This window comes from Pseudomonas sp. CCI4.2 (assembly GCF_034350045.1).
In the GTDB taxonomy this organism is placed as follows: domain Bacteria; phylum Pseudomonadota; class Gammaproteobacteria; order Pseudomonadales; family Pseudomonadaceae; genus Aquipseudomonas.
The window spans coordinates 115344-230686 of sequence record NZ_CP133781.1; the positions used below are offsets into that span (position 1 = coordinate 115344).

Annotated in this window: 91 protein-coding genes and 2 pseudogenes (1 of these 93 only partly in view); 59 read left to right on the forward strand and 34 right to left on the reverse strand. The window is 55.6% G+C overall.

Translation table 11 applies throughout. The features are described from left to right. A protein-coding gene (gene edd / locus RHM65_RS00540; RefSeq protein ID WP_322167885.1) for a phosphogluconate dehydratase crosses the window boundary here: on the reverse strand, positions 1–597 show its 5' portion. 1230 nt of this gene lie to the left of the window's left edge; the window shows 597 of its 1827 coding nt (coding positions 1–597); the start codon lies at positions 595–597; its stop codon lies beyond the left edge, outside the window. Between the two features lie 221 nt (positions 598–818). Here edd and gap point away from each other — a divergent pair, with 221 nt between their 5' ends. From gap to RHM65_RS00590, 10 genes and pseudogenes are all read left to right on the forward strand, one after another. Further along, on the forward strand, positions 819–1820 hold the full coding sequence (gap, locus tag RHM65_RS00545; protein ID WP_322167884.1) for a type I glyceraldehyde-3-phosphate dehydrogenase: 1002 nt from the start codon (positions 819–821) through the stop codon (positions 1818–1820). Positions 1821–2107: 287 nt separating this feature from the next. After that, the gene (locus RHM65_RS00550) at positions 2108–2515 is read left to right on the forward strand and encodes a YbaN family protein (RefSeq protein ID WP_322167883.1); all 408 of its coding nucleotides are present in this window, start codon (positions 2108–2110) and stop codon (positions 2513–2515) included. 316 nt (positions 2516–2831) lie between these two features. Beyond that, a complete protein-coding gene (arcD, locus tag RHM65_RS00555; RefSeq protein WP_322167882.1) occupies positions 2832–4259 on the forward strand; it encodes an arginine-ornithine antiporter in 1428 nt (475 codons plus the stop codon). Between the two features lie 33 nt (positions 4260–4292). Next, complete coding sequence (gene arcA, locus RHM65_RS00560; RefSeq protein WP_322167881.1) at positions 4293–5549, forward strand: arginine deiminase; 1257 nt, start codon at positions 4293–4295, stop codon at positions 5547–5549. Between the two features lie 29 nt (positions 5550–5578). Continuing rightward, positions 5579–6586, forward strand: coding sequence for an ornithine carbamoyltransferase (locus tag RHM65_RS00565; protein WP_322167880.1), 1008 nt, complete (start codon positions 5579–5581; stop codon positions 6584–6586). 173 nt (positions 6587–6759) lie between these two features. Beyond that, positions 6760–7689, forward strand: coding sequence for a carbamate kinase (gene arcC / locus RHM65_RS00570; protein WP_322167879.1), 930 nt, complete (start codon positions 6760–6762; stop codon positions 7687–7689). A gap of 60 nt (positions 7690–7749) precedes the next feature. Then, positions 7750–8106, forward strand: coding sequence for a DUF5064 family protein (locus RHM65_RS00575; RefSeq protein WP_322167878.1), 357 nt, complete (start codon positions 7750–7752; stop codon positions 8104–8106). A gap of 127 nt (positions 8107–8233) precedes the next feature. Next, positions 8234–9742 (forward strand): sigma-54-dependent transcriptional regulator, encoded by a 1509-nt coding sequence (locus RHM65_RS00580; protein ID WP_322167877.1) that lies wholly within the window; start codon positions 8234–8236, stop codon positions 9740–9742. 33 nt (positions 9743–9775) lie between these two features. Next, positions 9776–9949 (forward strand): annotated as a pseudogene (locus RHM65_RS00585) (MFS transporter); the annotation flags it as partial. Between the two features lie 117 nt (positions 9950–10066). Then, positions 10067–10243: pseudogene (locus RHM65_RS00590) on the forward strand (outer membrane porin, OprD family); the annotation flags it as partial. A 41-nt stretch (positions 10244–10284) separates the two neighbouring features. Here RHM65_RS00590 and RHM65_RS00595 read toward each other — a convergent pair. After that, complete coding sequence (locus RHM65_RS00595; RefSeq protein ID WP_322167876.1) at positions 10285–11253, reverse strand: LysR family transcriptional regulator; 969 nt, start codon at positions 11251–11253, stop codon at positions 10285–10287. Positions 11254–11518: 265 nt separating this feature from the next. On the opposite strand from RHM65_RS00595, the gene RHM65_RS00600 reads away from it, so the two are divergent. The 14 genes from RHM65_RS00600 to RHM65_RS00665 all read left to right on the forward strand — a co-directional run bounded on the left by RHM65_RS00600 (position 11519) and on the right by RHM65_RS00665 (position 28746). Next, entirely contained in the window at positions 11519–12817 is a 1299-nt protein-coding gene (locus RHM65_RS00600) for a SidA/IucD/PvdA family monooxygenase (protein ID WP_322167875.1), read from the forward strand. After that, positions 12814–13986 carry an MFS transporter gene (locus tag RHM65_RS00605; protein WP_322167874.1) on the forward strand — a complete coding sequence of 391 codons (1173 nt, stop codon included), beginning with the start codon at positions 12814–12816 and terminating at the stop codon, positions 13984–13986. Before RHM65_RS00600 ends, RHM65_RS00605 begins: the two co-directional genes overlap by 4 nt. Before the next feature lie 105 nt (positions 13987–14091). Then, entirely contained in the window at positions 14092–15321 is a 1230-nt protein-coding gene (locus tag RHM65_RS00610; protein ID WP_322167873.1) for an ATP-grasp domain-containing protein, read from the forward strand. A gap of 4 nt (positions 15322–15325) precedes the next feature. Beyond that, entirely contained in the window at positions 15326–15700 is a 375-nt protein-coding gene (locus tag RHM65_RS00615) for a cupin domain-containing protein (RefSeq protein ID WP_322167872.1), read from the forward strand. Positions 15701–15714: 14 nt separating this feature from the next. Then, a complete protein-coding gene (gene lysA, locus RHM65_RS00620) occupies positions 15715–16950 on the forward strand; it encodes a diaminopimelate decarboxylase (protein ID WP_322167871.1) in 1236 nt (411 codons plus the stop codon). Between the two features lie 93 nt (positions 16951–17043). Further along, positions 17044–18921 carry a class I tRNA ligase family protein gene (locus tag RHM65_RS00625; protein WP_322167870.1) on the forward strand — a complete coding sequence of 626 codons (1878 nt, stop codon included), beginning with the start codon at positions 17044–17046 and terminating at the stop codon, positions 18919–18921. Continuing rightward, positions 18918–19961, forward strand: coding sequence for an FAD-dependent oxidoreductase (locus RHM65_RS00630; protein WP_322184159.1), 1044 nt, complete (start codon positions 18918–18920; stop codon positions 19959–19961). Before RHM65_RS00625 ends, RHM65_RS00630 begins: the two co-directional genes overlap by 4 nt. A gap of 2 nt (positions 19962–19963) precedes the next feature. Further along, a complete protein-coding gene (locus tag RHM65_RS00635; protein WP_322167868.1) occupies positions 19964–21103 on the forward strand; it encodes a methyltransferase in 1140 nt (379 codons plus the stop codon). Between the two features lie 509 nt (positions 21104–21612). After that, entirely contained in the window at positions 21613–21996 is a 384-nt protein-coding gene (gcvH, locus tag RHM65_RS00640; protein ID WP_322167867.1) for a glycine cleavage system protein GcvH, read from the forward strand. Positions 21997–22005: 9 nt separating this feature from the next. After that, positions 22006–24870: an aminomethyl-transferring glycine dehydrogenase gene (gene gcvP, locus RHM65_RS00645; RefSeq protein WP_322167866.1), complete on the forward strand. Its 2865-nt coding sequence runs from the start codon at positions 22006–22008 to the stop codon at positions 24868–24870. Positions 24871–24982: 112 nt separating this feature from the next. Continuing rightward, positions 24983–26359, forward strand: a complete 1377-nt coding sequence (locus RHM65_RS00650; RefSeq protein WP_322167865.1) for an L-serine ammonia-lyase — start codon at positions 24983–24985, stop codon at positions 26357–26359. A 71-nt stretch (positions 26360–26430) separates the two neighbouring features. Continuing rightward, positions 26431–27555 (forward strand): glycine cleavage system aminomethyltransferase GcvT, encoded by a 1125-nt coding sequence (gcvT, locus tag RHM65_RS00655; RefSeq protein ID WP_322167864.1) that lies wholly within the window; start codon positions 26431–26433, stop codon positions 27553–27555. 391 nt (positions 27556–27946) lie between these two features. After that, on the forward strand, positions 27947–28159 hold the full coding sequence (locus tag RHM65_RS00660) for a cold-shock protein (protein ID WP_005790849.1): 213 nt from the start codon (positions 27947–27949) through the stop codon (positions 28157–28159). 98 nt (positions 28160–28257) lie between these two features. After that, complete coding sequence (locus RHM65_RS00665) at positions 28258–28746, forward strand: RDD family protein (protein ID WP_322167863.1); 489 nt, start codon at positions 28258–28260, stop codon at positions 28744–28746. A 238-nt stretch (positions 28747–28984) separates the two neighbouring features. Here the strand turns inward: RHM65_RS00665 and lptG are convergent, their stop codons facing one another. Together lptG and lptF are read right to left on the reverse strand one after the other, a co-directional pair. Next, the gene (lptG, locus tag RHM65_RS00670; RefSeq protein WP_322167862.1) at positions 28985–30046 is read right to left on the reverse strand and encodes an LPS export ABC transporter permease LptG; all 1062 of its coding nucleotides are present in this window, start codon (positions 30044–30046) and stop codon (positions 28985–28987) included. Further along, on the reverse strand, positions 30039–31160 hold the full coding sequence (lptF, locus tag RHM65_RS00675; protein WP_322167861.1) for an LPS export ABC transporter permease LptF: 1122 nt from the start codon (positions 31158–31160) through the stop codon (positions 30039–30041). Before lptF ends, lptG begins: the two co-directional genes overlap by 8 nt. A 336-nt stretch (positions 31161–31496) precedes the next feature. Here lptF and RHM65_RS00680 point away from each other — a divergent pair, with 336 nt between their 5' ends. The 5 genes from RHM65_RS00680 (at position 31497) to rlmF (ending at position 38095) form a co-directional block, all read left to right on the forward strand. Further along, positions 31497–32984: a leucyl aminopeptidase gene (locus RHM65_RS00680; protein WP_322167860.1), complete on the forward strand. Its 1488-nt coding sequence runs from the start codon at positions 31497–31499 to the stop codon at positions 32982–32984. Between the two features lie 56 nt (positions 32985–33040). Then, positions 33041–33469: a DNA polymerase III subunit chi gene (locus tag RHM65_RS00685; protein ID WP_322167859.1), complete on the forward strand. Its 429-nt coding sequence runs from the start codon at positions 33041–33043 to the stop codon at positions 33467–33469. A 7-nt stretch (positions 33470–33476) separates the two neighbouring features. After that, positions 33477–33938 carry a DNA polymerase III subunit chi gene (locus tag RHM65_RS00690; RefSeq protein ID WP_322167858.1) on the forward strand — a complete coding sequence of 154 codons (462 nt, stop codon included), beginning with the start codon at positions 33477–33479 and terminating at the stop codon, positions 33936–33938. A 162-nt stretch (positions 33939–34100) separates the two neighbouring features. Beyond that, on the forward strand, positions 34101–36947 hold the full coding sequence (locus RHM65_RS00695; protein ID WP_322167857.1) for a valine--tRNA ligase: 2847 nt from the start codon (positions 34101–34103) through the stop codon (positions 36945–36947). Between the two features lie 179 nt (positions 36948–37126). Continuing rightward, positions 37127–38095: a 23S rRNA (adenine(1618)-N(6))-methyltransferase RlmF gene (gene rlmF, locus RHM65_RS00700; protein WP_322167856.1), complete on the forward strand. Its 969-nt coding sequence runs from the start codon at positions 37127–37129 to the stop codon at positions 38093–38095. A 99-nt stretch (positions 38096–38194) separates the two neighbouring features. Here rlmF and RHM65_RS00705 read toward each other — a convergent pair whose 3' ends face one another. Beyond that, positions 38195–38476, reverse strand: a complete 282-nt coding sequence (locus RHM65_RS00705) for an HU family DNA-binding protein (RefSeq protein WP_299829188.1) — start codon at positions 38474–38476, stop codon at positions 38195–38197. Positions 38477–38890: 414 nt separating this feature from the next. Between RHM65_RS00705 and yejK the strand changes: the two genes are divergently transcribed. Together yejK and RHM65_RS00715 are read left to right on the forward strand one after the other, a co-directional pair. Continuing rightward, a complete protein-coding gene (gene yejK / locus RHM65_RS00710; RefSeq protein ID WP_322167855.1) occupies positions 38891–39892 on the forward strand; it encodes a nucleoid-associated protein YejK in 1002 nt (333 codons plus the stop codon). Between the two features lie 92 nt (positions 39893–39984). Next, positions 39985–40335 carry a glutaredoxin family protein gene (locus RHM65_RS00715; protein WP_322167854.1) on the forward strand — a complete coding sequence of 117 codons (351 nt, stop codon included), beginning with the start codon at positions 39985–39987 and terminating at the stop codon, positions 40333–40335. A gap of 6 nt (positions 40336–40341) precedes the next feature. Here the strand turns inward: RHM65_RS00715 and RHM65_RS00720 are convergent, their stop codons facing one another. From RHM65_RS00720 to RHM65_RS00740, 5 genes are all read right to left on the reverse strand, one after another. Continuing rightward, complete coding sequence (locus RHM65_RS00720) at positions 40342–41274, reverse strand: glutathione S-transferase family protein (RefSeq protein WP_322167853.1); 933 nt, start codon at positions 41272–41274, stop codon at positions 40342–40344. A gap of 84 nt (positions 41275–41358) precedes the next feature. After that, positions 41359–41679 (reverse strand): GIY-YIG nuclease family protein, encoded by a 321-nt coding sequence (locus RHM65_RS00725; protein WP_322167852.1) that lies wholly within the window; start codon positions 41677–41679, stop codon positions 41359–41361. 76 nt (positions 41680–41755) lie between these two features. Next, the gene (locus tag RHM65_RS00730; RefSeq protein WP_322167851.1) at positions 41756–47287 is read right to left on the reverse strand and encodes an NEL-type E3 ubiquitin ligase domain-containing protein; all 5532 of its coding nucleotides are present in this window, start codon (positions 47285–47287) and stop codon (positions 41756–41758) included. Positions 47288–47377: 90 nt separating this feature from the next. After that, complete coding sequence (locus tag RHM65_RS00735) at positions 47378–47848, reverse strand: nuclear transport factor 2 family protein (protein WP_322167850.1); 471 nt, start codon at positions 47846–47848, stop codon at positions 47378–47380. Positions 47849–47940: 92 nt separating this feature from the next. After that, positions 47941–49194: a CynX/NimT family MFS transporter gene (locus tag RHM65_RS00740; RefSeq protein ID WP_322167849.1), complete on the reverse strand. Its 1254-nt coding sequence runs from the start codon at positions 49192–49194 to the stop codon at positions 47941–47943. A gap of 491 nt (positions 49195–49685) precedes the next feature. Between RHM65_RS00740 and tssD the strand changes: the two genes are divergently transcribed. From tssD to RHM65_RS00760, 4 genes are all read left to right on the forward strand, one after another. Next, complete coding sequence (gene tssD / locus RHM65_RS00745; RefSeq protein WP_322167848.1) at positions 49686–50183, forward strand: type VI secretion system tube protein TssD; 498 nt, start codon at positions 49686–49688, stop codon at positions 50181–50183. 240 nt (positions 50184–50423) lie between these two features. After that, positions 50424–50918: an Hcp family type VI secretion system effector gene (locus tag RHM65_RS00750; RefSeq protein ID WP_322167847.1), complete on the forward strand. Its 495-nt coding sequence runs from the start codon at positions 50424–50426 to the stop codon at positions 50916–50918. 285 nt (positions 50919–51203) lie between these two features. Then, the gene (locus RHM65_RS25255; RefSeq protein WP_323562504.1) at positions 51204–51371 is read left to right on the forward strand and encodes a hypothetical protein; all 168 of its coding nucleotides are present in this window, start codon (positions 51204–51206) and stop codon (positions 51369–51371) included. Next, the gene (locus RHM65_RS00760; protein ID WP_322167845.1) at positions 51364–52179 is read left to right on the forward strand and encodes a hypothetical protein; all 816 of its coding nucleotides are present in this window, start codon (positions 51364–51366) and stop codon (positions 52177–52179) included. The genes RHM65_RS25255 and RHM65_RS00760 overlap by 8 nt, the downstream gene beginning before the upstream one ends. Positions 52180–52771: 592 nt before the next feature. On the opposite strand, the gene RHM65_RS00765 is transcribed toward RHM65_RS00760, so the two are convergent. From RHM65_RS00765 to RHM65_RS00785, 5 genes are all read right to left on the reverse strand, one after another. Beyond that, the gene (locus RHM65_RS00765; RefSeq protein WP_322167844.1) at positions 52772–52906 is read right to left on the reverse strand and encodes a hypothetical protein; all 135 of its coding nucleotides are present in this window, start codon (positions 52904–52906) and stop codon (positions 52772–52774) included. An 860-nt stretch (positions 52907–53766) separates the two neighbouring features. Next, positions 53767–54531: an amino acid ABC transporter ATP-binding protein gene (locus RHM65_RS00770; RefSeq protein ID WP_322167843.1), complete on the reverse strand. Its 765-nt coding sequence runs from the start codon at positions 54529–54531 to the stop codon at positions 53767–53769. 10 nt (positions 54532–54541) lie between these two features. Further along, positions 54542–55639, reverse strand: a complete 1098-nt coding sequence (locus tag RHM65_RS00775) for an amino acid ABC transporter permease (RefSeq protein ID WP_322167842.1) — start codon at positions 55637–55639, stop codon at positions 54542–54544. Between the two features lie 10 nt (positions 55640–55649). Further along, a complete protein-coding gene (locus tag RHM65_RS00780) occupies positions 55650–56831 on the reverse strand; it encodes an amino acid ABC transporter permease (RefSeq protein ID WP_322167841.1) in 1182 nt (393 codons plus the stop codon). 70 nt (positions 56832–56901) lie between these two features. Then, positions 56902–57933, reverse strand: coding sequence for an amino acid ABC transporter substrate-binding protein (locus RHM65_RS00785; RefSeq protein ID WP_322167840.1), 1032 nt, complete (start codon positions 57931–57933; stop codon positions 56902–56904). 473 nt (positions 57934–58406) lie between these two features. Here RHM65_RS00785 and RHM65_RS00790 point away from each other — a divergent pair, with 473 nt between their 5' ends. Together RHM65_RS00790 and rhlB are read left to right on the forward strand one after the other, a co-directional pair. Beyond that, positions 58407–59063 carry an alpha/beta hydrolase gene (locus tag RHM65_RS00790; protein ID WP_322167839.1) on the forward strand — a complete coding sequence of 219 codons (657 nt, stop codon included), beginning with the start codon at positions 58407–58409 and terminating at the stop codon, positions 59061–59063. Positions 59064–59210: 147 nt separating this feature from the next. Further along, a complete protein-coding gene (rhlB, locus tag RHM65_RS00795; RefSeq protein WP_322167838.1) occupies positions 59211–60689 on the forward strand; it encodes an ATP-dependent RNA helicase RhlB in 1479 nt (492 codons plus the stop codon). Positions 60690–60867: 178 nt separating this feature from the next. On the opposite strand, the gene moaE is transcribed toward rhlB, so the two are convergent. The 5 genes from moaE to RHM65_RS00820 all read right to left on the reverse strand — a co-directional run bounded on the left by moaE (position 60868) and on the right by RHM65_RS00820 (position 65098). Beyond that, positions 60868–61323, reverse strand: a complete 456-nt coding sequence (gene moaE, locus RHM65_RS00800) for a molybdopterin synthase catalytic subunit MoaE (RefSeq protein ID WP_322167837.1) — start codon at positions 61321–61323, stop codon at positions 60868–60870. A 2-nt stretch (positions 61324–61325) separates the two neighbouring features. Further along, entirely contained in the window at positions 61326–61571 is a 246-nt protein-coding gene (gene moaD, locus RHM65_RS00805) for a molybdopterin converting factor subunit 1 (protein ID WP_322167836.1), read from the reverse strand. After that, a complete protein-coding gene (moaC, locus tag RHM65_RS00810) occupies positions 61568–62050 on the reverse strand; it encodes a cyclic pyranopterin monophosphate synthase MoaC (protein ID WP_322167835.1) in 483 nt (160 codons plus the stop codon). Before moaC ends, moaD begins: the two co-directional genes overlap by 4 nt. Before the next feature lie 179 nt (positions 62051–62229). Beyond that, positions 62230–63624, reverse strand: a complete 1395-nt coding sequence (locus RHM65_RS00815) for a PhoH family protein (protein ID WP_322167834.1) — start codon at positions 63622–63624, stop codon at positions 62230–62232. A 349-nt stretch (positions 63625–63973) separates the two neighbouring features. Further along, a complete protein-coding gene (locus RHM65_RS00820; RefSeq protein ID WP_322167833.1) occupies positions 63974–65098 on the reverse strand; it encodes a polysaccharide deacetylase family protein in 1125 nt (374 codons plus the stop codon). A 247-nt stretch (positions 65099–65345) separates the two neighbouring features. Between RHM65_RS00820 and yaaA the strand changes: the two genes are divergently transcribed. The 13 genes from yaaA (at position 65346) to RHM65_RS00885 (ending at position 83326) form a co-directional block, all read left to right on the forward strand. Then, positions 65346–66125: a peroxide stress protein YaaA gene (gene yaaA / locus RHM65_RS00825; RefSeq protein ID WP_322167832.1), complete on the forward strand. Its 780-nt coding sequence runs from the start codon at positions 65346–65348 to the stop codon at positions 66123–66125. Between the two features lie 714 nt (positions 66126–66839). Beyond that, positions 66840–68156 (forward strand): UDP-glucose/GDP-mannose dehydrogenase family protein, encoded by a 1317-nt coding sequence (locus RHM65_RS00830; RefSeq protein WP_322167831.1) that lies wholly within the window; start codon positions 66840–66842, stop codon positions 68154–68156. A 108-nt stretch (positions 68157–68264) separates the two neighbouring features. Beyond that, the gene (alg8, locus tag RHM65_RS00835; RefSeq protein ID WP_322170756.1) at positions 68265–69749 is read left to right on the forward strand and encodes a mannuronan synthase; all 1485 of its coding nucleotides are present in this window, start codon (positions 68265–68267) and stop codon (positions 69747–69749) included. Positions 69750–69789: 40 nt separating this feature from the next. Continuing rightward, positions 69790–70962: a PilZ domain-containing protein gene (locus RHM65_RS00840; protein WP_322167830.1), complete on the forward strand. Its 1173-nt coding sequence runs from the start codon at positions 69790–69792 to the stop codon at positions 70960–70962. Positions 70963–70964: 2 nt separating this feature from the next. Beyond that, positions 70965–72380, forward strand: a complete 1416-nt coding sequence (gene algK, locus RHM65_RS00845) for an alginate biosynthesis TPR repeat lipoprotein AlgK (protein WP_322167829.1) — start codon at positions 70965–70967, stop codon at positions 72378–72380. Beyond that, positions 72377–73849 (forward strand): alginate export family protein, encoded by a 1473-nt coding sequence (locus RHM65_RS00850; RefSeq protein ID WP_322167828.1) that lies wholly within the window; start codon positions 72377–72379, stop codon positions 73847–73849. The genes algK and RHM65_RS00850 overlap by 4 nt, the downstream gene beginning before the upstream one ends. A gap of 25 nt (positions 73850–73874) precedes the next feature. After that, positions 73875–75452 carry a mannuronan 5-epimerase AlgG gene (algG, locus tag RHM65_RS00855; RefSeq protein ID WP_322167827.1) on the forward strand — a complete coding sequence of 526 codons (1578 nt, stop codon included), beginning with the start codon at positions 73875–73877 and terminating at the stop codon, positions 75450–75452. Between the two features lie 10 nt (positions 75453–75462). Then, a complete protein-coding gene (locus RHM65_RS00860; protein WP_322167826.1) occupies positions 75463–76920 on the forward strand; it encodes an alginate O-acetyltransferase in 1458 nt (485 codons plus the stop codon). 7 nt (positions 76921–76927) lie between these two features. Continuing rightward, complete coding sequence (locus RHM65_RS00865) at positions 76928–78061, forward strand: mannuronate-specific alginate lyase (protein ID WP_322167825.1); 1134 nt, start codon at positions 76928–76930, stop codon at positions 78059–78061. Positions 78062–78337: 276 nt separating this feature from the next. Then, the gene (locus RHM65_RS00870) at positions 78338–79870 is read left to right on the forward strand and encodes an MBOAT family protein (protein WP_322167824.1); all 1533 of its coding nucleotides are present in this window, start codon (positions 78338–78340) and stop codon (positions 79868–79870) included. Between the two features lie 10 nt (positions 79871–79880). Further along, positions 79881–81056: an alginate O-acetyltransferase gene (locus RHM65_RS00875; RefSeq protein WP_322167823.1), complete on the forward strand. Its 1176-nt coding sequence runs from the start codon at positions 79881–79883 to the stop codon at positions 81054–81056. A 12-nt stretch (positions 81057–81068) separates the two neighbouring features. Beyond that, on the forward strand, positions 81069–81752 hold the full coding sequence (locus tag RHM65_RS00880) for an alginate O-acetyltransferase AlgF (protein WP_322167822.1): 684 nt from the start codon (positions 81069–81071) through the stop codon (positions 81750–81752). 122 nt (positions 81753–81874) lie between these two features. Beyond that, on the forward strand, positions 81875–83326 hold the full coding sequence (locus RHM65_RS00885; protein WP_322167821.1) for a mannose-1-phosphate guanylyltransferase/mannose-6-phosphate isomerase: 1452 nt from the start codon (positions 81875–81877) through the stop codon (positions 83324–83326). Between the two features lie 188 nt (positions 83327–83514). Here the strand turns inward: RHM65_RS00885 and RHM65_RS00890 are convergent, their stop codons facing one another. Then, positions 83515–86355 carry an RHS repeat domain-containing protein gene (locus RHM65_RS00890; RefSeq protein ID WP_416194757.1) on the reverse strand — a complete coding sequence of 947 codons (2841 nt, stop codon included), beginning with the start codon at positions 86353–86355 and terminating at the stop codon, positions 83515–83517. Positions 86356–86528: 173 nt separating this feature from the next. After that, a complete protein-coding gene (locus tag RHM65_RS00895; RefSeq protein WP_322167819.1) occupies positions 86529–89351 on the reverse strand; it encodes an RHS repeat-associated core domain-containing protein in 2823 nt (940 codons plus the stop codon). 158 nt (positions 89352–89509) lie between these two features. On the opposite strand from RHM65_RS00895, the gene RHM65_RS00900 reads away from it, so the two are divergent. Together RHM65_RS00900 and RHM65_RS00905 are read left to right on the forward strand one after the other, a co-directional pair. Continuing rightward, positions 89510–89968, forward strand: a complete 459-nt coding sequence (locus RHM65_RS00900; RefSeq protein WP_322167818.1) for a multidrug transporter — start codon at positions 89510–89512, stop codon at positions 89966–89968. A 19-nt stretch (positions 89969–89987) separates the two neighbouring features. Next, a complete protein-coding gene (locus RHM65_RS00905) occupies positions 89988–90809 on the forward strand; it encodes an SDR family oxidoreductase (protein ID WP_322167817.1) in 822 nt (273 codons plus the stop codon). A gap of 542 nt (positions 90810–91351) precedes the next feature. Here RHM65_RS00905 and RHM65_RS00910 read toward each other — a convergent pair. The 4 genes from RHM65_RS00910 to RHM65_RS00925 are packed head-to-tail and all read right to left on the reverse strand — an operon-like array spanning position 91352 to position 96202. Continuing rightward, positions 91352–92212 carry an HlyD family secretion protein gene (locus RHM65_RS00910; protein ID WP_322167816.1) on the reverse strand — a complete coding sequence of 287 codons (861 nt, stop codon included), beginning with the start codon at positions 92210–92212 and terminating at the stop codon, positions 91352–91354. Positions 92213–92267: 55 nt separating this feature from the next. After that, positions 92268–92468 carry a DUF1656 domain-containing protein gene (locus RHM65_RS00915; RefSeq protein WP_322167815.1) on the reverse strand — a complete coding sequence of 67 codons (201 nt, stop codon included), beginning with the start codon at positions 92466–92468 and terminating at the stop codon, positions 92268–92270. Next, positions 92458–94635 carry an FUSC family protein gene (locus RHM65_RS00920; protein WP_322167814.1) on the reverse strand — a complete coding sequence of 726 codons (2178 nt, stop codon included), beginning with the start codon at positions 94633–94635 and terminating at the stop codon, positions 92458–92460. Before RHM65_RS00920 ends, RHM65_RS00915 begins: the two co-directional genes overlap by 11 nt. A 55-nt stretch (positions 94636–94690) precedes the next feature. Continuing rightward, the gene (locus RHM65_RS00925) at positions 94691–96202 is read right to left on the reverse strand and encodes an efflux transporter outer membrane subunit (protein WP_322167813.1); all 1512 of its coding nucleotides are present in this window, start codon (positions 96200–96202) and stop codon (positions 94691–94693) included. Positions 96203–96387: 185 nt separating this feature from the next. Between RHM65_RS00925 and RHM65_RS00930 the strand changes: the two genes are divergently transcribed. Then, positions 96388–97335 carry a LysR family transcriptional regulator gene (locus tag RHM65_RS00930; RefSeq protein ID WP_322167812.1) on the forward strand — a complete coding sequence of 316 codons (948 nt, stop codon included), beginning with the start codon at positions 96388–96390 and terminating at the stop codon, positions 97333–97335. Between the two features lie 33 nt (positions 97336–97368). After that, positions 97369–98343, forward strand: a complete 975-nt coding sequence (locus RHM65_RS00935) for a D-glycerate dehydrogenase (RefSeq protein ID WP_322167811.1) — start codon at positions 97369–97371, stop codon at positions 98341–98343. Positions 98344–98532: 189 nt separating this feature from the next. Here the strand turns inward: RHM65_RS00935 and RHM65_RS00940 are convergent, their stop codons facing one another. Then, positions 98533–99432: a DMT family transporter gene (locus RHM65_RS00940; protein WP_322167810.1), complete on the reverse strand. Its 900-nt coding sequence runs from the start codon at positions 99430–99432 to the stop codon at positions 98533–98535. A 134-nt stretch (positions 99433–99566) separates the two neighbouring features. Here RHM65_RS00940 and RHM65_RS00945 point away from each other — a divergent pair, with 134 nt between their 5' ends. Beyond that, entirely contained in the window at positions 99567–100439 is an 873-nt protein-coding gene (locus RHM65_RS00945; RefSeq protein ID WP_322167809.1) for an AraC family transcriptional regulator, read from the forward strand. Positions 100440–100445: 6 nt separating this feature from the next. On the opposite strand, the gene RHM65_RS00950 is transcribed toward RHM65_RS00945, so the two are convergent. Then, the gene (locus tag RHM65_RS00950) at positions 100446–101030 is read right to left on the reverse strand and encodes a hypothetical protein (protein ID WP_322167808.1); all 585 of its coding nucleotides are present in this window, start codon (positions 101028–101030) and stop codon (positions 100446–100448) included. A 316-nt stretch (positions 101031–101346) separates the two neighbouring features. Here RHM65_RS00950 and RHM65_RS00955 point away from each other — a divergent pair, with 316 nt between their 5' ends. Continuing rightward, the gene (locus RHM65_RS00955) at positions 101347–101763 is read left to right on the forward strand and encodes an HPF/RaiA family ribosome-associated protein (RefSeq protein ID WP_322184161.1); all 417 of its coding nucleotides are present in this window, start codon (positions 101347–101349) and stop codon (positions 101761–101763) included. A 184-nt stretch (positions 101764–101947) separates the two neighbouring features. After that, positions 101948–102274 (forward strand): DUF3509 domain-containing protein, encoded by a 327-nt coding sequence (locus RHM65_RS00960; protein ID WP_322167806.1) that lies wholly within the window; start codon positions 101948–101950, stop codon positions 102272–102274. 6 nt (positions 102275–102280) lie between these two features. On the opposite strand, the gene RHM65_RS00965 is transcribed toward RHM65_RS00960, so the two are convergent. Further along, a complete protein-coding gene (locus RHM65_RS00965) occupies positions 102281–102769 on the reverse strand; it encodes a phosphate-starvation-inducible protein PsiE (protein ID WP_322167805.1) in 489 nt (162 codons plus the stop codon). 279 nt (positions 102770–103048) lie between these two features. Here RHM65_RS00965 and RHM65_RS00970 point away from each other — a divergent pair, with 279 nt between their 5' ends. After that, positions 103049–103312 (forward strand): YebG family protein, encoded by a 264-nt coding sequence (locus RHM65_RS00970; protein ID WP_322167804.1) that lies wholly within the window; start codon positions 103049–103051, stop codon positions 103310–103312. Between the two features lie 134 nt (positions 103313–103446). Here the strand turns inward: RHM65_RS00970 and RHM65_RS00975 are convergent, their stop codons facing one another. Continuing rightward, positions 103447–104472, reverse strand: coding sequence for a Glu/Leu/Phe/Val dehydrogenase family protein (locus RHM65_RS00975; protein WP_322167803.1), 1026 nt, complete (start codon positions 104470–104472; stop codon positions 103447–103449). A gap of 226 nt (positions 104473–104698) precedes the next feature. Here RHM65_RS00975 and RHM65_RS00980 point away from each other — a divergent pair, with 226 nt between their 5' ends. After that, entirely contained in the window at positions 104699–105502 is an 804-nt protein-coding gene (locus tag RHM65_RS00980; protein WP_322167802.1) for a SirB1 family protein, read from the forward strand. 7 nt (positions 105503–105509) lie between these two features. Here the strand turns inward: RHM65_RS00980 and RHM65_RS00985 are convergent, their stop codons facing one another. From RHM65_RS00985 to RHM65_RS01000, 4 genes are all read right to left on the reverse strand, one after another. Beyond that, positions 105510–109061, reverse strand: coding sequence for a dermonecrotic toxin domain-containing protein (locus RHM65_RS00985; protein WP_322167801.1), 3552 nt, complete (start codon positions 109059–109061; stop codon positions 105510–105512). A 207-nt stretch (positions 109062–109268) separates the two neighbouring features. Next, a complete protein-coding gene (locus tag RHM65_RS00990; protein ID WP_322167800.1) occupies positions 109269–111824 on the reverse strand; it encodes a helix-turn-helix transcriptional regulator in 2556 nt (851 codons plus the stop codon). Between the two features lie 161 nt (positions 111825–111985). Next, the gene (locus tag RHM65_RS00995; protein ID WP_322170753.1) at positions 111986–113353 is read right to left on the reverse strand and encodes a DUF1329 domain-containing protein; all 1368 of its coding nucleotides are present in this window, start codon (positions 113351–113353) and stop codon (positions 111986–111988) included. A 22-nt stretch (positions 113354–113375) separates the two neighbouring features. Further along, a complete protein-coding gene (locus RHM65_RS01000; RefSeq protein ID WP_322167799.1) occupies positions 113376–115175 on the reverse strand; it encodes a DUF1302 domain-containing protein in 1800 nt (599 codons plus the stop codon). Positions 115176–115343 lie beyond the last annotated feature (168 nt).

Sequence of the window (115343 nt, forward strand, 5' to 3'; positions counted from 1 at the left end):
CTCTGCATAGCGCTGGCGAACGTCGGCTTTTTCCTTGTTGGATATGCCCGACGGCATCGGACCGCCCGGTACGAACAAGGTGGGTAGATGACCAAAGCGCAAAGCGCCCATCAACAAGCCCGGCACGATTTTGTCGCAAATTCCGAGGCACAGTGTGGCGTCGAACATGTTGTGCGACAGCGCGATGGCTGTCGACATGGCGATCACTTCACGGCTGGCAATGCCCAGCTCCATGCCCGGTTCGCCCTGGGTAACGCCATCGCACATGGCGGGAACCCCGCCGGCGAACTGACCCACCGAGCCGATTTCGCGCAGGGCTTGTTTGATCTGCTCCGGGTAATGCTGGTACGGCTGGTGCGCCGAAAGCATGTCGTTGTAAGACGAAACGATGGCCACGTTGGCGGCGTTCATCATTTTCAGGCTTTGTTTGTCTTCGGTGCCGCAACCGGCCACGCCGTGGGCGAAGTTGGCACATTGCAGTTTGCCGCGCATTGGGCCATCGCTGGCCGCGCCACGGATCATGTGCAGATAGCGCTCACGTGTCGCACGACTACGGGCTATTAGCCGCTCAGTTACCTCAAGAACGCGGGGATGCATGTGATGAACTCCAGGCTAGCGGATAGGTGACCCGTTCAGATGATTCCAATTTTCGGTCGTCAGGCCTAGGCTGAGCAAAGGCACGATTTCGAACAACTGTACTGGGCTTACGGGTTACTCGTTGTAGATAAAACAAAATATTGCCATTAAAAAGGCTTGTTTTCTATTTTTATGCGAATAATCTTGTAATTCCAACAACAAATTTCAGAGAGGACGGCTGTATGACGCTTCGTATCGCAATCAATGGCTTTGGCCGCATTGGCCGCAATGTCCTACGCGCACTCTATACCCAAGGCTACCGGCAAGACTTGCAGGTCGTCGCCATCAACGATTTGGGCGACAGCGCGATCAACGCGCATCTGCTGCAATTGGACACCGTACACGGTCATTTCGGCGGCACCGTCGAGTTCGACGACGAAAGCCTGACCGTCAATGGTGACCGAATTGCGGTCAGTTCCATCCGCAACCCGGCCGATTTGCCGTGGAAAGCTCAGAACATCGATGTTGTATTTGAATGCACTGGTTTGTTCACCGACCGCAACAAAGCCGCCGCGCATATCACCGCCGGCGCTCGTAAAGTGATTATCTCCGCACCAGCCAAAGGCGCCGATGCCACCGTGGTTTACGGCGTTAACCACGACGTGCTGCGTCAATCGCATCAGATTATTTCCAATGCGTCGTGCACCACTAACTGCCTGGCGCCAGTGGCCCAAGTGCTCCACCGCGAGCTGGGCATTGAAAACGGTTTGATGACCACGATTCATGCGTACACCAACGATCAAAACCTGACTGACGTTTATCACACCGACCCGTACCGTGCGCGCTCTGCGACGCACAACATGATCCCGAGTAAAACTGGCGCGGCTGAAGCCGTGGGCTTGGTGCTTCCGGAACTGGCGGGCAAATTGACGGGCATGTCGGTGCGGGTACCGGTGATCAACGTCTCGTTGGTGGACCTGACCGTGCAGCTTAAGCGGGAAACCACTGCCGACGAAGTCAACGAGATCTTCAAGGAAGCCAGCCGCCACTCGAAAGTGCTCGGCTACAACACACTGCCGTTGGTCTCCAGCGATTTCAACCACAACCCGCTGTCGTCGATCTTCGATGCCAATCACACCAAGGTCAGTGGCAAACTGCTGAAGGTATTGGCCTGGTATGACAACGAATGGGGGTTCTCAAACCGTATGCTGGACAACTGCCTGGCGCTGCACAACGCAGAGTAAACATGCCGAGCGACGGGGCTGACAGGTAACACAAGATGTTAGATAACGGTTTGACCGCATGCAGCGGATGACGCAGTGTCATCCGCTGTTTTTCTTGGTCAGGTATTCCCGTGAGTCAGTTTCGCTTTAACGAAATCTTCCGTTCCCAACGCACGGTGTTACGGCCAAGAACACGCTTTGACGTGTAACAGGCTTACGCCACCGCCCTTCCGGTTGAAACTGCTTGAACCCGGCATGCCCGGCCAGCCCTGTTAAACTGCTTGGGTTGTTAAATGGACAGACGCCCCATGACCCTTTCGACCAAACCTCACACAGCAATGGGCTCAAAAACCGCCCGCGTGCTGTTCGGTATTCTTGCGTACGTCAGCTTGACGATCGGCTTGATCGCCATTGTCGTGCCCGGTTTGCCCACCACCGAGTTCATCCTGCTGGCCGCCTGGGCTGCCACAAAAAGCTCACCCCGGTTAAGCGCTTGGCTGGAAAACCATCGATTGTTCGGTCCGATGCTGAGCAACTGGCGCAACGGTCGCCTGATTGCCCGCCGCGCCAAAATCAGCGCCACCGTCAGCATGTTGGTCTGCGCCGTGGCGATGCTGACCCTGCTTGAACACCGTTGGCCGCTGTTCCTCGCCCTCGGCGGCATGAGCCTTGGCAACCTCTGGATCTGGTCAAGGCCCGAACCGGTTCCTCTGTAGGAGCCAACGTGTTGGCGAAGGTCCTTCGGACCTTATCGCAGCCTTCGGCAGCTACAGAATCTGTGAATCGCCCACATCTGTGGGACCGAATTTATTCGGGAAGGCTTCAGTCCTGACACCCTGCAACCTCAAACCACACAAAGTGCCACACAGTTTGCTGCGCGACAGCGCGGCGTCGAAGACGTGGCGGATTCTCCTACAGACCTAGCCAGCGACAAATTGTCACGGCAATAGCGTAACTCCTTGATCTGGGTCATCTGCCGTCAAATCGATTGAACTACCGTTGTGAATTCCTTCTCCTGGATGGAGCTGTGCGATGTCTGATTCTCCTGGCAAACTTCGACTCGGCGCGCTAGTCGCCTTGGTAGTGGGATCGATGATCGGCGGGGGAATATTCTCGCTGCCGCAAAACATGGCGGCCAGCGCCGATGTCGGGGCCATTTTGATCGGTTGGGCCATCACCGCCGTGGGCATGTTGACCCTCGCGTTCGTATTTCAGACCTTGGCCAACCGCAAGCCGACCCTTGACGGCGGGGTCTACGCTTACGCCAAAGCCGGCTTCGGCGACTACATGGGTTTCTCCTCGGCCTGGGGCTACTGGATCAGCGCCTGGCTGGGCAACGTCGGTTACTTCGTACTGCTATTTAGCACCCTCGGTTATTTCTTCCCGATTTTCGGTCAAGGCAACACACCGGCCGCGATAGTCGGTGCGTCGATTTTGCTGTGGGCGGTGCATTTCCTTGTCCTGCGTGGGATCAAGGAAGCCGCGTTCATCAACCTGGTCACCACCGTCGCCAAGGTTGTGCCTCTGTTGCTGTTCGTGCTGATCGCGGTCTTCGCGTTCAAGCTGGACATTTTCACCGCTGACATTTGGGGCATCAAGAACCCGGACCTGGGCAGCGTGATGAACCAGGTGCGCAACATGATGCTGGTCACCGTTTGGGTGTTTATCGGCATTGAAGGCGCGAGCATCTTCTCCGCCCGTGCCGAAAAGCGCTCGGACGTGGGCAAGGCCACCATCATTGGTTTCATCACCGTGCTGCTGTTTCTAGTGTTCGTGAACGTGCTGTCGCTGGGCATCATGACTCAGCCAGAATTGGCCAAACTGCAGAACCCGTCGATGGCTGCCGTGCTGGAGCACGTGGTTGGGCACTGGGGCGCCGTGTTGATCAGCGTTGGCTTGATCATCTCCCTGCTCGGGGCCCTGCTGTCGTGGGTGTTGCTGTGTGCGGAAATCATGTTCGCCGCGGCCAAAGACCACACCATGCCGGCCTTCCTCAAGCGTGAAAACGCCAACCACGTACCGGCCAATGCGCTGTGGCTGACCAATGCCATGGTTCAGGTGTTCCTGATCATCACCTTGTTCTCTGCCAGCACGTACCTGTCACTGATCTACCTCGCAACTTCAATGATATTGATCCCTTACTTGTGGTCCGCGGCCTATGCCGTGCTGCTGGCGGTGCGTGGCGAGACCTACGAAAAAGCCTTGGCCGAACGCAAGAAAGACCTGTTTATCGCTGCCGTTGCGCTGATCTACGCGGTCTGGCTGATCTATGCCGGCGGCGTGAAATACCTGCTGCTCTCGGCCCTGCTCTATGCCCCCGGCGTTATTTTGTTTGCCAAAGCCAAACGCGAAGTCGGCCAACCGGTTTTTACCAACCTGGAGAAAGTGATTTTTGCCGTCGTCGTGGTCGGGGCGCTGGTAGCTGCCTATGGTCTCTACGCCGGTTTCCTGACCCTGTAACACCCCTACTCATGTCATTGGAGGAGTACAGAAATGTCCGCTGAACCCGTCAAACTTGGCGTCCACTCTGAAGTAGGAAAGCTAAAAAAGGTCTTGGTTTGTTCACCCGGCCTCGCCCACCAACGCCTGACCCCCAATAACTGCGATGAACTGCTGTTCGATGACGTGCTGTGGGTCAATCAGGCCAAGCGTGACCATTTTGATTTCGTCACCAAAATGCGTGAACGCGGCGTCGATGTGCTGGAAATGCACAACCTGCTGAGCGATATCGTGGCAACTCCCGAAGCCCTCGACTGGATTCTGGAGCGCAAGATCAGTGCGAATTCCGTTGGCATCGGTTTAATCAACGAGACCAACGCCTGGCTGCGCAGCCTGGAGCCGCGCAAGATCGCCGAATACCTGATTGGCGGCGTGTCCGCTGATGACCTGCCCAGCGACTTCGGCGGCAAGACCCTGGAGATATTTCGCGACTTTCTAGGCCATGCCAGCTTCATTCTGCCGCCGCTGCCAAACACCATCTTCACCCGTGACACCACCTGCTGGATCTACGGCGGCGTCACGTTGAACCCTATGCATTGGCCTGCGCGCCGACAGGAAACCCTGCTCGCCAGCGCTATCTACAAATTTCACGCCGAGTTCGTCAACGCTGACTTCCGTATCTGGTACGGCGACCCGGACGAAGACCACGGCAGCGCCAGCCTTGAGGGCGGCGACGTGATGCCCATCGGCAACGGTGTGGTGTTGATCGGCATGGGCGAGCGCTCCTCGCATCAGGCCATCGGCCAACTGGCGCGCAACCTGTTCAAGTACAACGCGGTAGAACGCGTAATCGTCGCCGGGCTGCCAAAATCCCGCGCCGCGATGCACCTGGACACCGTGTTCAGTTTCTGCGACCGCGACCTGGTCACGATTTTCCCGGACGTGGTCAATCAAATCGTCGCCTTCACCCTGCGCCCTGACGAAAGCAAACCGGGCGGCATCGACATCCGTCGCGAAGACACCCACTTTCTCGACACCGTGGCCGCAGCGCTTAACCTCAAAACCCTGCGCGTGGTGGAAACCGGCGGCAACAGCTTCGCCGCCGAGCGCGAGCAGTGGGACGACGGCAACAACGTTGTCGCCTTGGAGCCGGGCGTGGTCATCGGGTACGACCGCAATACCTACACCAACACCCTGCTGCGCAAGGCTGGTGTCGAAGTCATCACCATCAGTGCCAGCGAATTGGGCCGAGGTCGCGGCGGCGGCCATTGCATGACCTGCCCAATCGCTCGTGATTCCGTTAGTTACTGATTTTTGCCCACTACAAGGGAGAGTTGAACATGGCTTTTAATATGCGTAACCGCAGCCTGCTGAGTTTGATGCACCACACCACCCGTGAGCTGCACTACTTGCTCGACCTGTCCCGCGACCTCAAGCGCGCGAAGTACACCGGCACCGAACAGCAGCATCTAAAAGGCAAAAACATTGCGCTGATCTTCGAAAAAACCTCAACCCGCACCCGTTGCGCATTTGAAGTAGCCGCTCACGATCAAGGCGCACACGTCACCTACATCGACCCGGTGTCGTCGCAAATTGGCCACAAAGAAAGCATGAAAGACACCGCCCGCGTTCTTGGCCGGATGTTCGACGCCATTGAATACCGTGGCTTTGAGCAGGAAATCGTCGAAGAGCTGGCCAAGTTTGCCGGCGTGCCAATTTTCAATGGCTTGACCGCTGAGTTTCACCCGACACAAATGATCGCCGACACCATGACCATGCGCGAACACAGCGACAAACCGCTGCACGACATCAGCTACGCCTACCTGGGCGATGCGCGCTACAACATGGGCAATTCGCTGTTGATGATCGGCGCCAAGCTGGGCATGGACGTGCGTATCGGCGCACCCAAAGCGCTGTGGCCGCATGAAGATTTCATCGCCCAATGCAAAGTCTTCGCCGAAGAAAGCGGCGCACGCATCACCATTACCGAAGACCCGAAAGAAGCGGTCAAAGGCGTCGATTTCATTCACACCGATATTTGGGTGTCCATGGGCGAGCCGGTGGAAGCCTGGGACGAGCGCATCGAGCAATTGCTGCCGTACCAGGTCAACAGCGCGATGATGAAAGCGGCGGGCAACCCTCGGGTAAAATTCATGCATTGCCTGCCTGCGTTTCATAACAGCGAAACCAAAGTCGGCAAAGACATTGCCAGCCGTTATCCGAACCTGGCCAACGGCGTTGAAGTGACCGAAGACGTCTTCGAATCCCCGGCCAATATCGCCTTCGAGCAAGCGGAAAACCGCATGCACACGATCAAGGCGATCTTGGTGGCGGCATTGGCTGGCTGATTCAACATCATCGGCGCATGAAAATCGGATTCTCAGGCAAGCCTGCTCCCACAGTGTCGGGAACCACCGATAGGGGTGTGCCAAACACCGAGTCGGGAAACACCGCAATCTGTGGGAGCAGGCTTGCCTGCGAAGAATTCGACGGGCATTCATTTTAGAAAGGAAAAACCATCATGCGTATCGTCGTTGCTCTGGGCGGTAACGCCCTGCTCCGCCGTGGCGAGCCAATGACGGCTGACAATCAGCGGATCAATATCCGCATCGCCGCCGAACAGATCGCCAAAATTTCCCCCAACAATGAACTGGTCGTCGCCCACGGCAATGGTCCGCAAGTCGGGCTGTTGTCCTTGCAGGCGGCAGCCTACACCTCGGTTTCGCCGTACCCGCTGGACGTACTCGGGGCAGAAACCGAGGGCATGATCGGCTACATGATCGAACAGGAATTGGGCAATCTGCTGCCCATTGAAACACCCTTCGCTACCCTACTGACCCAAGTCGAAGTCGATGGCAACGACCCGGCGTTTCAGCACCCAAGCAAGCCCATCGGTCCGGTCTATTCAAAAGAAGAAGCCGAGCGTCTGGCTCAGGAAAAAGGCTGGAGCATTGCACCGGATGGCGACAAATACCGTCGAGTGGTGGCCAGCCCAAGGCCCAAGCGCATCTTCGAAATTCGCCCGATCAAATGGCTGCTGGAGAAAGGCAGCATCGTGATTTGCGCCGGCGGTGGCGGCATTCCGACAATGTATGGCGAAGACGGCAAGCTCAAAGGCGTGGAAGCCGTGATCGATAAAGACCTGTGCTCGGCCTTGCTGGCGGAGCAACTGGACTGCGATTTGCTAGTGATTGCCACTGACGTTGATTCAGCGTTTATCGACTGGGGTAAGCCGACGCAAAAGGCCATCGCCCAGGCTCATCCCGACGACATGGAAAAACTGGGCTTTGCCGCAGGCTCGATGGGGCCTAAAGTGCAGGCTGCCTGCGAATTCGCGCGCAACACCGGAAAAGAGGCCGTGATCGGTTCGCTGGCGGACATCGAAGACATCGTCAACGGTTATGCCGGAACCCGGATCAGCACCGCCAGCCAAGGCATTCACTATCGGTGAACCTGGGAAGCGACCATGTGGTCTATTCCTACACTTTTGTACCGTAAAGGAGCAACGCACATGTACGAGCCAGGTCATTTGTATATCACTCGCGCTGCGCTGCAACCCAATGACTTCGGGTATGACATCCATATCCACTACGAAGTGCATCAAGACCCAAAAGACGGCGCTTACATGCATTTCTCCATGGTCGGCGATGTCAACGGCGACGCGTTCGAAGATACGTTTGATCTGCCGCGTGACAGCGCTTTTAACTTCGCCAGCGTGGCCAACAAGATCGCAATCAAACACGGCTTGCCGCACACCGCGACCCTGCCGCTGGCGATGCACAAGCAATACGACGAGATGTTCGAAGACGTCCGGGCAAAGCTCGCCATTAAATCGGGCGAGCCGGTGAATCCTGAGCATTTGAAGTAATGTTCAAATCCTTTCGCCAACACGTCGACTCTGTAGGAGTCAACGTGTTAGCGAAGCGTCCGCCACGCCACCACTCTGTTTACTGGCATAATTGCCGCCCTCGCCGCCCGGAACATTCAGCCGCCCCATGCGTATCCACGTCTGCTTCATCGACCGCGTTGGCATTACCCAGGAAGTGCTGGCAATTCTCGGCGGGCGCAATCTGAATCTGGACGCGGTGGAGATGGTTCCGCCGAACGTGTATATCGACGCCCCCACCCTCAGCCCGCAAGTGCTGGAAGAATTGAAAGACCGACTGTTTCGCGTGCGCGGGGTCGAAGCGATCACTGTGGTCGATATCCTTCCCGGCCAACGTCGGCACCTGCAACTCGATGCCCTGCTCGCCGCCATGACCGACCCGGTGTTGGCGCTGGACAGCAACGGCCGGGTACTGCTCGCCAACCCGGCATTGATCGCGCTGTGTGGCCGGGAGCCTGCGGGTGAATCAGTCGCTGAGCTGTTCGCCGATCCCGGTCTGCACACGGCCTTGCTGGAAAACGGTTTTCGCCTGCCATTGCGCGAAGTCACGCTTAATGGCGAGGCATTGCTGCTGGACGCTACGCCCATCACTGACGCCGGTGCGCTGCTGACGCTGTACCTGCCGAGCCGCATCGGTGAACGCCTGGCCGCGCTGCACCACGATCACTCCGAGGGTTTCGATTCGTTGTTGGGTGAATCGCTACCTATACGCACCTTGAAAACCCGAGCGTTGCGCGTCGCGGTGCTGGATGCTCCGCTGCTGATCCAAGGCGAGACCGGCACCGGCAAAGAGTTGGTGGCCCGTGCCTGTCACGCCATCAGCGCCCGCCATGCGGCCCCGTTTCTGGCGCTCAACTGCGCTGCGCTGCCGGAAAACCTCGCCGAGAGCGAACTCTTCGGTTATGCCCCCGGCGCCTTCACGGGCGCCCAACGCGGCGGCAAACCGGGGCTAATGGAAATGGCTAACCACGGCACGGTGTTTCTCGATGAAATCGGCGAAATGTCGCCGTACCTGCAAGCCAAGCTGCTGCGGTTTTTGAACGACGGCAGCTTCCGGCGCGTCGGTGGCGACCGGGAAGTGAAGGTCAACGTACGGATCCTCAGCGCCACCCACCGCGACTTGGAAAAGATGGTCAGCGAAGGCACCTTTCGCGAGGACCTGTTTTATCGACTGAACGTCCTTAACCTCGAAGTGCCGCCGCTGCGTGAACGCGGCCAGGACATTTTGCTGCTGGCCCGCTATTTCATGGAACAGGCCTGTGCGCAGATTCAACGACCGGTCTGCCGCCTGACACCAGGCACTTATCCTGCACTGCTGAGCAATCGCTGGCCGGGCAACGTGCGCCAGTTGCAAAACGTGATTTTCCGCGCGGCAGCCATTTGCGAAAGTTCCCTGGTTGACATCGGTGACCTAGACATTGCCGGCACCTCGGTCGCACGCCAGGCCGACGGAGAAGTCGCCAGCCTGGAACAAGCTGTCGAAGACTTCGAAAAAACCTTGCTGGAAAAACTCTACGTCAGCTACCCCTCGACCCGCCAACTCGCCAGCCGCCTGCAAACTTCCCACACCGCCATCGCCCACAGGCTGCGCAAGTATGGGATTTCCGGGAAGGGCTAACCCGATATTTGAGCATCACCCAATCCCGGTGGCGGCGTTTTGGTGACACACGTTTGTTACGGTCCACTGCTTGTGGTGCTGGCAATTTTTGACATCGTCGCGGCGATTATCGTTTGGACAGTTGCTCGGGAAATCACTTCGGGCGCAGGGCCTCAAACCCACAACGTGGCGGGTTCCGATCAAGGTTCGGCTTTACCTTCGGCTTAAGTATTTTGCTCGAACTAATGCGTTGTTGGTTCGAGCATTTAACTTACAACAGCTTTGACGCACCTCACTCAAGCCAACAGCCCGGCTTCACCCAAGGCCTGATCGGGGGTTGGTGTTGATACTCAGATGATCTTCGGCCTGCACCTCGATGGCGGTCCAGAACATCACCCAGGTACAGGCAACGCATTCTGGCCGAGCGACAGCGACAACTCGGCGCAGGACGACTTGGCGCGTGGCGACGCAAACGTCAAACCGCGCATGTCAACATTGCAACTCCACAAGCACTGGAATTAACTTCAGCACTTTTTATGGGGATCGAGCCTATTTCTTCTACATCACTCTAGTAACGTATGAAGTTTCTGGTGCAACTCGCCGGCGCTCAACTTCAACTCATCAATGAAGGCCGAAGCGACTGACGTCTGCGGCCGATGTAGCGATGTGATGAGGTTGACGGAAAACGGTATAGAAATCGCGAACCGTCGTAAGCACACAGCCTGATCTGTAAAACTCAAGGCCGTTAGCGGATTGATGATACCTACCCCGACGTTTTGCTGGACGAAAAAGCAGACGGCCGCTGCGCTGTGGGTTTCTATGACGGTGCGACATTTGACACGCGCGTCAGCAAGTATCCTGTCGAAGATGATCCGGTAAGGGTCCTGACCCGCGAGGCTGACCATGTTGACGCCGGACAGATCCAAAGGCGTAATCACCTTTTTGCTGCACAGCGGATGACTCGATGGCAGCACGCACACTTCATCGCCTGTAAATATGTTTTCACATCGAGTGCCTGGCGGCGTTTCGCTGTTTTCAGTCAACCCCAAATCATACTGTTGGGCGGTCATCCACTCCTCGAGCAGCGGGGACTCCTGCGGGGTGATGTTGATATTCACTTCAGGGAACGTATTGATGAATCGACCACACACATAGGGCAACAGGCTCTGCGAAAAAGCAGGCAAGCATGCGATCGTGAGACTGGTCCGGGAATTCTTGATCGATTGCGCCGCATTGTGGATGCGTTCGAGCCCGTAATAGGAGGTTTTCACTTCCTCGAACAAGCTCAGCCCCTGAGCGGTTGGCTGCAACCGCGCCTGTGTTCGTTCAAACAGTTTGAGCCCGAGGACATGTTCAAATCGAGCGATTTCACGGCTGACGGTTGGTTGTGAGGTTTTCAACAACACCGCGGCCTTGGTCACGCTGCCGGTGGTCATTATCGCCCAGAATATTTCGACTTGCCTGAAACTGAATCTCACTCTTTTCCCCAAGGCAGATACGGCCAGAATCCATTGAGAAGCGGCAGCGAGCATAGCATGCCGAGCCGTTTAAGCCTTGCTCAAGGTATATCAAAAATGAAAGGTCTCTAAAAAAAAATGATATTTTGAATGTAGAGATCACATAATTACACTGGCCCGACAAACAAACCTCCACCACTCTGCTGCCTTCATATGTGCGATGGGGTGCCTTTTATTCAACGGCGCCGATAGGTCATCGATAGTCTGCAAGGGCGAGCAGGAGGCGGATCAAGCTTGCCAATGGATTAACTGGAATCGCCCCAATGTGAGGGGGCAACTTATGGATATGCATGATTTGGTCGGCATTGGTTTTGGTCCTTCGCATATTGGCTTGGCGGTCTCGCTTTATGAAGATTATAAAGAAGAGACTGAAGGCAAAAAAATAATGTTTTTTGAAGCCAAGAATAAACATGGCTGGCATCATCCGATGATGTTACCCAATACCAAGATGCAAATTTCTTTTATGAAAGATCTTTGTTTTTTGCGCAATCCGAAAAGCCATTTTACATTTGTAAACTATTTACATGAACATCGTCGGCTGGGTTCTTTCGCCAACTTGAGGGACTTCAATCCAAGTCGCAAGGAATTTGATGATTACCTGCGCTGGGTTGCCGGACACTTTAATCATATAACGTGTTACTCATCATCGGTTCAATCGGTTCTGCCGGTCACGGAAGATGATCAAGTCGTCGCTCTTGATGTAACCGTCAATGACACGCTGACCGGCACCATACAGGTCGTCAGGACGCAAAATCTCGCTATCGCTATCGGCGGTGAACCGGCAATGCCGGTCGCGTGCGCCAGTCCGCACGTCTTCCACTCCTCGCAGTTGCTAGAAAAGCTGTCGGAATACGATGAAAGCAAACGCTATCGTTTTCTGGTGGTGGGTTGCGGGCAGAGTGCGGCGGAGATCTATAAGTACCTGATCAGCCATTACCGCCATGCAGATGTGCGGGTGGCGAGCAGTGGCATCGGGTTCAAGCAAGCCGATGACAGTGAATACGTAAATGAAGTTTTTGATAACGAAATGATCGACCGGATTTATTACCTCGATCCGGATAATCGCGAGGCTCTGATCCGAAAACACTTCGACACGAACTACTCGGTGGCCGATCTGGCGATTATTCAAGGCCTTTATCGTGAAGAATATGAAGCCATGATTGGCGGGGATGCCGATCGCTTCGGAATGCTCAAGTTCAAACGGCTCACCCATGTGGTCGAGCACAATAATGCATTGGCTGTCACATTAGTTTCGACGCTCGACGGTGAGCGTCAGGAACTTGAAGTAGATGTTGTTATCTGCGCTACCGGTTACAGCCGCAAGAACAACTTGGCGCTGCTGGATTCCCTCAAGTCTTATTGGGCAGATGCCGCACACATACCGCGCTTGAGCCGTCATTACGCCTTGCAGATGACTGACAACTTTAAACCTAACATTTATATCCAGGGCATGTCGGAACATACCCATGGTCTGAGCGATACATTGCTTTCGGTTATTTCCCGGCGCTCCCATGAAGTCGGCGGGGAAATCGCCAATACGCTGAGCATCAAGGTCTCGCAGGGAGCAATGGCGCCATGAAAATGACCAGAGAGCTAATCGTGTTTTTAGTGTGCTCCACGGTTTACCGGTTGTTTTCCGGTGCACTGCTGGTTTCCCTGACATGGACCATTCTCAATCAGAATGAAGGCGGCTATTTGCCGCTGGCACTCGCGATTTTTTGTTCATTTATTCCGGCGTTTGTTACTCCGATGATGATCAAGCGCCTATCGACCCGAATGAACGGACGCCAGATGAGCAGCTGGTTCCTGGTATGTCTCGCAAGTCTGAGCCTGGTTGCCGGGGGGTGCCGTGATATCACGGTCGGGCTGCTCATCGCCAATCTGTTTGTGTGGCTGATATTCATGTTGCTGGAAGCCAGTCTGGACATGTGGTTTACCCAAGTTCAGCGTGGCATGGATGAAGCGACAGTCAGGCGCATCAGCGGTGCGACGACCGCCACCAGCCAAGCTGCGCTGATGATAGGCCCGTTGTTGGCGGCAGGCCTGATGCCGATTCTGACCGGCATGGGATTTTCAATTCTTCTGGGCGTCAGCTTCTTGCTCGTCGCTGCGGTTTGCTACACCCGAAATAGCGCTGACGTGATTGAAGCCCGGGAGGGAAGTACCTTGGCGGCTCCAGCGAAGCTTCCACGGAGCTTGTTCATTGCGATGGTGTTGATCTGGCCAATCCTCGGAGCATTTAACTTCATGCTTCCGGTGTACGTGTCGATCCATGGCTGGGCGCTGTTTGAGCTAGGTGTGCTGGACGCCGTATTCGGCATGGGCATGGCGTTGATCGGTGTGCTGATCATTTTGAGCAATACCGGCCATAACCTGTTGTTTTTTTTGTCCGGGCTGATAGCACTTGCCGTCGCTGCCGCTTTGGTGTGGTTCCTGATGCCCGATACGCTTGTCCTCAAGGCGCTGAGCCTGCTGATTCTGGGCATGGCTTTTGGCGGCGCCCGGGTGCACATCCGCGCTGCGATTGCCTATCGCTACAGTGAGGCGGCCGTCGGCCTTTGTGTCAGCAGAGCGAATGCGCTGGCTACGCCTGTGTTGTTGCTGATTCTGAGTCTGCAACTGGCAGTGATCGAAACTGCGTGGCTCATACCGTTCCTGATGATCACGTTATCCATCGCGCTGTTGCTGCAGACCTCAGCGACTCGTTTCGTCCAAGGGCAGTCGAACACCACATCCGTCGGCGCCTGATAAGAGCCGTAACCTATTTACGTAAAAGTTCGAGGATTCGATATGACGTCATCCAATAGCTACGCCTTGTTGATCGGCGCCGACTTGCCCATGAGGGAGCGGGCCGTGCTGTGTACCGCGCGTGCGCTGGGCATGGCCGTTGTGGTGCTGGCCTATCCTGGAGAGGTTCTAGCCCAGCGGCGCAGGCCAGCAGCCAGCCTGGCTGACGACTACATAGTCAGTCCATACCTGCTGGATCCGGTGCGAGCGCTAGAGGCGGTCAAACACTATGAACGCAAGACCGGTCTCACACCGGCGGCTGTCATTCCAGTCAACGATTTCGTTCTAGAAGCTGGCTCTGCGATAGCAAGGCAATACGCAATACCATTCCACAGTGACGCGGTGATACTGCGCTGCCGCGATAAGTTACTGATGAAGACTGAACTGGCAAAAGCCGGACTAAATATCGCGCCGACTCTAGCGGTCAATGAAGGTGTTGCCAACTACGTCTTCAAAGACCAGGAAAAGGTAATTTTCAAACCCAGTGTCTTTGGTGGCAGTGGCGGAGTGCGTCTGGTGAGTAACCCGCAAGAATTGCAAGTGGCGATTAATGACGCTGCAAAGCTGTTGCACAAGTACAAGGACATTCTTTACATCGATCCTGAGCGGATTCACTTGGAAGCCTTTCTCGACAGTGAACTTGAAGTCTCCGTCGAAGTTTATTGCAGGCCTGACGAGTGTAAGGCGGCGGCCGTCACCCACAAGCAACTGTCGCCGCGTCCGTTTTTTGCTGAAATGGGCCACATCGTTCCCTATGCAGGGTTTGATTACGACGCTTTGTGCATGACCGCCGAAAAAGCGTGCCGGGCGCTGGGTATCGAACGTGGCGTATCTCATGTCGAGATCAAGATCGTTGATGGCGTGCCTTTCATTATTGAGGTAGGCGCCCGGCCCGCAGGCGATCGCATCATCGACTTGGTCTATCGCTCGTTGGGCATTGATCTTTATGCTCTGCACGCAAAGAGCTATTGCGACATCTGGGACGACATGCCCCTGATCAAACGTCGGGGGACCGCTGCCGTCGCGTTCCTGAAAACTGCACCTGGAATGATTACCCGTATTAATCCAATTGCACTGCCCGAGGGTGTGCACGAACTCAGTCTTTACAAAGGTGTCGGAGATGTTTCCGACAGGGACGCACAGAACTTCGAAACCCGTGAAGGCCATGTGGAGTGGTTTTGGCCGATCGAGTATCAGGACAAACCTGACTTCATGTTGCAAACGGCCAGGCTCGCAGCCGACCTGTTTGAAATCGAGCAAACTGAACCCGGTCCTGCCCCCTCCTTCACGAGATAAACGTATGTTCGACAATCGCCACATTCTTTCGCTAGCCAACCCGGCCATGGAATTGATCGAATACGCAACACCACCGGAAAAGTGCACGCAGGGTCGTCCTGTGCAAACTTTTCACAAGCAGTTCGAGAGCGCTGACCGGTTGTTCTCGGTAGGGATCTGGGAATGCAGCGTGGGCAGTTTTACGGTGAGCTTCACCGGGCACGAATTCGCTAGTCTGCTGGAGGGGCGGATCATGATCGAAGACGAGCAGGGCACTCAGGTGTTGTTTTTACCCGGCATGCAACTGGTCTTTCCCGCCGGTTACAAGGGCGAATGGAATGTGCTCGAACCGTCCCGAAAAGCTTATGTCTGGTACGAGCTAAGCCCTCCGGCTCTTTGAACGGGTGCCTCACTTTGAACAACATCAACGATTCACTGATCAACCAACTGGCACACGAGTTCGGCACGCCGTTCTGGCTGTATGACGCCGATTCCATTCGTCGCCGGACCGCGCAATTGCGAGCATTCGACGTGATTCGCTATGCGCAGAAAGCCAGCCCGAACATTCAGATACTCAAATTAATGAAAAGTCTGGGCGCCATGGTCGACGCAGTGTCACTGGGCGAAATTGAACGAGCCCACAGAGCCGGATTTCGCAACGATGAGGGTCACGCCCAAATCGTTTACACCTGTGATGTCCTGGACGAAGCGACGCTGGAACGGGTGATCGAACTGAACATTCCGGTCAACGCCGGCTCACCGCAAATGCTGGAGCAACTGGGCAAGGCGAGTCCCGGGCATAAAGTCTGGTTGCGGATAAACCCAGGATTCGGTCACGGCCATAGCCGCAAAACCAATACTGGGGGCCAACACAGCAAGCACGGCAACTGGCATGAAAACCTGGATGTGTGCTACCAACTGATCGAAACCTACGGTCTGGAGTTGGTAGGGCTGCACATGCACATCGGCTCCGGCGTCGATTACGAGCATCTGCAACGTGTCTGCGCGAGTATGGTCGAGCACGTGCTGCGTTGCCCGTTCGATATTTCGGCGATCTCGGCGGGGGGCGGATTGCCAATCGCCTATCGCGACGATGATCCGCAGATCGACATCGACGAGTACTTCCGGATCTGGGATCTGGCGCGCTGCCAAATTGAAGAGCATCTTGGGCATTCGGTGACGCTGGAGATCGAACCGGGGCGCCTTCTGGTCGCTGAATCCGGGTACCTGGTGACTCAGGTCAGGGCTAAAAAGGATGTTGGGATTAATCATTTTGTGCTCGTGAACTCCGGTTTCAACGATTTGATACGGCCGGCCATGTATGGCAGTTTTCACCAAATCACCGCTATTCAAAAAGTCCCTGTGTCTGATCGGGGGTTGTGGCGCAACACCGTGGTGGCTGGTTCGTTGTGCGAGGCTGGCGATGTGTTCACTCAGCAGAGCAACGGCGCAATCGATTACCAATTGCTGCCGGATCTGCAGGTGGATGATTTGCTGGTTTTCCATGATTGCGGCGCATACGGTGCGAGCATGTCATCCAATTACAACACCCGACCGTTAATCCCGGAGTTATTGCTGGATGGCGACTCGGTCAGGGTTATTCGTCGTCGTCAGACTTTCGACGAGTTACTTTCGCTAGAAACAATTTAAATCAATAAGTACGGATGAAGGGTGCAGACATAAGTCTGCATTCAGGGTTTCGTGTGCCCGGTGATCCGCATTTTGCAAGTTTGGGAGACAAGCATGGAAGTCGTCAGAAAGCACCAGCAGTTCAAGTTGAGTCATGAATACAACGCAAGGATCAAGCGTATCTATCCTGAGCCGTCACTGCGTACACCCTTCGGTTCTGCCTGTGTCACCGTTGAAGCCGGGACGCTTAGCCAGCCGCATCTACACCACGAACATGAAACGTTCATCATCGTTTCCGGTCATGGAGCATTTGTTCAGAACAACATTCGAAGCGACATCTCGGCCGGGGATGTTATTTATATCAAGCCTTTCAGCGAACATTACATTGAGGCCCATCCCCAGTCGCAAGTTGAGTTTATGACTATCTGGTGGGAAAACGCAGAATCACAATCCGAGTCCCGGACCACTCGCCAGATCCTGTTTACACCGCCACCGACACCTAACGGCGATCTGCACCTGGGGCATATTTCCGGGCCTTACATTTGCGCCGATATCATCAAGCGCTATCTACAGAGTCAGGGCACACCGGCCAGTTTGATTGTCGGTCTGGACAAGCACCAATCCTATGTTGACCTGAAGGCGCGGCAACAGGGTATTTCTGCTCGCGATGTCTATAAACAATTCAGTCGATCGATCCTGTGCACTTTCGATAATGCCGGTATCGGTTACGACGACGTGCATGATTGCGACAGTCATTTTCACCTCGAATTCGTACACGACTTTATCCAGTGCCTACTGGCAAAAGACATTCTGCAGATCAAACCGCAGAACATCGCATGGTGTGCCGATTGCAGGATTGAAGTGTTTGACGCTTTTGCCCGGGGCGGCTGTCCCACCTGTCATGCGACCTCCAATGGGTGCATATGCGAAGACTGCGGCAGCCCCAATAACAGCTACAACCTGCACGATGTGTCGTGCAACTTGTGCGATGCGACGCCGACGCTGCAGCAAGGTAAAAAGGGTGTACTGGATCTCGGCCGATGTGCTGGCGATTTTGTACACGCCAGTTTTCAGGTCACCGCGCCACCGAAACTTGAAAAGTACCTGCTCAAGCAACAGGCGCTCGCGCAGGAAGATTATGTGGTGACGTTCCACAGTGAGTGGGGCGTGCCTTCAAGACATCCGCAACTGAGGGGACAATCCTATCTGGCCTGGATCGAAATGGCTGCGGGTTACCTGGCCGCAATTTACAAGAGTGTATTTGGCGAAGAAGTCAGTGATGTCGAACGAGCAATCGAACGCCTGAATGGCGCAGACTTTGAAATCATTCACCTGATGGGTTTCGACAACTCGTTCTATTATGCCCATCTGTACCCACAGTTGCTTGCAGCGCTGGGGGTGCGGGCATTGAAGATAACGTTCGTAGTCAACGAGTTTTTGTTGTTGGATCAGTTGAAATTTTCCACAAGTCGCAACCACGCGATCTGGGCTAACGATGTGTTTACCTCGCCGGCAGCTGCAGACTGGTACCGCTTTTACCTGTCGCTGAAAAGACCCGACGTTAACCGCGAAAACTATGATCGCAGTGAGTTTGAAAGCTTTCGTCAAAGCTCTTTGGCTGATCTGACGCAGTTGCTCGCTATCCATCGACAGCGACTCGACGGGCAATTCGCGGGAGTCGTTCCGCAACCCGGATCCTGGACTCGGTTGCACCAGGAATACGACACGTTTTTCAATCGGCACAAGATCCATCTGGGCAACGCCCTCGCTGTACCCAACGGCTATGCCGTCAAACAATACGCCAGCTCGGTCAAGCAGTTACTTGATGTGGTAATCCGCTTTCAGCGAATGACCTCCAGCGATTTCGAGGATTCGGCTGATCACGGCGAACGGCGCACTAGCATGTACCTTGAGGCCCAAGCCATGGCACTGTTGCGCCTGCACTTGGGCTGCATCATGCCGCAAGTGATTGGCGAGCTGGATCGCTTATGAGTTCAAGGGAGGTATCCAGCGGCTACGATTGGCTCGTCGTCGGTGCCGGTCTCGTCGGTCTGTGCACCGCACTGCACTTGGCAAGACGCAAACTGCGAGTTTGTGTCATCGAGCAAATGTCTCAGGTGACAAACGCCTCTACTGTATCAGGGGCCGGGATACGCTTTTTCGATCCTGATCCTGTTGTCAGCGCCCGAGTCATACAAAGCCACGATTTTTACTCGGAACTGGGTCTGGCTGACGATTTCCGTTCTTGCCCGAGTTATTACGGCTTCGGTGCGGCAGCCGCTGAGGGTTTGCTGGAAAGGGCCAGCGCGACGGGCCTGCGGGTGCTTTCGCGTGCGCACCTTCAGGCTCGCAGACCGCATATCCAATGGGAAGCAGTGGATTACGCCGTGGAAGATGAACACGCCGGCTTCAGAGATCCTCTGATCACATGGCATGCACTGCTGGCAGCATGTGAGCGGCTTGGGGTGAATTTCCGGTTCGGTCATCAGGTGCTGGCTTTCGAGGAAAATGCCGGTGCACGGCAATTGTTGACGCAAGTTGGGCGTTACGTGGCTCATGGGGTGATCTTTGCTACGGGTTACTGGACTCCTAACCTGCTCGAACGACTGGGACTGCCGGTTGTAGTGCGCAATCGAACCGTCACCGTTCATCGGCTTGCAGGCCATAACCTGGCGTGTCTGCCTTTTATTGTTGAACACGACAGCGGCTTCCATGCTCGTCCGACCGCGTGCGGCGAAATTCTATTTGGCGTTCCTCAGCTGGATTGGGACGTTGCCCCAGACAATCTGCCTGACCGCACCGACGCCCATCTGAACAAGGCTTTGGCGCATTTACAACGATACGCACCGGTGCCGCTTTTATTCTCCGGCGTGCGCACCACGCGCGCGGCAGACGCCTTTGCGTCAGTGGCTCTAGAAGCGAAAACCGCTTTGCCCGAACACACACATGTATTTGCTTTCGGCGAAGGAGCCGCTTTCAAGTACGCACCGGCCAGGACCTTGGCTTACATCAACTCAACACTGGGATCATAGATATGCTGAATCAGGGAACGATTGATTTTCGCGGTAAATTGCCAAGTTCCGAAGCTTTGGTGCACACCCTGGTTAATGGCTACATGTTGTCTGCCTCGTTATTCGGTTGCGTAGAGGTGGATCTGTTCAGTCATCTGGATGTGACATCAGGGACCGCAATCAGTGAACTGGCTGACGCGTGCCTGCTCAGTGCGTCGCAAGTCCAGAAACTGGTGTCATTCGGTTTGTCGGTGGGATTGATCATTCAGCGGGATGAACAGTTTTTCAACTCAAGTGATGCGCAGAAACTGCTATCCCGCCACAGCGCGCACAATATGTGCTCGGCGGTAGAGCATCATAGCCGTCATGTCTATCCATTATTCGGACAGCTTGCCGATTCGCTCCAAAGTGGCAAGCCAATCTCTGATCGCCTGCACCTGTCCTCAGCGCAAAGCAATACCGATGAGTTCTATGCCGAGTTGGATAAAAGCGAGAACGACTTCGGTGTGTTTATGGCGGCCATGAACACGTTCAGCACTGGCGCGGGAACACGTATTGCCGACGCGCTAAGCACGAGAGTCGGTTCTGCGGCTGCGTTGCGCATACTTGATCTGGGCGGCGGCGGTGGGCAGGTTTCTATTGAGATCGCACAGGCGATCCCGCAGGCGCAGATCACACTGATTGATCTGGAAAAAGCCACGCGTTTCGCGCGCGCGGAAGTTGATCGCAACGGATTGGGTGATCGAATTTTATGCCGACCAGGGGATATTTTCTCTCGTTTACCACTGGCTGAGGCTGACTTTGATGTGGTGGTGATTTCCGCTGTATTGGGAGATTGGAGTCATGATTACCAAGTCACACTGTTGGCCAATGCCCACCATCATCTCAAATCAGGAGGTTGCCTCGTGGTCAGTGAAACCTTGCTGGACGACGATCTGGCCGGGCCAATTCTGCCGGCGCTTATGAGTCTCTATGTACAAATCCTGACCGAAGGCGGACAGAATTTCACCGCACGTTCTCTGGTGGCGCTGCTGTCTGGCAACCAGTTCAATCACATCGAGGTGCAGCTTAATCGTGCACATGGCTGTCGCGATACTGTGCTTGCCAGCAAGGCACCGGGAGCCGCTGCTCTAGCATCGGCAGCCCACGCTGATAAGGTGTAGCCGTATTTAAAAGTTGATGCTTTCCTGTAAGTGCCCTGATTGCATCAAGTAGGAGGCGGATTCACATCCGCCCTCCCCTTCTACTTGCCTGCGAAAAGACCCAGTCCCATAAAAGCCAAGGCAATGCTGGCACATTGCATCAAACAGGTTGTCCTCGCGGTATGCCTGGAAACCGCGTCGCTCTCCCTTCGCGAACAAGTTCGCTACCACTGAATCTGCATTTATTTGCAAGATTGGGCATGGCTTCGTTCCTGTACTGAAACCAGTACAACGGAACGATTTCGCTACACATGGCTGTACACCCACCGTATGCAAGGCTCTGATCCCGTAAATATTTTAGACGGGGCAGTCACTGTAGCGATTTCGCTACAAAGCTAAATACAGGGTCCTACGTAGAACCCCCTAAATCATTGATTTAAAACGTATATCCAACATTGGCCGCAAAATTGCTATGAACTCGCCATTACGCTCGTGCCAGTCACGAGCTTTTGCGCCTTTGAGGAGTTTTTATGAGCGAGTTGCGATTCACGGTTGATCACGAATGGTTACGTGCCGAAGCAGATGGCAGCGTCACTGTCGGCATTACCCCCTACGCGCAAGAATCGCTGGGCGACGTGGTGTACGTGCAACTCCCGGAACTGCAGGCTTACACTCAACACGCTGAGGTCTCGGTGGTGGAGTCGGTCAAAGCCGCCAGCAGCATCAATATGCCGCTCAATGGCGAAGTGGTGGAAGTAAACACCGTCCTCGATGCGACCCCTGAGCTGGTTAACCAAGACGCGTCGGGCGCGGGCTGGTTCTTTCGCTTTATCCCGCAAGACGCTGACGCCATTAATGCCTTGCTCGATCAGGGCGCCTACGACCGCCTGATCAAAGCCAACGCCGACGCCTGAGGAATAGCCATGACTGATCGTATCGAGTTGAGCACCGCCAACGAATTTGTCGCGCGCCACATCGGCCCGCGTCCGGCTGACGAAAAAGCCATGCTCACCACCCTGGGCTTCGACTCCTTGGAAGCGCTGAGCGCCGCCGTCATCCCAGAAAGCATTAAAGGCACCAGCGTCCTCGACATGGGCCCAGGTCAAAGCGAAGCAGATGCACTGGCTTCGATCAAAGTCATCGCCGGCAAAAACCAGCTGTTCAAGACCTACATCGGCCAAGGCTATTACAACACCCACACCCCGGCGCCGATCCTGCGCAACCTGCTGGAAAATCCGGCCTGGTACACCGCTTACACGCCGTATCAACCAGAGATTTCCCAAGGCCGTCTGGAGTCGTTGCTTAATTATCAGACCCTGATCAGCGACCTGACCGGGCTGCCGATATCCAATGCCTCGTTGCTCGATGAAGCCACCGCCGCCGCCGAAGCCATGACCTTCTGCAAACGCTTGAGCAAGAACAAGAGCAGCCACCTGTTCTTCGCCTCCAGCCATTGCCACCCACAGACCCTGGACGTGCTGCGCACCCGTGCCGAACCACTGGGCATCACGGTGGTGGTCGCCGATGAAAGCGAACTGACCGAGGTCGGTGAGTATTTCGGCGCGCTGCTGCAATACCCCGCCAGCAATGGCGATGTGTTCGATTACCGCGAACTTGTAGAGCGCTTCCACGCTGCCCACGCACTGGTTGCGGTCGCAGCTGACCTGTTGGCCCTGACGTTGCTGACCCCGCCGGGAGAGTTTGGCGCAGACGTGGCCATCGGTAGCGCACAACGTTTCGGCGTCCCGCTGGGCTTCGGTGGCCCGCACGCGGCTTACTTCTCTACCCGCGACGCCTTCAAACGCGACATGCCTGGCCGTTTGGTCGGTGTGTCCGTTGATCGCCACGGCAAGTCTGCGTTGCGTCTGGCCATGCAAACCCGCGAACAACATATTCGCCGTGAGAAGGCCACCAGCAACATCTGCACCGCTCAGGTATTGCTGGCCAATATCGCCAGCATGTACGCCGTGTACCACGGTCCTCGTGGCTTGACGCAAATCGCCAAGCGCACGCATCAGTTGACCGCAATTTTCGCCCAAGGCTTGAGCCAATTAGGCTTGAACGTTGAGCAAGCGTTCTTTTTCGACAGCCTGACCCTGGTCACTGGCGCCGATACCGCGACCCTGCACGCCAAAGCCCGCGCACAACAAATCAACCTGCGTGAAATCGACGCCCAGCGCCTTGGCCTGTCGTTCGACGAAACCATCCAACAGGCTGACATTGAAGAGTTGTGGCTGGTATTTGCTGCCGATGGACAACGCCTGCCGGACTTCAATGCACTGGCCGCCAGTGTCGAATCGAAGCTGCCTGCCGCGCTGTTGCGCCAGTCGCCGATCCTCAGCCACCCGGTGTTCAACCGTTATCACTCCGAAACCGAGTTGATGCGCTACCTGCGCAAACTGGCCGACAAGGACCTTGCGCTGGACCGCACCATGATCCCGCTGGGCTCGTGCACCATGAAGCTCAACGCCGCCAGCGAAATGATTCCGATCACCTGGGCCGAGTTCGGCAATCTGCACCCGTTCGCCCCTGCCGAGCAAAGCCTGGGTTATCAGCAATTGACCGACGAACTGGAAGCGATGCTCTGCGCCGCCACCGGTTATGACGCGATTTCGCTGCAACCGAACGCCGGTTCTCAAGGTGAATACGCTGGCCTGCTGGCCATTCGTGCTTACCACCAGAGCCGTGGCGACGAGCGCCGCGACATCTGCCTGATCCCATCTTCTGCCCACGGCACCAACCCAGCGACCGCCAACATGGCCGGTATGCGAGTAGTCGTAACCGCCTGCGATGCACGCGGTAACGTCGACATCGAAGACCTTCGCGCTAAAGCCACTGAGCACCGCGAACACCTCGCCGCGCTAATGATCACTTACCCGTCGACCCATGGCGTGTTCGAAGAAGGCATTCGCGAAATCTGCGGCATCGTTCACGATAACGGCGGTCAGGTATACATCGACGGCGCCAACATGAACGCGATGGTTGGCCTCTGCGCGCCGGGCAAATTCGGGGGCGACGTGTCGCACCTGAACCTGCACAAAACTTTCTGCATTCCCCACGGCGGTGGCGGTCCAGGCGTTGGCCCGATTGGCGTGAAATCGCACCTTGCCCCGTTTCTTCCGGGCCACGCCACGATGGAGCGCAAGGTGGGCGCGGTCTGCGCGGCACCGTTCGGCAGCGCAAGCATTTTGCCGATTACCTGGATGTACATCCGCATGATGGGTGGGGCTGGCCTCAAGCGTGCTTCGCAGTTGGCGATTCTCAATGCCAACTACATATCGCGACGCCTGGAAGAGCATTACCCCGTGCTGTACACCGGCAGCAATGGTCTGGTGGCACACGAATGCATCCTCGATCTGCGTCCCTTGAAAGACAGCAGCGGCATCAGCGTTGATGACGTCGCCAAGCGCCTGATCGACTTCGGCTTCCACGCACCCACCATGTCGTTCCCGGTGGCCGGTACCTTGATGATTGAGCCGACCGAAAGCGAATCCAAGGAAGAACTGGACCGTTTCTGCGACGCCATGATCTGCATCCGCGAAGAGATTCGCGCAGTGGAAAGCGGCGCGCTGGACAAGGAAGACAACCCGCTGAAAAACGCACCGCACACCGCGGCCGAAATCGTTGGCGAGTGGACTCACCCCTATAGCCGTGAACAAGCGGTGTACCCGGTGGCTTCGTTGATCGACGGCAAATACTGGCCGCCAGTGGGTCGCGTCGACAACGTGTTTGGTGATCGCAACTTGATCTGCGCGTGCCCATCGATTGAGAGCTATCAAGAGGCTTGATATAGACGGGGCGTACTGTGGCGGTGTGTCTGGCACACCGCCTTCGCGAATGGCTTAACGCGGTACGTCTGGATAACCGCATTTAAAACAACAAAAAATACCGGAGTGCACCATGTCACTGAGCGTGTTTGACCTGTTCAAGATCGGCATCGGACCCTCCAGCTCGCACACTGTTGGCCCAATGCGCGCGGCTGCTCGGTTTGCCGAAGGTCTGCGTCGCGACGACGTGTTAACCAGCACGGCCAGCATCAAGGTCGAGCTGTATGGTTCGCTGGGCGCTACCGGCAAGGGCCATGGCAGTGATAAAGCGGTATTGCTGGGCCTGGAAGGCGAGCACCCGGACACGGTCAATACCGAAACCGTCGCCGAGCGACTGCAACAGATCCGTGGCAGTGAACGCTTGAATCTGCTGGGTGAACACAGTATTGCGTTCAATGAAAAACTACACCTGGCGATGATCCGCAAACCCTTGGCGTTCCATCCCAACGGCATGATTTTCCGTGCCTTCGATGCCGCTGGATTGCAGATCCGTAGTCGCGAATATTATTCAGTCGGCGGCGGTTTTGTCGTCGATGAAGACGCCGCCGGCGCAGACCGCATTGTCGAAGACAGCACGCCGCTGACCTTCCCCTTCAAAAGCGCCAAAGCGTTACTCAGCCATTGCACCACCCATGGGTTGTCCATTAGCGAAGTAATGCTACTCAATGAATCCGCTTGGCGCCCGGAAGCAGAAACCCGCAGCGGTCTGCTGAAGATTTGGCAAGTCATGCAGGACTGCGTCACCGCAGGCTGCCGTAACGAAGGCATTTTACCGGGCGGCTTGAAGGTCAAGCGCCGCGCTGCCGCCCTGCACCGCCAGCTGTGCCAGCACCCTGAAGCCGCGCTACGCGATGCGCTGTCAGTGTTGGACTGGGTGAACCTGTACGCGTTGGCGGTCAACGAAGAAAACGCCAATGGCGGCCGCGTCGTCACTGCGCCCACCAACGGCGCGGCAGGGATTATTCCAGCGGTGCTGCATTACTACATGCGTTTTATTACTGGGGCCAACGAAGACGGCGTCGTGCGTTTTCTGCTCACGGCAGCCGCCATCGGTATTCTCTACAAGGAGAACGCATCGATCTCTGGGGCTGAAGTGGGGTGTCAAGGCGAAGTCGGCGTAGCCTGTTCCATGGCGGCTGGCGCGTTGTGCGAAGTCTTGGGCGGTAACGTTCAACAAGTGGAAAACGCTGCCGAAATCGGCATGGAACATAACCTCGGCCTGACCTGCGACCCGATTGGCGGACTGGTGCAAGTGCCGTGCATCGAGCGCAACGCCATGGGTTCGGTCAAGGCCATCAATGCCGTGCGCATGGCGCTGCGTGGCGACGGTCAGCACTTTGTGTCCCTCGACAAAGTGATCCGCACCATGCGCCAGACCGGCGCTGACATGAAGAGCAAATACAAGGAAACAGCCCGAGGCGGGCTGGCCGTGAACATTATCGAGTGCTGACATTTCAGCCTCATGCCATCCACTGGAATTGTCGCTATTTAGACGAGTCTGGAAAATCTTAGGAGTCATCAATGTCCACCGAACACTTGTTAACCACACCGCTTCACGCCCTGCACCGCGAACTCGGCGCAAAAATGGTCCCGTTCGCCGGTTATGACATGCCGGTGCAATACCCCGCGGGTGTGCTTAAAGAACATTTGCACACCCGCGCCCAGGCCGGTTTGTTTGACGTGTCGCACATGGGCCAGATTCGCTTGACCGGCGCCAACGCCGCCAAAGCCCTGGAAACGCTGGTGCCGGTCGACATTATCGACCTGCCAGTGGGCATGCAACGCTACGCCATGTTCACCAACGAAAACGGCGGCATCCTGGACGACCTGATGGTCGCCAATATCGGTAACGACCAGTTGATTCTGGTGGTCAACGCCGCCTGCAAAGACGATGACCTAGCGCATATCCAGAAACATTTGGCAGGTCAGTGCGACATCGAGCCGTTGTTCGAAGCGCGCGCCCTCCTCGCCCTGCAAGGCCCGGCCGCTGTAACAGTGCTTGCACGTCTGGCGCCTGAAGTGGCGAAAATGACCTTCATGCAGTTCGCTAAAGTGACACTGCTGGGTGCTGATTGCTACGTCAGCCGCTCGGGTTACACCGGCGAAGACGGCTACGAAATCTCGGTTCCGGCGGACCACGCTGAAGCCTTGGCCCGACGCCTGCTGGACGAGCCTGAAGTTGCACCGATTGGCCTCGGCGCACGTGACTCGCTGCGCCTGGAAGCCGGTCTTTGCCTGTACGGCCACGACATGAACACCGAGACCACACCTATCGAAGCGAGCCTGTTGTGGGCCATCTCCAAGGTACGACGTGTCGACGGCGCGCGTGTCGGTGGCTTCCCTGGCGCACAACAGATCTTCGCTCAGCAGCAGGCTGGCGTCGCTCGCAAACGTGTCGGCCTCCTGCCACAAGAACGCACCCCCGTGCGCGAAGGCGCAGAGATCGTCGACGCTGATGACAAAATTATCGGCAGTGTCACCAGTGGCGGCTTCGGTCCAAGCCTTGGCGGTCCGTTGGTCATGGCGTACCTCGACAGCGCCCACGTCGCATTGGACAGCGAAGTCTGGGCTATCGTGCGCGGCAAAAAAATTCCAATGAAGGTCAGCAAAATGCCATTCGTGGCACAGCGTTACTTCCGCGGTTAATACAATGACACCTGCGCACTGAGCAAAAACAGTGCGCAGAACGGTCATCCCCTCGCAATACCGCCTCGTTGAACGGCGCGCTTAGTCCCTACCCCGCCACGCTTATAGCCTAAACTTCCCGGCAAAATCTATCGATTGCACCGCATCGGTTAAATTTTTCAAACAGGCCGGAGAGCCCCGGAAACCGGTCCTGAACCGGGCTTGTTTTTCCGGACGAAGTTGGCGTAAAGTTTCTCAACTGTGTTTGCATGGGTCGCTTGAACCGTGACCTGGACAGTAGAGCCAAGCATTGCTACATCCCGTTCGACGATTCTTTCTTCCTGCAACCAGTCCCAGCTCTCTTTCAACGGAAAGGGACTGTCATTAATTTAAGTTTCAAGGAATAAAGAAAATGGCTGAACGTCAGAGCGGTACCGTCAAGTGGTTTAACGACGAAAAGGGTTTTGGTTTTATCACGCCAGAAAGCGGGCCGGATCTGTTCGTCCATTTCCGCGCTATTCAGGGCAACGGCTTCAAGAGCCTGAAAGAAGGCCAGAAAGTAACCTTTATCTCCGTGCAGGGCCAAAAAGGTCTGCAGGCGGATGAAGTTCAAGCCGAAGGGTAAGTAACTGGAACAGAAAAGCCCCTGATGTTGACCATCAGGGGCTTTTTTATGCGTGGGATTCCGTAAAATGCTTTCTTTTTTGTAATCGAGCGTCTGCCATGTCGACACATCAGCTTCGTCCCCAAGGTGACTTTCCCATTGCGGGGCTAGGTCGTCGCTTGGCAGCAATGGTTTACGACACCCTGCTTTGCATCGCCCTGCTCATGGTCACCACCCTGGTGTACAAACTGATTTTGATGGCGTTTGTCGGCGAAGCCAAACTGCGAGCCTTATCAGAAGCTGGCACGCTGGATGGCGACCCGTTGCTGTCAACGATCCTGCTGTTTGTGCTGTTCGGCTTCTTCGCGAAATTCTGGACCCACTCGGGTCAAACCCTCGGCATGCAGGTCTGGGGCATCCGCGTGCAAAACGCCGACGGCACCGGCATCAGCCTGTGGCAGGCGCTGCTGCGCTTCGTGGTCTCGATCGGCTCGTGGCTCTGCGTAGGGCTGGGGTTTTTCTGGGTGCTCTTTGACAAGCAGAAACGTAGCTGGCATGACATGTATTCCGACACACAGTTGGTACGGGTGCCGAAGCAGAAGGGATGATACTGGGAATATTGCGTAACTGTAGGGGCTGTGTGGGACCGCATTTATTCGGGAAGCGTTATACCTGACACATTTCAAAGGGCGATATATCAGGCAGCGCGGCCTTGCTGAAATACCGCGCGGAGCCCTTCCCGAATGAATTCAGTCCCACGGATTCTGGCGATGCACAGATTTTTGTAAGAGCTGCCGAAGGCTGCGATCAGTCCGCACGGCGGCCCCTATAGAGGGAACAGCCGCTTTACCCCGCCCGACGCAACAACCAGAGCCCGGCAATAGCGCAAATCCCGGACGGCACCAGCACCGCGAACAGTGGTGAGAAGCCGAACACCAGACTCGACGGCCCCAGCAGGTCTTGGGCGATGCGGAAGGTAAAGCCCACCAGCACGCCGGTAAACACCCTTTGGCCCAGGGTCACTGATCGCAACGGTCCGAAGATGAACGAGATGGCCATCAACACCAAGGCCATGGTCACCAACGGCTGCAAGACCTTCGTCCAGAAGGCTAGCCAGTAACGACCGTTGTTCAAACCCTGCTCCGCCAGATAGTGCGAATAACTCCACAGTCCGGAAATCGACAGCGAGTCCGGCGGCAAGACCAGCGTACTCAAAAGCTGTGGGCTTAATGTCACACCCCAGCGCTCGCTCGGGCTGGTTACGATTTCAGTGCTGTCACCATGGAATACCGTGGTGGTCACGTCTTGCAGTTGCCAGTGGTCCTTCTCAAACTTCGCGTGTTTGGAAAAACTAGCGATCTGCATATGACGCTGATCGTCGAAGCGGTAACGGGTCACGCCATACAGCACACCGTTAGGTTGCACGGCGTTGATGTGAATAAACTCCTCGCCCTCGCGGTGCCATACGCCGTATTTGCTGCTTTGTGCGTCGCCGCCACCTTGCGCCAAGGAGCGGTTGGACTGAGCCATGTCTTCGCTGACCGGGGCAACATATTCGCCAACCAGTACGCCAGCCACCATGAGCAACAGCATCGGCTTCATGACCGCCCAGACAATGCGCCCAACCGACACGCCAGCCGCTCGCATGATGGTCAGTTCGCTGCTGCTGGCCAGACTGCCGAGCCCCACCAGACAGCCAATCAACGCCGACATCGGCAACATCTCATAGACCCGTCGAGGTGCCGTCAGCAACACGAACGAGCTGGCGTCCATCAGAGTGTAGGTGTCGCTGATGTCGCCCATTTCATCAATGAAAGCGAACAGCGAGGCCAGGCCCAAAATGACACCCAGTACACCCAGGATCGCGACTAAAACGCTTTTGCCGATATAACGGTCAATTTTAACCACGGGTCACCTCCTTCGCGTCGCGGCGACTCGCCATGCCCAACCGCAGAGATTCCCAGTACAGCAACAGGATGCCGATGGACAGAAACAGCGCATGTACCCACCACAAACCAAAGACTATTGGAATCTTGCCGCGCTCAAGCGCTCCGCGCGCAGCAATCAGGATGGTGAGATACGCCATATAAAGAAGAATCGCCGGAAGCAGTTTGAGGAAACGCCCTTGTCGCGGGTTGGCCTTGGAAAGCGGCACGGCGATCAAGGTAACGATGAAGACCAGCAACGGCAGCGACAAACGCCATTGCAGTTCTGCCTTGGCGCGCAAGGTGTCGTTACCGATCAAGTCGCGCGTAGGGATGGCTTCGCGGTCGGTGACTTCTTCACTGATTTCCGGCTTAGGCAATACAGCGCCATAGGTGTCGTACTTGATGGCGCGGTAGTTCGCCTCGCCGGGATTACCGTCGTAGCGGTAACCATTTTCCAGAATAAGGTAACGGGTGCCGTCAGGCTTGACCTCTTGGCGCCCCTTTTCGGCAACCAGTACGGAAATACCCTGGTCCTTTTTGCCGTCGCTAGACAAGCGCTTTTCAGAAATAAACACACCGCCGAGCTGGGCGCGGTCTTCGGACAGGGTTTTGGTATAGGTAATCCGCGAACCGTCACGCAGCGCCTGGAAACGCCCCGGCTCCAGAGTGTCGAACTCGGTCATTGCGTCTTGTTGGTTGACGATCATTGCGACCTGCGCGGCGCCTTGCGGTGCCAACCCCAAGCTCAGCCAAGTGACCACCAGGGCCACAACGGCCGCCGGGGCCATGGTCATCCACAATAAGCGTTGCTGACTCATGCCGGTCGCCGCCAGTACGGTCATTTCGCTTTCGAGGTAAAGGCGACCGTAAGACAGAAGAATGCCCAGGAACAGCCCCAACGGCAAAATCAGTTGCATGAAACCTGGCAGGCGAAAGCCCATGATCATGAACAGCACGCCGGGATCGAGCGCACCTGATGCGGCTTGAGCCAGGTACTTGATGAAACGTCCGCTCATGATGATCACCAGCAACACAGCGCTGACGGCGCTCATGGTCACCAGCACTTCTCGGGACAGATAACGAAAGACGATCAAACCAAGACACTCCAGGATTGTCAGGCACAGATGGCCAAACAAAAAACGTATCAGCCACGATGACTAACGGCTCGCAGAGACGAACCACCAAAAAAATATGCGGCATTATCCTGTGATTGAGGGTGTCTGTCACTGCGCGGTCTGCATAGAAGCGCGAGACTCTGTGTGCGACGACGCCGTAGTGAGTAAAAACCTGGCACGTGAAGGGTTGTCAGGGTCCGTTAGTCAGGGTCAAACTGCGGGCCTTGCCGCAGGCATCACCGGTGCGAAACAACGCGCTGTGACTGTGCGCTTCATTCTTTCTGCGAAAACCCACCGTTTATCGGGGACCCCGACATGGAATTTGTTGTTAAAAGTGCTAGCCCAGAAACCTTGAAAACCGCCACGCTGGTTCTCGCCGTCGCCGAAGGTCGCGTGCTTAGCGACGCGGGTAAAAGCCTCGACACCCTGACCGGTGGGGCGATCGCCGCTGTCCTGAAACGTGGCGATCTGGCGGGCAAAGTCGGGCAGAGCCTGTTGCTGCACAACCTGCCTCACCTCAAAGCTGAGCGCGTGCTGTTGGTGGGCGTGGGCAAAGCCGGCGAGTTGTCTGACCGTCACTTTCGCAAAGTCGTCAGCAGCACATTGTCCGTATTGAAAGGCCTGGGTGGCAGCGATGCCGTGTTAGTTCTTGATGGGCTGGTTGTGAAAAATCGCGACACTTACGGTAAAGCACGTTTGCTGGTGGAAACCCTGGCGGATGGCGAATACGTGTTCGATCGTTTCAAGAGCCAAAAAGCCGAACCGCGCGCGCTGAAAAAAATCACCCTGCTGACCAGCAAAACCACTCAGGCGGATACTGAGCGCGCAGCCATCCATGCCGCTGCCATCGCAACGGGCATGGCGTTCACCCGCGACTTGGGCAACCTGCCGCCAAACATCTGCCACCCGAGCTACTTGGCTGAAGAAGCTAAAAGCCTGGGCAAAGAGCACAAAAACCTCAAGGTCGAGATTCACGACGAGAAGAAGCTCAAAGACTTGGGCATGGGCGCGTTCCTCGCCGTTTCCATTGGCAGCGCCCAGCCTCCGCGCTTGATCGTCATGAATTACCAGGGCGGCAAGAAAACCGACAAGCCATTCGTGTTGGTAGGCAAGGGCATTACCTTTGATACCGGCGGCATCAGCATCAAGCCTGCCGCTGGCATGGACGAGATGAAGTTCGACATGTGCGGTGCCGCCAGTGTGTTCGGCACACTGCGCGCTGTGCTTGAACTGCAACTGCCGATCAACCTGGTGTGCCTGCTGGCCTGTGCCGAAAACATGCCGAGCGGCAGCGCCACTCGCCCTGGCGATATCGTCAGCACCATGAGCGGCCAGACCGTCGAGATTCTCAACACTGACGCCGAAGGCCGTCTGGTGCTGTGTGACACCCTGACCTACGCCGAACGCTTCAAGCCCCAGGCAGTCATCGACATCGCAACCCTGACCGGCGCCTGCGTCGTTGCCTTGGGCGGCCATACGTCCGGACTGATGGGTAACAACGACGAACTGATCGGGCAATTGCTCGACGCCGGCAAACAAGCCGACGACCGTGCCTGGCAATTGCCGTTGTTCGATGAATACCAAGAACAACTGGACAGCCCGTTTGCTGACATCGCCAACATTGGCGGCCCCAAAGGCGGCACCATTACCGCCGGTTGCTTCCTGTCACGCTTCGCCAAAGCCTACAACTGGGCGCACCTGGACATCGCCGGCACTGCATGGTTGAGCGGCAAGGACAAAGGCGCCACTGGCCGTCCGGTTCCATTGTTGACTCAATACCTGCTCGACCGCGCTGGCGTGTAAAACGCTTCAGGACGTATCGGCCGCCCGGCTGATACGTTCTGCGCTCTGGAACTGACATGACTCAAGTCGATTTTTACATCCTACCCAGCGCCGATCCTTCGGCACGCCTGGATTTCGCCTGCAAACTCAGCGAAAAAGCCTGGCGCCTCGGTCATCGGGTCTATTTGCATTGCAGCGATGCCGCTCAGCGGGAGGACCTCGACGCACGGCTGTGGCGCTTCAAAGGCGAAAGCTTCGTACCGCACGGCAACGCCGAGGACGATCAGGAGGCTCCGATCGTACTGGGACTGGGCGATGACCCAGGGCAACATCAGGATTTGCTGGTCAATCTGGACCTGCGTATCCCCGAATTCTTCAAGCGCTTCGCCCGTGTGGCGGAAGTAGTAGTAGAAGATCCCGCAATTCGTCTGGCCGCACGAGAGAGTTTTCGCTTCTATCGTGAACAGGGCTATCCTCTGCAAGATCACCGGTTACAGCGTCTCTGAGCACACGATGGATACTCCAAAACCCCTGAAAGACTCCGCGCATTTGCTGGATGACCTCGAGTCGATCCGCCAACTGCTCGGTGATGATTCATTGCAACCGCCCTTGCTGACCGACAGCGTTAAGAGCGACGTGCAAATCCCGTTGTTGTTCGATGTGGTCGGCGCTCAAACAGCGACAACGGCCAAAGTCCAAGCGGCCGAAAGCCCTTTTTTCGACGCCGAACCTGTTGCGCAGGTTGCCAATATTGAAGACGACGAAGCCGACATACCGACCTTAATACCGGAGCCGACCGTCGAGCCAGCCGCGCCGAACCCGGATCTACTGCTGCACTTGGACAACGAACTGCGCGCCGCCGCGCAATTGATCATGCAAGACGTGATTGACGACTTCGCCCCCCACATAGAAACCGAAATCAAACGCCGGCTTGATGCCAGGATGGAGCGGCTATTAAGCCAATACCCGTCTTGAACACCGCATAAAACCGTAGGACCTGCCGGAGGCAGCGATAGGGTTTACAGCCGTTCGCAGCCTTCGGCGGCGCCTACAAGACCTCAGCTTGTGGCTTGAAACTGCCCCTCCCGCTATACTTGCCGGCTTTCCTGAATTAATGCCAATAGGGTCCAGCCGCGCATGGAAAAGACCTACCAGCCCCACGCCATTGAAACTTCCTGGTATCAGACCTGGGAGTCCGAGAATTATTTCGCTCCGCAAGGCGCTGGTGACCCGTACACCATCATGATCCCGCCGCCGAACGTCACTGGCAGCTTGCACATGGGCCATGGTTTCAACAACGCGATCATGGACGCCTTGATCCGTTTCCGCCGCATGCAGGGTCGCAACACTCTGTGGCAGCCGGGCACCGACCACGCCGGTATCGCCACGCAAATGCTAGTGGAGCGTCAGATCGAAGCCCAAGGCCTGAGCCGTCATGATCTGGGTCGCGACAAATTCCTCGAAAAAATCTGGGAATGGAAAGATCAGTCCGGCGGCAACATCAGCCGTCAGATTCGTCGCCTGGGCTCGTCGGTGGATTGGAGCCGCGAGCGCTTCACCATGGACGACGGCCTGTCCGAGTCGGTGAAAGAAGCGTTTGTACGCCTGCATGAAGACGGTCTGATCTATCGTGGCAAGCGTTTGGTCAACTGGGACACCAAACTGCACACCGCTATTTCCGATCTGGAAGTGGAAAACCACGACGAGAAAGGTTTCCTCTGGAACCTGCGTTACCCACTGGCCGATGGCGCGAAAACCGCTGATGGCCTGGATTACCTCGTTGTCGCTACCACCCGCCCGGAAACCATGCTCGGCGACGCCGCCGTTGCCGTTAACCCGGAAGACGAACGCTACAAAGCCCTGATTGGCAAGTTCGTTGAACTGCCATTGGTAGGCCGCCGCATCCCGATCATCGCTGATGACTATTGCGATCCTGAATTCGGCACCGGCTGCGTGAAAATCACCCCAGCCCACGATTTCAACGACTATGAAGTCGGCAAGCGCCACAACCTGCCACTGTTGAATATTTTCGACAAAAACGCCGCCGTGCTGCCTGCTGCGCAGGTGTTCAACATCGACGGCACGCTGAATGAGCTGATCGACGGCACGCTGCCCGCCGTCTATGCCGGTCTTGATCGTTTCGAAGCGCGCAAACAAATCGTTGCCGCCTTTGACGCCGCTGGCCTGCTGGTCAGCGTCGACGACCATGCGCTGAAAGTGCCCAAGGGCGACCGCTCCGGGACCATCATCGAACCTTGGCTAACCGATCAGTGGTACGTCTCCACCAAGCCGCTGGCTGAGCCGGCCATCGCAGCTGTGGAAGATGGCCGCATTGCGTTCGTGCCCAAGCAGTACGAAAACATGTACTTCTCGTGGATGCGTGACATTCAGGACTGGTGCATCAGCCGTCAGCTCTGGTGGGGCCACCGGATTCCAGCTTGGTACGACGAATCGGGCAAAGTCTATGTCGGTCGCGACGAAGCCGAAGTCCGCGCGAAGAACAATCTCGGGCCAGAGGTTGCGCTGCAACAAGACAACGACGTTCTAGACACCTGGTTCAGCTCAGGACTGTGGACCTTTTCCACCCTCGGCTGGCCGGAACAAACCGAAGCGCTGAAGACCTTCCACTCCACTGACGTGCTGGTCACTGGCTTCGACATCATTTTCTTCTGGGTCGCCCGGATGATCATGCTCACCATGCACCTGGTGAAAAACGAAGACGGCACACCGCAAGTTCCGTTCAAGACCGTTTACGTTCACGGTTTGGTCCGCGATGGCCTTGGTCAGAAAATGTCCAAGTCCAAGGGCAACGTTCTTGACCCGCTAGACATCATTGACGGTATCGAGCTGGAAGACCTGGTCGCCAAGCGCACCACCGGCTTGATGCAGCCAAAACTGCAGAAGAAGATTGAAAAGCAGACCCGTGACGAGTTCGCGGACGGCATCGCCAGCTACGGCACTGACGCCCTGCGCTTTACATTCTGCTCGCTGGCGTCCACCGGCCGCGACATTAAGTTCGACATGGGCCGCGTTGAAGGCTATCGCAACTTCTGCAATAAAATCTGGAACGCAGCCCGCTACGTTCTGGACAAAGGCGAAGATTGCGGCCAAAACGGCGAAGCCGTTGAGCTGTCGCTGGCTGATCGCTGGATCATCTCGCAATTGCAGCGCACTGAAGCCGAAGTGACCCGACAATTGGATCAGTTCCGCTTCGACCTCGCCGCACAGGCGTTGTACGAGTTCATCTGGAACCAATATTGCGACTGGTACCTGGAGCTGTCCAAGCCCGTGCTGTGGGACGAAAATGCCCCGGTCGAGCGTCAGCGCGGCACTCGCCGTACGCTGGTTCGCGTGCTGGAAGTGGCGTTGCGTCTGGCTCATCCGTTCATGCCGTTCATTACCGAAGAAATCTGGCAGCGCCTTGCGCCGCTGGCAGGTGTGACTGGCAAGACGATCATGTTGCAACCGTGGCCAGTGGCAAACGAAACGCGCATTGATCAGGCCGCCGAAGACGACATCGAATGGCTTAAGGGCCTGATGCTGGGCACTCGGAATATTCGTGGGGAAATGAACATTGGCCCAGGCAAGCCACTGCAGTTGTTCCTCAAGAACGTTAGCGCCGAAGATCAACGCCGCCTGACCGAAAACGATTACCTATTGAAAAAACTGGCCAAGCTTGAATCTATTACGGTGTTGGCTGCCGGCGCAGAAGCACCGCTGTCTGCGACAGCATTGGTCGGCGAAATGGAAGTGCTGGTACCGATGGCCGGTTTGATCGACAAGGCCGCTGAGCTGGCGCGTCTGGACAAAGAAATCCTGCGCCTGCAAGGTGAAGTGCAACGCGTGGGCGGCAAGCTGTCCAACGCAGCGTTCGTCGACAAAGCGCCACCTGAAGTGATTGCCAAGGAACGCGCCAAATTGACCGAGGCTGAACAAGCCTTGGGCAAGCTGGCGGAACAACACGCACGCATCGCCAGCTTGTAACGGCGACATCAAAGCTGGCTCGTTCGCGGGCCAGCTTCTCTGTAGGAGCGCGCTTGCCCGCGATATGGCCAGCCCAGACACCAAAGGTTTTGATCATGAAACACGGTGCCTGACCCACAGCAATCGCGGGAAAGCGCGCTCCTACAGCGTGGTGCACCTGCATTACAGAATTGAATTCCATGACCACCCCAGACAAACCGAAAGCCACGATGCACCCGCGCAACCGTCACCAAGGCCGTTACGATTTCCCGAAGCTGATCAAAAGCAGCCCCGAGCTGGCCGAGTTCGTGGTGGTCAATCCCTACGGTAACGAAAGCATTGATTTCGCTAACCCATCGGCAGTGCGGGTGTTCAACCGCGCCCTGCTCAAGTCGTTCTACGGCGTCGCGCATTGGGACATCCCGGCCGATTACCTGTGCCCACCGATTCCAGGCCGCGCCGATTACTTGCACTTCATGGCTGACCTGTTGGCTGAGAGCAACGACGGCGTGATTCCACGCGGCGCGTCGATTCGCGCACTGGACATCGGCATGGGCGCTAATTGCGTCTATCCATTGATTGGCCACAGTGACTACGGCTGGCAGTTCCTCGGTTCGGAAATCGACCCCACGGCAATCTCCGGCGCCACCGCCATCGTCAAATCCAACAATCTGCAGAAAGTCATCAGCCTGCGCTTGCAAAGTAACCGCAAACAGATCTTGCTCGACCTGCTGCACAGCGAAGAGCGTTTTGACCTGAGCGTCTGCAACCCACCGTTCCACGCCTCATGGGAAGAAGCGCAACGCGGCAGCCAACGCAAATGGCGCGCCTTGGGCAAGGCTGACCCGAAACGCAAGTTGCCGGTGCTGAACTTTGGCGGGCAATCACAGGAATTGTGGTGTGAAGGCGGCGAAATTGGCTTCGTGACGCAGCTAATCAACGAAAGCAAACACGTGCCACAACAAGTGTTCTGGTTCAGCACCTTGGTCTCCAAGGCCTCGAACTTGCCGTTGATTCAAAGCACGCTGAAGAAAGCCGGTGTGTTCGACAGCCGTGTGGTGGAGATGTCTCAGGGCCAGAAAACAAGCCGCTTCGTGGCCTGGACCTTCCTCGACAACACGCAACAGCGTATCTGGCGCGAGAAGCGCTGGGCCGCAGCCAAAGCCTGATATTTTCAGTGCATCACACAGAAAAAGCCGTGCTCGGAGTGACCCGAAGCACGGCTTTTTTACAGCAAGATCTGGTTGCCGGTCAGGGCAAACGAATACTTACTTGTTCACCGAATCGCTAAGGCTTTTGGCCGGTACGAATTTGATGACTTTTTTAGCAGCGATTTCGATGGCAGCGCCAGTCGAAGGGTTACGGCCGGTGCGAGCTGGACGCTCAGTGACTTTCAATTTGCCAATGCCTGGCAAAGTGATTTCAGCGCCGTTTTCCAGTTGATCAGCAACAATCTGGCCCAATTGCTCAAGAGCATTACGCGCGGTGGTTTTTGGCGCGTCGATAGCTTCGGCGATATCGGCGATCAATTGGTCTTTAGTCATTGCCATGGTGGTGTTCCTTCCCTATCTAATTCATTTGGATTGCAGAATGTGGCGTCGGCCCGGGGCCAGGCAATAAACCTGGCCCTCACGTAGCAGCCACGATCAATCGCGAACTGTAGATGCTGAAACCGGGTTTTGGTTCGACCTGACGCTTACAAACTGCGTGCTTAGCGCCCTTCAAGTGCGCAAGACGGGGCAAAACTAGCACAGAGGCAATCAAATATCCGCCCCTACCTACCCATTTGGTCAGCTTTAGAGCGTTAAACGGTAAAAAATACGTTAGAAACACTCAAAACCGACCAAAACCCGCCGTGCGCCGGACACATCTACGCCGCCCAAGGTGCGTTACACTTGCCGACTTTGAATTGAGCGCAGGCTCCCCCGCCGCTCTTCATCTATGACTTTCCAACCGAGAAGCCCATGCCGATCCGTCATTGCATCGTTCACCTGATCGAGAAAAAACCCGACGGTACGCCAGCGATTCTGCACGCCCGTGAGTCAGAACTCGCCGAGTCTCAGGCCATCGAGAACATGCTTGCTGACCTCAACGAGAGCTACAACGCCAAACAAGGCAAAGCGTGGGGCTTTTTCCATGCTGAGTCCGGGGCACACCCGTTCAGTGGCTGGCTCAAAGAGTATTTGGACGGCGGCAAGGATTTCACGGCATTCAGCAAGATCGCCGTTGAACACCTGCAAAAGCTGATGGAAGAATCCAACCTGTCGGTCGGTGGCCACGTGTTGTTCGCGCACTACCAGCAAGGCATGACCGATTACCTCGCCATCGCCCTGCTGCACCACAGCGAAGGCGTGGCGGTAAACGCCGAGCTAGACGTGACGCCTTCGCGCCACCTCGACTTGAGCACCCTGCACCTGGCGGCACGCATCAACGTCTCCGAGTGGCAGAACAACAAGCAGTCCAAGCAATACATTTCGTTCATCAAAGGCAAAAACGGCAAAAAAGTATCCGAATACTTCCGCGACTTCATCGGTTGTCAGGAAGGCGTCGACGGCCCTGGTGAAACCCGTACCTTGCTCAAGGCGTTCAGCGATTTCGTAGAAAGCGAAGACTTGCCAGAAGAGTCCGCGCGGGAGAAAACCAAAACCTTGGTGGATTACGCCAGCGCCCAAAACAAAATGGGCGAACCCATGGGCTTGGAAGAATTGTCCGGCTTGATCGACGAAGAGCGCCCACGAGCGTTCTACGATCACATCCGTAACAAGGACTACGGCCTGTCCCCGGAGATTCCGGCGGATAAGCGCACCTTGAACCAGTTCCGTCGCTTCACCGGCCGCGCAGAGGGCCTCTCCATCAGCTTTGAAGCGCACCTGCTGGGCGACAAGATCGAATACGACGAAGAAGCCGGCACCTTGATCATCAAAGGCCTGCCCACCCAACTCACTGATCAGCTGAAACGCCGCTGAAGAATCGATCAGCCCCTATCAAACCGCGAGACCGAATATATTCGGGAAGCAGCCGGCGCGGTACATCAGACAGGCTGATAAAAGGTAACCCCATGCTCGTCCGCACACTGAAGAAGTTCGTGTTGATCATGCTGGTCGTGGTCGCTTACCAGAACTGGGGCAAGATTGAGCACTTCTTTAGCCCTGACACCGCAGTGGCCAGCCAAAGCCAGGCGCACGCCAAGGTTGTGCTGTACGCCACCGACTGGTGCGGCTACTGCAAACAGACGCGGCGCTTCCTCGACAGCAAAGGCATCCCGTTCAAAGAGTTCGACATCGAAAAATCCGTCGAGGGCCGCAAAGCCTATGAGGCGCTGGGCGGACGCGGCATCCCGATGATCGACGTCAATGGCACACTGATCAGAGGGTTCAGCCCGGATGAGATATTGGCGGCTTTGAAGTAGCTCGACTCAACGCGCCTCAATCCGAAACCCCAGCCGCGGAAAATGCACATGCACCACGCCCGTGTGTTCATGGTCCCGGCGCAGGATCAATTCTTCGCGACCGCTGAACACTAACTCACCTTCAATCGGATCAACGCCATAATCGATGGCTGAGATAACAACGTTCTGACCTGGCGTAAAACCGTTGGGGTCGGTGAAATCTTCGTCTGGCAGGGCGGCGGGTGTGGCGTTTCGGGCAATCTCAAGTGCGTCGGTGGAACTCAACGCGTTGAACGCGCCATGGCCGAGGGCTTCCACTCGCTGGTACCAAGCGGTAATCGCCGGGTAGTCGTCAACCAGCGGCGCCGTAACGGATCCCTGTTTGACGAACCACAGCGGGTGAGCCAAGGCGAGGTCGGCAATCGACGGTTTACCAAACAGGAAGTCACCGTTGCGCTCAAGTTGTAACTCCAGACGCGCCATCAAGGTCGGCCATTGGTGCTTGGCCTGCTCCAATGTAACCCGCACGGCATTACCCCCCGAGAACAGCCCAGCACGATCAACCATGAATGCTTTGACGCCCTCAGGTGGCAGTTTTGCAAACCGCTGCGCCGCAGAAGCGGGTTGTAAGGCCAGGCTTACGGCGTGCAAGAACATCACCGAATCAGCCCAGGCCGCGAAACTTGCCACGGTGAACTCCTGACCTTCAGGAAAGAACGCCGGCAAGGCTTTTTCTTGCTCCAGCCGACGGGCAATGATGGCGGTATCACAATAGATGTCAGCGCCCACTTGCAGCACGGGGGTTTTGCGATAGCCACCGGTCAGGACAGTCAGATCAGGTTTGGGCATGATCGGGGAGATCATTACCGAACGCCATGAGAGTCCTTTGAAACCCAGCATCAAACGGGCTTTTTCGGAGAAAGGGGACGTTGGATAGTGATGCAAGATCAGCTCTGACATGGTCGGCTCCGCGTGTGGGTGGAAAGCCTGAAGCTTACCTCCCCGCGCGAGGCGAGCCTATCCACTCAGCCTGATAGCCAGTCATCACGACGGTGGATGAATAACGCTTTGAGGTGCGACAACGAAGCTCGACACCAGTGCTTCTTTCGCGCTTTTTTTCAACTGTTTGATCAAGCGCTCTTGGCGCAGAGCTTCACCCTTGTCGAAACACGCTTCGATGTAAACCAGCGCGACCGCCGGGCTAGAGTAGAAGAAGCGTGCGCCTTTGCCACGTTGATGAGCCACGAAGCGACGATGGGGATCGTCGCTTATTCCGCAGTACAACGAGCCATTAGCGGCGCGCACCAAGTAGACGAACCAAGGCTTGGCGGCGCTCGCGTCAGCGCTGATGGAAGAGGTGGGCATTTGGCTAAGAAACAACCGCTGATACAGAAGAAGCTAGCGATTTTAGCAGATGACCCACCCTAGAACCGAAAGCCTTTTAGTCATCGTACTTGAGCCCTTCTCGGTGCGTCAGTTGATTGATGAAGTTGCGTTCCCGGTCCTTTTGCTGCTGTTGCAACAGTTTCGCCCGGTTCAAGTACTCATCATTCAACTCTGAAAACTCATCTTCCAGACGCGCCCTTTCTTGCTGGAAGGTTGTCTCCAGTTCGGCAAATTCCCCCGCGTACCCGTCGCGCAACCAACTGACCCAAAAGTCCCGGTCCGCTGCCGACGCGAGAAAGCTCGCGCTATTCTGGTGGGTCATTACCTCAGCTTGAACGCTCGTCAGCTCGTCGGGAGTTACCGACGCAGCTACCCGGTACAGCATACTGGTCGGAGGCTGCGGCAGACCAAGGCGCTCGGCCAAACCCAAACGATAAGCCAGGCGTACCTCGGCCGCATCCCGGCCGCGGTTATTAGCCAGCGCAATGCGATCAACTTCATCCAGCCGGTATAACTGACGCATGAGCCGGTAAAGTGTTGGCCCGCGCTCGGACTCTGGGATCCCGCGAAGTGAATTACGTGTGTAAACCTGAACTTCCATTTGATTGAACTGCAAGCGAATGCCATCGGCGCACGTTCGATTGACGATAGGCTCTTCGGCCATGACGTTAAGCAGCGCACGTAACTCCACGTCCTGCGCCGCCTCCAGCACGCTCCAGACCCGTGACGTCAATTCGCTGCGCGCCCTGATAAAATCCGAAGACTCTTGAAGACGACTGATCAACGTCAAGACTCGAGGTGCATCAGCAGCCGTTTCGAGTCGATCCCATAAGGCACGATGCGCGGCCACCTCTTCGCTTGAACCGATCAGCCAAGGTTCGACGCTCGGCAGCACAGAGGTTGAAGACCCTGCGGCCCCATGCCGGTGTAAAGCAAAATCCGAATCTGAATCTGAATCCGAGTCTGCACTCAAGTCAGAACTACCGGGCTCGGATGAGTAAGCACGCTCGGTTGGCAAATTGCGAATATCGTCGGGCAAGTCCATGTAGAAGCTGTACGACCTATGGTGACCGTGCTCCCCTACATGAGCGAGGATCATTGTTTCCCGGGACAGCGGATTGCCGTTTAACGATATCTCGGTGTGTACAGAATCGCTGCGCGGGTTTCTAAGAAGGTCTTCGGGTAGTTCAGTTATGCCGTTTTCGCACAGTGAAAGCGAACTGATGCTAGTTAGTGCACTCGCGCTCAACCATTCCGGCCACTGGGTCAGACCGGTATTGTCCAGCGTCAGCGAGTCCCAATAGCGACCCGTCAATAGGGGCGTGTTGGAAAGGGGGCCAAGGGTGTTGCCACTCAGATCAAGATGCTGCAGATGAGGACGAGCTCTTAGAAACTCCATGACCTCTTGGTTTATCAACATTTGTTGGTTTGTTAGAACCAACTCCCTCAGACGGGGTAATTCGGCCAGTACGCGTGGGGGTGTGACCAACAGAGGAGAGTGCTCCACGATAGCCAGGCTGGTAGCGTGCTGAAACCGCCTTAGAAACTGCTCAAGCTGGGCGTCATCCGCAATCACATTGCGTAACGTCAGATGGGTGACATTGCGATAAAAAGCGTTGGGCAACACCTGTGGAAAGTCCGACAACCGGGATGACTCAACCAGTACAGCGAGCGGTGTGCGCCCCGCAACCGCTCGGATCCAATGGCTGAGCAAGGTCTCACTCATTTGACTTCGGATTAACGCCCTGTCGTCGAAAGGTGACGCAGCGGCACTCGAAGTAACTTCCCAGTCTCGCAACGCCGTTTCCAACTCGGCTTGTTCTTGAAGCAACACGACCACGTGGGATTGGAGTTCGGGGGGCACATCAAGATCGAAAGTGAACGACCTGCCCGCTCTCGCCTCACCCAGAAGCGCCTGGATGATCGCACTCCGAGATAGCTGATTGCCCAGCAGCCCTATCCGCGTCTTACGAGTAAGACTCAATTCATTGTCGATGATAGCGTCCGGCAACATGGCGATGTGATTACCGCCTAGTGATACTTCGGCAATGTTATTGGGCAACAAAGCATTGAGCCAGACGGGCCAGCGCTCCAGCCCGACACGGTCGAGCCCCAAATATTGAAGGTTCAGATGAACAGACCCTGCGGGGGCATCGAAGAATGTAAACCTGTTACCGCTCAGGTCCAGCCGTTCAAGGTGTGGTAAACGTGTGAAAAGCTCGAAATTCGCAGGACGGATGTCCAGTCCCTGATTGATCACGCTCAGCGTTCGCAAGTTCGGAAGGTGGGTTGAAACGATATGCGGCAGGGCATAAAACTCCGAAATGAAAGAATCAGTTTGAATAGAACTGCGCATTTCCAGCGAGGTAATGTGGGCAAATCTGCTCAAAAACGTCTCTAGCACGAACAGACTAATGTCCTGGAACGGTAATTCATGCGTACGGCCTATCTGCGTTACCACATTGGACATTTCAAGCCGTTGAACACTTTGGATGAAAAATTCTGGTAACTGCTCAGGAAAGTCCTCCAACCCTATGGACTCCAGGCGTAACGTGGCCAGCCCCTCACTCGGCGTCGCCAAGCTGCTGCTTTGCCAGTGACCGATGATTGCTTCGCCGATTCGAGTCCGGCTGACCATTCTCGCCTCGCTCATGCCTCTGATTGCGCTTGAGGCATAGCACCATTGCCCAAGGCTGGCGCGCAATGCTTGTCGCTCCTCCAGCAACACATCTAGCCGAGCGCTGATGTCAGCGTTGGTCATCTCAGCATCGCGCATGATGACCAGAGCCTGTTGCGGGGTGATGTCCTCCAGCTCAAGCAGGCCTATTTTGTCCAACAAATGATCTTCAAGGATGTCGCCTGCCAGTGCCCCCCTGCCGCTCAGGGCATACCCCAAGTGAACCTGCTTGATCCGCGTAGGCGAATTAAACTTTAAGCGGGGCTTTTGTTGACCAAGCAGGCGTGATACTTGACCTCGATCGGCAACCGCCAGGCCTGCAAGTGCTTTATTCAATGCCGCACCTTGCGCGGGATGGGGAAATCCAAGAGCGCGCCGAGGGCCATCAGACAGTGCATGCAAGATCGAATCACAGAAGCTGCTGTTTTTGGGGGAAATACCATTTAACGAATTCCCTTCAGCGTCAAATGCCTGGTAACGACCCTTGGATTTGACCAAGACCTTGCGTTCAGGGGCTTGGGGTTCACCAATGCTCTCCAGCACCGTGCCGTAGCGAGAACCTTCGCGGACTTCAATACGCACCTGATCAGACCAACCGGGTAGTTTTTCCAGCAGGCGCAGCCTCAGTGTGTCGGTGTCGGCGTTGTTTACCGAGCCCAGATAAAAACCTTCAAGAGCGCGGTTCAATCGCGTTTCCTTCTGCTGCCAGACCGCCGCTTCGCCAACACGCAAAGGGATGCGTCCGGTGTTCAGCATCTGTTGTTTCTCCTCCGACGTGAGAGTGACCAATAGGTCCTGGGCGACGGCGGTTGGCGTCGTCGGGAAGTCTCGCTGGATTAACTTCACCAGCGGATCGTTCGTGACTTCACTGGCGTTATACAACCGCTCGAAGTGTTCGGCCCGTGTGCTGCCGGGTTCTGCGATGGACGTTTCAAGCGTCAAGTCCAGCTGAAAACGCTTGATCGTATCGTCAAGTTGTCCCGGAGGCGGCACGCTGTCAACGTGCACTTGGCGCAGTATTGAATCGTCGATATCCGCGATGGCCAGAATGTTTTCAGAGGCGCTTTCGGACAATCCCACTACCGAATGGCCGAGTCGTTTGAACAGCGTGTTTTTCGCCCACACGTGCGGTGACTCACCTTCGTGGCGGAAGGCTCCGACGCCGTTGTGCTCAAGCGCCGGAGAGAACATATGCGTGTTGTTCGGGTGCTTGATGACCCATCTATTCAACGGCGCGTGATGCTGAACCTCATAGCGCTTGTCCTCAATAGTCAGGTACTTTTTACCCTTGTGTTCAATCACACCGTTGAGATCGGGGCTGGCGCCTTCCGGGAGCGTGCTTCGGAATTCGAACGGGGTTAAATCAGGCTTCCAGAGCCGGGTTTGTCCGTTGCTCAGCTTGATGGGAATCACTTTGCCGACAAAATTGTTACTGAGGATCGGGGGCGGCTCAGGTAGCGTGTGACCCGCCGCCAATGCCGCCATAAACGCAATCTGTTCAGCGGCGCCCATCAGGTGATCAAGACCTTCTTCCATGTCGCCATGGCTCAAATCCTGAAGGCCGTGATAAACCTCACCGATCAGCTCTACCGTCGCATCGATCATCATGACCGCGCCCAACGGTGGAATCACGAACGAAGCGAGGTTAAGAATGTTCATACCGACACTTAGCCAAAGTTGCAGCCGCTCTTGACGAGTTTTAGCGTCTTCCTCTTCGGTGGGCACAGCCAGGAATCGGGCGTTGTCCTTCAGCAGAAACACGTGTTGTCGGTGCATTCTGCTGAACGGATTCTCTCTAAGCTCGTCGGTGTCGACGACGAGATTCGCCGTAGGGTCAGCACTATGATGCCAAAGGCCCAAGGTAAACATACTCCCGTCCTGGGGCACCAAGGGGAACAGGTGCTTGTTTAGCCGGGTAAAAAACGCGGCCCGTTGCCGCTCACCGATGAGCTGAGCGAAAAACGACTGGTAGGACTTGTCCATTAATCGACTGCGAAGCCCATCTTCCAGCGCTGTCAGCGAGGCGTATTCAGTGACAGGGCTAACGGGGTCTTGCGGGATGTACAAAAGTGTCGGGACTTGCGTCGTAACCCACGTTCGTTGCGGACTGATCAACAATACCCGTGGAATCTCAACGCCAAACAGTGTCAACCGTTGCAACAATAGAAGCTCACCGTTGAACCGAGGCTCAGGCTTCTGACGGGCCAACGCGACCATCGCCGAGCACGCTTCCTGGCTGATGGTTTTTTTCATGGCAGCGGCCCGTGCGTAGACTTCCATGTCCGCTTGGTCATTGGCGATGAACGTCGCACGCGCATTGAAGCGTGCGGAATCGCGCCCCTGTCCCGGCGCGGAGTCCGGTTCGAGCACGCTCTTTAGATGGTCTTGGTATTGACGTCCCAGGTTCAAGTATCGACAAAGATCAATAAACGCGTCGGGCTTGATCGCCTTGGGGTGAGTGTTGCCGTTGCTGTCGAGGATCGCTGAACTTTTCCGAAGAAAACCCGCCACCGACTCTTTGCGCTCAAAGTTATGCAGCGCCGACTCCAACAGCGTGAGTTGGGTCCCCGCCTGGGTCGCTCTTTCCTGGACGGCATAAAACAACCGGTCTTTTCTGACATCCAGGCCCGCACCGAACTTGGCGTCCAAGGCTCGAAGCAGTAAAGGTTCGGAAAACTCAGCGAGCCCCCTGAGCGGCTTGAACAGCTCTTTTAGCGCTTCCTTGGCGCGTCGGCTGGCCAACAATGCGAAGCAGTAGTCTTGACGCTCTTGCAGCGAGGATTGTGTAAAAGCGGGAGGCAGATTTTTCTGAATAACACCCAGAACAGGGTCGTTTTTGAATTGCGTCTTAATTTGTTCTAGGAGAGAGGTCGAAACCGAAGAGAAAATCAGTGGAGGTGTTGAAGTCATAGTGCAATCGCCTTATCTGGAATAAGGCATTGACGTTATCGAGCCGAAAATCAAAAGAAGCTTAAATAAATATTATCTCGGCGTGCGCGTTCAATTCCCGTCTTGAAACGCTTTCAAGCCTTTTTGCGCCTGCGCCCGAATTGCGTTTTGCACCAGCGGCGTCCAGCCCAATAGCAACCCCTTGGTACCCAAGGCCTGCCGCGACCAGCGCCACAGATCAAACTGATCATGGTGTTCGCAAATCTTGCCATCGCGAAACACGAAGCGCGCCTGAATATCGTTGACCACCGTATTACCGGTCTGGCTGAACAAGTAAGTCGCAACCCAGTGCGCGCCGCCAGTGCGGTCGTTGGCGCGTACATGGTCGAATGTAAGTGAGAAGTCTTTGGCGCGGGAGGTCAGCATCCGCCACATGTCACCGGCTTGCCGGCCTCGCAGCTCACCAAATACCGGGTCGCTAAACAGTACATCCTCGGTATAACAGGCAATCATGGCCTCAGCGTCGAGTTGGTTAAAAGCTTGGTAAAACTCAATGATTACTGCGCTGTTTGCGTCGCTCATTTTGTCGGTTCCATGACGAACGAAAGAATTCCAGCACGATAATCGGCAATGCGACCGTTGACCATCAGCATTCGCAGCGGAAATGACGTTGATCAGATCTTTTCGACAGTGACCTGAACGTATTGTGCTCTTCCCGCGCCCCAGCCAAAGATCACCGCCGCCAAACCAATTACCGCGAAAATCCATCCCACCGCGTTCCAACCCCCCGTCTGATCGTGAACGATGCCGACCGCCAGCGGCCCCAACGAGGCCAAGGTGTACCCAAAACCCTGGGCCATGCTCGACAGGTTGGCCGCAACATGGGCGTCCCGTGAGCGCAACACGATCAGGGTCAGCGCCAGGCTGAACGTACCGCCCTGCCCCAACCCTAAGACAATCGCCCAACCCCACAAACCGTCCAGCGGTGCGAGCAGGCAACCGAATAATCCGCCCACCGTCAGCAGCATCACGATCAGGATGCCCAGACGCTGATCCTTGCCCCGGGTCGCCAGCCACGGCGCGGTGAGCGCACTGGCCAATTGGACAATGATCGAGCCGGACATCACCAGACCCGCCTCAGTGGGCGACAACCCGCGACTGATCAGGATCGAGGGCAACCAGCCAAACACGATGTACGCCAGCGACGATTGCAGGCCCATATAAAGAGTGACTTGCCACGCCAGCGGATCACGCAACAACCCGCGAACCCGATAAGCCACGGTATGGGCACCATGAGCGTGACGCACCTGCGGCAGCCAAAACACCATCGCCAGCAAGGCTGGAATCATCCAAAAGCCCAAGCCCAACGACCAACTGCCGCCGAAATACTGGCTCAACGGCACGGTTGCACCGGCTGCGATGGCGGCGCCCAGGCTCAACGCCATGGTGTAAACACCGGTCATCGCGCCGGCCTGTTTGGCAAAATCACGCTTGACGATGCCCGGCAGCAAAACACCGATGATGCCGATGCTCGCGCCCGCTAAAAGGCTGCCCGCGAACAACCCGAACTCACCCAGGGAACTGCGCAAGATAATCCCGCACGCCAACGTCAGCAAAATCCCCAACACCACCCGTTCACTGCCAAAACGCCGCGCCAGCACCGGAGCAAGCGGCGCAAACAAGCCCAGGCACAAAACCGGCAACGTCGTCAGCAACCCGGCCTTGGCCGCCGACAATCCCAGGCTATTGGACACCTCACTCAACAACGGCGACATGCTCGACAACGCCGGACGCAGGTTCAGCGCCACCAACACCAATCCGAGCAGCAGCAACCAAGGTCGCTTTAATACCGGGTGCGAGTGCTGAACCTGCTCATCATCAGCCTCGGCATCGATCAGCAGCTCATTGATTTCGTGGGGCGTAGGCATGTTGTTCACTGGGTCAGGATTCTGAGGCGGGTCGAGCATCCTGTTGGAGAACGAAGGAGAAAACAAGGTAGAGCGCTATTTTAGTGCGCGACACCTGGGTACGAATCTGAGCCAACTTGTTGGCGAAAGTCCTTCGGGCATATCTCAGCCCTGGTCAGCGCTTATCAAAAACTGTAGGGGCGGGCTTGCTCGCGATCGGCTGCGAAGCAGTCGTAAATCCGCGACTCGGTTCTTTAAGTTGGAACCGGATTGGCCAATTGGGACCGCTTCGATCGAGCGCGACCCCGGGCCCATCTCGGGCAAGCGCCAACCGAGGGTAAGGCCGGACCGTAATCCACTGGTTATCGGCGCTCCTGGACTATCGCCAACAAGTTGGCTCCTACAGAGAGTTGGCACTTTTTTTACACTTGAACGAAATTTCAGAAACGTCCTACAGACTTCGCAGAAATACTCGAAATAGAATGTCCAGCTGTTCAACGGAGGGTAATCATATGAGTATAAAAATATCAATGTCCATCAATGGCCGCGATCAAGGTCTTATTTCCAAAAACTGCACGAGCAAGGAGTCCCAAGGCGACAACAGCTTGCTTGAGTACCTTGACGAAATAACGGTAATCACTCTAAAGCACGAAATGACCGGTTCAGAGAATCCAGAAGATGACTCGTACCCACCGCTAGTCATTACCAAGTATTTGGATCTTTCGTCCCCAATGTTGATGAATGCACTGGTAAACGAGGAAATGATCGACTGTGAGATATCCGTATACAAAGAGTTGCCATCGGGCAGTAGTGAAAAACTCTACTCCATAGCGCTCACAGGAGGTGCGATCATCGACATACATACCAGGCACCGCAAACCACCGAAAAACGAATCAGGAACTCAAGAAAAACTTTCTATTCTTTATCACACCGCGACCTATACACACTATGGACGTACTGCCGGATCCTTTTCGTTTGTAAACTCAACATACAGCAAGGGATTCCAGTAACTATTACGCCGCAGTAGCCAGTTGCTGCCGAATGCGATACACCATCCATACCCGATTGATGTCACTCACTAACAAGGCCTCTCGTGCGGAATTGCACTGCCCTTGTACCATTTTGTAATAATTGATCGAGCGTTATACGGTGAACTTCCAAGATTCTCGTAAATTTTCGGAAAGATCCTACACGCATACTAAAAACTTTCGCCATACAATGGCCCGAATTTTTCACAGGAGATTCTCTCTATGGCTTATCACGGATACATGACCATGACCGGCACACAGCAAGGGCTCATTTCAGCCGGTTGCTCAAGCCACGAATCGATTGGCAACAAGTGCCAGACTGCGCACACGGATGAAATAATGGTGCTCTCATTCGATCATCGAATGTTCAACGCTGAAAACTCGAACCACGCCACACACCAACCCGCACTCATCACTAAAAACATCGATAAGGCCACCCCGTTACTGGCCCAAGCGCTGTCCAATCGCGAACTTGTCAACTGCGAGATTACGTTCTACCGGATCTCGAAGTTCGGAACTCAAGAAAAGTTCTTCACGATCAAACTGAAAGACTGCCTAATAGCCGACCAGCAAATGGAAATGCCCCATGCTGTTTCGGAAAATGACGCCGAGCCCCAGGAACATATTGCTATCCGCTATCGCGATATCACCTGGACGCATCACCTCGCCAATACCAGCGGATGGAGCTCTTGGGATGACTCCGCATGGAACAAATAAACGGCAAGCAAAAGCCTAGCAGCGATGACTACTTCCGAGTGACCAACGCGGCAAGTGTATTGGCAAGCCAAGCGTGCACCGTGTCGGCCAAGCATATTCAGGATGGGATGCTGCGGCTCCAGTTTAATCGGGAAGTTGCTTACTACGCGCGGGGGATTGTCAGGGATGTGGCGGAGGGGAGGAAGAGTGCTGAGTGGGGGTTAAAAGAGCTAAAAAAGAAGATAAAAGATATTGTAGAGCAATCGCAGCACGTCGCTAAATATGCGATATGGCTCCGCTCGACTAATGTTAAAACCAGAGGCGCGACGCCTATTTCGTTACATAAGGTCAGATTTCATAAGAGCATACAAACTAGCGTCTGTCCCGGCTTTAATGCTTGATGCAACGACCACCTCGATAACTGCATATGACGCATGGGAAGCGTGGAAAACTTGGAAAGCTAAAAGTGAATGATCATTTGTTTAGCAGCCTTTTTATTTTTGTGAGCATTTTATTTTACCTACCTGCTCTATGGGCCAGGAAAGCTTTATCGGGAGATAATTACTCCCCCACGAAATACTTAGGCTACTATTTGTATATCCTCGCATGCTTCGCTGTGCACTTGAACTACCTTGAGAACAACTACATCCCATTTGTAGGAGTGAAGGGAAACCCCATTATGGCCGGAGCATCACTCCTCGTGATGTTCGCTTACTTCTTCACCAGCCCAGTACCATGGAAACGAAAAGGCTGGTTCTCACGCGTTCCTATGCCAGTAGTTTTGCCCTGCCCCAGTCCGGACCGCCGAAAGACCTACCAACGACGAGTGTTGGCCAAATGGGAAAAAAGGCCCGTAAAAAATTTTATAGTATATGTAGTGATCACTGTTGTTTTGATTTTGTTCTGGTTGGAACCACTGCAAGACTGGCTTGCGCGACCAGATACTGTAATTCCGAAATTCAACGGGGGAGCGTTTGGTCCCAATGGGGTTATCTCATATATTTTTATACTGCTCGCCTTTATGAATTATCTACCTTCTCTCTGGGCGAGGTTTGCGCTTTCGGGCGAAGGATTTTCAGTAGAAAAATCCACCGCTGCATTGGTTTACAACATTTTCTGCGCGATATTTCACCAAGAGTTTTTGAACGATGGGAAATTTATATTCTTAGACGCTATCGATAATTCGATGGTTGGCTGGGTGTCATTTTGTATGATCATTCTTCATGCTGAAGCTGTAGCTTACCCGTGGAGAAGAAGAATATTACTTTGGAAAGTCGTTTAAATCAGCAATGAAAATCTTCATCTTTTGAGGTTTTATGAGAATTGCAGATAACTTTATCAGTTTTTTGATTTTTTTGGGAAGGGCCGGAGTGATTATTTGTTGCTCTGTATTTTATACTGTTATTATCGGGAATATATTATTGAGTATCGTAACATTAACACCCATTCAATCGCGATATGTCATGGGCATATTCTTTGTATTCCTTTTGATCACCGGGACTTATGCTATGCGTGCTTATTTGAAAAAACCGGGCCGGATTTTTTTTTAACCCAACGTGAACAAAACCTGCCGGGAAATGAAAGTTGCTTATTGAAAAAATAGGCGCTGAGTTTTGCCTGACATTCAGCTATGAATGGCCTTCGCAGACAAGCCTGCCCTACGATGTTTTCGTTCCGAAATTCGTGTCGTACGAAAACCTCGCGTTAGTGGAGGAAAATATGATGATCAGATATTTGACTGCCCCGGACTGACGCGGGCCAAGTCACCCTGATATTTTTTGAAGGAGCTTCAATGTCTAATAACCCGTATGTGGACTACATCCCAAAAGTTGCACACCCGTCCTGACTTTTGAGGTTTTTTCATGAGTAAATACTCAGAGCAGTTCAAGCTCTCTGTATTGCAGCGGATGTGGGATCAGGAGCTCTCCCGTCGACAAACCACTGCGCTGCTTAATCTGCGCGCTGTCGGCGCCAATTACCCAGGAAATGTTTTCGTCTTGCGATGCCATTTAGGTCGCCAGCGCTAACAGTCTAATACTACATTTGAGTGTAGGGTGTCGCAATGAAAAAAAAAGCTACATTTAACCAAAAGGCTTTTGCTTTTTTTCAAATCTTATTGTTGATTCCCGCTGCCGCTGGGTTTTATACCGCTGTCAGCTTTTTATTACTTATGCAATTTATATCACTAGAGCCTATTTTTTGGCGCTGCATCGTAATTATATTTTTTACATGTCTTAATATAATTGGATTTTACTGGTCCTTTAAATACTTTAAGAAAAACGGTAATTTCGACTTATAAAGTTTAGAAAAAATACGTAACGCCTGAATCTCCATCGCGGAAAATGACGCCAAACCTCAAGAGAAAATTGCTATTCGCTATCGCGATATCACCTGAACCTATCACCTCGCTAACACCAGCGCATGGAGCTCTTGGAATGACTTGCTGCAGAGGTTGATAGGGTTGGCGGTTATCGGGTTAGTGCTGAGCTTTTTCATGGGTTTCTGGTTCAGTTTGCTTTGGGTCGAGTTCTCTCACGGTATAAAAATCTACTTATGGATCGGAGCGCAGCGTGCAATCAACTATTTTGAGAATGATCCTCTAGGCAAGGGTAATGCTAGATTTACGCTGCTGAATTTCGTGTGGATGCTGGTTGGGCTTAACATGCGGTATTCCATGCCCAACGCCCTCGTTTTCATGGAAATATTGCACGGTGGAGTTGTCCAGGCTGGGCCCACAGGATGTGTAATTCACCCACATATCCACCGCCCGCCCCTTCGCAGGCAAGCCAGCTCCCACAAAATTTGACCAGCTGCCCATAAAAAAACCCGAACACAAAGTCCGGGTTTTTTCTTCACACCACCAAAACCACTAGTGCAAGATCTGGCTCAAGAACAACTTGGTCCGGTCGCTCTGTGGGTTATCAAAGAACGCATTAGGCTCGGCTTCTTCAACAATCTCGCCTTTGTCCATGAAGATCACTCGGTTTGCCACGGTACGGGCGAAGCCCATTTCGTGGGTTACGCAGAGCATGGTCATGCCGTCTTCTGCCAGGCTGACCATGGTGTCGAGCACTTCCTTAACCATTTCTGGATCGAGGGCCGAGGTTGGCTCGTCGAACAGCATGATTTTTGGCTTCATGCACAGTGCACGGGCAATCGCCACGCGCTGTTGTTGACCACCGGACAGTTGACCCGGAAATTTATGCGCCTGCTCTGGAATGCGTACACGCTCCAGATAGTGCATTGCAATTTCTTCGGCCTGTTTTTTCGGCATCTTGCGCACCCACATCGGGGCCAAGGTGCAGTTTTGCAGGATGGTCAGGTGCGGGAACAGGTTGAAGTGCTGGAACACCATGCCCACTTCCCGACGGATCGTTTCGATCTGCTTGAGGTCGTTGGTCAACTCGGTGCCATCAACCACGATGCGACCCTGCTGATGCTCTTCCAGACGGTTGAGGCAGCGGATGGTGGTCGACTTGCCTGAACCCGACGGGCCGCACAAAACGATGCGCTCGCCCTGACGGACGTTCAGGTTGATGTCTTTGAGTACGTGGAACTGGCCGTACCACTTGTGTACGCCTTCCATCTGGATCATGCCTTCGGCGCCCAGAGGCAGTTTGCTCACTTCAGTCATCACAAAACTCCTAACGCTTGTGGCCTGTGTCCAACTTACGCTCCAAATGCATGGAGTAGCGGGACATGCCGAAACAGAAGATCCAGAACACCAGCGCAGCGAAGACATAGCCTTCGGTGGCCATACCGAGCCATTTTGGGTCGGCGGCTGCTTGTTTAACGCTGTTGAGCAGGTCGAACAAGCCGATGATGATCACCAGGCTGGTGTCTTTGAACAGGGCAATGATCGTGTTGACGATGCCCGGAATCACCATTTTCAACGCTTGCGGCAGAATCACCAGGCCCATGCTGCGCCAGTAACCCAAGCCCATCGCAGCGGCCGCTTCGTACTGACCTTTAGGGATGGCTTGCAAGCCACCCCGTACCACTTCAGCCACGTAGGCCGACTGGAACAAAATCACCCCGATCAGTGCGCGCAGCAGTTTGTCGAAGCTCATGCCTTCTGGCAGGAACAACGGCAGCATCACTGACGACATGAACAATACGGTGATCAATGGAACGCCGCGCCAAAACTCGATGAACGTCACGCAGACCACGCGAATCGCCGGCATGTTAGAACGTCGACCCAAGGCCAACACCACACCTAAAGGCAATGCGCCGGCGATACCGACAGTGGCAATCACCAGGGTCAACATCAACCCGCCCCACTGGCTGGTCGCCACTTCGGTCAAGCCGAAAATGCCGCCATGCAGAAGGAAGTAAGCCACGAATGGGTAAATGACCAGAAAGCTGAAGCCATAGACTGCTTTACGGGTCAGGAACTTCATAAACAGTGGCGCGACACCCACGATGGCCAAAATGACCGTCAGGTTTACCCGCCAGCGCAGCTCAGCCGGAAAATAGCCGTACATGAACTGACCGAAGCGCTGCTCGATAAACACCCAGCAGGCGCCCGACTTGGTGCAGTCTTGACGGGTGGTACCGACCCAGTTGGCATCGAATATCGCCCAATGCAGCAAAGGTGGGACGATCAGCCAGATCAGATAAAACGCAAACAGCGTCAACAGCGTATTGAGCCAACCGGAGAACAGGTTGGCCCGCATCCACGCCACGGCGCCCACGCTCATTTTTGGCGGCGTCATGTCGGGTTTGAAAGAATGAGTTGTCATGAGCTTTTCCTCACCGCTCGATCAGCGCAATGCGCTTGTTGTACCAGTTCATCAACAGCGAAATGCTGATGCTGATTGCCAGGTACACGCTCATGGTGATCGCAATCACCTCAATAGCTTGACCGGTCTGATTGAGCACCGTACCGGCGAACAACGAGACCATTTCCGGGTAACCGATACCGGCTGCCAACGATGAGTTCTTCGCCAGGTTCAGGTATTGGCTGGTCAGCGGTGGAATGATCACGCGCAACGCTTGCGGGATGATGACCTTGCGCAAGGTTGGACCCGGACGCAGCCCCAACGAGCGAGCGGCTTCGGTCTGACCGTGGCTGACCGACTTGATCCCGGAACGCACGATTTCGGCAATGAACGCCGCCGTGTACACCGTCAAGGCAATGGTCAACGCCAGCAGTTCGGGGATCATTACCCAGCCACCGACGAAGTTGAAGCCCTTGAGTTCCGGCATCTCCCAGTGCAGCGGGCTGCCAAGGATCAGCATCTCCAGTGCAGGAATGACCAGGAACATCGCCAGCCCGACCCAGAACTTGTGAAATGGAACACCGGTCTCTTCAAAACGCTTGGTTGCCCAACGAGACATGAACACGATGGCCACAATCGCCACCACAACGCCGACCACAAACGGCCAGAAGGCGTCAGTCAAATTGGCGCCGGGCATATTCAAGCCGCGGTTGCTGAAGAAAAACATATTGCCGAGGCTGTAACTGCCGCGAGGCCCTGGCATGGTCAAAAAGACCGCGAAGTACCAGAACAAAATCTGCAGCAGCGGCGGAATGTTACGGAAGACTTCCACGTAAACAGTCGCCAGCTTATTAATCATCCAGTTGGACGACAGACGTGACACGCCGACGATGAAACCCAGCAGCGTTGCCAGGATTACGCCAATAAACGTCACCAGCAGGGTGTTGAGCAAACCGATAACAAAAACGCGCGAGTAGGTGTCCGATTCGTCGTAGGGGATCAAATGCTGTGCAATGCCGAAACCGGCGCTGCGATCAAGAAACCCGAAGCCAGACGTAATACCGCGGTGTTGAAGGTTTGTCTGGGTGTTATCAAACAGATACCAACCCATGAAGACCACCGCGACAACCGTGATGATCTGAAATAGCCACGCACGCACTTTGGGGTCGCTGAGGGTAAGCCTCTGCTTAGGTGCGCCGATTTGATTTTGCATGTAGTGCCCCAGGAAAAAATGGAACAGACAGCGCTCGGTAACCGTTATGGATTACCGAGCGCAGGGCCTATCAGCGTACAGGTGGTGCGTATTGAATGCCGCCGTTGGTCCACAGCGCGTTCATGCCACGGTCGATTGCCAGAGCAGTGCCCTTGCCGAGGTTTTTCTCGAAGATTTCACCGTAGTTACCAACTTGCGAAACGATCTTCACAACCCAGTCTTTCGGCAGCTTCAGATCTTTACCGTATTCGCCGTCAACGCCCAACAGACGAGCAACGTCAGGGTTTTTGCCGTTTTTGACCAAATCCATAACATTTTTCGACGTTACGCCCGCTTCTTCAGTGTTCAGCAGAGCGAAGCCAGTCCAGCGCACGATCTCCATCCAGTCTTCGTCGCCCTTACGTACAACCGGACCCAAAGGTTCTTTGGAGATGGTTTCAGGCAGTACAACGTAGTCTTTTGGCGAGGCCAATTTGCTGCGCTGTGCATAAAGCTGCGATTTGTCGGAGGTCAACACGTCGCAACGACCGCTTTCCAGCGACTTGGCGCTTTCGTCAGAGGTGTCGAACGTGATTGGCGTGTACTTCAGGTTGTTTGCGCGGAAGTAGTCGGAAACGTTCAGCTCAGTCGTGGTACCGGCTTGAATACAGATGGTTGCGCCATCCAATTCTTTGGCACTTTTCACGCCCAGCTTAGTGTTAGCCAGGAAGCCAACACCGTCGTAGTAGGTCACGAAGCCAGGAAACACCAGGCCCATGCTTGCATCGCGGGAGCTGGTCCAGGTGGTGTTACGCGACAGAATGTCGATCTCGCCAGATTGCAGCGCGGTGAAACGCTCTTTGGCGTTCAGCTGGCTGAACTTAACCTTGGTGGCATCGCCGAAAACTGCAGCGGCAACTGCACGGCAAAAGTCCGCATCGATACCTTGGATAACGCCCTTGGAATCAGGAACCGAAAAACCTGGCAGGCCATCGCTGACGCCGCACTGAATAAAACCCTTCTTCTGAATCGCATCAAGGGTAGCGCCCGCCTGAGCGAAGCTGCTTACGCCAAGAATTGCTGTTGCCGTCAGTACTGCCAGGGTGGATTTCAACATCTTCATTCAAACCTCCAAGTTTGCTCTTGTTGTGTAGAGCTTCAGTCCCGTCGCACCCTTGTGAGGCATTGCTGACCCGTGTCGGCTTATTTTTGGGTCATGCGACGTAAGACCTGGGCCAGGATCGTGTGCGAGATCTACCCGACACCCGAACAACCATAGCCCGCAATCGGTCGAATGGACTAAAGCCCCATGATGTCCGCCGGACCAATCCGGTACATAACGAACTGTACGCAGAACCTGATGCATGGATTCAGTGCCTACTCCGGCTATCAGCCACCTGATAGTGTTACCGCCGAAGCAAACGCATTCACTCAGGGGTTACATAGCAAAGCCCGTACCAGCATGCTGGCAATGTCGAATTAGCGACAGGTCAAGCCCAAAACTTGTAACCTTGCGACATCTTCTTAACTATTTATTTCTATTGCGCACCGCGCCAATGCACCGAAAAAGCGCGTACGCACACTATTGGAGCAGCAATGAGCGACCCATTGATTCTAGAGCCCGTCAACGCCGCAGACGCCTGCGTGATCTGGTTGCACGGTCTTGGTGCTGATCGGTATGACTTCATGCCGGTTGCAGAAATGCTCCAACAAACCCTACTGACCACCCGCTTCATATTGCCGCAGGCCCCAGACCGGGCCGTGACTATCAACGGCGGCTACACCATGCCCAGCTGGTACGACATTTTAGCCATGAACCCCGCGCGGGCCATTAATCGCGAGGAGTTGGAGGTTTCTGCGCTGATGGTGCTGAACCTGATCGAAGCGCAACGCGACAGCGGCATCGACCCGGCGCGGATCTTTCTGGCTGGCTTTTCCCAAGGTGGCGCAGTCGTTTTCCACGCCGCGTTCCTGCGCTGGCAGGGACCGTTGGGTGGCGTGCTTGCACTGTCTACTTATGCCCCCACGTTCAGCGAACAACTGACGATATCTGCGAGCCAAAAACAGATTCCGGTGTATTGCTTGCATGGTGACCGTGACGATGTGGTCCAAACGGCCATGGGCCGCGCCGCACATGACTGCCTTGAGGCCTTGGGCGTAACCGTTACATGGCAGGAATACCCAATGGGGCACGAAGTGTTACCGCAGGAGATTGCTGACATCGGGGTCTGGTTGGCACAAAAGCTTGGTTGATTGTTCCGCCGCGAGTGTAAGAAGCCACCTACAAAGCGCTGTGAAGCCCTGACTTGACAGGTCCTCTGGCGCTTTCGGTATGGCACTACGCCGCGCGGAGTTCTTGCTTTACACTGCCCGACGTACATTCCTTAATCAATTGATGAGATGACCGTGCTCAAAGCACTCAAAAAGATGTTCGGTAAAAGCGAGGTTGTGCAACTCGCGCCCAGCCCTATCGCCTCTTCGCCTGTTGCCGTCGGCCCAACCGACAGCGATGTACGGCAACGCACTACCTCTCATTCGGCACCTGTCAGCGCGCCTGTCCAGGGTCAAACCGCAGAAGTCGTCACCGCAAAAGTCGAACAACCCAAGCCAGAACGCCCTCGTCGCGAACGCGCGGCTAAACCGCCGGTCAGCACCTGGAAGCTTGAAGACTTTGTGGTTGAACCACAGGAAGGCAAAACCCGCTTCCACGATTTCAACTTGTCGCCTGAATTGATGCACGCCATCCACGACCTGGGTTTCCCGTACTGCACGCCGATTCAGGCTGAAGTATTAGGTTTCACCCTCGCGGGTAAAGATGCCATTGGTCGCGCACAAACCGGCACCGGCAAAACCGCAGCGTTTCTGATTTCGATCATCACTCAACTGCAGCAAACCCCACCGCCTAAAGAGCGGTATATGGGCGAGCCGCGCGCGTTGATCATCGCACCAACCCGCGAATTGGTGGTGCAAATCGCCAAAGACGCGGCGCTCCTCACTAAATACACTGGCCTGAACGTCATGACGTTCGTCGGCGGCATGGACTTCGACAAGCAGCTCAAGCAGCTTGAAGCCCGTCACTGCGACATTCTGGTGGCGACGCCGGGCCGTTTGCTGGACTTCAACCAGCGCGGTGAAGTGCATTTGGACATGGTCGAAGTGATGGTGCTGGACGAAGCTGACCGCATGCTCGACATGGGCTTCATCCCGCAAGTTCGGCAGATCATCCGTCAGACCCCGCATAAGGGCGAACGCCAGACCCTGCTGTTCTCCGCGACCTTCACCGAAGACGTGATGAACCTCGCCAAGCAGTGGACGACCGAGCCTTCAATCGTTGAAATCGAAGCTTTGAACGTGGCCAGCGAAATGGTCGAGCAGCATATCTATGCCGTGGCCGCCGCTGACAAATACAAGCTGCTCTATAACCTGGTGACCGAGAATAATTGGGAACGGGTGATGGTGTTTGCTAACCGCAAAGACGAAGTGCGGCGCATTGAAGAGCGTCTGGTCCGTGATGGCGTGAACGCTGCGCAGTTGTCGGGCGACGTACCTCAACACAAACGCATCAAGACGCTGGAAGGCTTTCGCGAAGGCAAGATTCGCGTGTTGGTTGCCACAGACGTCGCCGGTCGCGGCATTCACATCGACGGCATCAGCCATGTGATCAACTTCACTCTGCCGGAAGTACCGGATGATTACGTGCACCGCATCGGCCGTACCGGTCGTGCAGGCGCCAGCGGTGTGTCGATCAGCTTTGCCGGCGAAGATGACTCGTATCAGTTGCCTTCAATCGAAGCGCTGCTGGGCCGCAAAATCAGCTGCGAAACGCCGCCGATGGAATTGTTGAAACCGGTCGTGCGCAAGAGCGCTGTGCCGTTGTAAGAAAATCTTCCCACGGGGATTTGCGCAAATACCTGTGGGGAGCCGGCTTGCCGACGAAAGCAGCCGTTCAGCCACTGCAGGTCTAACCGACTTAGCATTAGCGCTGCAGCCACTGAACGCTTCGCAGGCAAGCCGGACTCCCACAGATATGCATATCTGATCAGATTCAGAGTTTGCCTCAAGCCTTGTCCCAACGCCCCGCCGCCGCATGATCACTGTCCCGGCCTTCAACCCACCGCGGCCCGTCACGGGTGTTTTCTTTCTTCCAGAACGGCGCTCGGGTTTTCAAGTAGTCCATCACGAACGCACAGGCATCGAACGCCGCTTGCCGGTGCGCACTGGCGACACCCACAAACACGATCGGCTCACCCGGTTCAAGCGCACCAATTCGATGCAGCACGTCGAGTTTCAGCAACGGCCAGCGCTGCTCAGCTTCGGCCGTGATCTTGGCCAAGGCTTTTTCGGTCATGCCCGGATAATGTTCAAGAAACATCCCCGCCACTTCCCGGCCTTCGTTGAAATCACGCACATAGCCCACAAAACTGACCACCGCGCCGACGCCCACATTAGCCGCGTGTAAGGCGTTGACTTCCAGGCCCGGATCAAACGCCGCTGTCTGCACCCGAATCGCCATGTTCAGCCTCCGGTCACAGGTGGGAAAAACGCGACTTCGTCACCTGACATCAGCGGCTCGTCGAGTTGACACAGCTCTTCGTTACGCGCGCACATCAGATTTTGTTCAGCCAGGATTTGCCAGGCTCCACCGCGCAACATCAAATGCTCACGCAGCGCTCGGACGCTGGTGTACTCGCCCTCCACCGTTTCAGTGTCCAGGCCTAACACTTCGCGAAACCGGGCGAAATACAACACCTGAGTACTCATTGAGCACCCGTTTCGTCGGCAATAAAATGCCCGCTTTTACCGCCAAGTTTTTCCAACAGCCGTACATTCTCAATGACCATGCCTCGGTCCACCGCTTTACACATGTCATAAATCGTCAACGCCGCGATGCTGGCGGCGGTCAGCGCTTCCATTTCCACTCCGGTCTGCCCGGAAAGCTTGCAGCGGGCGACGATCCGCACTGCGTCTTCACCGTCCGCGCTCAGCTCGACTTTAATGCCAGTCAGCATCAATGGGTGGCACAACGGGATCAGATCAGAGGTTTTCTTCGCCGCCTGAATACCGGCAATGCGCGCCACGGCAAACACATCCCCTTTGGGATGACCGCCGCTGACAATCATGTGCAGGGTTTCGGGGCGCATACGTACAAACGCTTCGGCCACCGCTTCACGGAACGTCACGTCTTTATCAGTGACGTCGACCATATTGGCGCGACCTTGGGAATCGAGATGAGTCAGCACAACGTTACTCCTGAGCAGGAGCGGGGAGTGTAAACCTAAAATGGGGCACGCTAACAAACCTGTGGGAGCGGATTCATCCGCGAATACGGCGGTGCAGGCGATACCTCTTTTGCGCCTGATAAGCCGCTTTCGCGAATGAATTCGCTCCCACAGGGGTCCTCCATTGCCAGCAAACGTTCTTACAAATGACTCTCCGCGTATTCGGCCAGAATCGAGCGCGGCACCCCTTGCAGAGAAATATGCACCCCATTAGGGAAGTCTTTGAAACGCTCTGTCAGGTAAGTAAGGCCAGAACTGGTGGCCGACAGGTAAGGCGTATCGATTTGCGCCAGGTTGCCTAGGCACACCACTTTGGAACCGGCACCGGCACGGGTAATGATGGTTTTCATCTGGTGCGGGGTCAGGTTCTGGCATTCGTCGATCAGGATCAGGCTTTGCTGGAAACTGCGGCCTCGGATGTAGTTAAGGGATTTGAATTGCAACGGCACTTTGCTGAGGATGTAGTCGACACTGCCATGGGTGTTTTCGTCATCCATGTGCAGCGCTTCAAGGTTGTCGGTGATGGCGCCCAGCCAAGGCTCCATTTTCTCGGCTTCGGTGCCCGGCAGGAAACCGATCTCCTGATCCAGCCCTTGCACGCTACGGGTCGCGATGATGCGGCGATAGCGCTTACTGACCATGGTTTGCTCGATAGCTGCGGCCAACGCGAGAATGGTTTTACCGGAACCGGCCGCGCCCGACAGGTTGACCAAGTGAATGTCCGGATCAAGCAGCGCAAACAGTGCCAGGCCCTGATAGATGTCGCGCGGTTTGAGGCCCCAGGCTTCTTGATGCAGCAAGGGTTCTTGGTGCATGTCCAGAATCAGCAATTCATCGGCTTTGATGCCTTTGATCCAGCCCACAAAACCTTGTGCATCAATGATGAACTCGTTGATGTGTACCGCAGGAAGATTATCGGTGAGCTGCACGCGGTGCCAAGTGCGCCCGTGATCTTGCCGGGTTTCAACCTTGCTGACGCGGTCCCAAAATGAGCCCGTCATGGTGTGATATCCACGCGACAACATGGAAACGTCGTCGACCAGTTGATCAGTGCTGTAGTCCTCCGAGGCGATCCCACACGCCCGCGCCTTGAGGCGCATGTTGATGTCCTTGGTCACCAGCACCAGGCGCAAATCCTTGTCGCGCGCATGCAGGTCGATCAATTGGTTGATGATGATGTTGTCGTTCAGATGCTCAGGTAACAGGCTATTGGGCTCATGACGCTTGTTCATGAGAATCGATAGAAAGCCTTTGCAGATACCGGTGCCGCGATCAATCGGTACGCCTAACTCAACCTCCTCTGGTGTTGCGCCGCCTAATGTTTTGTCGATCAGTCGAATGGCTTGACGGCATTCGGCAGCGACGGAGTGTTTGCCCGCCTTGAGCTTGTCCAGCTCTTCAAGAACGGTCATGGGGATGGTGACGTGATGTTCTTCGAAATTCAGCAAAGCGTTTGGATCATGGATCAATACGTTGGTATCAAGCACGTACATGATTGGCTGGTTAGAGGAAGGGGTGCGTCCGTGATCATCCATACTCGCTCACCTTTTTTAGGAGCTAAGCGACGCAATACCACACAGTGCTGCGCCACGGTAAGGCCGCCGAACTCTCCTCTTCGGACAGAGGAGACATGCTCAAGATGGGTCTGGGATGACGCCACCTGTGTTGCAGGTTTCGGCGATCTACAGTGGTAATACCGCAAAAGGCATGACAGTAAGAAGCTCTTTGACACTTTTTTGAAGTTTATTTTGCGGTGTGACGAATAGCCCTTGGCGGGACCCTCAAGCACCGTTAAAGTCCGAAGTCCGCCTGACCCGAATGACCGCAAAAAACCCTCTTTCGCGTTCCACTCAAATGGATTGCACGCCTTGTCCAGCGGACCTCTCAGGGATAACCGTGGCAATCCTGCCATTGGAGTCCACTTTGTGCGGTGTTGGCGAGCAACCAGGGCAATGCGGTTTCGATTTTGTTGTTGGTGTCATGGAACACGATCACCCCGCGCCGCCATAGCAACATCAACGTCAACACCCGCTGACCCGTCTGATCGGCCGTGATCTCACGGCTCCAGTCTTCTGAATCGATATTCCACAACGACACCTTCAAACCCTGAGCACGGAAGAACTCGGCGCTGTCGGCACGACGTTGGCCATAGGGCGGCCGGAACAAAGGTATGTAATCGTCTGGCAGCGCCTGCTGTAACAACACCGCGCTGCGCGTCACCGAGCTTTGCCAATCGACCCATTGGCTGTGCGAACGGTATTGCCACCCCTCGGATCCCACACATTGTTGTTTGTACAACGCCTGCACATCGGCCGCCGAAGTTTCGTTTTGGCGTGTCTGGAAGGTTTTCCCCAGCACGAAGAACGTGGCATTGAGTTTGCGCTGACGCAGGTAATCAGTCAGCCAGTCGGTCGTCCCATCGACCACGGTCGGGCCGCTGTTGAAGCTGAGCAGGAACGTGCGATCCCCAAGTTCATCGCCGGTCAGTTCGTCGGAGTTATAGCGTTCGATCTCGCTGCTGGTCAGCGGAAACAGCGCTGCCATGTGCAGCAACTCGGTCAGGTAACGCTCTTGAAAAGCATGACTGGGGAGATCCCAGGCGGCGTAGAACGAGTCATCGGCGATCACAAACTTGGTGGCTTGTTCACGCAGCGTCTCCATGTCATCAACTAACACACAGAACGAAGCGTCTTCTTCGCAGCTTCGTTGGGCAAATTGATAGTTCTCCAACAATCGCGTCCAAAAGCGCTGGCGGATCAGGTTCAGCGACACCATGTTGATCTTCCTCAGACCCAGTCGCACCTTGAGAGCGGCTTCATCTTGGGCTTCACTGGCAATCAACGCATGGGCAAACGCCAGGATTTCGGCACGCGACGCGACATCAAACAACGCTGGGGTGGTCAATTGTTCCGGCCAAAAGCTGCGGTTAATCGTCGCCAGCGGCACCGGGCCAGCGGCGTGGGCGTTGAGCCAGAACAGACAGGCCGAAATAAAAAAAACAATGCGCACAATCAGATCCCCAGAAATAGCTCGCGGCGCACTATAACCTGCCTTCGTGAATGAGTTCGCGCCACAGACAACGGGTAAATCCGAAACCCCTATGGGAGCGAATTCATTCGCGAAAGGAACGGCGCGGTGTATCCGGTTGACCGCGCGGCCGGCTTCGCGAATAAATTCGCTCCCGCTTGATAGGTGCCACTGGAGTCCACCCTCATCACCCCCTAGAATCGCGCCCACGATTACAGGAGACAACTTTATGCTGATGGTGATTTCCCCGGCTAAAACCCTCGACTTCGAGACACCTTCGGTCACGAAGCGCTTCACCCAGCCGCAGTACCTGGACCACTCTCAAGAACTGATCGTCCAACTGCGTGAGTTGGCCCCCGCGCAAATCGCCGATTTGATGCACCTGTCAGACAAGCTCTCCGGCCTTAATGCCGCCCGCTTTGGCAGTTGGACACCTGACTTCACCCCTGAAAACGCCAAGCAGGCGTTGCTGGCGTTCAAAGGTGATGTCTACACCGGGCTGCAGGCAGAAAATTTCACCGACGCGGATTTCACTTATGCCCAAGACCATCTGCGGATGCTCTCGGGTCTGTATGGTCTGTTGCGTCCACTGGACCTGATGCAACCGTATCGGCTGGAGATGGGCACCAAACTGGCCAACGCTCGCGGCAAAGACCTGTATGCGTTCTGGGGTACACAGATCAGTGAATGGTTAAACCAGGCGTTACTCGAACAAGGCGATGACCTGCTGCTCAACCTGGCGTCCAACGAGTACTTCTCGGCGGTGAAACGCTCGGCACTCAACGCGCGAATCATCAATACCCAATTCCGTGACCTGAAGAACGGCCAGTACAAAATCATCAGCTTCTACGCCAAGAAAGCCCGGGGCATGATGAGCCGGTTTGTGATCAAGGAGCAGATCAATACCCCCGAAGCACTCAAGCAATTTGATGCCCACGGCTATCACTACAGCCCAGCCCACTCGAAAACCGACACATTGGTATTTCTACGGGACACACCTACCGAGTGACACGCCTGGCAAGCACATCGATATTTAAGCGTGGGAGCGCGATGGACCGCGATACGCGCCAATAGGCCAATCCGAGCCTAAAGCATGCCGACTATTTGACGCCAATAAAACAACCTAAATTTAAAGACTCTAAGCTGCACAACATTATTTATGACTTATTTCGCCCTCGCCTCACACCTCATTTTAAGTAGTGGCCTATAAACATCCTTTAGTCCCAACTACCCGCTAACTAAGGCTTAAACTAAAAAGGCCATCATTGCGCAGGCTCTACTTCGCGCACTTGGCACACTGCCACTGGGCAGAAATAGGTGAACCCGCTCAGGAACTAATATATAACTTATAAGCTCTTACCTTCCGTAACAATTATTGTCTGCGACGTAAGTCTTCTCTTACACAGCGGCGGGACGATCAAGGAAGTTAAGTTATCCTTTCTAAGCAGCGTTATCGTAGTCGATGGATAGCATCAGGAGACACGCGCATTCCCCGTCACGCCAAAGAACGGGAGAAGCACCTCTCTAAATGGGTAAGAGCCTGAATACAGGCCATTTTCGCCCGTTTTACGTATTCTTGAGTCAGCCTTTGCGGGCACTCACACTTTGAAAAATGCCGACGTTCAACAGCGCGACTTCTATAGCCGCTCACTGCTGAGCGGATGATTTCTGCTGGACACCTACTTACCAGCCAATTATGGCGTGAATGAACAAGGAGATTACGATGCGTATTAGCATCTTTGGTTTAGGCTATGTCGGCGCGGTATGTGCCGGCTGCCTGTCTGCCCGCGGTCACGATGTAGTTGGGGTGGATATTTCAAGCGCCAAGATTGATCTGATTAACAATGGCCACTCGCCCATAGTTGAACCTGGACTGGAAGAACTGCTGGCACTAGGGATTAAGACCGGAAAACTAAGAGGCACTACTGATTTTGCTGCTGCTATTCGCGACACTGATCTATCGATGATTTGTGTGGGTACACCGAGCAAGAAAAATGGCGATTTGGAGCTCGATTACATTGAATCCGTCTGCCGTGAAATTGGCTTTGTCCTGCGTGATAAAACCACTCGCCACACCATTGTCGTGCGCAGCACCGTGTTGCCCGGCACCGTCGCCAACGTCGTTATTCCGATCCTCGAAGACTGTTCCGGCAAGAAAGCCGGCATCGACTTTGGCGTGGCGGTAAACCCTGAATTCCTGCGCGAAAGCACAGCGATCAAAGACTACGATCAACCGCCCATGACCGTCATCGGCGAGTTCGACACCGCGTCTGGTGATGTGCTGCAAACCCTGTACGAGGAACTCGACGCGCCGATCATCCGCAAGGACATCGCTGTTGCCGAGATGATCAAGTACACCTGCAACGTCTGGCACGCCACCAAAGTGACCTTCGCCAACGAAATCGGCAACATCGCCAAAGCGGTCGGCGTCGATGGCAGGGAAGTGATGGAAGTGGTCTGCCAAGACAAAACCCTCAACCTCTCCCAGTACTACATGCGTCCCGGCTTCGCCTTTGGTGGCTCTTGCCTGCCCAAAGACGTGCGCGCCCTGACCTACCGTGCAGGTTCGTTGGACGTTGAAGCGCCCCTGCTCAACTCGCTGATGCGCAGCAACGTTTCCCAGGTGCAAAACGCCTTCGACATCATCACCAGCCACGACAAACGCAAAATCGCCCTGCTTGGCTTGAGCTTCAAAGCCGGCACCGACGACCTGCGTGAAAGCCCGCTGGTTGACCTGGCGGAGATGTTGATCGGCAAGGGTTACGACCTGAGCATCTACGACACCAATGTCGAATACGCCCGTATGCACGGCGCGAACAAGGAATACATCGAGTCGAAGATCCCCCACGTCTCGTCCTTGCTCAACTCAAACTTCGAAGACGTGATCAACCATTCCGACGTGATCATTCTGGGCAACCGCGATGAGAGGTTCCGCGCCTTGGCCGACAAAGCCCCCGCAGGCAAACAGGTCATCGACCTGGTTGGTTTCATGACCAACGCCACCAGCGAAAGTGGCCGCATCGAAGGGATTTGCTGGTAACGACAAACCTGTAGGAGCCAACGTGTTGGCGAGCTTTAGATTGCTTCGCCAACACGTTGGCGCCTACAGAACCACGGTTCGCTCTTACCATTCCCGATACGGATGCAGATTATGCACACGCTAAAGCACGGGCTCCTTCAGGCTGCCGGTTGGCTGTTCTATCTCAGTTTATTGATGGGCATCGCACTGGCATTGCCCACCAGTATCTTCGACCCACAGTCGAAGGACTTCCTGTTCTTGATTGGCTTTGTCGGCATCTGGCGCTACTCCATGGGTGCCACGCACTTTGTGCGCGGCATGTTGTTTCTGTACGTGGTTTATCCGCACTTGCGCCGCAAAGTTCGTACGTTGGGCGCAGCGGGCGACCCGTCCCATGTGTTCCTGATGGTTACCAGCTTTCGAATTGACGCCCTGACCACCGCGCAGGTGTACCGCTCGGTGATTCAGGAAGCCATTGACTGCGGTTACCCGACCACCGTGGTGTGTTCGTTGGTGGAAATGTCCGACGAGCTATTGGTCAAGAGCATGTGGGCCAGGCTCAACCCGCCAGAGCACGTGAAACTGGACTTCGTGCGCATCGCCGGTACCGGCAAACGTGACGGACTGGCCTTCGGCTTCCGGGCGATTTCCCGGCACTTGCCCGATGCCCGCGCCGTAGTTGCGGTGATCGATGGTGACACCGTGCTCAGCCCCGGTGTGGTGCGTAAAACCGTGCCCTGGTTCCAGCTGTTCGGCAACGTCGGCGGCCTGACCACCAATGAATTTTGCGAAGTGCGCGGCGGCTACATCATGGCCCAGTGGCACAAACTGCGCTTCGCTCAGCGCCACCTCAACATGTGTTCCATGGCCCTCTCCAAGCGCGTGCTGACCATGACCGGTCGGATGTCGGTGTTCCGCGCTGAAGTGGTGACCAACCCGGATTTCATTGCTGACGTCGAAAGCGACTCCCTGGAGCATTGGCGCCTGGGCACCTTCAAGTTTCTTACCGGCGATGACAAGTCCAGTTGGTTCAGCCTGATGCGTCTGGGCTACGACACTTTCTACGTGCCGGATGCGGCGATCAATACGGTTGAGCACCCACCGGAAAAGAGCTTCCTCAAAGCCAGCCGCAAACTGATGTTTCGCTGGTACGGCAACAATTTGCGTCAGAACTCACGGGCCTTGGGCCTGGGGGTACGACGCCTCGGGTGGTTCACCAGCGTGGTGCTGTTCGACCAGCGGGTATCGATGTGGACCTCGATTCTTGGCCTGACCGTCGCCGTGATTGCCAGCTGCAAATACGGCGTGACGTTCATCCTGGTTTATCTGCTGTGGATTGGCCTGACCCGCTTGATTTTGACCCTGCTGCTGTCCTGCACTGGCCACCGGATCGGCCCTGCCTACCCAGTGATTCTCTATTACAACCAGATCGTCGGCGCGCTGGTGAAGATCTACGTGTTCTTCCGCCTGGATCAACAGTCCTGGACCCGCCAGGACACCAAACTCACTCGCGACCTGGCCAGCTTTCAACGTTGGTTCAATACATGGTCGTCCCGAACCATGACGTTCTCGGCTGGCAGCGTGTTCGTTGCGGTGCTGCTGGGGATGGTGTGAGCGGGCCGATGGATCAAATCAATTTAGTAGGAGCTACGCCATGAATACCGCCGTGAATGCCAATGTTGTGCACGAATCAGAAGCCCAGCGCCAGCACGCCCGGATCAAAATTCCCGCGAAGCTGCGCTTGCTCAACGGGCAGCCCAATGCACCGCTGGTACGGGTTGAAGATCTGTCTGCCGGCGGCTTGAGTTACCTCGCGCCCCACCATCAGAAACCCTGCATTGGCGACGTCATCAAAGGGCGTTTGCAATTCCTGGTCGACAACCTTGGCCTGGCCATGGACATTGAATTGCAAGTCCGTTCGGTGGACGCCGTGACCGGCCGCGTCGGCTGCCAATTCCAGAACCTGGAACAGCAAGACATCGCCACGCTGCGCCACTTGATCACCTCGCACTTGAGCGGCGACATCGTGACCATGGGCGAAGTGCTTGCTACCTTGCAGCGCGATAACTTCACCAAGGCGCGCAAGCAAAAAGGCAGCGGCGGCGGCATGTCGGCCTTTGCACGAGTCAGAGCCGTGACCTTCAGCGCCGGCATTTTCGTCGTCGGTCTGGTCGCGTTCGGTTTCATCTTCAAGTCGGTCTACGGTTTGTACTTCGTCAGCCATGCAACGGCTGGCGTGGTCAGCGTTGCCAGCCTTGACGTGACGATGCCCCGAGAAGGCACCGTGCAAAGCTTGATAGGCATCGACGGAGTGGTGGCCAAAGGTGCCCCGCTCGCCTCGTTCAATACCAGCATGCTGGAAATGCTCAAAGACCATTTGGCAGACACTGAGCTGCAACCGGCAAAAATCGAAGAGCTGTTCGCCCGCCAGCTCAGCGGCACCTTGACCAGCCCGTGTGATTGCGTGGTCGCCAAGCAACTGATCCCGGATGGCCAGTTCGCCGGCAAAGGCGCGGTGATTTTCCAACTCGTGCCACGCAACACCCAAGCCGACATCGAAGCGCGTTTCACCTATCGCCAATTCGCCGACGTACGTCCCGGCGCTCGCGTGAACTTCCAAGTGGCTGGCGACGATACCCTTCGCGGCGGCAAGATCATCAGCAGCGCCAACTTGAGCAGCGTCGACTTGTCCACCGACATCCGCGTGCGGATCAAGCCGGATGAAGCCCTGAGCAGCAGTTTGTCCGGCCGCCCGGTGGAAGTCACCAGCGACCATGGTCCGTCGTTGAACTGGCTGATCGACAAAGCCACGGCAGCAGGTCTCTGATCATGGCCCGCCCTCTAAGTCCGCTAAAAACCCTGTCGACCCCGACGATGCTGGGCCTGGCGGTCGCGATTGGCCTCAGCGGTTGTATCAACCTGCCCGATCAGCGCTTGGCCAATGAAGCGCTCAAACGCGGTGACACCGCTTTGGCGACCCAGAATTATCGGCAACTGGCCGACCTGGGTTATAGCGATGCCCAAGTGGGGCTGGCCGATATTCAGGTGGAAACCCACGACCCGGAACAACTCAAGTTGGCCGAGGCCACTTACCGCGCGGCGGCTGATACCTCGCCACGGGCCCAAGCGCGATTGGGTCGGTTGTTGGTGGCGCGTCCTGATGCGACCGAAGCCGAGCACCATGAAGCCGAAGGCCTGCTGAAAAAAGCCTTTGCTACGGGCGAAGGCGGCACCTTGATTCCACTGGCAATGCTCTACCTGCAATTCCCGCAAAGTTTCCCCAACGTTAACGCGCAGAAAAAAATCGATCAGTGGACGGCAGCGCGTTACCCGGAAGCCAACCTGGCGCAAGTGCTGCTCTATCGCACCCAGAACACCTACGACCAACACCTCGATGACGTCGAACGCCTGTGCAAAGCCGCACTGATCGCCACCGATATTTGCTACGTCGAACTGGCCACTGTTTACCAAAAGCGCGCACAGGTCGAGCAACAGACCGCCTTAATCGTGCAACTGGAAGCGGCGCACGCCACTGGCAAAGTGTCCTCGCAACGGGTCGATGGCGTGGCCCGCGTATTGAGCGATGCCGACCTGGGCAAGCCCGACGAAAAAACCGCGCAACGCCTGTTGGAAGGCGTGGCGCCGGGTTATCCGATTTCCTGGGTGACCTTGGCAAAACTGCTTTATGACTTCCCCGAACTGGGCGACGTAAACAAGATGATGGAATACCTGAACAACGGTCGGGCGGCGGATCAACCCCGCGCCGAACTGCTGTTGGGCAAGCTGTATTACGAAGGCAAATGGGTGTTGCCAGACGCCAAAGTCGCCGAAGCCCACCTGAAAAAAGCCGAGGGCAGCGAAGTCGCCGCGCACTATTACTTGGGCCAGATCTATCGCCGTGGATACGTCGGCAAAGTCGATCCGCAAAAAGCCGTCGACCAATTGCTGATCGCCGCACGCGGAGGCCAAAACAGCGCCGACTACGCGCTAGCGCAGCTGTTTTCCCAAGGCCGTGGCACCCAGCCAAATCTGCTCAATGCCTACGTGTTCAGCCAATTGGCGCTGGCCCAAGGCACACCCGAAGCCACCGATCTCGCTCAGCAACTCAACGAACAACTACCGCCTGCACAACACGCCGACGCGCAACGCCTGTTGCAACAAGAGCAACAACTGCGCGGCACGACCACTCAGAACGCACGCGCCCTGAGTGCATTGCAGCAAGTAGATGGCGAGGAAGCCCTATGAAGTTGAATTCCTGGATGACCGCTGGATTGGGCCTGAGTATCTCTCTGCTCTCGGCCACGTCTGCCTTGGCCGCCGACATGACTGAAACCAAGAACTTCGGCCTCGAAGTTAAAGTCACCGGCCAGTCCGAAGACGACCGCGACTTAGGTACCCGAGGCGGCGGCGATGTTAACGGCCTCGGTCTCGACCTTCGCCCTTGGGCCTACGGCGAGCGCGGTGATTGGAGCGGTTACGTCATGGGTCAGGCCGTGACCTCGACCGACATTATCGAAACCGACACCCTGCAAAAAACCGACGACGCCGACAACAGCAGCGATAAGCGTAAACCGGACAAGAGCTATTTGGCCTTGCGCGAGTTCTGGATCGGCTACAAAGGCTTCACACCGTATCCGGGCGAGCAACTGCGCCTGGGTCGTCAACGCCTGCGCAACGACGACGGCATGTGGCGCGACACCAACATCGAAGCCGTGAACTGGAACTTCGACACCACCTTGTTACGCGCCCACCTAGGCGCGGCAGAACGCTTCAGCGAGTACCGCACCGACATCAGCGAGCTGTCGCCCAGAGACAAGGATCGGCTGCATGTCTATGGCGACATTTCCACCCAATGGATGCCGGGGCAATGGGCTGGCTTGCGGGTTCATCACACCCACGATGACGGCAAACTGAAGACCGGCCTTGATCAGACTGACTCGTTGGACAAGACCGAAAACGGCGATTTGACCTGGCTCGGCATCGAAGCCAACAGCGACGCTTACAACGCCCGTAACACCAACACCGTCAACTATTGGGCCAGCCTGACCGGGCTCACCGGCGACCGTGATTCCATCAGTCCACACACTGAAAACGGCGTGGTAACCGCCGGCGACAAACGCAGCGGCGACGTCAACGGTTGGGCCACCGACTTGGGCTTGCGTCTGCGTCTGGACCCGAACTGGCAAGTCGGTGCGGCCTATGCCCGCGCCAGTGGCGACTACGAACAAAACGGTCTGCAAAGTAACCGCTCCACCTTCACCGGCACTCAGGCACGAGTCCATCGTTTCGGTGAAGCGTTTCGTGGCGAAATGAACAACATTCAAAGCGCCACCTTATTCGGCTCCTGGATGTTGCGCGACGAATATGACGCCAGCCTGATCTACCACAAGTTCTGGCGAGTGGACGGCAATAAGCCCGTCGGCAGCGACGGCATCGACGCCGTCGACAACACCTACGACGCTCAAGGTGGCGTGGAATCAAGCACCTCGCTGCCGCTGATGGATGGCCGAAAAGACCTTGGACAGGAAATGGACCTGGTGGTCACCAAGTATTTCAAACAGGGCCTGTTGCCTGCCGGGCTTAGCCAGTCCATCAACGAACCGTCAGCACTGGTGCGTTTGCGCGGTGGCGTGTTCAAACCGGGCGACGCCTATGGCAGCGGCGTGGATTCGTACATGCACCGCGCCTTTATCGACGTCATCTGGCGCTTCTGATGCAAGCCGCGAAGGGAGCGATGCGATGAATAATGTCCATACCAAAAGCGCCATAGGCCTGCTCGTCAGCGCGTTACTGCTGAGCAGTGCAGCCGCCTTTGCTGCCGACGAACCCGCAGCGGCACCGCTGAAACAGGTCAAGGAATTGCTACAGGCCAAAACTTACACGGTGACCGATGCGCCCATTGGCCCGCTGGAATTGGCCAAGCCGAAACTGCCCAGCCTCACCGGCTACACCGCCGAAGCCGTGGCGAAAAAAATCGTCCGCAGCAAAATCGGCAAGGTCAAAGTCCGGCGAATGATGGAGCAGGACGCGCTCAAGGACTTCATCGGCGGCGATAACAAGATGGAGGAATGGGTCGCCCGCCAGCACGGCATTCCCCAGGCGATCTTTATCGAAGACGGCTACGTGAACCTGCGTGATCTGACCAAAAGTTTGCCCAAGCAGTATTTCAGCGAAACCTCCCCCGGCGTGTTTCTCGCCAAGTTACCCATCGTGGTGGGGCACAAAGGCATTCTTGAGATCGACGGCAAGACCCGCCAATTGCACCTGTCTCAAGAGTCCGGCGCGTTCTTGATCAACGACGGCATGTTGTTTGCCCATGACACCAAAATCACCGGCTGGCGCGAAGCGGACAACGGCCCGGCGACGTTTCGTACGCCGACCGAATTTCGGCCGTTCTTGCTGTCCTGGGGCGGCACCGAGACTTACATCGTCAACACCAAGGTCAGCAGCTTGGGCTACAACAACAGCAAGTCGTACGGGGTGAGTATTTCCCAATACACGCCGAACATGGCTGCCGTCATGAAGCGTGCACAACCGACCGGCTGGATCATCGGCTCGGAGTTCTCGGACATGTGGTACGGCTTCTACTGCTACGAAGCCCGGGACGTGGTGATCAAGGGCAACACCTACCGCGACAACATCGTTTATGGGATTGACCCCCACGACCGCTCCCATGGGCTGATCATTGCCGACAATACGGTGTACGGCACCCACAAAAAGCACGGGATCATTATTTCCCGTGAGGTCAACGACAGCTTCATCTTCAATAACCGCAGCTACGACAACAACCTGTCGGGACTGGTGATCGACCGTAACAGCATCAACAACCTGATCGCATATAACGAGATTTACCAGAACCACACCGACGGCATCACCTTGTACGAGAGCGGCGACAACCTGCTGTGGGGCAACCGCGTGATCAAAAATCGCCGCCACGGAATTCGGGTGCGCAACAGCGTGAACATCCGGCTATACGAAAACATCGCCATGGCCAACGGTTTGATGGGTGTCTATGGGCACATCAAAGACCTGAGCGATACCGACCGCGACATCGACCTCGACCCCTTTGATACCAAGGTGTCGCTGATTGTGGTGGGCGGCGAACTCGCGGCCAACGGTTCAGGCCCGCTGTCCATTGCATCGCCGCTGAGCGTTGAGCTGTATCGGGTCTCTATGCTCGCCCCGACCAAAACCAGCGGCATCAGCTTCAACGGCATTCTCGGTGAACGTCAGGACGAAATTCTCGACCTGATGGTCCGCCAGAAAAAAGCCGTGTTGATCGACCCGGTCGAACGCCAAACCGAACTCCGGGATTGAGGAAGAACCTATGCACGCTCAGTTGATCACGTTATTCAAGCTACCTCGGCTCTTGGGCCTTTCCGGTTTCGCCGCTGCATTGCTGGCGGCCTCGGGCGGTGCCCAGGCCGACGATACGCACGCCCCGACGTTCACCGCCGACACCTGCTGCAACCTGTGCCCCCAAGCCTTGGACGCAAAAAACTACACCACCCGCTATCAGCAGAACTTCACCACGCTGGTGCAGGCTCAAGGTGACTGGTTGTTTCGGACCCAGGAAGATTTACGTACCGAGTTCGACACCACACCGCAAGGCTACCGCCGGATGAAAGAACTGCACGACGCGTTCAAGAGCAAAGGCGTCGAGCTGGTGGTGGTTTATCAGCCAACCCGCGGCCTGGTGGATCGCAACAAATTGTTCCCCGCCGAACGCGACAAATTCGACTATGAAAAAGCCCTGAAAAACTACCAGGCAATGCTCGGCCGGTTCAGCGCCATGGGCTACTGGGTGCCGGACTTGTCGCCCTTGACCAATGAGCAACAGGCCCACGATTTCTACTTCCGGGGCGACCAGCACTGGACGCCCTATGGCGCTCAGCGCACCGCCAAGATCGTCGCCGAGACCGTGAAGAAAGTGCCTGAATTCGCTGGCATTGCGCGCCGCGAGTTCGAAAGTCATTTGTCCGGGCGCATGGGTAAAACCGGCACCCTGCACAACATGGCCGGGCAGTTGTGCGGCACCAGTTACGCGATTCAGTACATGGACCAATTCGTCACCGAGCCTAAAGGCGAAGCCGCGGATGGCGATTTGTTCGGCGACGCCGGCAACCCGGAAATTACCCTGGTCGGCACCAGCCACAGCGGCAAAAACTACAACTTCTCCGGTTTTCTCGAAGAGTACATCGGTGCCGATATTCTCAACGTGGCCTTCCCCGGCGGCGGTCTGGAAGGCTCGATGTTGCAATACCTGGGCAGCGACGACTTCCAGAAAAAGCCGCCGAAAATCCTGATTTGGGAGTTCTCGCCGCTGTACCGCCTCGACCAAGAGACGATCTACCGGCAAATGATGTCGATGCTGGGCAACGGCTGTGAAGGCAAGACCGCCATCATGACCACCAGCACCACCCTGAAAACCGGCGCCAATGAGTTACTGGTCAATGGCACCAACGGAATCAAGGACGTACGCAACGGCAGTAATCAGGTCGATATCAAATTCGCCGACACCTCGGTGAAGGACTTGCACGCCCGGCTTTGGTACATGAATGGCCGGCACGAAGACCTGAAAATCGAAAAACCGACGACATCCGATACCGACGGGCGCTTCGCCTTCGAACTGCGCGACGACAAGGACTGGGCTGACCAGCAATTGCTCGCCGTAGAGGTACAGGGCCCGCAAGCGGGTGCTGCGCCACAGCAAGTCGAAGCGAAAATCTGCAAACGCAATGTGTTCCCAGGGCGCGTGCAATCCACTGCGCAAGCCGGGTTATGAGGTCTTTATGCACACTGGAAAACTGACTCGAAAACTGATGCTACCGGCACTGCTCGGCGCGGCCCTGTTGGCTGCCACCGACGCGGCTTCGGCAGCCCAATCGCTGATGCCACCCCAGGGTTATATGGCCGGCATCGAAAAAGCCAAAAGCGGCAGCGGCTCGTTTAGTTGTGATGCGATGCCCAAACCGTACACAGACAAGCTGGTGTTTCGCAGTAAGTACGAAGGTTCGGACAAATCGCGTTCGACCTTCAACGCCGATTCGGACAAAGCCTTCAAAGACGGCACTCACGACATCACCAAAATCGAACGCGACACGGCAAAAATCGTCATGCAGTACATGCGTGACGGTCGCCCGGAACAGCTCGATTGCGCCCTGACGCTGTTGACCACCTGGGCCAATGCCGGTGCGCTGGAATCCACGGAGTTCAACCATACCGGCAAGTCCATGCGCAAATGGGCGTTGGGCAGCATGTCGTCGTCTTACTTGCACTTGAAGTTCTCCAGCTCGCAGCCAATGGCCGCGCACCCGGAGCAAGAGAAAATCATCGAAGCCTGGTTCAGCAAATTGGCGGATCAAGTGGTCAGCGATTGGGACAACTTGCCGTTGGACAAGAACAACAACCATACCTACTGGGCCGCGTGGTCAGTGATGGCCACCTCGATCGCAACTAACCGCCGCGACCTGTTTGATTGGTCGGTGAAAGAATTCCGGGTTGCCGCCAATCAGATCGACAAAGACGGCTTCTTGCCCAATGAGGTCAAGCGCAAACAGCGCGCCTTGGCGTACCACAACTACGCCCTGCCACCGCTGGCCATGATCGCCAGTTTCGCCCAAGCCAACGGCGTCGACCTGCGCCCGGAAAACAACGGCGCATTGCAGCGCCTGGGTGATCGGGTACTCAACGGCGTGAAAGACAACAGCAGCTTCGCCCAACGCAGCGGCGAAGAGCAGGACATGACTGACCTGAAGGTCGACAGCAAATTCTCGTGGCTAGAACCCTACTGCTCGCTCTACACCTGCGCCCCGGACGTGCTGGACCGCAAACATGCGATGGAACCGTTCAAAGCGTTCCGGTTGGGCGGCGATGTCACAAGGGTGTACGACCCGGCGCATGAGAAAGGCAACAAAGGTACGTAAATCCGGACGGACGCTTTCTCAGGCAAGCCTGCTCCCACGGGTTATGTGTCAGGCACAAAACCTGAGTTAACCAAAGTTCTGTGGGAGCAGCTTGCCTAGTCCCACAGGTTATGTGTCAGGCACAAAACCTAGGTTAACCAAGGTTCTGTGGGAGCAGGCTTGCCTGCGAAGGGTGCGCCTCGGTTTATGCGTTGATACGCAATACCCCCCATTTTTTTATGGGGGGTTTGGGGGGGCTTTGCGCTCCTTACTGTTGGACCAACGGAGGGGTTTGAGATGGTGTTCTCATCCAACGTGTTCCTGTTCTTGTTCTTGCCGGTGTTCCTCGGTTTGTATTACTTGAGCGGATTACGCTATCGCAACTTGCTGCTGCTGATTGCCAGCTACGCGTTTTATGCCTGGTGGCGAGTGGACTTCCTCGCCTTGTTCGTCGGCGTGACGCTGTGGAATTACTGGATCGGCCTCAAAGTCGGCGCCGCGGGCGTTCGAACCAAACCGGCGCAACGCTGGCTGCTAGCCGGAGTGGTAGTAGACCTAGGCATCTTGGGCTACTTCAAATACGCCAACTTCGGCGTCGAGAGCATCAACGCACTCATGACCTCGTTGGGGCTTGAGCCGTTCATCCTGACCCACGTGTTGCTGCCCATCGGGATCTCGTTCTACATCTTCGAATCCATCAGCTACATCATTGACGTCTACCGTGGCGACACCCCGGCCACCCGCAACCTGATCGATTTCGCCGCCTTCGTCGCGATCTTTCCGCACCTGATTGCCGGCCCGGTATTGCGCTTTCGCGACTTGGCGGACCAGTTCAATAACCGCACCCATACCCTCGATAAATTCTCCGAGGGCGCCACGCGCTTCATGCAGGGCTTCATCAAGAAAGTGTTCATCGCCGATACCCTGGCGGTGGTCGCAGATCACAGTTTCGCCCTGCTCCACCCCACCACTGGCGATGCCTGGCTCGGTGCGTTGGCCTACACCGCGCAGCTGTATTTCGACTTCTCCGGCTACAGCGACATGGCCATTGGTTTGGGCTTGATGATGGGTTTCCGCTTCATGGAAAACTTCAAGCAGCCCTACGTAAGCCAGTCGATCACCGAGTTCTGGCGCCGCTGGCACATCAGCTTGTCCACCTGGCTGCGCGACTACTTGTACATCACCCTCGGCGGCAACCGGGGCGGCACCATAACCACCTACCGCAACCTGTTTCTGACCATGCTGCTTGGTGGTCTGTGGCACGGCGCCAACATCACCTACATCGTTTGGGGCGCGTGGCACGGCATGTGGTTGGCCATTGAAAAAGCGCTGGGCCTCAACACGTCCGCACGCACCTTCAATCCCATCCGTTGGGCACTGACCTTCTTGCTGGTGATCATGGGCTGGGTGATTTTCCGCTCGGAAAACCTTCACGTTGCCGCACGGATGTACGGCGCGATGTTCGGCTTCGGTGACTGGCACCTGTCGGAACTCAACCGCGCCAGCGTCACCGGCTTACAGATGGCAACGCTGGGGGTGGCCTACATGACCTTGGCCTTCTTCGGCCTGAGAGATTTTTACGCCAACCGAACCAAACCCGAAAAAGCCTCGATGCAACCGGGACTGATCAAAGCGGTGCCCGGCGACCAGCCCAACGACATTCACCTGCCAGGGTTCACCGTTGGCACCGACGCCCAAGTGCAACCCGCGTTCTGGGTCGCTGATTGGCCGCGTTATGCCATGCGCGGTGCGGTGTTGCTGATGTTCGTGGCCTCGATCCTCAAACTTTCGGCGCAGAGTTTCTCGCCGTTCCTCTACTTCCAGTTTTGAGGTGCCGGCCATGACCCGATCATTTCGTATCCTCTACATCGCCCTGTTTCTCGGCATCTTGCTGGCGCTGGGGGCTTGGTCGCTGCGCAGCTTTGCCAGCTTCTCGACCTCCGCTGAGACCACTGTGCTCAACGGTCGCTGGACCAAAGCCGCCGAGGTCCATTACGACGGTCAGTTTCCGATCAAGCGTCTGGGCACCAACCTCTGGGCAGCGCTGGATTTCAAGCTGTTCAACGAAGGCCGTCCCGGCGTGGTGCTGGGCAGTGATCAATGGCTGTACAGCGATGAAGAATTCAACCCAGTGGCCAACGGCGCGCAGAACGAGGCGGACAATCTGGCGCTGATTCAAGGCGTGCGCGATGCGTTGAAAAAACAGGGCACGCAACTGGTGTTGGCGATCGTTCCGGCAAAAACCCGCTTGTACCCGGAGCACTTGGGCGCCAACTACCCGGCCGCGCTGCACACCGATCTGTATCAGCAGTTTCATAGTCAAGTGGCTCAGGCCGGGATTCTCGCGCCGGATCTGTTGCAACCCTTGCAGACCGCGAAACAAACCGGGCCCGTGTTCCTGCGCACCGACACCCATTGGACCCCCATGGGCGCCGAGGTGGTTGCGCAACGTCTAGGCGCAACCATTGCCGCTGACACACCGTTAAGCGGTGAGCCGGAACGCTTCATTACCGAAACCAAAGAAACCGCGCCCTACAAAGGCGACTTGACTACTTTCTTACCGCTGGACCCACTGTTCAGTGACCTGCTGCCCACGCCCGATGACCTGCAGCAACGCAGCACCAATCCCGTGCCCACTCAAACGTCCAGCGACGATGAATTGTTCGCCAGCACCGATGTTCCGGTGGTCTTGGTCGGTACCAGCTACAGCGCCAACCCAAACTGGAATTTCCTCGGCGCGTTGAAACAAGCGCTGCACAGCGACGTGGTCAATTACGCCGAAGACGGCCATGGCCCGATCTTGCCGATGCTCAAGTATCTGCAAACCGATGCCTTTAAAAACAGCCCGCCCCAAGTCCTGATCTGGGAATTCCCGGAGCGTTACCTGCCTGCCCATAACGACCTTGGCGAGTTCGATCCGCAGTGGATCGCTGAGCTGAAAAAGGCCCGTGATCCCCAACAAAATCTGGCACTCACCGCCAACAACGCCGAGTCGCCCCACCGGGCACAAAACTGAGAGGAACTCATCATGATCCTGCAAACAACTGCGCTACGTTTTGCTACAACCACGTCGACCAAACGTCTGCTGAAATCCTGCGCACTGGTCGCCGGTATCAGCCTGTTATCGGCGCAAGCTTTCGCCGGTGGCGACTCTGCGCTGTACGGTCCGACCGCACCAAAAGGCTCGACCTTTATTCGGGTCTACAACGCCAGCAATGCCGAAGTCAGCGCCAGCGTCGGCAACACCGCCATGAGCGAAGTAGCCCCGCTGTCCAGCAGCGCGTTCAGCTTCATGCCCCAAGGCGATTACAGCGCCAAAGTCGGCAGCCAGACCGTACCGGTGAAATTGGCCAGCGACCACTATTACACCCTGGTCAGCAACACCAGTGGCACACCGCAATTGGTGGAAGAGCCGCCGTTCAAGAACAAACAGAAATCCTTGGTTCGGGTGCAGAACCTCAGTGACAAGCCGCTGACCCTGAAAACCGCTGATGGCAAGACCGATGTGGTCACCGCCGTCGCCGCAAAAGGCCGTGGCGATCGCGAGATTAACCCGGTGAAAGTCAGCCTGGCGCTGTACCAAGGCGACAAGAAAGTCAGCGACCTGAAACCGGTTGCCCTGGAGCGTGGTGAAGCCGCCGTGCTGTATGTCACCGGAACCGGCAGTGACTTGTCACCGGTGTGGGTCAAACCGCCCGTCGCTAGCCGCTAATGATATTCACCCGCCGGCCTTTGGCTTTACGCCCGTGAGAAGGCCGCCGGGTACGGACAACAACAAGACTGAAACGACGGAAAACGGCGTACAGCCCATTCGAACACTTATGGAGAAATAAAATGATTCCAGTGATCTTGTCAGGTGGTAGCGGCTCGCGACTCTGGCCGCTTTCGCGTAAACAATTCCCCAAACAGTTCCTGGCGCTGACCAGCGAACACACCTTGTTCCAGCAAACCCTTAAGCGTCTGGTGTTTGAAGGCATGCAGCACCCTATCGTGGTCTGCAATCGAGACCACCGCTTCATCGTCAACGAGCAACTCGCCAAGTTAGAGCTTGAGACTCAAGCGATTCTGCTTGAACCGTTTGGCCGCAACACCGCACCTGCGGTGGCGATCACCGCAATGATGTTGCTCAGCGAAGGCCGCGATGAACTGATGCTGGTGCTGCCCGCCGATCACGTCATCGACGATCAAAAAGCCCTGCAACGGGCCTTGGCCCTGGCCACCGTTGCCGCCGAACGGGGCGAAATGGTGCTGTTCGGCGTACCGGCCACCAAGCCAGAAACCGGCTACGGCTACATCAAGTCGACCCATGACGTGTTGCTGCCCGAAGGCGTTAGCCGTGTCTCGCACTTTGTCGAAAAACCCGATGAAAAACGCGCCACGGAATTCGTCGAGGCCGGGGGTTATTTCTGGAACAGCGGCATGTTCCTGTTCCGCGCCAGCCGCTTCCTGGAGGAACTGAAAAGACACGAACCGGACATCTACGACACCTGCCTGCTGGCGCTGGAACGCAGCAAGCGCGACGGCGACAGCATCGACATCGACGAAGCCACCTTCGCCTGCTGCCCGGACAACTCCATCGACTACGCGGTCATGGAAAAAACCCAACGCGCCTGTGTGGTGCCCTTGACCGCCGGCTGGAATGACGTCGGTTGCTGGTCATCGCTGTGGGACGTGCAGGAAAAAGACGGCAACGGCAACGTCAGCAAAGGCGATGTGGTCATTCAAGACAGCCGCAATTGCATGATCCACGGCAACGGCAAACTGGTCTCAGTCATTGGTCTGGACAACATCGTCGTGGTCGAAACCAAAGACGCCATGATGATCGCCCACAAAGACAAGGTTCAGGGCGTCAAACAGATGGTCAACACCCTCAACGATCAGGGCCGTACCGAGACCCAAACCCACTGCGAGGTCTACCGGCCTTGGGGGTCTTATGATTCGGTGGACATGGGCGGTCGCTTCCAGGTCAAACACATCTCGGTCAAACCGGGTGCCAGCCTGTCGCTGCAAATGCACCACCACCGCGCGGAACACTGGATCGTCGTTTCCGGCACTGCAGAAGTCACCTGCGACGAGAACGTGTTCTTGCTCTGTGAAAACCAATCGACCTACATTCCAATAGCCTCCGTGCACCGCTTGCGCAACCCCGGCAAAATCGCGTTAGAGATTATCGAAGTGCAGTCCGGCAGCTACTTGGGCGAAGACGACATCGAGCGCTTTGAAGATATCTACGGTCGCTCCAAGAATGCTGAAATTGGTGTTCAGACCAAGACCATTGCGCGCTAACAGGCATTAATCTGTGGGATCGAATCCATTCGGGAAGCGGGAAGCGCGGTTGTCTGATACACCGCGCCGACTTCTTCGCGAATGAAATTCGTTTTGAGAAGCGCAGCCCCACGTTATAGTCGGCCTTCGCAACCTCTTCATTTTCAATAAAAAAACAGGACTGACGGGACCGTTCATTTCAAATCATATTAAAAAATTTCTTTATTTTTTTTGAAGCCGGGAGCCTGCTTCGACCGCGTGGTCATTTTCGACATGTAGCGCTCTGGAAGCATAGTGCTCATGATAAAAGATGAGTATGTGTCTGCATTTTTTAACAGCACTGCCGTTCTAGCGCGGGAGTTTGTCACGAACTCTTCAGCACGCATTGTCTCTGACAAAACACTGCCCGTACTCGCCGCCATCGCTATCGCAAATTTTTTAGCAGATGGGCCGGTAAGGACCTCTACGGGCCCTTTCGCAACCGTTGTTCTCAAACCAATTCGAATATCTTCAGACCAAATTTTCACTTCAGCAGAGGTAGCGCCCTCCCGCAGGGTAAATTTTTTATTATAAAAAATATCGCCAGTATCCATAACAGCATGGCTGGTTTCATGAATTAACGTGTTAACAGTCTCCAACATATGCCTCCCCTCTAGCAGAGCCGCCGACAACAAAATCGTACGTTCAGGTTGGTAGGCGCTACGTACGGTGGTCAAGCCCAGCGCCTTTGGGTTCTGTTCAATCAGGCTAATTTTCCAGCTGGCCTCATTAAGCAATGAGGTTAAAAAATCCTGCTGCTTACCAAACGCAGTGTTGAGGGAATCGATTAGCTGTCCTCGATGCGCCCTATCCAAATCACCAAATGTCGCTGTCAATGCCGACCTTATACCTAGGCTTGGCGATTCACTTGCCAGTTCAGTGCGCGCGCGTTCCAAAAACAGGATGGAAAAGTTTATTCCCCTTTCTACTTTTTCCCGATGCTCATTGCTGAATTCCGCCAGACCAGTCGCTAAGATCCCTATTCCAATATTTTTCAACCCGCTCTCTGCTTCCCCCAACACATCGAAGGGGGCTGCGCCTTTGTTGTCTCCATACCGCAGCGGCGAGTTTTTAACGAAGCAAAATAGATTCAATCCGCCTGTCTCCCCCGCAGGATCCGGATTGATCCAACGCTGCAGCCAGGGCGCGTAGTACCTCAGTCCGTAATAATACAGCCCTGTGGCATCCCGCTCCTTACCCGAATAACGCACCGCTTTATAACTTGCTTCAATAGCACTTCTTCCCGCCCACCATGCTGTGCCGCCGAAGGGGTAGTAGTGTTCCTGACTGATTACCTTCGCCTCTCTGTCCAGTTCCACAGTGTTGGAGCCCAAATGATCGCTGAGGCCATAGCGGTATTGATCGTTATCGATACCCTCGGATTTACCCGCTTGCCAGTGCAATACCCGTACTTCGCTACGTCCCGCGCGAACGGTGATCACATGCAGCACTTCACCGGTGGCGGTATTGGTTCGAATTTCCAGGCCGGGCAAGTAGCGAACTTCACAGCAATGGGTAACGGCCCGGGCTTGGGTAATCCGTACTTTACGCACGCGCTGTCCGCTGGCGTCATAGATATAACGCTCGCTGTCGTCGTTACCAGACTCGCGCACTACCGGTCGTACTTGCTGCAATTGGTTACGTGAGTCCCACTCCAATGTTTGGCCAAGTTGCAATTGCCGCACGTTGCCGTTTTCATCAAATCCCGCGGCGATATCTTCTTCGGTCGGCGGTTTATCACCGAGTTGCGGCAGGCTTCGGTTGCTGGAGTGAGCAGTGACCAAGGTGCTGGAATGGCTCTGCGCACCAACGTGGGCGAGTTGCCGCAAGTTGCCAGCGGTATCGTAGGTGTACGTTTGCACGTAGTTCGCCAGTTGCGAAGGGTCTGGCGGCGTCTGGAATCCTGGGAATATCGGCCCATGGTTGATGCTGGCCGCTTCCCAGCCGGTGGCTTTGATCAGTTGATATAACGAGTCGTACTGATAGGTCGAGACGGGTTCTATTTTTTGATTGGCGAAAAAATGCGTGGATTGAGACCTGTCTTCGATACGCAGAACATTGCCTACCGGGTCGTAATCGTAAAGCAGGTCTTGCAGCACTTCGCCATTGGCGCGCTGGGCACGAAGCTGAATCAGACGCCCGTCCTTTTCGCGATAACGGCTCGTGCTAATTACACCATTGCCCAAGGTTTCCGATTCGACACGGCCTTGGGCGTCATAACGCATCGCACTGACAACGACGCGTTCGGGCTGGCCTACGAGTTGCAAACGGCTGGCTTTTAGCTTCCCGGCAACGGTGGAAGTAAACGTTTGAACAGTACGCTGCGCATCGGTCTGCATAATGACATCGCCCAGCGGGCTGTGCTGCCAAGTTGTCGTTGCGCCAATACCCGGCTCCCACGGAGCATCGTGGCCTGCCTCCGGCCAGTCAGGTGGTTGAAGATCAAACAGAAAATGCTGAGTCCGTTTTAGCAAAGAACCCATCACACCAAATTCGTCGTTTAACCGGGAACCGGCCTGATCGTCATGCCGAATAAGCTGCCCGCACTGGTTATGCTGCATACACTCTGCGTCAGCCGTCCCGTACGTCAGTCGCTCGACACATCGTTCAGCCAACCCGTTAGTGCTTTCGTACGCGGCCGTCGGCCTAAGTGATGCGTCATATTCATAACGCCGCACAACCCCCCGACCATCCCAACCGAACATCGGTTGAACAGCCTCGCCAATCAGGCCAATACGCCAGCCAGCATCCACGCTATCACTGTCTAGCAGTTGCCCGGATAATGAATACACCGCTGCCAAATTCGCAGGTGCAGCCACCTCATCTTCCACCTCAGCCCACAAGCGCGCATCCCATCGCTGAATGACACGTCCGGCAAGATCGAATGCCGAGCGATTGACGCGCCTCTGCACAATTTCCGTCACGTGGGTTCGCTGCCAAACAACCGTCCGCACGGGCAATCCGCGAGAATCAGTGACTGCGAGGCAAGGGGTATGGGTGTGCAGCGTCATATATCTATTCATCCCTGATCGACAGTTAAAGCCTAGGCAAACTACCGCTGATTGCATCTATGCCCAGCTCGATCCAGACAAGCGGTCTGGCTCAAAGCAACGGCAAACCGGGGGAGTGCAAGTGCAGCTCGGAACGCAGGCGGCGAGAATCAGAACGAAGTCGCAGAATGATCCTAAAAACGATTTTTAATGCAACTGATCCGGCTCAAGAATTCAGACTTCGCCTCCTCCCTTTGGTGGATAAATTCTGGGGATATGTGTTTTTCAAAAAAAAGGTCCCAGTCAGTTTCTGACAAACTCTTCGTGGTGACGGGATCGCTAGCAAAAACAGCAAGCATATCTGGCGTAATTTCAGATTCCGAAATCGCTTCAAAACCTGGTTCCAAAATCAAATCGTGGTCGATTGCAAACGCACGCTTACTTTTGTCGAAAACGATATTTCCGTTCCGTCCGTCATCGAGACGATCTCGTGTATTCAATAAAAAATCGAACACATACAAGCTAGATTGCTGCCTATTAAATGCTACGTCGCCGACGATGGTATCGACGTATCGTGAAATAACCTCTCTATCAGTTCCCGGCCGTATGACCGTTGCCGGAACGATATTCAAGTTAAGCGCTTTGCTGAACTGGTACGCAAATACTTCATTTGCTGCTCCGATCTTTTGTTTAGCTAAACCGTGAGCATCCAACACTGTCATCGACGAGAAGTCCTTATGCACGCCCCACTCCGTGTCCGAAAGCTCTACGACCCAGCTTTCATAGCTGCTAGATACGTTCCTGATATTTTTTAACGGCAACGGCTTGCTGCCCAGTGATAAATCTTCGTAAGGTGCTGGTAGACCTGATGGAACTTGAGGCGCGTGAAAATTCGGCTTTTCGCTGCTGTGGGAGGAGGATTGAGCCGTAAAAAAGGGCTCACGTCCCATTTTCGCCGGTCTATCGGGCACCGGGGGCGGCACTCCAGGGCAGCGTAGAGAGGAAACAGGACGGTCTGCAACCGGGGGGGGTCGCTGCATAAGGCCCTCATGATCAACGCGACTGGCAGGATTGTTTCCAACCATTCTATAGCGATTCAGCCCATCGGCTTCCCCCGCAGGATCCGGATTGATCCAACGCTGCAGCCAGGGCGCGTAGTACCTCAGTCCGTAATAATACAGCCCTGTGGCATCCCGCTCCTTACCCGAATAACGCACCGCTTTATAACTTGCTTCAATAGCGTTTCTTCCCGCCCACCACGCTGTGCCGCCGAAGGGGTAGTAGTGTTCCTGACTGATTACCTTCGCCTCTCTGTCCAGTTCCACAGTGTTGGAGCCCAGATGATCGCTGAGGCCATAGCGGTATTGATCGTTATCGATACCCTCGGATTTACCCGCTTGCCAGTGCAATACCCGTACTTCGCTACGTCCCGCGCGAACGGTGATCACATGCAGCACTTCACCGGTGGCGGTATTGGTTCGAATTTCCAGGCCGGGCAAGTAGCGAACTTCACAGCAATGGGTAACGGCCCGGGCTTGGGTAATCCGTACTTTACGCACGCGCTGTCCGCTGGCGTCATAGATATAACGCTCGCTGTCGTCGTTACCAGACTCGCGCACTACCGGTCGTACTTGCTGCAATTGGTTACGTGAGTCCCACTCCAATGTTTGGCCAAGTTGCAATTGTCGCACGTTGCCGTTTTCATCAAATCCTGCGGCGATATCTTCTTCGGCCGGCGGTTTATCACCGAGTTGCGGCAGGCTTCGGTTGCTGGAGTGAGCAGTGACCAAGGTGCTGGAATGGCTCTGCGCACCAACGTGGGCGAGTTGCCGCAAGTTGCCAGCGGTATCGTAGGTGTACGTTTGCACGTAGTTGGCCAGTTGCGAAGGGTCTGGCGGCGTCTGGAATCCTGGGAATATCGGCCCATGGTTGATGCTGGCCGCTTCCCAGCCGGTGGCTTTGATCAGTTGATATAACGAGTCGTACTGATAGGTCGAGACGGGTTCTATTTTTTGATTGGCGAAAAAATGCGTGGATTGAGACCTGTCTTCGATACGCAGAACATTGCCTACCGGGTCGTAATCGTAAAGCAGGTCTTGCAGCACTTCGCCATTGGCGCGCTGGGCACGAAGCTGAATCAGACGCCCGTCCTTTTCGCGATAACGGCTCGTGCTAATTACACCATTGCCCAAGTTTTCCGATTCGACACGGCCTTGGGCGTCGTAACTGACGCCCCTAACAATGGGCTGTCGGATTTGATCTTTAAGCCGTACGGCAATGCTTTTCAGTTGGCCTGCAACGGTATGAGCATACGTTTGGCTATTGCCGAGCGAGTCGGTCTGAGCAACCACATTTCCCAACGAGCTATAGCGCCAGGTTGACGTCGCGCCAACACCCGGCTCCCACATGTTTTCGTTGCCGACACTCGGCCAATCGGCCGGCTGCAGTTCCGCCGAAACATGTTGAGTTCGTTCCAACATGGAGCCCGTCAGGCCATACTCGCCAATCAACTGAGATCCCGCCTGATCGTCGTGCTGAATGAGATGGCCAGATTGATTGTGCAGCACACTGGCAACTTCGGCCCTCCCGTAAACAAGACGCTCTACGCAACGCTCAACCCGCTCATGGCTGATCTCGAATATAGAAGTCGGCCGCAGTAACCCATCGTATTCGCTACGCCGCCAAGTACCGCGCCCGTCCCAGGCGTCTAGTAATTGCCCGGCTTCGCCGAACCAGCCGACTTGCCAGCCGGCATCAACGCTGTCGCTACTCAATAGCTGGCCGGATAACGAATACACCACTGCCAGGTTCGCGGGTGCGGTCGCATCTTCTGATGCGTCAGCCCACAAACGAGCGTCCCATAGTTTCAAGATCCGCCCGGCCTGATCGAACGCGGATCGATTAACCCGCGCGAGACAAACATCAGTTTCTGATGAGCGATACCAATCAAGGGACCGAACCACCAAACCGCGCGGTTCGATGATTGCCAATGTGGGGGTAAAAGCATGAATTGTCATAGTGTCCATCCGTCCCTGATTGACAATTTAAGCCTAGGCAGCCCGCCGTCACTTGCACAAAAACAACGTCCTGTTCAGACGGGTGGTTTCGCTAATGGTCAATACCGCTCTCGTTTCTGTACGATGCTCTACCGTTGATTTTTACAAGGCTTACTTTAATGCTGATCGGCATCGTCCTCATTCTTTCATGGCTCATCTTGCTGTTGCGTTACCCGGGCAAAGCATTACCGGTATCGTTGGCAGCAGTGCTGTGTCTGGGACTGGTAACGCTGTGGGTGCTATGGCAGGACAGTACTGAAACACGGCAGTTGGATCGCCTTGAATTGCGCCTGAGTTACTCCCCGCAAACCTGTCCGGCGGATCGCCCTCTTCACGCCCAGTTGCACAATGGCAATAAAGTCCCATTGCAAGCATTGCAATGGCGGGTGGCAGCCTATCGCCCAGGCGACACGGTTAACCTTGCCGATGATGTCTATGCTGCACCTCGCTACAGCGGTCCGGGAGAACTGCAAGCGGGTGGCAATTGGCAGGATTGTTTGCCTGCACCACCGTTGCGCCCTGGTTACCGCCCGGAAACAGTAGAGTTTCGTGCCGAGCATTTACAGGGTAATTTCTAAAAAACAATAAGGAAAAATCATGCCTATCGCTCTTATCACCGGATGTTCCAGCGGCATTGGCCGGGCGTTGGCGCAAGTGTTTAAAACGGCAGGCTATGAAGTGTGGGCCACCGCGCGTAAAGCTGACGATGTAGCTGCACTAACGGCAGCTGGTTTCTCTGCCGTTGATCTGGACGTCAACGATGGTGCGGCCCTTGAGCGCTTGGCAATGAAGCTCGGAGCGTACGGTGGGCTTGACCTGCTGATCAATAACGCGGGGTATGGCGCGATGGGTCCGTTGCTGGATGGCGGTGTGGATGCCATGCGCCGTCAGTTTGAAACCAACGTATTTTCTGTGGTCGGCGTGACTCAGGCGCTGCTCCCATTGTTACGCCAAAGCAAGGGAATGGTGGTGAACATCGGCAGCGTTTCGGGGGTTCTGGTGACGCCCTTCGCGGGGGCTTATTGTGCGTCGAAAGCCGCCGTGCATGCGCTGAGTGACGCGCTGCGCCTTGAGCTGGCGCCATTTGGTATCAAGGTTATGGAGGTTCAGCCCGGTGCCATCGACACCCGCTTTGCGAGCAATGCGTCCCGTGAGGCTGAGCTGTTAATCGCTGAGTCATCACCTTGGTGGCCGCTTCGCGAGGCGATTCGCGCCAGGGCCAACGCCTCACAAGGCAATCCGACGTCAGCCACAGCGTTCGCTCGGGATTTGCTCAGTGCAGTGCAAAAAGACAAACCACCCCGCTTGCTGCGTTTAGGCAACGGCTGCCGCGCGATGCCATTGATCGCGTGGCTGGTGCCAAAAGGATTGCTGGAGAAAGGACTGCGCAAGCGGTTTGGTTTGGATAAAGCGTTGTGAGCAATTCTGTTTTCCATTGGAAATACCGCACTGTCGCCCGGTAAACACAGGACCCTTAAGAGCTGCCGAAGGCTGCGAAAGCCGGAACGGCTTTGCGATGTCATTGATTGAATCTGTGGGAGCAGGCTTGCCTGCGAAGAGGCCCATCATCACGCCGCTGATTACCTGGGTCACCTGCGTTGCCGCTTTCGTTGGCGAGCCAACTCCCACAGGATTTCGGCAGCCCTACAAAATCATCTGTGTATCAATAATTTCACTGTCGCCCGGTAAACACAGGGCCCGGAGGAGCTGCCGAAGGCTGCGAAAGCCGGGACCGCTTTGCGATGTCATTGATTGAATCTGTGGGAGCAGGCTTGCCTGCGAAGAGGTCCGTCATCACGCCGCTGATTACCTGGGTCACCTGCGTTGCCGCTTTCGTTGGCGAGCCAACTCCCACAGGATTTCGGCAGCTTAAGAACAGTAGACCCTGAACTTCATCGCAGCCTTGGGCAACGCCCCAAAATCATCTGTGTATCAACAAGTTATGCGTTGTATGAGGAGATTCAGTTAACCCCTGGATTCACGATCACGGTGCAGGTGCTGCCCGCCGCTAACATCACGCCGTCCGGTACGCTGTCCAGGTGGATTCGCACCGGCACGCGTTGCGCCAGGCGGACCCAGTTGAAGGTCGGGTTGACGTCGGCGATCAGTTCGCGGCTTTCAGGGTTATCGCGGTCGTAAATTGCGCGGGCAATGCTTTCGACGTGGCCTTTTAGCAACTGACCGCTCATTAACTGCATGTCAGCCGGGTCGCCGACGCGGATGTGCGGTAATTTCGTTTCTTCGAAAAAGCCGTAGACATAAAACGAGTTCATGTCGACCACGGCCATTTTCGCTTCGCCAATGCGCGCGTAATCACCGCGGTACACATTGAGGTTGGTGACGTAGCCGTCAACCGGCGCCAATACCTTGGTGCGTTGCAGGTTGAGTTCTGCCGCGTCGAGTTGCGCTTGGGCCAACTGATAATCGGCTTGAGCAGAGGCGGCGATATTGCTGGAGTCGTCGCGACTCTCGCGGGAAATCACCAGGCTGTCCATGTCCGCGCGGCGACTGGCGTTGAGTTTGCGCATCTCCCACGTGGCTTTGCGGGAGGCCACGTTCGCCTGCGCTTCTTTGACTGCAAGCTGGTAATGATCGGGGTCGATTTGCATCAACAGATCCCCCTTCTTCACCTGCTGGTTATCACGCACCGCCACGTCGACCACGGTCCCGGTCACGTCGGCCGCCACGTTGATCACATCGGCACGCACGCGACCATCGCGGGTCCAAGGTGTGTTCATGTAGTTAACCCACAGGCTATGACCGATCCAGATGGCCAAGGCCAGGACCAGTAACGTGGCGGTCAGACTGAAGAGCTTTTTCATCCTGGATCTCAAAGAAAGGGCGGAGGCAAAAAAGGGTGTTTCAAACAGCGGTACGTCAACCGTAAACCGACAGCCCCAGGGCGCCGAAGATGCATGCAAACATGCTTAAGCGCAACAACGCCGGGTGCCAGAAAAAACGGTACAAATCAAACGCCGACAGAATTCTGTCCAGCACCCAGGCCAGCACCGTCGCGACCAAAAACATCACGGTCACGGTCGGCATGTAGAGGCCGTGGAACGCTATTTCACGAGGCATGTGGAAGTCCTTGCGGCTCACGGTTGACCGCGAAGGCCGCCAGCGGTGATTGCGGGTCGAGCAACGAAGTACGGATGAAGTGCAAATAACTTTCGACCCTGCGTAACGCGGAGGTTTCGAAGTGCGGGGCGAAGGGTTCGTCGGTTAGCTGCACGCAGACGATAGCGTGATTGACCGCGCTCAAGCTGCGTTCAAGATTGTTCCGGCCAGGCTGAACGAATAATCGTACTAGCGAACGGCCCATAAGCCGGATCGCGTGGCGCCAGGGCTGGTATTCGGCATAACAGGTAAAATCCGGCAGCACCTCTTGTTCACGGCGCAACTCGATAATCGCGTGACCCACTTCCAGCACCACGAACATCCAGCGCAATAATCCACGCTGCACCTGCGGTTGTCCGGCAGCCAGACCATACGCCTGATGCAGCAGATCGCGGGTACGACTTTCGAAACCCGTGCCCAAGCCGCGCAGCGGTGCGCTGATGGCAAACAGCACTTGCCGACGCAGATGAAGCTCCAGCCGACGCCACAACCAACGGCTGTTGGGCGGCAGGATAATTGCGCCGGCAGCGGCACAGACCAACATGCCGATGACCATCGCGATGTAATCATTGACGTACAAATAAGGGTCAAACAGGGTCATGTTGCTGGGTATCGATTCGATGCTGAAAAATATTAGCAACCCAAGCCCGATACCGGCCCACTGTGGTCGTGAGGCGAGAAAGGCACCGACGACGAATACCGGAGACAACACCACGCAGAGCAATGGAAAGCCGTCGATGTAGGGAAAAACAAAGAAGGTTTCAATGAAGCCGAAAACCGCTGCCATCAACGTGCCGCAGGCCATTTGGAACGCCATGCGCTTGGGGTTCGGCGTGGTGGCAGACAACGCGACCGTTGCCGCCGACACCAGGATCATGGTCATCCCGCTCGGCCAAGCAGTGGCTAACCAATACGCACTGAGCGCGCCAACGATGAACGTGGCACGAATGCCCGATGCGGCGGAGGACAGCCAACTGGTGGTGGACTTGAATGACTCATTCCACTGTTCGCGAACATGGTGGTGATCGGCCAGTGATGCGTGGGTTTGCGCGTAGTTGTGCAGGTCATTGACGAAGCGGTACAGCAGCTCAAACGCAGTGTGAAAATCCAACAAGTCCGCAGCGCTCGGACGGCCCATCACCAAGATCTCACGCAGGCTGCGCACCTGATCCGGCAGGCTGACTTTGTAGGCCGCCAATTTGCGTTCGAGTGAGGCGGCATCAGGAATGGTTAATGCGCGTCCGGCGAAACCGTCGAGCAATTCGGCCAATGTTGCAAGACCTGGTTCGATGGCGGACTCCACTTGGGTCAAGCCCCGTGAGCGTAACCGCTCGAGCAATTGATGCAGGGCGTTGAAGCGGGTGGTAATGGCCATAAATTCGCTGTTCAGACGATTCAATCGGCCGTTGCGACGACGCATGTGCGGGTCTTCAAACACCGTGACGCTGCGCAGACCTTCCAACCCGACGGCTTCGGTGATGAAGCGAACGTTGCTTGCTTCGAAGGCTGTCCGCTCGCTGAGGCCACGTATGCCATCAGCGGCAAATCGGGCAAATACGCCGAAACGTTGATAGAGCGCGTTGCGCATGGCGGCGCTGGTGCTTTGCGGCAGAATCGCGGCGCTGACGATTGTCGAGCAGACAATCCCGAGACAAATTTCCAGAACCCGCCAAACCGCCGCCAAGAAGGCACCTTCCGGGTGCGCCAACGCGGGCAAGCCGATCATCGCTGCGGTGTAACCGGCGAGGACAAAACTGTAGGCCCGCAGGTTTCGATAACGCGCGGCGCCCGCCGAGCAAAAACCGACCCACAACGCCAGGCTACCGAGGAACAGCTCGCTGTTTTGGGCGAACAAGGACATTAACAGCACCATCATGGCCGAGCCGGCCAGGGTGCCAATAATCCGATAAAAGCTTTTAGCGAACACATGCCCGCTTTGCAGCTGCATGACGATGAACACGGTGATCATCGACGTGCGCGGTTGCGGCAACTCCAGCCGAAGCGCGATCCAATAGGTCACAAAGGCCGCGAACAGCACTTTGAAGATGTAAATCCAAGTCACGCCATCGCTGCGCGCCCATGCAAAAAACTCGCGACGCCATTCAAGAGAACGGAAGAAGCTGATCATGAACGCAGCCAACCCTGTGGGAGCGAATTCATTCGCGAAACGGCACCGAAATTTTTCAATGGTCAAACGCCGCAAGTGCAGCCGGGACCTTCGACGGCAGGGTCTTCTCTTCTTTAGGTGAATCAGAACCCGCTGACAAACCGCCGCCCAAGGCCACCACCAATTCCGCATGTGCTGTCAGGCGTGCCGCCTGGACCTGTTGTTGAATCTGTTGTTGGCGGAACAACAATGTCTGCGCGTTTAGCACGCTCAAGTAATCCGTCAGCCCACGGGTGTAAGCAACCTTCGCTATGTCATAGGTCTTTTGCGCTGCGGCCACGGACTCAGCCGCAAACGCTTGCTGCTTGGCCATCGACTCACGGCGAATCAATTGGTCTGAAATTTCTTTCAACGCGGTAACCAACGTCTGGTTGTACTGCGCCACAGCAATGTCATAACCGGCAGAGGCTTCGCCCAATTCCGAGCGCAAACGGCCGCCGTCGAAGATCGGTAAGGTAATGGCCGGTCCGACGCTGTAGTTGAATTTGTTACCCGCCAGGAATGACAACATCCCACCTCCGGTTGCAACGAAACCGAGGCTGCTGGCCAAATCAACGTTGGGATAGAAACCAGCGTGCGCAACGTCAATGCCACGCGCTTGAGCCGCAACCCGCCAGCGGCTGGCCACCACGTCGGGACGCTGGCCGAGTAAGGCCACGGGCAGTGATGAAGGCAGTTTCAACGCAGTTTGCAACGACAGTGTCGGGCGTTTCAGGCGTGCACCCTCCCCCGGTCCTTTACCCGCCAGCGCGGCGAGTTGATTACCGCTCAGTGCAATGGCCTCGTCCAGGGAGTCAATCTGACGATGGGTTTCGGGCAACGGGGTTTGGGCCTCACTGATTTCGAAATGAGTACCGAGCCCGCCGTTAAAGCGTCTCTGCGCCAGTTGCAGGATTTGTTCTTGCTGGGCCAACGTTGCTTCAACGATGTCGCGCTGTGCGTAATTCAGCGACAACTGGATATAGGCGCGGATGATATCGTTTTGCAGCTCAAGTTGAGCCAAACGCGCTTCGGCAGCACTCATGTGGGCCAAATCCAACGCACGCTCGGTGGTATTACTTTCCTGACCCCAGAGGTCAAGGGAATAGCTCAGACCCATCGACGCATTGTTGTCCCAAGTGCTGGTATTCGCCAGCTGACCTGGACCGTAGAATTGGTCGGTTGGCCAGTTATGTCGTTTGAGGGTCGAATCGCCATTAATGCGCAACGATTCTGCGGACTCGGCGACACCCGCCAAGGCCTTGGCCTGACGCACACGCGCTGCGGCCATTGCCAGGCTTGGGCTACCTTTGGCGGCCAGTTCGATCCAGCTATTAAGCTGCTCGTCTCCGTAGGCGCGCCACCATTGCGAAGCAGGCCAGTGCGCCTCTTTGGCGGCATTCTGGATTGCTTCGTCAGTTGCTAATTCGTTGGCTGGAAGGGAATGCTCCTGAGGGCCAATGCCCCCGGTTCCGATACAGCCGCCGATAGTCAGCGAAAGAGCGATAACAAATAGGGGTTTGAGCCCTCTGGACATGCGACGCGGCACTGCTGCAAATTCCCGACTTAGGTGTGATGCGGATGATAGGCATCGATTCTAGAGGGCGGTCAACGAGACGATAAGACGGGCGAAGTGCGATTCTTTGTTACCAAACGGGTGATAATCGACGGGCTTGGCTCACATTCATCCGTTACTTCATGTCACAATTTGTCGATCTCATCAGAGAACTGCCAATGGATACCCTGCAAAACATGCGTGCTTTCAGCTGTGTGGCGCAAGCAGGCAGTTTTACTGCCGCCGCAATACAGCTAGACACAACCACCGCGAACGTATCGCGTGCAGTCTCGAACCTCGAAGCTCACCTGCAAACCCGCCTACTGAACCGCACCACGCGGCGTATTGCCCTGACGGAAGCGGGCAAGCGTTACCTGTTGCGCTGCGAACAGATTCTCGGCTACGTCGAAGAAGCTGAAGCAGAAGCCAGTGACGCCCACGCGCGTCCGTCCGGTCAATTGAAGGTGCACTCGATGACCGGCGTCGGCCAACACTACGTAATCGATGCTATCGCCCGTTATCGCAAGCATCATCCGGACGTGAGCTTCGACCTGACCATGGGCAACCGAGTCCCGGACCTGCTTGAAGAGGGTTACGACGTCTCCATCGTATTAGCCACCGAGCTGGCGGATTCGGGTTTCGTGTCCCAACGCCTGGGTATCACCTACAGCATTGTTTGTGCCTCACCGGCCTACGTCAAAGCCTTCGGTTCGGCGCAAAAACCCCAAGACTTGCTTAACCACGCGTGTCTGCGGTTGGTGAGTCCGGTGTTTCCGCTGGAGAAATGGGTGTTTGATGGTCCCGAAGGCCAAGAGATGGTCACCATTGCCACCTCGCCGTTTCTGGTCAACTCGGCCGACGCCATGAAAGCGGCAATCAGCAGTGGCATGGGGATTGGCATTCTGCCGATTTACTCAGCCATCGAGGGGCTGCTTAACGGCACACTGGTTAGGGTGCTGACCAGCTACCGCTCGCAAGAACTGAATCTTTACGCCATCTACCCATCGCGCCAATACCTTGATGCAAAAATAAGAACCTGGGTCGAATACCTGCGCGGGTCGCTGCCGGAAATTATGGCTGCCCACGAGGCCGATTTGAAAACCCATGATTTGATGAACATCGTCTGACACCTCCACTCAACCGCCCGAGAGTATCGCCCGATGAGAAAGACTGTCCTTGCGTTCAGCCGCGTATCCCCCGAAATGGCCGAGCGCCTGCAGCAAGATTTCAACGTGATCGTACCCGACCCGAAATTGGGCGATATGAATGAACAATTCGACGCCGCGCTGCCCCATGCCCACGGCATGATTGGCGCCGGGCGCAAGCTGGGCCGCGAGCAGTTGCAGAGCGCCAGCAAGTTGGAAGTGGTGTCGAGCATCTCGGTGGGTTACGACAACTACGAGCTGGGCTACTTCAACGAGCGCGGCATCATGCTGACCAACACCCCGGACGTGCTGACTGAAAGCACCGCTGACTTGGCCTTCGCGCTGTTGATGAGCAGCGCTCGCCGCGTCGCTGAACTGGATGCCTGGACCAAGGCCGGCCACTGGAAACGCTCGATCGAAGCCGGGCATTTCGGCACCGACGTGCACGGCAAAACCTTGGGCATCGTTGGCATGGGCAACATCGGAGCGTCTATTGCCCGACGTGGCCACTTCGGTTTCAACATGCCGATTCTGTACAGCGGCAACAGCCATAAGCCAGAGCTGGAACAGCAGATGGGGGCGCAGTTTCGCAGCCTTGATCAACTGCTTGCGGAGTCGGATTTCGTCTGCCTCGTTGTACCGTTGAGCGAAAAAACCAAACACCTTATTGGCACACGCGAACTGGCGCTGATGAAGCCAAGCGCGATCCTGATCAACATCTCCCGCGGCCCGGTGGTTGATGAACCGGCGCTGATCGAAGCGTTGCAAAACAACACGATTCGCGGTGCTGGCCTGGACGTGTATGAAAAAGAACCACTGGCAGAATCACCGCTGTTCCAACTGAGCAACGCTGTAACCCTGCCGCACATTGGCTCGGCCACCCACGAGACGCGCCAGGCCATGGCTGACCGTGCGTATCAGAATCTGCGCAGCGCATTGCTCGGTGAGAAACCGCAGGACCTGGTGAACCTGCAGGTGTGGAAAGGCTGATTTCTCCCTAGACCGTGCCCGTTGAAGGGAGAGATCAATGCGCATGGCGTGGCGCGAATCCTGTGGGACCGAATTCATTCGGGAAGACAACACCTCGGTTTCGCCGCTAAACCGCGCTGCTTGCTTCGCCAACACGTGGTTCCTACAGACATAACCCCTCTGTAGATACCAACTTGTTGGCGAGGCGGTCTATGCCAGCGTTCCCGTCACCACCGTCACCGGTTTTGGCTTACGAAACACCAACACATTCCCCAGCATCACCAATACCAGCCCCATTAGCGCGGGCAGCGTCCATTGGTAGCCTTCGGCAAAAGCCGAGATATTCAGCGCCACCACCGGGAACAGTACCGTGCAATACGCTGCACGTTCCGGCCCCATGCGTCCGACCAGGGTCAGGTAGGCGGTAAAGCCAATCACTGAACCGGCGATCACCAAGTACACCAACGACCCGATGTAACGGGTATTCCATTCGAAACTGAACGGCGTGCCGCTCACTACGCAATACACCGCCAACATCCCCGCGCCGTAGAGCATGCCCCACGCGTTAGTGGTCAGCGGCCTCAAACCGGCTTTCTGCTGCAGGCTGGATAGCATGTTCCCGGCTGAGAAACACAGCGTACCGAGCAACGCCAAACCCAGACCGATCAAGGTTTCATGGCTGGCGGTATGCCCGGACAACTCAGGCCAAAACATGCACGCCAGACCGATCAACCCCAAGCCACCACCAGCCAATACGTTACGCGCGACTTTCTGGCGGAAAAAGAGCCGAGCGTTCAGCGCATTCCAAAGCGTCGAGGTGGAAAACACAACGGCGATCAAGCCGCTGGGGATCCATTGGCTGGCGGTGTAGAAACACATGAAGTTCACGCAGAACAGGCAGAGCCCCTGCGCCAGACAAAGCAGTTGGCCGCGCCGATTGACCTTCTGCAGCCGACCGCTGAGCAGCAGTATCACGAACAGCACCAAGGCCGCGAAGCCAAAGCGATAGACGATCGACACCGGAATCGCCACATCGCCCAACTGCCATTTGAGGGCAATCCAGGTGGTGCCCCAGATCAGTACGGTAAGCAGGTACAAAGAGAGGTTCATCGGTGGGCTCCTTAATTGAGCTCCAGTCTGAGGTTTCGTCTCAGGGCCGACTTGCACAAACTTGCGCTTTTGATCGTTTGGAGAATGGCAGTACGCAAGCGACTTGGTACGATGCGGACTACAGAGGATTCGTTATGCCGCCACTGGAAACCATCCAGGTTTTTCAAGCCCTGAACAGCTCGCCCAATGCTCGCCTCGAACAAAGCGCGGGCTTGGGTGACGGGATGGTCGCAGCCCTGTGGAGCAACCACCACGACGCACAGGAATACCAGGCGCCGAGCCACCATACGTTGTCGTGTTACATCACAGGTGGCACCGGTACCTATCGTCGCGACCGTCCAAATGAGAAAGGTAGCCCAGGAAAGCTGTGCGTACTGCCAGCGGGACATGAGTCGGCCTGGGTCATCAACGGCGAAATTCGCCTCGCGCATGTGTACATCAGCCCTGAACAATTCGCCCTGGGCTGCGTCACCCTGCTCGACCGTGAGCCCCGTGAACTGCAATTGCGCGAAGGCACGTTTATCGACGATGCCGAGCAAGCTCAACGTTTTCGCCGCATGATCCAGCTGGATTGGAGTGAACCTGGTGAACGCCTGCTAACCAGCAGCCTCGCCCACGAAATGCTCAGCCACGCCCTGCTCAGCCAAGTCGGCCAACGCCACGGCCTCCGCCTCAAAGGCGGCCTCGCCCCGCATCTACGCCGACACCTCGTGGATTACATCGAACATCGTCTGGCAGATCCGATAAGCCTGGGCGAACTTGCAGCACTATGTGCATTGTCCGAATACCACTTTGCCCGGATGTTTCGCGAAAGTTTTGGCTTACCGCCGCATCAGTACCTGTTGGCGCGCCGCATGAACCACGCACAGCAACTACTGCGTACGGGTCAACAGCCGTTGGGAAGTATCGCCATGGCCTGTGGGTTTGCCAGTGCGAGTCATTTCAATAATCGGTTTAGGCAAACAATGGGGGCGACGCCGGGGGAGTATCGGTTGGCGTTTTTGTAGGCTGTTTTACTGCTGCTTGAGCGCTATGGTTTGCAGAACATTTAGCGCCATCTCCTTGTCACCCCTCACACTGATCAAATACGTAGAATCATTCGCGAAAAGCAAAATTCGGTGCTCTGGATCGGTTGGTGTAGCTTCTTGAAAAATGGCTTGAACGCCAGAGCCCACGGTGAAACTCGTCAGTCGCGCACGGCAGTCGAGCTGCATGTCAGAGCGCATAGCTCTGACCAGTGCCTGATCTGCTTCATTGAGACTCTCCACACTATAAAGCCCGTATAGATAACGATCTAAATCAGCGCTTGAGAGCTTTTTCGTCGTGAATTGAGACAGAGCGGCTGCAACACTGTCATTGGGTATAAGTTGATAACTTACGTATTTTTTTTCTGGGTAGGCAGCCATTATTCCGTCGAACGCTACCAGCGCAATAGGCGCTCCAGGCAGGTTGAATTGGTAAGGACCGATAATCACAACCAACCCGTCACTCTGTTCAAACGGCAACTCACCGAAAGACAATTTTCTCTGTTCGCAGTTGTCTGCCCAAACAGAGAACGAGGCCAAAGAGATAAGCAGCGTGATCAGATATTTGTTCATACATATTTCCGTCCAGTGGAGTACAGATAATTTGCTTCGAAAATCCGGCGCTGCCAATCAGGGAATTCCGCTGAAAACGTAGGAAACGTCCCATTCTCTGTCTTGACCTGCTTTACCAGCGTCGCATCGTCGGGCGCAGCCTTGTCAAAATCCCTGCCACCTTTGCCTTTTCCGCCACAAAATATATTTGCTATCAAGGGGTTGAATTGTTTCCTCATCGGGGCCAACACTGAGGGTGAGAGGCGAGTGGTTATTCCTCGAACCCGAGGCAGGCTGATCGTTCTCATGTGAGTAAGCCTTAAGTAAGGAAAAAACTATGCAAATCCAGGTCAATAGCGATAACCATATTGAAAACAGCATCCGACTGGAGGAGTGGGTCCGTACCACCATTGAAAGCACGCTCGAACGCTACGAAGAAGATCTAACGCGCGTTGAGGTTCATATCCGCGACGAGAATGGCGAAAAGCCTGGCCCGCATGATATTCGCTGCCAGATGGAAGCCCGGCCAAAAGGTCACCAACCGATTTCGGTTACCCACAAAGCCGACACACTGGATCAGGCAGTGGAAGGCGCGGCAGAGAAACTCAATCACGCCCTTGAACACTTGTTCGGCAAACTGCGCGACAAACGCGCGCCGGTAACAGACGCGGAGATAGACGCGGATTCTGAAAATCCGGATGCCATGCTTCAGGAAGAGTTTTTGGAAAAAGAAGAGGACGCCCTGCACGGTTAATCCGCAGCGCGCAATTGACGACCATCACCATGGAAACAATCTGAAAAGGACGGCGCTGTGAAAACAGCGCTGTCTTTTTTTATGGCGCATACCGAGGCGCCATCATCGCCATTAGTCTTACGTCGCGAACTTAAACCACCGACAGCCGGTCAACTTAAATAGACTTCTCGACCAGGCGCAGGCTATGGATAACCCTTTTCAACTGATCACTGATGTTTTTCAGCCTGATTACCGAGTCAATCTGAGCATTCAGGGGCTCGATGGCGGCATCATGCTGACCTTATCCAACGAGACGGGCATCGTCGCCAAGCGCTGGATCAGTGCCGAGCAACGCAATGAGCCCAAGCGACTGCGCAGGCTCATCCAAAGCGTGCAATTTGGCATCGCCATCGAACAAGGCCACAGCGCTGTGGCCATTCTGGCGGCAATGACCGACAGCGATCAATTGGATAAACCCGCTCCTCGTAAGAATTGGTTGAGTAACCAGCCGCAACTATCGGCCGGTTTCTAACGCGAATTACAATTCGCCTTTCTCCTCGGTCAGCGCGCCCTTGGCTTTGCTGTCCGGGTCAGGAACCTTACCCGACGGGAATTGCGACGACGCGTAGCGCACCACCAAAATCGCGAATGCCAGTAGCAAAATCGCACCAGAAAGATAAACCACGCCGAGGTCCGGTGGGTTGTGGTGCGATACGTCCGAGATCAGTAAGCGGGTCAACGCGGTGATGGCGACGTAAATCAGAAACCGCACCGGCATGTGGTTGGTTTTGAAATAAATCCCGACCATGGCACCCAACTCCAGGTAGATGAACAGCAACAGAATGTCATCGACCGTAATGTGACCCTTCTCCAGCATGTCCAGAAATGCCATCACTGCTGCCCAAGCCGTTACCGCGCCAATAGCGAACAGCGCCAGGTAATGGAACGTCTCGACGCACAAGTTCCCCAGTGACTCGGCCAGCCCGTGAACGTGTTGGCGCAGAGACTCAGCCCAGTTGATTTTCACAATGTACTTCCTTGAATAATTCAAGCGGATGATGCCGTGCCGATGTGACGATTTACCGTCGCATTGGCGTTTATGGGTGCTTCTATTAGCAGAACAGGTGCCAGAGTCTAGGGTTGAGAGCGTGGTGGATTGTCGCAAGACACATCGAAACGCTGCACTATGAGTAATCCAAGCAAAAATGCCACTATCCAAAACAGATCGTTTGGCTTATGCTTTTACCTGTATAAAAATACAGTAGTCGTTAAAGACTGATTATCGTGAAGGCATGTGAGGTGCTGAATGGCCGTCGAAGTGGTATACCGCAGCAGCCGAGATTTGGAGCGTTTGTTCATGGATAAAGCCGAAGCTGATCGTCATGACAAAATGCTCGAACTGGCAGAATTGCTTGCCGAGGTGTTGCAACGAGCGGTGCCGTCGTTGACGGAAGCTCAAGTGGAAGAAGCGGGTATTTACATGGCGAAAAATCGCGATGTCTTCGCCAAAGCGTTCAAAAGTCAGCCGGACGCCTTGTCCGAATTGCTGAGTGCACCGCTGGAAGAATAAGCGCCACTACACACTCTGTAGGGCCAACGTGTTGGCGAGGCGGCTAGTTAGGAACGGCGCTTGTGCCGCTTCGCCAACACGTTGGCTCCTACAGGGATCTGTGCGAAGGCGTCGGCAGATTCAGCCGCTGAACGTCAGTACCCTTTATTCAGCAGTCGTTCTGCCAAGTCGTTCGCGACACGCGCAGGCGAGCGTTTTTCCGCTTGGGCGTGAGCAAATACTTCAGTCAATCGAGTGCCAATTCGCGACAAGTGCGCGGTGATGGTGTTCGGCGTCTCCCCTTGATGCTGCAGCGCCACGTAGATCAGGCCTCCGGAGTTGATCACGTAGTCAGGCGCATACAGAATGCCTCGTCCTTCCAGCTGATCGCCGACCTGCAAATCAGTCAGTTGATTATTCGCCGCGCCGGCCACGGCGGCACAGCGCAGTTGCGCGACGCTTTTGCTCGTCAGGATGCCGCCCAGCCCGCAGGGAGCAAAAATATCGCAGGGCGTGCTGAGCAAGGCGTCGCACGCAATCGGGTGGGCACCGAATTGCTCCATGGCCAATTGCACCTTGCCGCTGTCCAGATCACTGACCAACAAGTCGGCACCCGCCGCATGCAGTTGCTCGGCCAAGGCAAAACCGACATGCCCTAGCCCCTGCACCGCCACACGTAACCCTTCGAGATTGTCGCTGCCCAGCCTCGCCACTGCGGTGGCACGAATACCAGCAAATACGCCCATCGCGGCGTGCAATGAGGGATCCCCCGCCTCGGTGGTGCTGGTGACATGTTGGGTGTGTTGTGCGATGCAATCCATGTCAGCGCTGGACGTGCCACTGTCGACTGCCGTGATATAGCGTCCATCCAGGGTTTCGATAAACCGCCCGAAGGACTCGAACAACGCCGCGCGATTGGGAACGTGCGCCGGGCGCATGATCACCGCCTTGCCTCCTCCATAAGGCAGCCCGGCAAGTACCGCTTTGTAGCTCATGATGTGCGCGAGGCGAATGGCATCCTGAATGGCGCTCTGTTCGTCGGAGTAATCAAGGTAGCGGCAACCGCCCAAGGCGGGACCGTTCTGGCTGTTGTGGATTGCGATCAATGCTTTGAGGCCGGTCTCAGGATCGACGATAAAGTGCAGCGTCTCCACATGTGAGCTTTGCATGAGAGCGAACATTGGCGGTGCTCCCGAGTTTTTTCTAAGGCGAGTATAGGCGCTGGGAAAAAAAACGCTGGGCCATCAGGATCCGTTGAACAAACACAGACCGGCGTAACGGTCACTCTTGGATGCGCTTTGAAAACGGCACTGGACGAAATCTGTCGCTGGGGCTAAAACGGAAGCTCCAGAGCCCGATAACCAGCTCGTCGCAAGAGCCATGGTGTCTGATCCAACGGAGAGGTTGATGACCCCACGTCAAGCCTGCCTTGCCAGCCTGCAACGCACACCGCCTTGTGTCATGGAGGCGGCGTTGTGGGTGTCAGCCGAACACGATCCGCAGTTTTCCCCAGCGCAAGGGTTCGAGACCGTCGAGGATCTAAAACGTCAAATCAGTGCTGCGTTGCCGATGCTACCGGCAGGCGAGCTTGCCCAGCCAATGCTACGCCGGCTGAACACCTTGGGGTTTCAGCAGGACGACTGGAGCCAACCAAAACCTCAGGCCGCACTGGTACACAACATCTTGCAGCGTCGGCGTGGGCAACCGTTAGGCTTGGCGATCATCGCTTTAGAGGTGGCCAGGCGATTGGAGATTCCGCTGGAGGGGGTTAATTTTCCGGGGCATTTTCTGTTGCGGGTGCCGGGGGCCGACCATCTCTTGGATCCCTGTGGCGGACGTCGGCTTTATCCGAAAGATTGCCGTGAATTGCTGGTGCGCCAGTTTGGCCCAGACATGCCGCTCAAATCCGAGCACATGCTGCGTGCAACTGACATGGCGATGGTGCAACGCCTGTCGCGTAATCTCCGGCACCTGCACCAAATGAACGATGAGTTTCTGGCTTCGCTCAAGGACGCAGACCGGGTGTTGGAATTGGGCCAAGCGACCACCAACGATCACCTGGCCCGCGCGAGCTTGTATCAATCCCTTGAATGCCCCCAGGCCGAGCGATTCGACCTGGAGCATGCGTTGCTATTGAGTGACGACCCGATTCAACGGCTGCGTTTGACCGAGCGGCTGAGTCATCTACCGCACCATAGGGCTTATCACTGAGGGTTAATCAATTTAGCCGTGTATACGACGTAAGGACTGGAGTCGTATCTATAGATCCAATAGTGAAGTGCTGGACCAAAAAAGGCTTTGTCTTTACCCATGCCCAATTAGCGATGAGCCGTCCCACGGTGGGTGAACCCACCGTGATGGATCGGATACCGTCTGCTCCCGACACGACGCCAATGGCAGCACCCACGAATAAAGGAAACGCGGTTGCTCGGTCGCCGTCCAGATAGGCGATTAAGCCACGCTGGAAACTGATGCCCGAATGCAATAACCCCCAAGCCACCGACGCGCCGGGGAAAGGAAGCAGTAAAATCGTGCCGGTCCATTTCACTGCGATGTAGGTGTACTGACCGATTCGCTCATCGGTACTTTCCGTCTGATCGTCAATATCCTGGATCATGCGTTGGATCATGTCGTCATACAGTCGCTCCAGTGTCTTGATCTGGTCAGCGGGATTAAATTCAAACTTGAATGACATGCCAGCAACCGGAGGTGTGTTTTTAAGACTGGCGAAGTAAGCGTTTATAACCGGCTGATGCTTGTACCGAACCCGGTCGTAATAGTAGTCGGCCATGCCGGGGGCCAGTGCCGATGAAATGAGTTCTGCATTTGTTCTGAACAGCAGGCCATCCGGGGCGTTAGGCGTGTAAAGCAATTCAAAATCCGGGTCCGCGTTATTGGAATTTTTAAACAGATACACACCCTCGACTAACCGCCCTTCCAGGTACCAGGCATTGACCGAACTGTTTTTAATCAACGCAGCATTCTTTGGTTCGTCCGCTAAACCAGAGGCCCCCAAACTGACGACCAGATGAACCAACCACTGATACTGCGTCTGCGTCAGTCGGCCACGCAAGTATTCCGACATGATCGCGTGCCGCAGCTCACAGTGCTGGCGTACGGCATACAGGGCACGACGACGTTTATAGTATTGATGTTTTTTATCGAGATATTCCACCTCAAGCATCTTCATGTAGCGCTCGCCAAGCGACAACACACGCAAGGTGCGATCAATGACTTCGGTCGGGAGCCCGGATAAGTCCTGGCCAATGGAGGAGTACAGGACCGCGTCCTGATGAAACTTATAGTTTCCCGAGTAACCGTCCATCGCAAGACGAGTGAGGGTTGGAAAAGGCGAGTCTGGCCCTAAGTTGGGCAATTCGAGACGCGGCTTGCCGTGCACATCCACATACACCGTATCGGGGTCAATACGCTCATTCACGCCGTTCTGCCGCAACCAGTTATTGATGACTCGTTTGATTTCATCATGGGCAATTTGCTGAAACGAACGCAGCTTCGTTATTGCCAGAAACGCTTTGTTGATCTCTGTTATCCGAGACTCCAACACCACCATTGACCGTCGATGCGCATAGGTGCCCTGTTTGGAATCGGCGGGCGTAATGACGTCGTTGTCAGCCACATGAACGTCAACTTTATGATTAACCAATTCAAGAAGATTAGCCTCGTAGTTCTTGCCCTTGCCCGGCATAAATCGAACGCTCAGCGGCTGCCATTTACTGGGTAAATGCGTGATGGACGAGATGAACACCGAAGTCTCGGCCCGGCTCAAGAGCGGAACCTGATCCACCAGGTATTGAGCGCCGGCTGCAGTTTTCGTCCACCCGCCTATTTCAAAGGACAGCGAGCGCCAAGAGGAGAATTCGAACATGTCTCGACCACCCGGGGCGCCGGGGGCATAAAGAACATAATGTTCGTCAGCATCCCTCACCTCATGAAATACGATCAAGTCCTTTAAGCGCACGCTGCTGCCATTCAACGTGACGTGACCGATGCTCAGTAGATAGCCGGGTTTAACGTTATCTGAGCTTAAGGTGCGTATCAGTTCCTCACTTCGGTCAAGAAGGTGCCCTTGAAGTTTCGCGGCCCAGGCACTTAGCGTAATGGCGCTGTCTCGAACATGAAGCAAGGCGCGCTGCATTTCTGGTTGCTGGTATAGCGCCCTGACGGCCTGACCAAAGTTGATCCGAACATCCAGCTCAGCCACCAGTTTGTCGGCAAAATCATAGGTCCATGCCGGGTGTTCACTGCGCGCAGGGACCTCTACCGAAGGTCGAAGCCGAACGTCAGTAAACGGCAATCCTTCCATCACGAATTCGAGCAACGATTTTTTATAGACCGTTTTAAACGTTCCTGCCTGGGTGGGAAACTCATCGGGTAGCGTGATGAAGATCTGCTGCGGGTCAACTGAGTACCCCAGATGTTGACGAACGTATTGGTCGATAGCCCATACGCTATAGGACTTTAACGAACCCAATGTCCCCAGCAGTTGATCAGCGGCTTGCTCATATTCGTGATGCTGGGTTTCAAATACTTGGTAAGAATCTTTCTTCCAATCGTCTGCATCTTTCAGCCAGTCCGGGAATCGCTTTTGTCGGGCGTCGGCGCAGTGTTCTTCAAAACGGTGCCACAGCGCATGATCGCAATAGTCCAGGCATTGGATTTTTTTTACCTGCGCCAAGAACGCTGGCATCTCTTCTTTCGTTCGTTGAGCCAACGTAAGCACGTGATTGAAGTCCGCGCTCTGTTTATCCCGAATACCTTGTGTATGAGCAATCAACAACGGGTCATCGAGCCTGTTATAACAGGGCGTCATACCTGCTATTGCAGCGGCGTTGTCGTCTAATCCGTCGCGATCAGCGAGTAGCAGGTTCTGCAATAGAAACGCTTGCTCATCGGGATTGGCTAATAGCTGCACCACCGATTCATTCAATTGCGCGAGTGAGTCGAATACCTCAAGACCCCTGGCTGGCGTGTAAAGAAAAGCAGCGCCAACCTCTTGATCGGGGGTTAACACATCAACCTTTTCTACCAACTGGGTCGCTACGAATACTGAATGCAACGCGACGGATGTTCCCTCTGGCAGCGTCAGAGAAAGCGAATAGACACCCGCCGTGGAGGCGCCAGTAACTATAGCGTTGAGTCTGCCACTGGCGTCGAGGTCCAGCGTCTTAAGCCTGTTGTTTAGCGCGGCTTCGTGCGTTAACAAACGGCCTCGCAGGTCGGTAAGGGTCACATGGCGCGCGCGCGGCTGATGGTTGTTTTCAGACGGGTGTGCAGCGATGTCAATGTCCGAAGTCCAAAATTCGACAAGGCTGGTTGTATATGCCGTCGGCAGAACCTGAACTAACTCATTGAATAGTTGTAAGGCGTCTTCAACCGTAAAAGACGCTATAAGGTGCGCGTCGCGAACCGAATCGTGGTGTACATACACAGCGACATCGTGTTTCTCAAACGTCGAGGTGCCGTGAATCAGCGCGTGCAACAAACCATCCGTTAGCGACATTGAACGCGCTATCGAACCCTTCGACCCTCGGGTGTTGAGAAACAAAATATCGGGATTGGGATACTCAACAAGGCCTTGTAACCGGGAACTCAGCAAGCCATGTGCAACGTCTCGCAACGATGGCGCCGTGACCGTTAGGTGTGCGCACAGTGCAGAAGCTTCAGCGATGGAACCCAAGTGTTTCGCTGCCTTGAAAGAGGCCTCGGTTTGAATATTACTCAGACGCGGTACTGCGGAAAAATCATTCACCAAAACAGCTCCATAGTTAGCGCGCTACGCCCATATGGCATCCAGCCAATAGGGATGAAACGTGTAGCGCTGGAAAGAGCGCTATTAAAACGCGGCCCCACTCTGAGCGTTGCGGTAACTATTGCAATTGCGCCGGGGGCACTAATAGCAATAGAGGAAGGATAAAATCCGCGGCACCGCAGGAAAAGTTTCTGACATCCAGATGACTTACGCCATCAATCCCAGCGCTTTGGCCTTGGCCACAGCTTGGGTGCGCCGCTCGACCCCCAGCTTGCTGTGAATCCGTCGCGCGTGAGTTTTCACCGTATGCAGCGAGATAAACAGCTGCTCGGCGATTTGCAGGTTAGAACTGCCTTGGGCAATTAGTTTGAGGACTTCCAGCTCGCGCAGACTCAGCGGGTTGTCGGTTGCAGCTATCAAACGCTCTTCTACCCCAAGCTCTCGCAGCATCATGGGTTGTCGCAGCCCTAACTCGCGCAGGGGCTGTTGCACATTGAACCGCCCAATAAGCAGCAATCCGTCAGTCAGGCATGCGTTAGCAGTACGTGGATCACCCTGCAGAAAAGCCACTTCAGCCATTGCCAAGTACAACTCGGTTTCGAGGCTGTGCATTCCCCGTTGATTGGCTTGGCATTGCAACGCCTGCAGCCGTTGCATGGGCTGTTCGGCCTGATGCAGGTAAACCTCGGCCAATACCAGTAAGTATTCAATCTGTGGGACCAACTCCAGCGTTGCAGGCGGTGCATGTTTTGCCGGCGCGCAATTTAAGTGATGCAGCACTCTGGTCAATGCCACTTGGACCAATCCCGGACGACCCTGCTGGAGCCAGAAATGACTGCTGACTTGCAGTAACACGCCTCGCCAAAAATACTCTGGCACATGGTTTTGTTGCATGACACGCTCAGCATCGCGTAACCAGACAAACGCCCGCGCATAGTCGCTCTGATTAGCCTCCAGTATGGCCAAGCCCAAAAAGCCGAACAGCGCCAGCTTGTCTTTACTGCGTAGGCATTGGTCCAGCCCACTCTGAAACTGCGTTCGCGCCTGCTGATCGAGCCCCTGACGCAAGGCCAGACGCCCCCGACGCAGTGCAATTCTGCCGAGCAGCGGACCCGCGACCGCGTGCTGAGCCAGCAGCAGATCATGGATTTTTTCCAGAGCCTCTTGGCTGCGTTGTAATACGCCACGCTGCTCCAGCAACTGCGCATGATCCAGTTCCAGCATGCCTTCAAACAGCAATGATCCTTCCGCGCGCGCGAGGCACAGCGCCGCACGATTATGTACCAACGCTTCATCGAACTGACCGTTGAGCAACGCTTGTTGAGTCATGCCCGACAGGCAAAGCACCCGGCATGACCACGCCTCAGGCGCGAGATAGGCACACGCGTCCTCGAAGTGCCCGACTGCACGTTTAGCGTCGCCACACAGATGGTGCAACCACCCTTGCTGCGCCTGCCACGCCGCAATGAAGTCACGTTGCAGCACCGCCGACGGCTGTGGCAGGAAACGCCCAAGATGCTCCAGACAGATTGCCGCCTGGTCGAAACGGCCGGTGTATATCAGTGCCGAACCGGTCAGCCTTATCAAATGAGGGGTGCCGCGCATCAGATCAGGGAAACGCTCGTATAAGTCCAACAGCAGCGAGATGTTTTGACCCAGCAGCAAGAAAGAAAAATCATAGTACTGCAGTAAACTGACCGCGACTTCGAACTGCTCGGCGTGAACCGCGTGTTCCACTGCTGACTGCCAATCGCCCTCGGCACTGAACCACTGACACGCCCGTCGATGCCACGAACGGCGCTCGGGCCAATCCTCATCGCGCATGCATTGGGCGAGCGGAGGAAATACCTGCAACCACTCGCTATCGTGCTCCCACGGTTCAATAAAACCGCCGATGTCCTGCAAAGCCTTGAGCCACTTTCCGCCCTCGCCTGCGCCAAACACGTGTTCACATAACCCTGGGTTGAAGCGTGGCAAGTGAGCTAATACCCGCCAGGCTTCCGCCAGTTCAGGGCTAAGCCCAGCGAATAATTCGTGGTTGAGGTATTCAAACAGTGTTCGGGAGCAACGCTGCCTACGGTGCTGCCGTTTGACACTTTCAGCCGTTATCCATTCGTCCGGGTTGAGCAACGCCACCCGAACGCCTACACACCAACCGGCACTTTCGGAGAGAATCGTGGCACCTGCGTCGACTGGCCAGACGACGCTTTCGTTGGCCAATAACTGATCGATTTCGGCGAGACTCAAGGCCAATGCAGGCCCGTCACATTCGCAAAGTTCTCCACTGAGCAGCAGCCGTGGCCAGTTGCAGACGGGACGTCGGCGCCCAGTTATCCACCAAGTAACCGTCGGACTGCTGACCGCCAACAAGCGGTCGAGGCAATGATCCAGTTCAGGTGAAGGCATGCGGCAATAATCATCCAGCACAATCCAACACGGCGTCTGCCAATGCGCCAAGTGATGCACAAGACTGATTTCGTCGCGGTATTCGAGGCCTAGGGCATTGGCGAGAAGTGAACAAAAATCGGCAGGACTTTGTGCGTATCCCGCCAACGGCAGCCAGCTTATATAACAGTCGGGAGGGGCTTGGCGGATGCATTCACCCAGCAGTGCGGTTTTGCCACTGCCCGCCGGGGCGCACAATAATTTCACCCGAGCACCGGACGCCAGTAACGGTACGCTCAATCGTCCACGCGCCATGTGCTGTGGCGACAGACGAGGCCAATAGTCCGTACGACCCAAATGAACGGTAAAGGCAGTCATGGGTGAGTCCCTGTTATTGTTCTGACTTCGCGCGCTCACACTAAGCCGTTCGCTGGCTCTAGATGTAGGAATATTCGGCGCAGTGATAATCCTCCATAAGAAAAGCCACTTACATCGCTGTAAGTGGCTTCTGATGTTGCTGAGATTATTGCGCTAGACGCTTAGCGGATGCCAGCGTTGCGCAGCGCGTTAGGCGTGAAGTCAGCCAGATGAAACTTCTGATCGAACTGGTAGCCGTGCTTCTCTTCGTTCTTCATACCCAGGGCGATGTAACGACCGGCGTTCAGGTCATACAGAGCCTCAAGCGTGTAAGCGGCAGCCTGACGTGCGTAATGGAACTCTGCGTGACCTTCTGCGACACGCCACAGAGCACCGCGACCGTCGTAGTGGTCAACCAACGCAACCTGCCAGCTGTCCTCGTCGATGTACATGTGGCGCTTGGCGTAGATATGGCGCTGGCCGGCTTTCAAGGTGCCGATAACTTCCCAAACACGGTGCAACTCATACCGTGTCAGGTCCTGGTTGATGTGCCCGGCTTTGATCACGTCGCTGTATTTGAGCGTCGGCTGATCAAGTTTGTAGCTGTTGTAAGGGATGTACATTTCTTTCTTGCCGATCAACTGCCAGTCGTAGCGATCGGGCGCACCAGAAAACATGTCGAAGTTGTCAGAGGTGCGCAGACCATCAGCAGCGGTACCCGGCCCGTCATAAGCAACCTGCGGCGCACGACGAACACGACGCTGACCGGCGTTGTAGATCCAGGCCTGACGGGGTTCTTTTACTTGATCGAGGGTTTCGTGCACCAGCAATACGTTACCTGCCAGGCGTGCAGGCTTGGTCACTTCTTGTTTGAAGTACGTAAGAATGTTGGCACTGGCTTCTTTATCGATGTCCGGAATGTCCTCAGGCGCCCCGATGTCCTCTTCAAAGGTCACTGAGTCAAACGCGCCGTTGGTTTGCGGCGTCACCTGAGTAATGGTGCGGTGTACATTGCCGCCGCGATAGCGGGTGATGTGGTTCCACAGAACTTCGTTGGCGGTTTTCGGGATGGGGAACGCGTAATAACGACTGTCGGCGAAGTTCGCCAGGCCATTACCGTCGTTGATCGTCGTCACCGTGGTAGCGCTTTTCTTCGCCAAGTCGTAGATCTTTTGTGGCAAAGCGAAAGTGCGGTGCGTCGTATAGACCGGAATCCGATACGTGTCGGGATAGCGCTGGAACATCGCCTGCTGACCATCAGACAACTTGTCTTTGTACTGGGCTACGTTGGCCGCGGTGATGATGAACAGCGGCTTCTCATTGGCGAACGGGTCGGACAGAAAGCCGTTGGCGTCGACGGTGCCGGCGTTGACTGGCAAGCCGCCGGTATAGGCGGGGATAGTCCCGGCCGCGTTACCGGCCATTTCTGCACCGACCGGGGTCAGGCTTTTGCCCAGTTTGGCGGCTTCTTCCGCCGACACTGCAGCCAGTACATTGACGGCCATCAGGCTGAGTGCCAGGACGCCACATTGGAGAATGATCTTGCGCATAGTCATGCCCTTTTCAAACTGATCAGAAGTTCACGCCAACGCTCAAGGAAGCGAAGTCACGGTCGATCAAAGTGTTGTAGTCACCACCGAAGAAATTGGTGTAGCTGAGGCTGGCGGTGTAGGTGTTGCGATAATCGGCATCAACCCCGAGGCTGACCGCTTTCGCGCCTTTGTTGAATATACCGTTCGGGCCGTAACCGTTGACGTCATGAGACCAGGACAGGTTGGGCTTGAGGTTAACGCCGGCAAATACGTTGGCGTAGTCAAGAATTGCCCGGGCGCGGTAGCCCCATGAAGTCGTCGTCACAAAGCCTTTGGTATCGCCGCCGAAACCATAAGCGCCATAGACCGAGTCGCGACCGTAACGGAGTCTATCTTGGGACTCAAGACCGCCGACGCGCACAGCCGCTGCTTCGCCGACCACGGTCAGACGTTGAGCGCCTAACACTTGATCGAAAAAGTGCGTCAGCGTCGATTGAACCTGGGTGATTTCCTTACGGCGATAGCCTTGGTTGTCGGCACCCGGTGAGGTGGCAATTGGCGAGGCCCTGCCCCCAGCAATCGGATTCAGCAGGGCCAAGGTCAAGTCGGTGGTGTTGAGTTGTACCGGAGCATTAGGTCGGTAGCTGATCTCGCCACTCCAAGCGGTGCCTTCGGGCAAGGTGGTGGCAAAACTGGCACCGAACAAACGCACGTTTTCCGGGTACTCAAGGTAGTACTGACCGTTGCCGAGCATGGTGCTCTGCGCCAAACCAGCAGCAGCTGCAGCGCTACCCGTGGCTCGACCAGCGGCGGCGGCAATGCCGGGGATCGCTTGAAGTGTTGCCAGGCTAGCCGTTTTGGTACTCAAGACCGGTATGCGGCTGTGCAGGTTTTCGAAGTACAGCCCGTACTCGGTATCATCACCCAGCCAGCGTAAGGCTCCGCCGAACTGCCCACTGTTACTTGGATCGCGGCTGGTGCCCCGAGGGACTATTACGCCTTCCTGAGTAGTTTGGAAGCCATGGCCGAACGCAGCAGCAATCGGTTGCAACGGCGCAATAGCCGGGCTGCCGACGGTATAGTTGTTGTTACAACCTTCTGCGACAACATCGTTACCGAAGAACGTGCCGCAGTTATCTACGACCGTCTCCTCCCAGCGCACTTGATAGAAACCTTCAACACTGAGCTTGTCGGTTATCCCTTGAGAGGCGAACAACATCGGTACCGGAATCAAGCCCTCTTTAAGCTCGGCGCCAGGACGGCGGAACGCAGACACGTCGATGGGGTTGATTGAGTTGATAGAGTTGCCAATAAACGTGCTTTCACCCCAGCTGACCACCTGATTACCCGCACGAACAGTGCCCGGCAAATCAGCGATGGTGTAGTTGTGGTAGACGAAGGCGTCGAGCAGTTCATAGCCCGAGGACCTGGCGGCCTCCTTACGCCCGTTATTACTGACTTGCTTGAAGTCCTGGTTGTTATCTTCGAGCGCGAAGTCATACCAGTACTTACCGCGGATGAACACACCGCTGTCGCCCCACTTCAGTTGCAGGTCGTGTACACCTTTAAAGATCTCCGAGAAGGCATCGCCTTTCTGGAAGTTCAGGCGATTGTCATCGCCGGTCGCCGCCTGACCTTTGCCGCCATTCACCGTGCTGACCAAACCTGGGTCAGCGTTACGCAGCGCGAAACTGGCGCCCAGAGACAGCGAGGAATCGAATTGCCCTTCGATTTCGCCAATGTTGAATGAAACGGCCTGCGCCTGTGCTGTACAGCCCAATGCGACGGCAATCGCCAGCGCCTTTGGCTTGAAGATGGCGCGCATTATTGTTGTTGTCATGCGTCTTCCCCGGTTGATTGCAGAGGAAGATACCCTACCCAGCGCCATCAAGAGCGATAAGCGCACAAAGGAGGTATTTACGCTGTACCTCGAAAGAGTGAATCCCCCATCTGGCCCGGGTTTGAGCGGCATCATCGACGCCATGGATGATCGATGATGACGGGGATG

Coding starts and splice junctions, on each gene's coding strand:
- gap (WP_322167884.1), top strand. CDS start 819: ATGACGCTTCGTATCGCAATCAATGGCTTTGGCCGCATTGGCCGCAAT.
- RHM65_RS00550 (WP_322167883.1), top strand. CDS start 2,108: ATGACCCTTTCGACCAAACCTCACACAGCAATGGGCTCAAAAACCGCC.
- arcD (WP_322167882.1), top strand. CDS start 2,832: ATGTCTGATTCTCCTGGCAAACTTCGACTCGGCGCGCTAGTCGCCTTG.
- arcA (WP_322167881.1), top strand. CDS start 4,293: ATGTCCGCTGAACCCGTCAAACTTGGCGTCCACTCTGAAGTAGGAAAG.
- RHM65_RS00565 (WP_322167880.1), top strand. CDS start 5,579: ATGGCTTTTAATATGCGTAACCGCAGCCTGCTGAGTTTGATGCACCAC.
- arcC (WP_322167879.1), top strand. CDS start 6,760: ATGCGTATCGTCGTTGCTCTGGGCGGTAACGCCCTGCTCCGCCGTGGC.
- RHM65_RS00575 (WP_322167878.1), top strand. CDS start 7,750: ATGTACGAGCCAGGTCATTTGTATATCACTCGCGCTGCGCTGCAACCC.
- RHM65_RS00580 (WP_322167877.1), top strand. CDS start 8,234: ATGCGTATCCACGTCTGCTTCATCGACCGCGTTGGCATTACCCAGGAA.
- RHM65_RS00595 (WP_322167876.1), bottom strand. CDS start 11,253: ATGCTCGCTGCCGCTTCTCAATGGATTCTGGCCGTATCTGCCTTGGGG.
- RHM65_RS00600 (WP_322167875.1), top strand. CDS start 11,519: ATGGATATGCATGATTTGGTCGGCATTGGTTTTGGTCCTTCGCATATT.
- RHM65_RS00605 (WP_322167874.1), top strand. CDS start 12,814: ATGAAAATGACCAGAGAGCTAATCGTGTTTTTAGTGTGCTCCACGGTT.
- RHM65_RS00615 (WP_322167872.1), top strand. CDS start 15,326: ATGTTCGACAATCGCCACATTCTTTCGCTAGCCAACCCGGCCATGGAA.
- RHM65_RS00625 (WP_322167870.1), top strand. CDS start 17,044: ATGGAAGTCGTCAGAAAGCACCAGCAGTTCAAGTTGAGTCATGAATAC.
- RHM65_RS00630 (WP_322184159.1), top strand. CDS start 18,918: ATGAGTTCAAGGGAGGTATCCAGCGGCTACGATTGGCTCGTCGTCGGT.
- RHM65_RS00635 (WP_322167868.1), top strand. CDS start 19,964: ATGCTGAATCAGGGAACGATTGATTTTCGCGGTAAATTGCCAAGTTCC.
- gcvH (WP_322167867.1), top strand. CDS start 21,613: ATGAGCGAGTTGCGATTCACGGTTGATCACGAATGGTTACGTGCCGAA.
- gcvP (WP_322167866.1), top strand. CDS start 22,006: ATGACTGATCGTATCGAGTTGAGCACCGCCAACGAATTTGTCGCGCGC.
- RHM65_RS00650 (WP_322167865.1), top strand. CDS start 24,983: ATGTCACTGAGCGTGTTTGACCTGTTCAAGATCGGCATCGGACCCTCC.
- gcvT (WP_322167864.1), top strand. CDS start 26,431: ATGTCCACCGAACACTTGTTAACCACACCGCTTCACGCCCTGCACCGC.
- RHM65_RS00660 (WP_005790849.1), top strand. CDS start 27,947: ATGGCTGAACGTCAGAGCGGTACCGTCAAGTGGTTTAACGACGAAAAG.
- RHM65_RS00665 (WP_322167863.1), top strand. CDS start 28,258: ATGTCGACACATCAGCTTCGTCCCCAAGGTGACTTTCCCATTGCGGGG.
- RHM65_RS00680 (WP_322167860.1), top strand. CDS start 31,497: ATGGAATTTGTTGTTAAAAGTGCTAGCCCAGAAACCTTGAAAACCGCC.
- RHM65_RS00685 (WP_322167859.1), top strand. CDS start 33,041: ATGACTCAAGTCGATTTTTACATCCTACCCAGCGCCGATCCTTCGGCA.
- RHM65_RS00690 (WP_322167858.1), top strand. CDS start 33,477: ATGGATACTCCAAAACCCCTGAAAGACTCCGCGCATTTGCTGGATGAC.
- RHM65_RS00695 (WP_322167857.1), top strand. CDS start 34,101: ATGGAAAAGACCTACCAGCCCCACGCCATTGAAACTTCCTGGTATCAG.
- rlmF (WP_322167856.1), top strand. CDS start 37,127: ATGACCACCCCAGACAAACCGAAAGCCACGATGCACCCGCGCAACCGT.
- RHM65_RS00705 (WP_299829188.1), bottom strand. CDS start 38,476: ATGGCAATGACTAAAGACCAATTGATCGCCGATATCGCCGAAGCTATC.
- yejK (WP_322167855.1), top strand. CDS start 38,891: ATGCCGATCCGTCATTGCATCGTTCACCTGATCGAGAAAAAACCCGAC.
- RHM65_RS00715 (WP_322167854.1), top strand. CDS start 39,985: ATGCTCGTCCGCACACTGAAGAAGTTCGTGTTGATCATGCTGGTCGTG.
- RHM65_RS00720 (WP_322167853.1), bottom strand. CDS start 41,274: ATGTCAGAGCTGATCTTGCATCACTATCCAACGTCCCCTTTCTCCGAA.
- RHM65_RS00725 (WP_322167852.1), bottom strand. CDS start 41,679: ATGCCCACCTCTTCCATCAGCGCTGACGCGAGCGCCGCCAAGCCTTGG.
- RHM65_RS00730 (WP_322167851.1), bottom strand. CDS start 47,287: ATGACTTCAACACCTCCACTGATTTTCTCTTCGGTTTCGACCTCTCTC.
- RHM65_RS00735 (WP_322167850.1), bottom strand. CDS start 47,848: ATGAGCGACGCAAACAGCGCAGTAATCATTGAGTTTTACCAAGCTTTT.
- RHM65_RS00740 (WP_322167849.1), bottom strand. CDS start 49,194: ATGCCTACGCCCCACGAAATCAATGAGCTGCTGATCGATGCCGAGGCT.
- tssD (WP_322167848.1), top strand. CDS start 49,686: ATGAGTATAAAAATATCAATGTCCATCAATGGCCGCGATCAAGGTCTT.
- RHM65_RS00750 (WP_322167847.1), top strand. CDS start 50,424: ATGGCTTATCACGGATACATGACCATGACCGGCACACAGCAAGGGCTC.
- RHM65_RS25255 (WP_323562504.1), top strand. CDS start 51,204: ATGTTAAAACCAGAGGCGCGACGCCTATTTCGTTACATAAGGTCAGAT.
- RHM65_RS00765 (WP_322167844.1), bottom strand. CDS start 52,906: ATGGCATCGCAAGACGAAAACATTTCCTGGGTAATTGGCGCCGACAGC.
- RHM65_RS00770 (WP_322167843.1), bottom strand. CDS start 54,531: ATGACTGAAGTGAGCAAACTGCCTCTGGGCGCCGAAGGCATGATCCAG.
- RHM65_RS00775 (WP_322167842.1), bottom strand. CDS start 55,639: ATGACAACTCATTCTTTCAAACCCGACATGACGCCGCCAAAAATGAGC.
- RHM65_RS00780 (WP_322167841.1), bottom strand. CDS start 56,831: ATGCAAAATCAAATCGGCGCACCTAAGCAGAGGCTTACCCTCAGCGAC.
- RHM65_RS00785 (WP_322167840.1), bottom strand. CDS start 57,933: ATGAAGATGTTGAAATCCACCCTGGCAGTACTGACGGCAACAGCAATT.
- RHM65_RS00790 (WP_322167839.1), top strand. CDS start 58,407: ATGAGCGACCCATTGATTCTAGAGCCCGTCAACGCCGCAGACGCCTGC.
- rhlB (WP_322167838.1), top strand. CDS start 59,211: ATGACCGTGCTCAAAGCACTCAAAAAGATGTTCGGTAAAAGCGAGGTT.
- moaE (WP_322167837.1), bottom strand. CDS start 61,323: ATGGCGATTCGGGTGCAGACAGCGGCGTTTGATCCGGGCCTGGAAGTC.
- moaD (WP_322167836.1), bottom strand. CDS start 61,571: ATGAGTACTCAGGTGTTGTATTTCGCCCGGTTTCGCGAAGTGTTAGGC.
- RHM65_RS00815 (WP_322167834.1), bottom strand. CDS start 63,624: ATGGATGATCACGGACGCACCCCTTCCTCTAACCAGCCAATCATGTAC.
- yaaA (WP_322167832.1), top strand. CDS start 65,346: ATGCTGATGGTGATTTCCCCGGCTAAAACCCTCGACTTCGAGACACCT.
- RHM65_RS00830 (WP_322167831.1), top strand. CDS start 66,840: ATGCGTATTAGCATCTTTGGTTTAGGCTATGTCGGCGCGGTATGTGCC.
- RHM65_RS00840 (WP_322167830.1), top strand. CDS start 69,790: ATGAATACCGCCGTGAATGCCAATGTTGTGCACGAATCAGAAGCCCAG.
- algK (WP_322167829.1), top strand. CDS start 70,965: ATGGCCCGCCCTCTAAGTCCGCTAAAAACCCTGTCGACCCCGACGATG.
- RHM65_RS00850 (WP_322167828.1), top strand. CDS start 72,377: ATGAAGTTGAATTCCTGGATGACCGCTGGATTGGGCCTGAGTATCTCT.
- algG (WP_322167827.1), top strand. CDS start 73,875: ATGAATAATGTCCATACCAAAAGCGCCATAGGCCTGCTCGTCAGCGCG.
- RHM65_RS00860 (WP_322167826.1), top strand. CDS start 75,463: ATGCACGCTCAGTTGATCACGTTATTCAAGCTACCTCGGCTCTTGGGC.
- RHM65_RS00865 (WP_322167825.1), top strand. CDS start 76,928: ATGCACACTGGAAAACTGACTCGAAAACTGATGCTACCGGCACTGCTC.
- RHM65_RS00870 (WP_322167824.1), top strand. CDS start 78,338: ATGGTGTTCTCATCCAACGTGTTCCTGTTCTTGTTCTTGCCGGTGTTC.
- RHM65_RS00875 (WP_322167823.1), top strand. CDS start 79,881: ATGACCCGATCATTTCGTATCCTCTACATCGCCCTGTTTCTCGGCATC.
- RHM65_RS00880 (WP_322167822.1), top strand. CDS start 81,069: ATGATCCTGCAAACAACTGCGCTACGTTTTGCTACAACCACGTCGACC.
- RHM65_RS00885 (WP_322167821.1), top strand. CDS start 81,875: ATGATTCCAGTGATCTTGTCAGGTGGTAGCGGCTCGCGACTCTGGCCG.
- RHM65_RS00890 (WP_416194757.1), bottom strand. CDS start 86,355: ATGACGCTGCACACCCATACCCCTTGCCTCGCAGTCACTGATTCTCGC.
- RHM65_RS00895 (WP_322167819.1), bottom strand. CDS start 89,351: ATGACAATTCATGCTTTTACCCCCACATTGGCAATCATCGAACCGCGC.
- RHM65_RS00900 (WP_322167818.1), top strand. CDS start 89,510: ATGCTGATCGGCATCGTCCTCATTCTTTCATGGCTCATCTTGCTGTTG.
- RHM65_RS00905 (WP_322167817.1), top strand. CDS start 89,988: ATGCCTATCGCTCTTATCACCGGATGTTCCAGCGGCATTGGCCGGGCG.
- RHM65_RS00910 (WP_322167816.1), bottom strand. CDS start 92,212: ATGAAAAAGCTCTTCAGTCTGACCGCCACGTTACTGGTCCTGGCCTTG.
- RHM65_RS00915 (WP_322167815.1), bottom strand. CDS start 92,468: ATGCCTCGTGAAATAGCGTTCCACGGCCTCTACATGCCGACCGTGACC.
- RHM65_RS00920 (WP_322167814.1), bottom strand. CDS start 94,635: ATGATCAGCTTCTTCCGTTCTCTTGAATGGCGTCGCGAGTTTTTTGCA.
- RHM65_RS00930 (WP_322167812.1), top strand. CDS start 96,388: ATGGATACCCTGCAAAACATGCGTGCTTTCAGCTGTGTGGCGCAAGCA.
- RHM65_RS00935 (WP_322167811.1), top strand. CDS start 97,369: ATGAGAAAGACTGTCCTTGCGTTCAGCCGCGTATCCCCCGAAATGGCC.
- RHM65_RS00940 (WP_322167810.1), bottom strand. CDS start 99,432: ATGAACCTCTCTTTGTACCTGCTTACCGTACTGATCTGGGGCACCACC.
- RHM65_RS00945 (WP_322167809.1), top strand. CDS start 99,567: ATGCCGCCACTGGAAACCATCCAGGTTTTTCAAGCCCTGAACAGCTCG.
- RHM65_RS00950 (WP_322167808.1), bottom strand. CDS start 101,030: ATGAACAAATATCTGATCACGCTGCTTATCTCTTTGGCCTCGTTCTCT.
- RHM65_RS00955 (WP_322184161.1), top strand. CDS start 101,347: ATGCAAATCCAGGTCAATAGCGATAACCATATTGAAAACAGCATCCGA.
- RHM65_RS00960 (WP_322167806.1), top strand. CDS start 101,948: ATGGATAACCCTTTTCAACTGATCACTGATGTTTTTCAGCCTGATTAC.
- RHM65_RS00970 (WP_322167804.1), top strand. CDS start 103,049: ATGGCCGTCGAAGTGGTATACCGCAGCAGCCGAGATTTGGAGCGTTTG.
- RHM65_RS00975 (WP_322167803.1), bottom strand. CDS start 104,472: ATGTTCGCTCTCATGCAAAGCTCACATGTGGAGACGCTGCACTTTATC.
- RHM65_RS00980 (WP_322167802.1), top strand. CDS start 104,699: ATGACCCCACGTCAAGCCTGCCTTGCCAGCCTGCAACGCACACCGCCT.
- RHM65_RS00990 (WP_322167800.1), bottom strand. CDS start 111,824: ATGACTGCCTTTACCGTTCATTTGGGTCGTACGGACTATTGGCCTCGT.
- RHM65_RS00995 (WP_322170753.1), bottom strand. CDS start 113,353: ATGCGCAAGATCATTCTCCAATGTGGCGTCCTGGCACTCAGCCTGATG.
- RHM65_RS01000 (WP_322167799.1), bottom strand. CDS start 115,175: ATGACAACAACAATAATGCGCGCCATCTTCAAGCCAAAGGCGCTGGCG.